We start from the raw sequence: 115,343 nt of genomic DNA, 5'->3' as shown, positions 1-115,343 counted from the left end.
ACTGAGTAATGAAGCAGTATTTTCCACGAATATTCCCTGACTCATCCTCAGCAAGCTCGATCCTAAACGTGGAATATAGCTTGCGTTGGCCAGCAATCATTTCCGTAGAACTCCACCCCCCAGAAAATGGCAACTCTTTTGCAACAACCAAGAGAGGGATTGCCAGAATAAAAATTCCAGCAAATCCAAAAATATATCTCGTATTCATACCCTAGATACTCACCCGGAGACAGTCATTCACACGATTAAGCCAACCCTTTAGGTTTGCGAGCTGCGTCGAATCATTAATTGTTAAATTCGTATAATATTGACGACGAATTTCAGCAATGTCCTGCAAAAGGGCATCTTGATCTTGAACGTTGTTTAAAGCTGCTACAGTTTCACTGCCCATCCCGCCGTCCACGGAAATGTTCGAGCCATATTTATTATTTAGCAACTTTTGAATCTGCCTAGCTGCCCCACCAGACGTAATTGTCCAGTCATACACCATCAATGCGACTCGCATATCGTTAAATTTACAAAACCCCTTTGGCTCCCAGTATCTTTTAAGATATATTTTTTCAGCTTGATCGTCAGTTAGATTTTTAAGATTTTCAATGGTAGGTTCAACGCCAACATCTTCCATAGCGTAGGCTTGCCAAGTATTCCACGCAATGCCATGATTGGTTGCCCCTCCCTTGTCATTAGCTCTGTTTGAATATCCACCTTCATGTTGAAGGATAATTGCAGATATTTTTTTGAATTTTTCGGCGCAACTGCTTCCTTCTGAAAAATTTCCTGCAATTGCTATCGGATTGAGGTGGTAAACATTAACATCAGAAATTCCCGGCACCCCTGCCTTCACCTCATCCCACCACGCGAGCGTCTCAATCCTCTTCTGCTCTTCCTCGTGCTGCGGTTTGGGTCCCGTTTGCTTCTCCAATTCGACAATCAACTGCTTCCACTTCGACGGATTCGCCCATTCGCTCTCGTGCTTCACAATCAACCTCGATGCCGCCTGCATCAACCACGGATACCCGCCACGCTCGGTCTGCGATAGCGTACATAATTCATCAGCCGCGTTCTTGCCATCGCCCTTCTTGAACAAGGCGTCATACACCTTAAGCATCAACGGGCTGAGCCTCGAACGCGAAGCAAGATCGTCAACAATGGCGCCGCTCGCATAATCGACCCACCCCTGCGTTGCCGCAAAGATCGTATGCGCAGGATCATGGGCATCCTCCAGGCACTCGAAATCGACCCACTTCTGCGCGAATTCTCGTGTCACCCGGCCACTCGGGTGATTGAAGTCGCACACCCAACCGTCAATCGGTTGACCTTGCGCATTCACGCCGTCAACGTGCCACCAGTTCACCGGGTAACCGGGATCGGGATTCGGACGCGGGTCAGGGACTCGTCGCTTTGGGTCACGCGCCAATTCAGCGAGCGAGTACACCTGAATGGCGTCCGTCTTTCTCGACTGCGGGTCAGTGCCCAGGATGAACTTATTACCTTCGATACGCTGATACAGCACCGTGCCCGGCTCGATCCGCAGGATCGTCTGCTCAGATGGCAGACCCAGTGCCGTCCAATCCTCCTTGCGCGGACCGTGTTGCTGGACCCAAGCGCGACCTTGCTCGAGGAACGACTGGATACCGTCGTCACAGAACACCTCGATGTGCGCCATCCTGGTTCCGGCTGTACATTGATTCAGCGAGTCGTAGCGACCAAGGTGGCCGATCAGTTCGCCCGCCTTGATTGGGATGCCTCCGGTTCCCTGCGGATCGCCCGGCCGGCATACCTCGGCGGCAGTCACGATCACCCGGTCGAATGTCGAGTCCGGGATGACCTCCTTGACAAGCGCTCCGCCGTTCTCCCGCCCCATGCAAATCCAGCCGCCGATCGCCAGGGATGACTCAACGTAGCCGCCAGCCTCGGGCGGATACAGCGACGCTCCGTGCAGGGCTGTCACCCGCCCCCAGTCCTTTCCCTTGACTTTTTCCTTCTTGCCGATGCTAACGCTCGCGCCCTGCGGCAGGATGCCGATCGGGGGACCGTTTGGTGTCTTGCGCACCCGCAGCCCCTGCTGCGATGGATCGGCGACCTGCCCGTTGCGACCCGCCGATGGCTTGTCCAGTGCATGCTGCGTCACCTCCCATTGCCGCGACCAGTACGACGGCTTTTCACGCTTCGGGAAGTTCGCATAGTCCTCGCAGGACATCAGGTGCATGTACAGGCTGTAGAACGTCAGCTTCGTGCCCCGCGGGAACTCCATCGTGTGCCGCACCAGCGCGAAGCCCGTGCTATACGGTGCCTGAACCGGTGATCCGCTATCTGTCGATGCAATCTCGCTGACTGGATAGGTCTTATTGGCGCGAAATGCGACCAGCACGCCGTCGGCGATGCAACGTAGTCCCGCGTCGAGATCCAACGATTGCCCTGCGCCGGCTTCCGTGATGTGGATGCCCCCGTGCCACATCCCTTTGGGGCTGACGAGATACGCGCCTGACTGCTCGCGTTCGGCGAGCAGACGGTAAATCTCGTGCTCGTCGGTGAACTGGGTGGAGGCCTTCGACTGGCCCTGTCCCTTTCGAACAAACGGAAAGGCGAACGGCAACGGCTTCAGCTTGGCCGGGGCTGGCGTCGGCGCTTGCGGCTTCTTCGGTGCAGGTTGGTTCGGCATGGATGAGCTTTATTCAGAGAATCCGAAGTTCGTTGCGTTCTTCACGTCGTTGAGCGGCGCCCTGGACCATGTCGGGAACTTGAAGCTGCCGCCGTCCGGGTCATCGACTTTCAGGTTACCCTTGAGCTCGATTTCTCCGGCCGGACTGCCGAGAATGATCTTTCCGCCCGATAGCTTGATGTAAGCGCCGGCCCCATCGCCGAGCGTGACGCCTTTGCGGCCCGTGATGATCACTTCGCCATCCGACGAACTGGCTGTCATGTCCTGCATCGACATCAATTCCATCGTGTCGGACTGCGCCTGGATCTGGACTTTCCCCTTCGCGGCGAAGATCCGAATCCCGAGCCTCGCCGCAAAAAGCGAGATCGCTTCGCCGGCCGCGACTGCGATACGCTTCATGACGCCGATGTCGAGCCCGTCGCCGGCCGTGACAAACATTTGCTTGCGGGCGGCCAACTGCATCTGCTGACCACTAGCGAGACCGATGCCATCGGGGGCTGTCGCGACGATGACGGGTTTCTGAAGCTGCTTGAGCTTTTGCTGGATCAGCGCGCGTTGTTGATCGATGTCAGCCTGCAGGGCCTGCGCCGCGCTCGCCGAATCATTGAGCGAATGCAAGATTTGTTCGGCCTGCTCGAGGGTCATTTCGGCATCCCGCATCGCAAGTTGCTGGCCTGCAGCGCCTGGCTGTTCCTCGGCGGTTACCAACACGCCCTTTGCGCCCCGAACAGCCGCCGGCCCATCGGTGCGCAATTCCGCACCGCGCCCTCGCTCCTTCCGATCCCCATCGACCATATGCCCAAGATTGAGCTCACTGGTCTGATACGGCGTCGTCAAATGGATATGCTCGACACCTTCCTTGTCCTCCATCCGCATCTCGTTCTGCGCGGCTGTACGGATCAGGTTGCGGGTGTTGTTCAGGTTGTTGACGAGGTCCGGATGCAGACTGTCGTGCATGGCCCCGATGATCACGGGCCGATTCGGATCGCCACCGGTATGGACGATCGCCACCTCCGCCCCATCGATCAGCGGAAAATGATGGCCGTAGTTGTCGCCGCTATAGGGTTTCGCGAACCGCACCGGCCGGCTCGTGCCGCCCGGGCTCCACTCGTCCAGATCGAACGGCAGGACGATCACGTACCAGCCCTGCTCGGTCAGGTACGCGTATTTGTAATCCCCGGGCGACGTGATGCGCGCCGGCAGGATGCCGTCGATGATCGGTCGTGTGATCGATGCCGTCGGCATGCGCCAGACCCGATCAGACGGAACCCCCTCGAAGGTCACCCAATACGACTGATCACGTCCACCGTGCGACTCCACCGACGTGACGAAGATCCCGTGCTTTGCATCGGCCCGGCTCGGCTCGATCCGCATGACCTCGCCCGCCTCCAGCCAGAACGGATTGCCGGTCCCCTTGAACGTGATCTGGCTCGCCAGATACGCCTCATATCGCAGACGGGCAATCCGCTTGCCCTCCTCCGGCGTCTCGTAATGCTCGCCCCAACGGTAGTCGACAGCATCGGTCGTCTTGTCGCCGCGCGCGGCATTCTCCTCGACCAGCAGCGACACACCGGCTTGCCGATGGTTGTAGTCATGCAAACGCACGGCTTCAGGCACGCGCTGAGTCCGCTTCTCGAGTGTCTTGATCGCGTCCGTGCCGGAACTCTCGAGCCCGGAGTCGCGCCGGTACGACACGGTGCGTTGCTTGCGCGCATACGCGTCCAGGTCGTCGCCGAACACGAGCACCGCGTGATCCTTCTTCTGCTCCCAGCGGAACCAGATCCCTTCCTCCGCGCAAAGGCGCTGGATAAAGGCAAACGTCGTCTCGTGATACTGCGTGACGTATTCGCGCCGCTTGTACTGGCCGCGCAACTGGAACGCGAAATCGACCCCTGCCCGGTAGCCGTAATGACGCAGCGTGTCAGTGACGATCTCGTCGACCGACTGTTTCTGGAATAGTCGGCTCGTCACGCCCCGGTTCAGGTCGTCGAGCTTCGGCTCGAGCCGGACCCGATAGTGCGTCTGGTCGGCCGAGGTGCCAAACTCGTCGAACTGCGTGATGACGCCGTGGACCGTGTAAGCCGGCGGCATCTTGCTGAACTGCTCCGCGTTTTCGCCGAACATCCTGCGCAGATAGTCCATGTTCGGATCGACCGGAGCGACAACGAACTTCGCAGGGCGACCGACCACCTGGTCCATCGGGATGCCCGCCACCGGGCTCGTGAACTCGATGTCGTAGCGGTACAACTCGCTCACCGCGTCCCGACCGGTGAACCGGAGGACGGACGTCGGCGCCGGGTGCGGCGCCAGCTTCAATTCGTAAGCCTGCGACGGCAATATCATCGACATGGTTTTCTCTCAGGTCCATGCACACAACGGCACCACCGGGGCAGCCATCGGCGCCCCAGCGGGTCATGCTTGAAACGTCAGATCAGGCCTTGGCCTTCGGCATCTGCGACACCAGCGACAGCCCGATATCCATGCCCTCGACCTGGAAGTGCGGGATGACGAACAGCTTGATGCGGAAGAAGCCCGGGTTGTCCTCGATGTCCTCGACGGTCACCTTCGCTTCGCGCAACGGGTGCGACGCCTGCAGCTCGTCGCCCGGATCCTTCATCTCGGTCACGAGCCCCTTGATCCAGCTGTTCAGCTCGAGCTCGAGCAAGCGACGATCCTTGGTCGTGCCGATGTTCTCGCGCTGGATCAACTTCAGGTAGTGAGCAATCCGCGACAGCAGGAAGATGTACGGCAGGCGCGCGTTGATACGGCTGTTGGCCGTCGCTTCCTTCGTCTCGTACAGCGCCGGCTTCTGCGTCGAGCTGGCCGAGAAGAAGCACGCGAAGTCGTGATTCTTGTAGAACGACAGCGGAATGAAGCCCAGATTCGCGAATTCGAACTCGCGCGTCTCCGGAATCAGCACTTCGGTCGGGATCTTCGGCTGCACGCCGGTGCCGAGGTCGTACAGGTGCACCGGCAGGTCTTCAACCTTGCCGCCTGCCTGCGGGCCGCGGATCTGCACGCACCAGCCATTGCTGACGAAGCTGCGCACCATGTTGGCCGCGAACGCGAACGACGCGTTCACCCACAGATACTTGTCGTGGTCCGGGCCCTTCACCGCCTCTTCATAGTTGAACGCGCGCACCGGCGTCGTGTCTTTGCCGTACGGCAGACGGCCGAGCACACGCGGCATCGTCAGACCGACGTAACGCGCATCGTCCGTGTCGCGGAAGCTCTTCCACTTGATGTACTCGGCGCGATCGAAGTAGTTGCCGATGTCCTGAATGGCTGCGACTTCCTCCATCGACCTCTTGCCGAAGAACGCCGCGCCGACCGCGCCGATGAACGGCATGTGCGCGGCAGCGGCGACCTTCGAGATGTTGCGCAGCAGCGCCACGTCCTGCGGCGAATGCGTGAACTCGAAGTCGCTGACCATCGCGCTGATCGGCTGACCGCCCGGCGTGTCGTATTCCTCGATGTAGGTCAGGCGATACAGGCCGCTCTGGATCAGTTCCGGCGTGTCCTCGAAATCGCGCTGCAGCGCATCCTTCGATACGTCCAGCACTTCGATGCGGGCGTTCTTGCGGAAGTCCGTGCGGGCAACGAGCATCTTCAGGCCGCGCCAGCGCCCTTCGAGCGCCTGGAAGTCCGCGGTGTGCATGACGGCGTCGAGCTGGCGGCCGATCTGGCGGTCGAGCTGGCCGATGTAAAAATCGAGCAGCGACTTGTCCAGACGATCGACCGGCTTGCTTTCCTTCGCGATCAGGTTGAGCAGCGCGTCCATGCCGCGCGCCACGCGCTCGTCGGCCGACGCTTCCGACAACGCATCGTTGTCGCGGAACGCTTCCAGCGGCTGGGCCTCGGCGACCGGTTTCAGGTTGATCTTGTTGCACAGCGCAGCGTAGACGCTGTCATTCTCGAGCACGACGGTTTCCGTTGCGCCCTGATGCGATTCGTTCTGTTTCATGGTTCTCTCTGTCCCGTTTCGTATGGCTGCGTGGTTGCGGGAGGCGGTGACGGCCATCTTGGGCCGGCCGCGCTCAGGCATGGCCTTCCTGTTGCAGGGTCGCGGTGGCAATTTGGCCCAGTTCGCCACGCAGCTTGTCGGAGAGGCGCTTGTCCTTCAGGATCTTCTCGAACTCGCGGCGGAACGTACCGTTGTCGAGCAGATTCGACTTGAGGTCGCGCAACAGATTGCGCATTGCCAGCATCGCCTGCAGTTCTGGAATCTGGCGAGCGACCTGCTCCGGCTCGAAGTCTTTCATCGAGCGGAACGAAAGGTTCACCGGCAGTTCCGAGCCATCGCCTGCCAGGGTATTGTCCGCAGCGATCTTCAGATCCGGCGCATAGTCGGCCAGGACAGCATCGAAGTTGTTCTTGTCGATATTGACCTTCTTGCGCTCGGCCAGCGGCGCCTGCTCACGGCCCGCGCTGAAGTCGCCCGCGACGAGCAGCTTCAACGGCAGTTCGACCTTCTTCTGGGCCCCGCCCGTATGCAGATCAAGTGTGATCGAAACACGGCTTTTCGGAATCTCTCTCTGGAAGCTATCCATTGGCAATCCTTAGTTGTTAGTGGTCAAGCACTTGGCAGGCGCACGACGCATCCGGCACGACGCTAACCCGTTCGATGCTCGCGCACGATTCCAATGCGCATCATGCGCTGCATGCCCCGATCGATTCTTCATCGTGTGGTCTCCGTTCGTACGGCGATATCGCACGGCACTTATACACGGTAAACTTTGAGTTCGTCAAAGCGAGTCACGCAAAATTCGCTTCGCCAAATGTTATAAATTCTTATATCTCAAATTAAATAGCCAAACCCCCAAAATTCCTCTTTATATCAATAATATGGAATACGGATCATGCAAGACCGTTTCCATCCACGCCTCATCATCAGAAACCCGCCAACACCGGCTATCCAAGGCTTATCTCTCATTGATCCGCCGCTCCCATAGCGGCCCAAGCAACAATCTCAAAAAACGAAATATCTCAAAATAAATGACCTAGTTGTTTTATATTTTTCACAATGACATTCACCCATCATTAGTAAACGAAAACACTTGGCTTTATCTGAATTGTTTACGCGTTTCCCGAAAGATCGTGTATAGGTTACGCCATTGCACCGAATAACGAACAGACGCACCACACGAGAGACCATGCGAATCGAGAAGCCACTATGGCACGAGGGCCTCATCCTGACGCAGCAGCATTTCCAGCAACAGGACAGATGGGCTGAATTTGCGCTACGTCAGTACGCATCTGCGGCGATGTCGGAGCCGTGGGGCACGCTTGCCGTCGAGGTCGACGAAGAAGCGCTGGCGACGGGGCGCCTGAAACTCGCCCGCCTGACGCTGTGCTTCCCGGACGGCACCCCGATCGACACGACCATCGCCGATGCGCTGCCTTCTGCGCGTGATCTGACGCAAGGCGTGCCGACGGACATTCAGAGCGTCGTCGTACTCGCTGCACTTGCGCTGCCGGATGCGAACGGCAGCAACTACCGTTTCGACGAGACCTCGCTTGCCCGCCCGCGGCGCTCATACCGCGAATTCGTGAAGGTCACGGACCTGAACGGAACCGGCGAGACCGAAATCGCGGCCGAACGGCACGCGGTACGCCTCCTGTTCGAGTTCGAGTCGCATGCTGACGACACCGTCTGTGCAATCGCGCGACTGACGCGTGGATCGAGCGGCCAGTTCCTGGTCGATCACCGGTACGTGCCGCCATGCCTGACGCTCGGCAGTCATCCGCTGCACCTCGAGCGGATCAATCGCCTTGCAGACATCCTGCATGCCAAGAGCCTCGCGCTCGGAGCGCGCCGTAGCGAGCGCGTCGAGCAGGTCACCGAATACGGCGTGGCCGACGTGCAGCTCTTCTGGCTGCTTCACTGCATTCATGCGGCGTGGCCGCAGCTACGGCTGTTCGCGACGCACCCGCGCCGGTCGCCGGAGCATTTGTACGCCACTCTGGCACAACTGGCCAGCGCGTTGATGACCTTCTCGACGGGCGCCCAGCTGACCGACATTCCCGCGTACGACCATGGGCGAGCCGACGAGGTGTTCGCGAAACTCGAGTCGACGATCCGGGCGTTGCTCGATGCCATCATTCCGTCGCGGGTCGTGTCGATCGGCCTCACGCGCAAAGGGCCGACCACCTGGACCGGCCAGTTCCTCGATGAGCGAATCGTCGCAGACGCCGCCGACTGGTACCTGTCGGTCAACGCGCCGATGCCTGCGTTCGAGCTTGCCGAACGGTTTCCGCGGCTGTGCAAGATCGGGGCGCCCGACGACGTCGAGCACATCATCAATTCGGCACTGCTCGGCATTCCGCTCAAGGCCGTGCAGCGGGTGCCGGGCGCGATCCCGGTACGTCTGGACAACCAGTACTTCGCGCTGGATTCGTCCAGTAGCGTGCACGCAAAAATGCTTGCCGCGCGAGCCTGCCAGATCTACTTGCCCGCGTCGGTGCCGGACGCCTCGCTCGAACTTTACGCGGTACTGCGCTCATGAATGCCCTGACGTCCAACCGAAACGAGATCGCCCTGATGCAGAGTGCGGCGGGCGCCGGCAGCCCACCCGTCGACGGGATTCGCGATCTGCTGCGCGACACGGCGCTGCTCGTGACGAATCTCGCCTCAGGCGGGCAGACGCAGGACCCGGTCGCGTTGCGCGGACGGTGCAAGCAGCTCGTCGAACAGTTCGCGAGCGCTCTGGAGCGACGAGGCTTTCCGGACGACATACGCACGGAGGCGCTGGTCGCGCAGTGCGGGTTGCTCGACGAAGCAGCGCTGCGGCACCTGCCGATCGATTCCCGAGCCGGATGGGAGCACAAGCCGCTGCAGGTCGAGCAGTTCAACCTGCATGAAGCCGGCGAGCGCGTATTCGAGCGACTCGATGCGCGCATGCGCGAGCCGTCGCCTCCGGTCGCCCTGCTCGAGTGCTATTCGGCGATCCTCGGAATGGGATTCATCGGCCGGTACGCCCGCGAGGGCGAAGCGGAGCGCGCCGAGTTGATTGCGTCGCTAAACGCGAAATTGGACGCGCTGCGCTCGACCTCGGATCGGCCATTCATTGCGGATCGTGCCGGACGGCGGTTTTCCGACTGGTTCTATCGACTTTCCCCGTGGGCGATCGCCGGGCTCGCCTGCGTGGCCGCGGCGATCGTATGGGGCGTCTGGGCGACAGCGCTCGACATGCAGCTCGCGCATATCGTGGCAGCGAAGGTCGTTCGACCGTGAAATCCGACCTGCCTGTTCTCTCCACGGCATCGATGCGAATACCCGATCGCGGCCACGAAGGACTCGGCTATCCGTCCCGGGTCATGGTCGCATTCGCGGCCGCGCTTGCGCTCGCCGTGGTCTGGCTGGTGCTACCGCTTGGTCCCGGCGTCATCTGGACAGTCACGGTCATCATCGGCATCGTTGCGCTCGCGCTGATAGGGTGGCGCACACGCCGGCTTTCCCGCGCGCGTGAACAGAGCGCGCACGTGCTTACCACGCTGGGTGCCGCGACGGCAGACATTCCGGTGAACCTGCGCACGCGCATACCGCTCGTGCTCGTGATCGGTGATGGTCTGCCTGCGCTGTTCGACGGGATGAGCGAAACCCGGCACGCGCACGTTGGCGACGGCGGCATCTGGCTGCGCGTCGATCGCCCGCAGGATCTGCCGAGGCTGGCCGTGGCGGTCAGGCAATGGCGCGACGGCCGGGCCCCGGATGGCGTCGTGCTGTCAGTCGCGCCGGCGCTGCACACGGGAGCGGACGTGCTGACGCAAAAGCTGCGCGTCGTTCGGCAGGCCGTCGCCGATGCCGCCCGAATGCTGGGCACGCGACTGCCCGGGTATGTGGCGGTCTACCAGCGGCTTGCCACCGGCCCGATCGGTCTCGCGACGCCGGAGTGGTACGGCGTTTCCTCGGCCGCTCACCTGACGGACGTCAATCGCTTCGAACCCGTGATCCGTGCGGCGGAGGATGCGGTCCGGCGCGCGCCCGACGATCGCATGGCCGCGACGCGTGCCGCGGCCCTTGCATCGATCATGGGCTGGACGCAACGTGTCGTGCTTGCCGCGCTCGCGGACCGGCAGCAGCCGGCTACGCCGTGGGCATTGTTCGGCGCCGGCTGGATCGACTGCGGGCCCGCAAGCGATCCGGATCGTCCGTGGGAACGCGACGTCGAAATGCAGACGCGCGTGAGACGTGCGGCCGTCGCCGCGTCGCCGATGCCGTGGCCGCTCCCGCAGCCGCTGATCGAGGCAATGCCCCGACGATACTGGATGTCACCTCGCATGGCAGCCGTGGCGCACGCGCTCGCCCTGCTCGCCTGCACGGCCGCCGTCGCCTTTTGGGGCGCCGCCAGAAACAACGAGGCGCTGCTGAGCCGAATGGGTGCCGATCTCGGCCGCTATTCGACGATCCCGGCAGCGCACGACGCCGCGAAACGCGATGCGCTGCGGGCGCTCGTGGCCGATCGTGATCTGCTCGACCGGTACGCCCGCACGGGTGTTCCGCTGCGTTTGTCGTTCGGCATGTATCGGGGTACGCAACTGATGCCGGCGCTGAACAACACAATCGCATCGTACGCGCCGCCGCCCCCACCGCCCGCCGTCGTGACACTCGACAGCATGTCGCTGTTCGACAGCGGCCGCGCGCAGTTGAAGCCCGGCTCGAACCGAGCGATGGTCGGCGCGCTCGAAATGATCAAGTCCCATCCCGACAAGCGGATCCTCATCGCCGGCCACACCGACGACGTGGGCAAGCCGGACAGCAACCTGAAGCTCTCTACGGCACGCGCGGAAGCCGTGCGCGACTGGCTGGTCGACGCGTCCGGTATTCCGGCGACGCAGTTTGCGATCCAGGGCTACGGCATGACGCGGCCGATCGCGAGCAACGATACGCCGGACGGGCGCGCGAGGAACCGTCGCGTGGAAATCACGCTGGTTCCCGACACGGGTAAGTAAGCGAGTAGCGTAGCCCCCGAAGTTTTCTACTTTGTTTTTGAAGCCCGGGGGCTGGCTCCGGGCAAATTTCGCAGTACGTAAAAGGAGTGAAGCAATGGCAATTCCGGCCTATATGTGGATCAAGGACGATGGCGGCGCCGACATCAAGGGTTCGGTGACGGTTCAGGACCGTGAAGGCAGCGTCGAGCTCGTCGCGTTCGATCACGGCGTGCACATCCCGACCGACGGCAACACCGGCAAGCTGACCGGCACGCGCGTCCACAAGCCGATCACGCTGACGAAAGAGACGGACGCGTCGACGCCGTACCTGTACAAGGCCGTGACGAGCGGCCAGACGCTCAAGTCGGTCGAGATCAAGTGGTACAAGATCGACGACGCCGGCAAGGAGAAGGAGTACTTCAACACGAAGCTCGACAACGTAAAGATCGTCGCCGTGAATCCGGTGATGCACGACATCAAGAACCCGGACTACGAGAAGCACAACCACCTCGAAAACATCGAGCTGCGCTACGAGACGATCACGTGGTCGTACAAGGACGGCAACATTATCCACAAGGACAGCTGGAACGAACGTTCCTGATCCTGATCCGTATGGTCGGAACCGCCGGACCCTTCGCGCGGTTCACTTTGCCGGCCTGACCTGTTCAGGCTGGTTTTTTTCTACCCGGGAGCGGGCGGCGCCGATGACTGTCGCTCGCTCCTTTCCGTACCTGGGCATCGACATGACTCCGCGCGACACGACTCACCTGCTCCGCCTGCTGAATCCGCACTGCGTCAACGCGCTCGAAGCGGCCGTGAGCCTATGCCAGACGCGTCTCGCGGACGAAATCACGGTCGAGCACTGGCTGCTGAAGCTGCTCGAGGCCGAGGACGGCGACATTCCGGCGATTCTGCGGCACTACGGGATCGACATCGACACCGTCCGGGATGCGCTGATCGCCGCGATCGAGCACCTGCCGCGCAACCTGCGGGGCAAACCCGCGCTCTCGCCGCAACTGGCGCTCACGCTACAGAATGCGTGGCTGCATGCAGCGTCCGAGACGGATGACACCACCATCCGGTCCGGCAATCTGCTGCAGGCGATCGTCGATACGCCACATGTGCTGCGTGCGCAGAACGCGTGGCCACTGCTGTCGGTCGGCAGCACGCAGATCCAGCGGCTCCTGCCGCGCCTTGCCCATCGTTCTTGCGAGAGCCGGCTCGACGGAGACGTCAATACCGGAACGGACGACCATGCGACAGTCCCGGCCGGCGACAACACGCAGGAGACGGCAGCACGCGCTGTGACAGCAACGCCTGCGCCCCGGCGAACAACGGAAGGCGACGCCCTCGCCCGTTTCGCGATCGACCTGACCGACCAGGCCCGCCGCGGCGACATCGATCCCGTATTCGGCCGGGATCGCGAGATCCAGCAAATGGTCGACGTGCTCGCGCGCCGGCGCAAGAACAATCCGATCCTCGTCGGCGAGCCGGGCGTCGGCAAGACCGCGCTCGTCGAAGGCCTCGCGCTGCGCGTCGCCGAAGGAAGCGTGCCCAACGTCATTCGTGACGTGCGCATCCTGACGCTCGATCTCGGCCTGCTGCAGGCCGGCGCCGGTGTGAAGGGCGAATTCGAGCAGCGCCTGAAGAACGTCATCGACGAAGTGCAGGCGTCGCCCGTGCCGATTCTGCTCTTCATCGACGAAGCGCACACGCTGATCGGCGCAGGCAACGCTGCCGGTGGCGCCGACGCCGCCAACCTGCTCAAACCCGCGCTTGCACGCGGCGAACTGCGCACGATCGCTGCTACCACGTGGTCGGAGTACAAGGAATTCTTCGAGCGCGACGCGGCGCTCGAGCGGCGCTTCCAGATCATCAAGGTCGACGAGCCCGACGACGAAGCGGCCTGCCTGATGCTGCGGGGCCTGAAGAGCCGCTATGCGCAGTACCACAACGTGCACATCCGTGACGAAGCGCTCGCCGCCGCCGTCAGGCTGTCGCGCCGCTATATTCCCGCACGGCAACTGCCGGACAAGGCGGTCGACCTGATCGACACGGCCGCTGCACGCGTTCGCATGGGGTTGGAATCGCCACCGGCGGAACTGCAGCGTGCGCGCGCCGCAGTCTCCGCACTCGAACTGGAACAGGCGATGCTCGACGCGGACGCGCAGGCCGGCATCGACAATGTCGCGACCCGGCGCGCAGCGCTGGAAAACACGTTGACCGACGCGCGCAGCGTCCTGACAAACCTGCAGGCACGCTATGTCAGCGAACTCGAACTGGTCCAGCTCGTCCGCCGGCATCGCGCCGCAATCGACGAAGGCACGCCGACGCCCGACCGCGCCCCGCTCGACGAGGCCAGACGCGAGCTGGCCGACCGGCAAGGCAAGACGCCGTTGGTCTTCGTGGATGTCGACGCCTCGGCAATCGCGCGCGTGGTCGCGGAATGGACAGGGGTACCGGTCGGCAACCTGATGGAAGACGAACTGCAGCGCCTGCTGACCCTCGAACAGCAACTGGCAACGCGCGTCGTTGCACAAGACGACGCCCTGGCCGCACTCGCGGAGAATCTGCGCACCGCGAAAGCCGGCCTCAAGAACGAACATGCGCCTCTCGGCGTATTCCTGCTCGCGGGAACATCGGGCGTCGGCAAGACCGAAACGGCGCTGGCCCTGGCCGACCTGCTGTTCGGCGGAGAGGCGGCGCTCACGACGATCAATATGTCGGAATATCAGGAATCGCATACGGTCTCGCAATTGAAGGGCTCGCCCCCCGGCTACGTCGGCTACGGCCGCGGCGGCATCCTGACCGAAGCCGTTCGGCAGCGCCCGTACAGTGTCGTGCTGCTCGATGAAGTCGAGAAGGCCCATCGCGACGTGCTCGACACGTTCTATCAGGTATTCGACCGCGGCACGATGCGCGACGGCGAGGGGCGAGAAATCGATTTCCGGAATTGCGTAATCCTGATGACCGCCAATCTCGGCAGTGCCCGGATCGACGAGATCACCGCCGACACTCCGGCAATCTCGCAAGCCGAACTGCTCGACGCCATTCATCCGCAGCTTGTCGCGCACTTCCAGCCCGCCCTGCTCGCGCGCTTCCAGACGCTCATCTACCGGCCGCTCGACGCCGACGCGCTCGCATCGATCGTGAGGCTCAAACTGGCGAAGGTCGCCGACCGCCTGCGTCGGCAGCACGACGTCGTGCTGGCGTGCGACGATTCGCTGATTGACGCGATGGCCGAGCTTTGCCTCGCGCGCGAATCCGGTGCGCGCAACGTCGATGCGTTCCTCAACCAGCGTATCCTGCCCACCATGTCTCGCGAATTGCTCGCGCGCATGGCGGCCGGCACCGCGCCCGCGACGATCGTATTGTCGAGCTCGGCCGAGGGTAACCTGACGATTGATTTCATCGATCGGGATGACATTACGGCCGGCCGGACAGAACCCGCATCCGTTACAGCGTAACGGACAGAGAAAGAATATGCAGGCAGGCCCCTCTCTCTACGACATGCTGCTCGGCCAGATCGCGGGTGAACCGCTCGACGCCTACGATGATCGAACGCTCGAATGCATGAGCGTGCAGCAGAACGTGCAACGCATCCTGAACACGCGCGCCGGCTCGCTCAAGCACCTCCCCGACTACGGCCTGCCGGACCTGACGAACATCTACAAGGCACTGCCCGCGTCAGCCCACATGCTCGAGCAGCAGATGGAAGCAACCCTCTTGAAATACGAGCCGCGCATCCGCTCGATCGACGTCGCCATCCTCGAGAACGACGATCCGGGCGTGCTGGTGAGCTTTGAGATGACGTGCCATCTGAAGAAGGCCGGACTCGTGCGGTTCGGCACGTACTTCGAGCCACCCGGCCGCATGTGGGTAAAACGCAGGACGCGGGAACGCGGTTGATTCGCAAACACCTCGCGAGGGCCGCTCCCGAAGCGACGCGCGGGTGACGCTGGCTTGTGAAGCGTCAAGCGGTTGTTTCTCGACGCGGACGGCCCCAGCCCTCGGCGCCATGTTGCCGAGCTTCCCGACATGTCATGAAATCCGGGAACCATCCATCCACGCCCATCCACAAGACAACGCGAAGTGCGGCAAGGTACCCGCGCTTCTGTAAATTCACACTTAACACTGAAGTTGTCTTTAGACCGTATATCCGAATCAATTTCCTGCCTATGATGGCTTCACGTTACTGCACTGCCATCCACCACAGGAGTTACCGATCATGCAGAAAGTCAACTTCAAGAACCTGAACGGCCAGGGCGTCACGCTTGCCGCGGCAATCTACTTCCCGGCCGGTTTCGACGAGCGCACCCAGTACCCGACGGTAGTCGTCGCACACCCCGGCGGCGGCGTGAAGGAACAGACGGCCGGACTGTATGCGAAGAAGCTGGCCGAGCACGGTCTCGTCGCGATCGCGTTCGACGCGTCGTATCAGGGCGAAAGCACGGGCGAACCGCGCCAGCTCGAAAATCCGTATATCCGCACCGAAGACGTCAGCGCGGTGGTGGACTACCTGACCACGCTGCCGTATGTCGATGCCGACCGGATCGGCGCGATGGGGATCTGCGCGGGCAGCGGCTATGCGGCCAACGCGGCCATCAACGATCGCCGCATCAAGGCGCTCGGCACCGTGAGCGCGGTCAACATCGGTTCGATGTTCCGCAACGGCTGGGAAAACACCGTCAAGGATACCGATGCGATCCCGTACGTCGCGCACGGTTCGCAGGCGCGCACCAGCGATGCGTCCGGCGCGCAACCGGCCACGCTGCCGCTCGCGCCGATGCGCAAGGAAGACGCGCCGAACAAGGAACTGGAAGAAGCGTGGGAGTACTACCATACGCCGCGCTGCGAGCACCCGAACGCGCCCGGCTTCATGACCGCCCGCAGCCTCAACCAGATCATCACGTACGACGCATATAACAAGGCGGAGGCGTTCCTCACCCAGCCGCTGCAGATCGTGGCCGGCAGCGTCGCGGGCAGCAAGTGGATGAGCGACGATCTGTTCGCACGCGCCGCCAGCGCCGACAAGCGCTTCCACGTGGTCGAAGGCGCGAACCACATGTCGCTGTATGACGTCCCGCAGTACGTCGACGAAGCCGTCTCCGTGCTGGCGCCGTTCTTCCGCACCACGCTGTAAGACTGCACACGTCCGGCGGATACAGTGCCGCACCTGCCGACAAACGATGGACAACGAACGGATCGCCTCCCAGGGAGCGATTCGTTCGCGTCGTTGCAACAGCTTCCTCGATGCCAGCCTAACGCCTGTTAGTATGACGACATGATTCACTCTGCCCGATCACACCAGGACATGGCCAAGCGACAGAAATCGAACTCCGCGAATGCGTGCGAGACCCGCGACACGCTGATCCGGTTCGCCGCCCGCACGTTCGGGACTCAGGGCTATTCGGCCACGACCATGCGCAACATCGCCGATCTGGCCGGCATCGAGGCGGCCAGCATCTACTACCATTTCGCGTCGAAGGAAGAACTGGTCGAGGCGGTGATGGAGCAAGGCGCCGAACGCATCGTCCATCACCTGAACGAGCGCCTCGATGCGCTCGGCCCCGGCGCGACGGCTGAACAGCGTTTCCGGGCCGCCGTACTGGGACAGATGCTGGGCCTCGTGATGCATGGCGATTTCGCCGTTGCGCACAGCCGGCTGCTGGGCCAGTTGCCCGACACGATTCGCGAGCGGCAGGTCATCCGGCGCGAGCATCACCAGACGCTCTGGAACGGGCTGCTGGAAGACTTGCGGGCCGCGGGCAAGCTGCGCGAAGACGTGGACATCCACCTCGCGCGGGTCCACATCCTGGGCGGCATCAATTCCATCCAGTCCTGGTTCAATCCCCGGAAAGGCTCGCTGGAGCGGATCGCCGACCAGCTTTGCACCATGTTTTTCTCCGGCGTGAGCCCGCCGTCCCCATAACCACCACCCCATCCGCACGCACCGCACGCCTTACGCCGACTGCGAACCCGAAGCCGGCGCGCCCTCCCGCTTCCCGATTCCGTCTCCCTCGGTATAAACCCCAATGACGGTCCCGGCATTTGAGTATCAAACTAACTACCAGTTGTTAGGTAAAGCCTAACGATAAAACAGGTGCCCCCATCAACAGGCCGAGACAGTCATGACGACGCAGATGAAACCGATCCGTTCCTTCCTTTTCGTTCCGGGCAACAAGCCGACCTGGATCGAGAAGTCCGTCCAATCGAAAGCCGATGCGCTGATCCTCGATCTCGAAGACAGCGTGCCGCCGGCCCAGAAAGCCGAGGCCCGCGAGATCGTCAAGTCCAAGCTCGCGTGGCTCGCCGAGCAGAAGCAGCGAATCTGGGTGCGCATCAACCGCAGCGCGCACCTGTACGACTTCGACGACATCCTGGCCATCGTGAACCCGGTGGTCGAGGGCATCGTGATTTCCAAGCCTTGCGGCCCGGAAGACATCCACACCGTTTCGTCGATGCTGGCCGAAGCCGAGTACCGCGCCGGCGTCGAGGTCGGTCACACCAAGGTGATCCCGCTGCTGGAAACCGCCCGCTCGCTGCAACTCGCGTATGAAATCGCACAGCACGAGCGCGTGCCGGCGATCGTCGGCGCGACGGCCAAGAACGCGGACGTGGCGCGCGCACTCAAGACCGTCTGGTCGCTCGAAGGCCGCGAAACCCAATTCCTGAAGTCGCGCATCGTGATGGCCGCGCGCGCAGCCGGCAAGCTGCCGATCGGCGGCGTCTGGCAGCAGGTGCACGACCTCGACGGTCTCAAGGTCTCGTCCGCGAACGACCGCCAGCTCGGCATGAGCGGCGAACTGGTGCTGCATCCGTCGAACGTCGAGATCGTCAACCGGACCTACAGCCCCACCGAAGAGGAAGTGGCGTTCTACCAGGGCATGATCGACGCACTGGACAAGGCCCAGGCGGAAGGCCGCGCATCGTGCATCTATGACGGCGAGCACATCGACATCGCCCACGCGAAAACGGCCCGCGAAATCATCGCGCTCGCGCAGTCGTTCAACGACTGATCGCCCCCGAACACTCCAGGAGACAGAAAATGGCAGGCCTTTACTTCGAAGAACTCAAGCCCGGCATGGTGATCGAACATGCAATCCGCCGCACGGTGACCGAGACCGACAACATCCTGTTCTCGGCCATGACCTACAACTGCGCGCCGCTGCATATCGACGCGGAATACAGCAAGAACACGATGTACGGCCAGCGCCTCGTGAACAGCATGTTCCTGCTTGCGCTGGTGGCCGGCATCACCGTGTACGAGACCACGCTCGGCACGACGCTGGGCAACCTCGGCTTCGGCGAGATCGCTTTCCCGAAGCCCACCTTCCATGGCGACACGATCCGCGTCGAGACCGAGATCCTCGAATCGCGCCAGTCGAAAAGCCGCCCGGATTCAGGCATCGTCACCTTCAAGCACGTGGCGAAGAACCAGCGCGACGAGATCGTGTGCACCGCCGTACGCACCGGCCTGATGATGCTGCGCCCCGCCGACAAGGCTTGATGCCCCCTGCAGGAGATCACGAAATGGACTACCAACTCAGTGCCGACCAGCAGGCGATCGTCGATGCGGCGCAGAAAATCTGCGCGGATTTTCCGCTCGAATACTGGCGCAACAAGGACAAGAACCACGAATTCCCGCACGAGTTCTTCAACGCGGTCGCGAGCGGCGGATGGCTCGGCATCTGCATGCCGGAGGACGTGGGCGGTGCGAACCTGGGCGTGACGGAAGCAGCGCTGTTCATGCGCGCGGTGGCCGAATGCGGCGGCCAGGCGGCCGCGTCGACCATCCACATGAACATCTTCGGCTTGGCGCCGGTCGTGCATTTCGGCACGGAAGCGCAGAAGCAGGCATGGCTGCCGCCGTTCTCGCGCGGCGAGCACAAGGCGTGTTTCGCGGTCACCGAGCCGGATACCGGCCTCGACACCACGAAGCTCAAGGTCGTGGCGAAGAAGCAGCCCGACGGCAATTACCTGATCTCGGGCAAGAAGGTCTTCATCTCGACCGCGCAGGTTGCCGATCACATGCTGATCCTCGCGCGCACCACGCCGATCGAGCAGGTCAAGAAGCACAGCGAAGGGCTGAGCCTGTTCTACACGAAGCTCGACCGCAAGTATGTCGACATCCGCGAGATCGACAAGCTCGGCCGCGCGGCGGTCGACACCAACGAACTCTTCATCGACGATCTGCCGGTGTCGAAGGACGAGCTGATCGGCGAGGAAGGCAAGGGCCTGAGCTATATCTTCCACGGCATGAACGCCGAGCGCGTGCTGGTGGCCGTCGAGCAGGTCGGCATCGGCCGCGCGGTGCTCAACCTCGCGACGCAATACGCGAAGGAGCGCGTCGTGTTCGGCCGCCCGATCGGCCAGAACCAGGGCGTGCAGCATCCGCTGGCGCGCAACTGGGCGGAGCTGGAAGCCGCGAACCACATGATCTTCGCGGCGGCGGACCTGTACGACCGGGGGCTTCCGTGCGGGTCGGAGGCGAATGCGGCGAAGCTGCTGGCGTCCGAGGCGTGCATGAATGCGTGCCAGACCTCGATCCTCACGCACGGCGGCTTCGGCTACGCGAAGGAGTATCACGTCGAGCGGTTCATGCGCGAAGCGTGGATCGGCTACATTGCCCCTGTCACCCCGCAACTCATCCTGTCGAACATTGCAGAGCGCAAGCTCGGGTTGCCGAAATCGTACTGACCCCGGCAATCCGCCGACGTTTCCCGTGCGGGAAACGTCGGCCATCGAACAGGCATAAAGAACTGTCTGCGAGCCGTGCCCGGCGCATGCGGGCCGCGCACCGGCAGCACAGCAGTTTCAGGAGACAAGCATGTCAGCTGCAAGACCGTTGGAAGGTATCCGAGTGCTCGACCTGACCGTGGCCCTGGCCGGCCCCTACGGATCGCTGTTGCTGGGTGGCATGGGCGCCGAGGTCATTCGCGTCGAATCGCCCGGCGGAGGTGACATCGCGCGCAACAATCCCCCTTATGTCGGCAAGAACGGCGTCCACTTCGGCGTCAAGGGCGATGACGAGGTGTCGCTGACCGTCCTCAATCGCGCGCGCAACAAGAAAAGCATCACGCTCGACCTGAAGTCCGAACCGGGCAAGGCGCTGTTCATGGAGCTGGTCAAAGAGTCCGACGTCATCATCGAAAACGCCAGCGAGGGCGTCACGGCGCGCCTGGGCGTGGACTATGAGAGCGTGCGCGAGGTCAATCCGAAGATCGTCTATGCGTCGATCAAGGCGTTCGGCGAGCCGAGCCCGTACAAGAACCTGAAAGGCATGGACATCATCGTCCAGGCGCTGTCGGGAATCATGGACGTGACCGGTTTCGCCGACGGCCCGCCGACCCGCTCGGGCCTGCCGATCGCCGACCTGATCGCGCCGCTGTACGCCGTCAACGGCATCCTCGCCGCGCTGATTCATCGCGGCCGCACCGGCGTCGGCCAGTGCGTGCAGGTGTCGATGCTCGATTGCCTCGCGTCGCTGGTGGCAGAGGAGCATTTCGACGTGTTCCTCAAGCACGGCTACGCGAAGCGCTCGGGCAACTTCCAGGATCGCCTGGTGCCGTTCGGCGTCTACGGCACGCGCGACGGCTACGTGGCGATGGTGGCCTTTCAGCCCGACTGGTTCCAGAACCTGATGGAAGCCGTGGGCCGGCCCGAGATCGCCACGGATCCGCGCTACGCGACGCGCGGCCCGCGCATGAAGCATGCGGCCGAGATCAACGCGATCATCGAGGAATGGACCCGCCAGCACAGCACCGAGGAAGTCATCGCCGAACTGCAGGTCAAGCGCGGCGTGCCGGCCGCCGCCGTCCGCTCGCCGCTCGACGTGCTCAAGGATCCGGTGCTGCAGGCACGCGGTGCCGTGGTGAAACTGGAGCACCCGGGGCTGGCCGACGTCGACGCAATGGGCATGGGCCTGCCGATCAAGCTGTCGCAGACGCCTGTGCAGTTCGACCAGCCCGCGCAGGAGCTCGGCGCCGCCAACGACGAGATCTACCGGGGGCTGCTCAAGCTGCCCGAGGATCGCCTGCAACAACTGCGCGACCAGGGAGTGATCTGACCATGTCCGCTGCACCCTCCCGTCGCGGCCCGCTTGCGGGCATCCGGATCGTCGAGATCGCGGGCATCGGCCCCGGGCCGCTGGCCGCCATGTTCCTGGCCGATCTGGGCGCGACCGTCATCCGCGTGGACCGCAAGGAGCCTTCGGGGCTCGGTGCGCCGCGCCCCGTGGAATTCGATCTGGGCCTGCGCAATCGCAAGTCCGTCCGCGTCGACCTGAAAGATCCCGCCGCCGTCGAGATGGTGCTGGAACTGATGGCGCAGGCCGACGGGCTGATCGAGGGCTTTCGCCCCGGCGTGATGGAGCGCCTGGGCCTCGGCCCCGAACCGTGCCTGGCGCGCAACCCGCGCCTCGTCTATGGCCGCGTGACCGGATGGGGGCAGGACGGCCCGCTGTCGCAGGTGGCCGGACACGACCTGAACTACATTTCCGTCACCGGCGCGCTGCATGCGATGGGCCGCGCCGGGCAGGCTCCGACGCCGCCGCTCAACGTGCTCGGCGACTACGCGGGCGGCTCGCTGTACCTGGCCTTCGGGCTGCTCGCGGGCATCCTCGAAGCACGGGGTTCCGGCCAGGGCCAGGTGGTGGACGCCGCGATGGTGGACGGCGTGGCCTCCATCATGACGGTGACGATGGGCCTGCATGCGGCCGGCATGCTCGACAAGGCGCGCGGCACGAACCTGCTCGACACCGGCGCGCCGTTCTACGAGGTCTATGCGTGCGCCGACGGCAAGTACGTCAGCGTCGGCCCCATCGAGGGCAAGTTCTACCGGCTGCTGCTCGAACAGCTCGGGTTGCAGGACCATCCGCTGCTGCAGACGCAGATGGACCGCGCGCAATGGCCCGAAGCCAAGCAGATCCTGGCCGAAAAATTCCGGGAACGCACGCGCGACGAATGGGCGCAATTGCTCGGCCACCTCGATGTATGCGTGGCGCCCGTGCTCGACTTCGACGAAGCGCCGAGCCATCCGCACGTGAAGGCGCGCGGCACGTTCGTCGATCTGGACGGCGTGACGCATCCGGCGCCCGGCCCGCGCTTTTCGCGCACGCCCGCGGCACGGCCGGAGCCGCCCGCGGCACCGACGACCGACAACGCGATCGCCGCGCTGCAGGACTGGCTGCCCGACGCGCGCATCGACGCCTTGCGTGCGCAGGGCACGTTCATCTGACGCGGGCGCACATGACCGCCGATATCGTCGCGCGCCGCACGGCGGCCGCCAGCGCATTCGCCGGCGTGTGCCCCTCCACGGTTTTCTGCTCGCGACCCGCACGCCCCGAAGCGCACGGGCCGGGCAACAGGCAAGGACTCTACTGACATGACTTCGCACATTCCCGAACTCGCGGCGCTGGACCGGCTGACGAGTGGCCGCTCCACTTGCCGCGCCTACCAGCACAAGGCGCTGGACCTCGAATTGATCCGCGACATCGTCGGCATGGCGGGCCGCTCGGCTTCGTGGTGCAACGTACAGCCGTGGCAACTGGTCATCACCGAAACCCCGGAGAGCACGGAGCGCTTTCGCCAGGCGCTGATCCAGCGGGTCGACGAGCATCCGGAAAACGAATCGGACCTGCCCTTCCCGCCGAGCTACGACGGCATTTACCGCGAACGCCGGCGCGGCGCGGGCATTGCGCTGTACTCGGCACTGGGGATCGGCCCGAAGGATGCCGAGCGCAGCGCCGAGCAGGCATTCCGCAACTTCCGCATGTTCGACGCGCCGCACGTGGCGATCATCACGGTGCCCGCGGAACTGGGCCCGTATGCGCTCGTGGACGCGGGCGGTTTCGTCTCGTCGTTCCTGATCGCGGCCTATGCGCACGGCGTGGCCACCACCCCGCAGGGCGCGCTGGCCCGCCATGCCCGCTTCGTTCGCGAGTATTTCGGCATTCACGATACCCAGCACATGATCTGCGGCATCTCGTTCGGTTACGCGGAAGACGCGCACCCGGTCAACCGGTTCCGCACCACGCGTGCCGGCGTGGACGACCTGGTGCGCTTTGCCTGAGCACGATGCGAGCCGCACGGCCGCCGCCGTGCGCGCATCGCATCCCGGGACAAGGAGAATCGAGCATGGCCGCACGCATTCATGAGTTGCTGGATCGCTGGCTGTCCGAGGCGCCAGAACGCCCGTTCATCCATCTCCCCGACCGCAGCCTGAGCTACGCGGACATCGGCGCGCTGGCCGATGCGCTCGAACGCGAGTTGCATGCCGACGGTGTGCGCCCCGGCGACCGCGTGCTGGTAGTGGCCGAGAACTGCCCCGAACATGCGGCGCTGCTGATCGCATGCAGTCGCGTCGGCGCATGGTCGTGCGGCGTCAATGCGCGCATGGCGCCGGGCGAGGTCGATGCGTTCGCCGACAAGGCCGACGCGCGCGTGCTGTATTTCACGTCGGACGTGTCGGCTGCGGCCGGCGCGCATGCCGGGCGGCATGGCGCCCGACCGTCCTGCGTGAGCGGCCTGACGCGCAGCGCCGTGCGCGCGGCGGCACGGGTCGAACCCGAACCGCTGGCCAGCGACGTGGCGGCCATCATCTTCACGTCGGGCACCACGGGCGCTCCCAAGGGCGTGATGATGACCCATCGCGGCGTGCTGCATTTCGCGCGCGTGTCGGCCGAATCGCGCGCGCTGGGCCCCGACGACCGGGTCTACGCGTATGCGCCCATGACGCATATCTTCGGCCTGGGCACGGTGCTGCTGGCGTCGCTGCACGCCGGCGCGGCACTGGAAATGCGGCCCCAGTTCGAGCCGGCGGAACTGTTCGACGCGCTTGCGCACCGGCGCGTGAGCCAGGTACAGGGGCCGCCGATGCTGTTCTCCCGTTTGCTCCGGCATTGCGCGGAACACCACATCGTCCGCCCCGACGCGCCATGCCTGCGCTATCTCTACGCCGGCGCCGGGCCGCTCGACATGGCGCTCAAGCAGCGGGTCGAGGCGATGTTCGGCCAGACGCTGCATCACGGCTACGGTCTATCGGAATACGCGGGCTCGCTGCACGCGACCCGCCTCGGCGAAACACGCGGCGACAGCAGCGCGGGCTACGCGTTCCCGGGCGCCGAGTTGCGCATCGTCGATCCGGCCAGCGGCCGGACGCTGCCCGCCGGCGAGCGCGGTGAAATCTGGCTGCGCGGCACGGGCCTGATGCCCGGCTATTTTCGCGACCCGCAGGCCACGGCCGACGTGATGCGCGATGGCGACTGGTATGCATCGGGGGACCTGGGCGAACTGCACGACGACGGTGCGCTGTTTATCGTCGGGCGGCTCAAGGAGATGATCATCCGCTCCGGGTTCAACGTTTATCCGGGCGAAGTGGAACAGGCACTCAACCGCTTTCCGGGCATCCTGAATTCGGCCGTCGTCGGGCAAAAGGAAACGGACGGCAACGAGGCTGTCGTCGCGTTCGTCGAGCTCGATGCCGCTCGGCTGCTGGACGAAAGCGCATTGCGCCGGTATTTGCGCGAACAACTCGCCCCGTACAAGCACCCCGCGCGCATCATCCCCGTCGACAAGCTGCCGTTCAACAGCAACGGCAAGCTGATGCGGCGACAGTTGCTGGAGCGGCTCTAGCGCACGCGGTGCTGCGGCCGTTCACGCACGGCATCGGCAAGCGCGGCGAGCGCGACATCGACGGACCGTCGCGTCCGTTCACGCCAGTCACGGGTGCGGCGCGTTCCCCCTATTCGAAACAAGCCGCTTCTGGCAGCCAGCGCAAGCCCGTCATCAGCGTGAACAAGCCTTAGCCGAGCCAGCGCGCATCGGGCCAGTGGCCCTGTTCGAACGTGGTCTTCACGCAGTCAAGCAGCACGCCGACTACGCAGCGCACCGGCGCGGTGGCCTGCCGGCTGCTGGGCGCCGCCAGCACGATCGTGCGCCGGAGCCCCGGCGAGGCCAGCGGCGCCGCGCTCAGGGCGCCCTGCTCGACCTCCTGCGTCACGGCGACGGCAGGAAGGATCGTCCAGCCATGACCTTGCGCGACCAGTTCCTTCTGCACGCTCAGCGCATTGGTTTCCGCAAACACCCGCAATGTCACGTCCGCCTCGGCCGCGGCGTGCTCGATCGCCGCGCGCAGGCCCTGCGGGGCGGACGGCAGGATGAACGGCTCGTTCGCGACCCGCGACAGCGCGACCGGCCGCTTGCGCGACAGCCCGGCGGACGGCGCGGCCACGGCCCACAGGCTTTCCTCGATCAACGCCTTGACATGCAGCGCGGGGGTTTCCTTCTGCCCGTACAGCAGCGCGGCATCCACATCCCCGGCTTCGAGCCAGTCCTGCAGGTGCCCGGCATAGCCGATCGTGAGCCGCAGGCGGATGTGCGGGTAACGCCGGGCGACCTCGCCCGCCAGCCGCGTGGCCAGCAGATCCGACGTGCTGGCCAGCAGGCCGATGCTCACGATGCCGGCGACCGGCCCGTCGGTGGGCTGGATCTCGGCCTTGGCCCGCGCCACCTCGTTGAGGATGCGCCGCGCATATTCGAGCATGGTCTTGCCCGATGATGTGAGCTGCATCCCGTGACGGCTGCGGTCGAACAGCTCCGTCCCCATGTCCTCCTCGAGCAGGCGCAGCTGGCGCGACACCGCGGGCTGCACGAGATTCAACAGGCTGGAGGCGCGTGTGACGTTGCCGGTCTCGGCCACGGTGACGAAGGCGCGCAGTTGCTTGAGATCCATCGCAGAGTCCTCGATACCGAAAACTGATCCATCGATCAGAAAATTCTATTTTTTAACGGATCCATCAAAACTTATTATGGACCTAACCGATGCCAATGACGAGACAGGATCCATGAGCGCCTCCATTTTTTCCGCCCCTGACCAGTACCAGGAAATCCGCGATGCCGTGCGCGGCCTGTGCAGCCAGTTCCCGGCCGAATACCACCGCAAGATCGACGAGGAGCGCGGTTATCCCGAGGCCTTCGTCACCGCCCTCACCCAGGCCGGCTGGCTGGCCGCGCTGATTCCGCAGGAATACGACGGTCCCGGCCTGTCGATGGCCGAGGCGTCGGTCATCATGGAAGAGATCAACCGCTCCGGCGGTAATTCGGGCGCGTGCCACGGCCAGATGTACGTGATGAACACCATCGTGTTCAGCGGCACCGAAGCGCAGAAGCAGCGCTATCTGCCGCGCATCGCATCGGGCGAACTGCGCGTGCAGTCGATGGGCGTGACCGAGCCCACCACGGGCAGCGACACCACCAAGCTCAAGACCACCGCCGTGAAGAGGGACGGCCGCTGGGTCATCAACGGCCAGAAGGTGTGGATCTCGCGCGTCCAGCACAGCGACCTGCTGATCCTGCTCGCGCGCACCACGCCGCTGGACCAGGTGCAGAAGAAGAGCGACGGCCTGTCGTGCTTCATCGTCGAGCTGGACAAGGCGATCGGCAACGGCCTCACGGTGCGCCCCATCCTCAACATGGTCAACCACGAGACCAACGAGCTGTTCTTCGACAACCTGGAGCTGCCGGAAGACGCGCTGCTCGGCACCGAAGGCAAGGGGCTGAAGGTGATCTTCGACGGCCTGAACGCCGAGCGCACGCTGATCGCGGCCGAGTGCATCGGCGACGGCTACTGGTTCCTGGAAAAGGCGCGCGACTACGCGGTCGAGCGCAAGGTGTTCGGCCGCCCGATCGGGCAGAACCAGGGGATCCAGTTTCCGCTGGCCGAGTCGTTCATCGAGCTGGAAGCGGCGAACCTGATGCGCTGGCGCGCTTGCGAGAAGATCGACGCGCGTCAGAACGCGGGCGTCGAGGCCAACATGGCCAAGTACCTGGCCGCGAAGGCAAGCTGGGAAGCGGCGAACGCATGCCTGCAGACGCACGGCGGGTTCGGCTTTGCCTGCGAATACGACGTGGAGCGCAAGTTCCGCGAAACGCGCCTGTATCAGGTCGCGCCGATCTCCACCAACATGATTCTGGGGCACGTGGCCGAACACGTTCTGCAACTGCCCCGTTCCTACTGATTCCTGAAGGATTTTTTCATGAAGATTATCGTACCCGTCAAGCGCGTGGTCGATGCGAACGTGAAGGTCGGCGTGAAGTCCGATCGATCGGGCGTCGACATCGCGAACGTGAAGATGTCGATGAACCCGTTCGATGAAATTTCTGTTGAAGAAGCCGTGCGCCTGAAGGAAGCGGGCGTGGCGACCGAAGTGATCGCCGTGTCGGTTGGCGTCACGCAGGCGCAGGAAACGCTGCGCACGGCGCTGGCGATCGGCGCGGATCGCGCGATCCTCGTCGAGTCGAACGATAGCGTCGAGCCACTGGCCGTCGCGAAGATCCTGAAGGCGCTGGTCGACAAGGAACAGCCTTCGCTCGTGATCCTCGGCAAGCAGGCGATCGACGACGATTCGAACCAGACCGGCCAGATGCTGGCTGCGCTGGCCGGCCTGCCGCAAGCGACGTTCGCATCGAAGGTGACGGTCGCCGACGGCAAGGCCACGGTCGCGCGTGAAGTGGACGGCGGCGCGGAAACGCTGTCGCTGACGCTGCCGGCGGTGATTACGACCGACCTGCGCCTGAACGAGCCGCGCTACGTGACGCTGCCGAACATCATGAAGGCGAAGAAGAAGCCACTGGAAATCGTGAAGCCGGAAGACCTGGGCGTGGACGTCGCGCCGCGTCTGAAGACGCTGAAGGTGGTCGAGCCGCCGAAGCGCGCAGCCGGCGTGAAGGTGCCGGATGTGAAGACGCTGGTCGAGAAGCTGAAGACCGAAGCCAAGGTGCTGTAAGAGGGAGCGGAAAGAAATGACGATTCTGGTGATTGCAGAACACGACAACGCGTCGATCAAGGCCGCGACACTGAACACGGTGGCGGCGGCAGCGAAGATCGGCGGCGACATTCACGTGCTGGTCGCGGGTCACAACGCGCAAGCGGCGGCTGATGCGGCAGCGAAGATTGCAGGTGTTTCGAAGGTGCTGCTGGCCGATGCGCCGCAGCTCGAAGCAGGCCTCGCGGAAAACGTCGAGGCGACCGCGCTGAACATCGCGAAGGACTACTCGCACATCCTCGCGCCGGCGACGGCGTACGGCAAGAACATCGCGCCGCGCATCGCGGCGAAGCTGGATGTTGCGCAGATCTCGGACATCACGGCGGTGGACAGTGCCGACACGTTCGAGCGCCCGATCTACGCGGGCAACGCGATCGCGACGGTGCAGTCGAGCGACCCGATCAAGGTGATCACGGTGCGCGCGACGGGCTTCGATCCGGTGGCGGCCGTTGGCGGCAGCGCGGCGGTCGAGAAGATCGAAGCGGCAGCGGACGCAGGCAAGTCGCAGTTCGTGAGCCGTGAAGTGACGAAGCTGGACCGTCCGGAACTGACGTCGGCAAGCATCATCGTGTCGGGCGGCCGCGGTCTGGGCAGCGGCGAGAACTACACGAAGGTGCTGGAGCCGCTGGCCGACAAGCTGAACGCCGCACTCGGTGCGTCGCGCGCCGCAGTCGACGCGGGCTATGTGCCGAACGACTATCAGGTCGGCCAGACCGGGAAGATCGTCGCGCCGCAGCTGTATATCGCGGTCGGTATCTCGGGTGCGATCCAGCATCTGGCGGGCATGAAGGATTCGAAGGTGATCGTCGCGATCAACAAGGATCCGGAAGCGCCGATCTTCAGCGTGGCCGACTACGGCCTCGTCGGCGATCTGTTCGCGCTCGTACCGGAACTGGTCAACGAACTCTGACGGGCACGGCTGCAAGCGTGCTGCCACGCAAGCGCTTGCAGCCTGCCTGACGCTTCAATCATCGAGCGCGAGACGACATGATTCCCGAGAACCCCGAATCCTTCGATGCCTGGATCGGTCGCAGCGAAACACACGCGGACCGGATTACCCCCGCGCCCATTCGCCTCCTGCAGGCCACGCTGGACTACGCGGATACCGCCGCGCTGCCGGCAGCGCTGCCGCCGCTATGGCACTGGCTGTACTTCCTGCCCGGCGAGCGTCAGTCCAATATCGGCGTCGACGGTCACCCGCAACGCGGCGGCTTCCTGCCGCCGGTCACGCTGCCGCGCCGCATGTGGGCCGGCGGACGGCTGCAGTTCCTGCGGCCGCTCGCCGTGGATGCGCCCGTGCAACGCCGCTCCACGATCACGAATGTGCAGAGCAAGTCCGGCCGGAGCGGCCAACTGGTGTTCGTGACCGTGCTGCATGAAATCGGCGACGCCCAGGGCGTGGCCATCCGCGAAGAGCAGGACATCGTGTATCGCGACGCGACGCCGCCCGCCGTTGCCGGCGCACCGGCACCGGCCCGGCAGCCGGCACCGGCCGATGAACAGTATTCGCGCGTCGTCACGCCCGATCCGGTGCTGCTGATGCGCTTTTCCGCACTCACCTTCAACGGCCACCGAATCCACTACGACCGCCCCTACGCGATGCAGGAAGAAGGTTATCCGGGCCTGGTCGTGCATGGCCCGCTGATCGCGATGCTGCTGATGGAGGAACTGCGCCGCACGCACCCCGGCAAGACCATTCGCACCCTCGAGTTCAAGGCGGTCAGCCCGTTGTTCGACACCGCGCCGTTCACGGTGAACGGCAAGCTCGAAGGTCACACCGCCCACCTCTGGGCACGCGGCCCGCAAGGCCAACTGGCCATGCAGGCCAGCATCGAACTGGAATAGCGCCCCGACCATGCAAGCTCGAAAAGGCCCCCTGAGCGGGATGACCGTCATCACGCTCGAACACGCGATTGCCGCGCCCTTCTGCACACGCCAGCTCGCCGATCTCGGCGCGCGCGTCATCAAGATCGAACGCCCCGGCGTCGGCGATTTCGCGCGTGCTTACGATCACCGCACACGCGGCCTCGCGTCGCACTTCGTCTGGACCAACCGGTCGAAGGAAAGCCTCACGCTGGACCTGAAACAACCCGCCGCGCAGGACGTGCTCGGCGAACTCGTGGCCCAGGCCGACGTGCTGGTGCAGAACCTCGCACCCGGCGCGGCCGCGCGCATGGGCCTGTCGTTCGAGGCACTGCATGCCAAGTACCCGCGGCTGATCGTCTGCGACATCTCCGGCTACGGCGGCGACGGCCCCTACCGCGACAAGAAAGCCTACGATCTGCTGATCCAGAGCGAAGCGGCATTCCTGTCGATCACCGGCACGCCCGACGAACCCAGCAAGGCCGGCAATTCGATCGCCGACATCGCGGCCGGCATGTATGCGTACACGGGCATTCTCAGCGCGCTCCTGCAGCGCGGCCTCACCGGCGAAGGCTCGCACGTCGAAATATCGATGCTCGAAGCGCTCGGCGAGTGGATGGGCTTCCCGATGTATTACGCGTACGACGGCCAGCAACCGCCGAGCCGCAATGGCGCGGCGCACGCCACCATCTATCCGTACGGCCCGTTCACGGCGGGCGATGGCCGGGTGGTGATGCTGGGCCTGCAAAACGAACGCGAATGGAAGGTGTTCTGCGACGTCGTGCTGCTTGACCCGGCACTCGCCACCGACCCGCGCTTCGACGCCAACGTGCGCCGCTCCGAACATCGCGCCGAACTAAAGAGCGTGATCGAAGCCGCGTTTGCCGGCCTCACCGCGCAGGACGTGATTGCGCGCCTCGACGAAGCGCAAATCGCCAACGCCGCCGTCAACCAGGTGGGCGATCTCTGGACGCACCCTCAACTGCATGCGCGCGAACGGTTTCGCACGATCGATTCGCCCGCCGGCGAGCTGCAGGCGTTGCTGCCGCCCGCTACGGTCGACAGCTTCGAGGTCCGCATGGATCCGGTGCCCGCGCTCGGCGAGCACAGCACGGCCATCCTGAGCGAACTCGGGCGCACCGAAGCCGATATCGAACACTTGCGCGCCGCTGGCGCGATCTGAACCATGACCACGCCCCTCTCTCCCGTGCAACACGCGCGCAGCCTGCTGTTCGTGCCCGCCACCCGGCCCGAGCGCTTCGCCAAGGCGCTGGATTCGGGTGCCGACTGCATCATCGTCGACCTCGAGGACGCGGTCGGCGCGGACAGCAAGGACATCGCGCGCACGCAGCTCGCGCAGCACCTGCCGTACCTGACGTCCGGCCAGTTGTCGCGCACGGTCGTCCGCGTGAACGCCGTCGGCACACCGTGGCACGACGCGGACATCGCGCTGCTGCGCGACTGGACGAAGCAAGGCGTCGTCGTGATGCTGCCCAAGTCCGAAGACGCGAACGCGCTGCGCCGCGTCGCGGAACAGCTCGGCGACGCGGCCCGTGTCGTGGCACTGGTCGAATCGCTGGCCGGGCTCGATGCGGCCGACGCGCTGGCGCGCGACCCGCAGGTCGTGCGCGTCGCGTTCGGCCACCTCGACTTCCAGCTCGACCTCGGCATGCGCGCATCGCCCGAGGAACCCGAACTGGCCTTTGCGCGCAATGCGCTGGTGGCCGCCTCGCGCCGCGCGGGTCTCCCCGCGCCGATCGATGGCGTGACCACCCGCACCGACGACGCCGAGCGCCTCGCGGCCGATGCCCGTCGCGCACGCGCGTTCGGCTTCGGCGGCAAGCTGTGCATCCACCCGGCCCAGGTCGCAGGCGTGAACGCGGCCATGGGTTATTCGGATGACGAACAAGCGTGGGCGCAGCGCGTGATCGACGAAGCCGCGAAGCACGGCGGCACCGCCTTCAGCCTGGACGGCCGCATGGTCGATCTCCCGGTGATCCGCGCGGCCGAGGCGATTGTTGCCAGCATGCGGAAATAAGCGCGATCCGCGACCGGCTCGGGTTGGGCCCGTGACGGCGGCGAACGGCGGACGGCGAAGTATCGATGGCCCGGTATCCGAAGGCCGTTAAAAAAGATGGGCGGTGTCCGCTAACCGGACACCGCCCATTGTCTTGACAGGCAGCCGTCCGGAGCACGTACGGCCCCGGACAATTGCCGCACGCTCAGCGTTCGATGGCCCACATGCCGGTCAGCTCGGCGGCCTTCATCGCCGGGTTCAGCTCGCGCAGCGCGGCCAGCAGCGTCCGGGCCCGTTCAGCGCCCAGCACATCCGTGGTCAGCTCCATGAACTTCGCGTCCTGCTCGTGCTCCGGCATCGGATTCGTATCGGTGCCGATCGGGTCGCCGACGAACACATGCTCGCTGCGGCCGTCCTTGAACGTGACCGTCACGTCGGCCACGAACTTGCCGGGATACTGCTTTTCCAGCGCGGGTTCCTCTGTAATGCGGATGCTGCGCGCGATGTCGATGACGGGCGCCATGTCCACCTTGCCGGCCAGGTAGTCGCGATGAACCAGGTAGCCGTTGCCCTTGCCCAGCAGCGTGAAGGCGGCCTGGATCGGCAGGCTGAACTGCACGTGCTCGATATTCTTCGGCTCGTACGCATTGGTGTTGGCCGTGCCCACGACGACGTTGAAGTGCGGCGTGATCTTCAGGTGGATGTCGGCGATGTCGTCGCGGCGCGCCGCGAACGGCCGCAGCGCGTCGATGTATGCGTGCGTGCAGTAGCACGCGCAGTAGGCCTTCAGCCATACCGTGCCGATCTCGAACGGCCGGTCCACGACGAAGCACCGTTCGGCGGCCTCGCCGGCCGGGCGTTGCAGGAAGGTGCGGAAGAAGCCCTTGTTGCCGCTCAGGAACGCGCGCGGGCCGGTGATGCCGGCGTGGGCCATGTCGGCCGCCGCCATCCCGTTGCGCGTGCCGATGCCCGCATGGATGCGCTTGATGGAGCCACCGGTGGACGTGTACTCGGTCGTGCCCGAGACATGGCTCAGCGCGATCGCCAGCGCGTGCAGCGTCGTCTCGGCATCGAACCCGCGCAGCTTGGCCGCCACGGCCGCCGCACCGAAATTGGACAGCGTGCCGTGCGGGTGATAACCGCGCTGCAGCAGATCGGGCGCGGCCAGCATGCCGATGCGCGCGTAGACCTCATAGCCGGTCACCATCGCGACGATGATCTCTTCGAGCGACGAACCCAGTTCCTCGCCGATCGCGAGCGCCGCCGGAATCACGCAGCTGCCGGGGTGGCTGTAGCTGGGGCCGTGGGCGTCGTCATACTCGAAGCCGTGCCCGTACGAGCCGTTGACGAAGGCGGCATCCGCCGCGCTCATGGTCAGCGCCGATGCGCTCACGCGGCTTCGGCCCGGGCGTTGCTGGGCCGTCGCGTACGCGAGCAGTTGCTCGGACCACGGCAGTTTCGAGATGCCGACCTGCAACGCGATCTGGTCGCGCATCAACCGGTTGATGCCGGCATGCGCGTGGGCGTCGAGATCCTCGTATTTCAGTTCCTGGATGAAGCGCACCACCGCTTGCTCCAGCGGCGGGCAGTTGTCCGGCGCAACGGGCCGGGTCTCGCGGGTGACGGTCATGGCAGTCTCCTTGATGATCAAAAGATGAATGGCCCGGCACGCGCCCGGGCCACGTCGATTCATGCGTGGCGATAGGTGCGGCGCTGCCGCCCCACCGACAGCGCGATGCCTGCGGCAAGCAATGCGACGACCGCCATCAGCATCAGCGCCGCCGTGTAGCTGCCGGTCCGTTCCTTGGTCACGCCGAGCAGGTACGGCCCGGCGAAGCCGCCCAGGTTGCCGACCGCGCCGATCCACGCGATGCTGGCCGCGGCGGCCGCCCCTGACAGCAGATCGGTGTTGATCGCCCAGAACGCGGGCAGCGCGCCGAACACGCCGAAGGCCAGCAGGCAGAAGCAGGCAAGCTTGAGCACCGGCGCATCGATCAGGCCGGCCGCCACCAGCGAAGCGGCGGCGATCAGCGCCGGAATCGCGATGTTCCAGCGCCGCTCTCCCGTCCGGTCGGAGCGACGCGCCCAGAACACCAGGCTCGCCGAGCCGATCACGTAAGGGATCGCCGTGACGAAGCCGGTCTGCACGTTGGTCAGGCCGAAGGATTTGACGATCTGCGGCAGGAAAAAGCCGATGCCGTAGATCGTCAGGAAAAAACCGAACGCCATGGCCGCCAGCATCCACACGCGCCGGTCGCTGAACACCCGCGCCACCGTGATGTCGTGCTCGTCGCGGCGCCGGTTGTCTTCGCTCGTCATGCGCGCGGTCAGCCATTCGCATTCGTCCGCCTGCAGCCAGTGCGCGTCGCGGGGCGAACCCTTCAGGTATCGCAGCGTAACGAAGCCCAGCACGACGGCCGGCGCGGCCTCGATCAGGAACATCCACTGCCAGCCCTGCAGTCCGGCCAGGCCGTCGAGCCCGTGAAGCCCCAGCAGCATGCCCGAGATCGGCGAGCCGATCACGGACGACAGCGGCGCGGCCACCAGCAGATAGCCCATCACGCGCGCGCGGTAGGCCGACGGAAACCACAGCGTGACGCAGTACGCGACACCGGGGAAGAAGCCCGCCTCGGCGAGGCCCAGCAGCAAGCGCACGGCATAGAAGCTCCACGGGCCGACCACGAAAGCCGTCGCGCCCGAGATCAGCCCCCAGGTAATCAGGATGCGGGCGATCCAGATACGGGCGCCCACGCGCACCAGCAGCAGGTTGGACGGCACCTCGAACAGGAAATAGAGCAGAAAGAACAACCCCGAGCCCAGGCCGTACTGCGCGGGCGTGAGGCCGATGGCGTCGTTCATCTGCAGGCTGGCGAAACCGACATTGACCCGGTCCAGGAACGAGATGAAGTAGCACAACATGAAAAACGGGACCAGCCGCCGAAATACCTTGCCCATCGTGACCTGCTCGAGCGAATGCATGGGGTCTCCTGAAACGTTTTTATGCTGCCGGGCGATCACCGCGATCTTCCCGGCACAAGCTTCCAGCTTCCAGCTTCCGGCTTCATCCGGGTATCGATCAGGTCCCAGATGGAACGAGCGGATCGAGCAGCACCTTGGTGACGTCGTCCACTTCGTCGAGGTGCAGGATCTCGTGGATCATCGTGTCGATGGTCTGCCCGGGCAGATCGATCGCGGCATACGGCACGCAGAGCCTGAACTTGGCGATGAAGTCCTCTTCCGTGAACGGGTTGCGGGGATGGCCCTTCACGTAGATGCATTCCTTCGTCAGCTCGCGCCCGTCGCGCAGCTTCACGGCGAGCCGCGCGCCCCAGTCGGACACGTCGGGGTTTTCCTCGGCGGTGATGCGCGTCATCAGCTCGCGCACCTCGGGCCGGTTGCGCGCTTCCGCGCTGTACGACTCGAGGAACACCTTGTCGTCGAACGCGGCGATGGCCACCACGTACGGCAGGCTGAACTGGCACTCCGGCACCGTGACGGGATGCCACTTCTTCTCCTGCGGCTCGCATACCGCGCGCCAGCTCGGCGTGGACGTCGCGATGTGGATGCTCGCGATATCGGCCGCGCCGAACCCGTGTTCCTTCATCAGCGCGCGGATGGCGTCGATCGACGAATGCGAGAAATAGCAGGCGCTATAGCCCTTGGTGATGATGTTCTCCATCTCCCAGTGCTCGCCCAGTTCGTGCAGGATGAAGTCGGGATCGGTCTCCCAGCGCGCCGTGCTCAGGTAGCCCTTGGGCCCGAGCAGCACCTCGTCGCGCGGGCCGGTAATGCCGCGCTGCGCCAGCTGGCAGCAGGTGATCGCGGCCTGGCTCACCAGCCCGTGATGCATGCGCACCATCAACGTGGCCGGCGAATAAATGCCCATGGTGTTCGGTTGCGTCATGGTCCGCGCGATGCCCTGCGCGTTTTCCAGTTGTTCCTGGGTCAGCCCGAGCAGCTTGCCCACCGCGGCCACCGCACCGAAGATGTAGTGGCCGCCGCATTCGTGGTGCTTGATCGCGCGGTTGATGACCTTGTACGCCGTGCCGAGCCGCACCAGGATTTCCTGCCCCACCGCCAGCGCCGCCAGGAATTCCTTGCCCGACACCTTGCCGCACAAACCGGTGGCCGCCAGCAGCGTCGGCACCACGTATTCGGTCACGTGGCCCGCTTCTTCGTGCAGATCGCCGCAATCCATCGCGCGCGGCATCGGGCCCATGACCAGCGCCGCCTCGTGGGCGGGTACGCGGCCGCCATAGAACGGCAGCGGCGTCTGCGGATTGCCGCCGCGCTCCTTCACGAGCGACACGATCGCAGGGATGCCCTCCATCGCCGAGCCGCCGATGGTGACGCCCATCGCGTCGAGCAAGGTCTGTCGGGCATGGCGCACCACGTCGGCCGGCAGGTCGGCGTACTGCGTCTGCAGTGTCATGCGGCACAGGGTGGCCATCGGATCTTCGTTCCCCTGCCGGGCAAATCTCACCATGCTGTCTTCTCCTTTTTGCGGGCTGGCCGCGGTCAGAACAGAAACACGCCCTTGCCGCCCGCCTGCGCGTCGAACAGCCGGTAAGCCTCGTCGGCCTGCTCCAGCTTCCAGTGGTCGGTGAAGAGCTTGTCGACGTCCACGCCGTGCTTCGCGACGAAGTGGATGCAGTCCTTCATCCCGACTTCCGAAAACGTGTAGGACCCGATGATGGTGCGCTGCTTGCCGATCACGTCCTTCATGCCGTCGACGTTGAGGTTGCCGCCCACGGCCACCAGCGCGATGCGGCCCCACGGGCGCGTACAGCGCACGGCCTGCTGCCTGGGCACGTCGCCGCCCGCGCAATCCATCGCACAGGTCACGCCGAGGCCGCCGGTGAGCTTGAGGATCTCCTCGATCGGATCCTGCTGGCTGCCGTCGATGACGTGGGTCGCGCCGAATTCCTTCGCGCGCGCGACGCGGTCGGCCGCGATGTCGACGGCGATGACTTCCACACCCATCGCCGCGGCCAGTTGCACGGCCGATAGGCCGACCGGGCCCAGGCCGAACACGGCAAGCGTGTCGCGCGCGCTGATGTCGAGACGCACGAGCGCGCCCCAGGCCGTCCCCGTGCCGCAGGAAATGGCGGCGCCGGTGGCGAACGACACTTCGTCGGGCAGATGGACCAGCGACGTCACCGGCACCTTCATGTAGTGCGCGTGGCCGCCGTGCTTGATCACCCCGTGGATATCCGCGCCGTGGCTGCACATCTGCGTCCAGCCGGTACGGCAGTGGTCGCAGTGCATGCAGCCTTCGTAGTGGAACACCGCCACGCGGTCACCGACCTTGAACGCGCGCGGATCGACGCCCGCGCCGACCGCGACGATCTGTCCGCACGGCTCATGACCGCCGATGATCGGCGTGTCCTCCGACATGCCGCGCGACGCCAGGTCCTTGAAGCCCAGCGACCGGATCACGTCGGCCGGCTTGTTGCGATAGAAGTGCAGGTCGCTGCCGCACATGCCCGATGCCTTCATCTCGATGACGGCATCGCCGGGGCCGGGCGTCGGGTCCTCGAAATCCAGGATCTCCAGCGTTCGTTCGCCTCTGAAAACTACGCCTTTCATGTCTTGTCTCTCCTGCCTGCAGGCCGATGGGATCGAGCGTTATCGGCTCAGCCCAGATTGATATAGGTGGCCTTCGGGTACAGGAAGCTCTCGACGTGCTCTTTCCCGCTCTTCCATCCATAGCCGCTCATCTTCGTGCCGCCGAAGCCCACGGCCGGATCGATCACGCCGTAGCAGTTGACCCAGACGGTGCCCGAGCGAATGCCCTGCGAGACCTTGTGCGCGGTCGAAAGGCTGCTCGTCCACACGCCGCCGGCCAGGCCGTAGGGCGTGTCGTTCGCGAGCTGCAGCGCCTCCTCCATGGTGTCGAACGGGATCACCGACGCGACGGGGCCGAATATTTCCTCGCGGGCGATGGTCATGTCGTTGCGGACGTCGGCAAATACCGTGGGCTCGACGAAGAATCCGCCGGCCGGGGCGCCGCCCGGGCGCTGGCCGCCGTGCACGAGCCGGGCCTCGTTGCCGCCGACGTCCACGTAATGCATCACGCGATCGAGCTGGCGCCGCGAGATCAGCGGGCCGATCTGGGTATCGGGATCACGGCCGTCGCCGATCCGGAGGGTGCCGGCGAACGCGGCCATGCGCTGCACGAATTCGTCGTGGATCGCGCGCTGCACGAAGATGCGTGTGCCGGCCACGCAGACCTGGCCGGTGTTGGTAAACACGCCCATCGCCGCGCCGGGCACGGCCTTGTCGAGGTCGGCATCGGCGAACACGATGTCGGGCGACTTGCCGCCGAGTTCGAGCTGCAGCCGCTTCAGGTTGCCGGCCGACGCGCGCACGATGGCCTGCGCGGTGCCCACCGAGCCCGTGAAGGCCACGCGATCCACGTCCGGGTGCTCGGCCAGCGCCTGGCCCACGTCCTTGCCGTAGCCGGTCACGACGTTGATCACGCCCTCGGGCACGCCGGCTTCCATCATCAGTTCGGACACGCGCAGCGACGACAGCGACGCATCCTCGGCCGGCTTCAGCACGGCCGTGCAGCCCGTGGCCAGCGCGGGGCCGTAGATCCACCACATTCCCATCAGCGGGCCGTTCCACGGGATGATGCCGCCGACCACGCCCACCGGCATCAACTGCTTGAACGCCGTGAAGCCGGGGGCGATCGACATCGGCGGCGTTTCCACCGCGCCGGCGCCGGTTTGCGACGCGTAGAACTGCAGCAGCTGCGACAGCCATTCCTTGTAGCCGCGCGTGCGCGCGAGCGGCGCGCCCATGTCGAGCGTCTCGATCAGCGCGAGCTCGTCGAAATGGTCGAGGATCACGTCGTGCACGCGCAGCAGCAGCTTGCGCCGCTCATGCGGCGTAAAGCGGCTCCACGGCCCCTCGAACGCACGGCGCGCGGCCGCCACGGCGCGGCCCACGTCCTGCGCGTTGCCCTGCGCGATATGGCACAACACCTCGCCGGTGGCGGGATTGACGGCCTCGATGTGTTCGCCGCCCGCGGGCTCGACCCACTGCCCGCCAATCAGCAGTTTCTTGTTGCCACGCACGAAGTCCGGAATGCCCATGCTCACGGGTGTCTCCTTGGATTTTGTTCTGGATGTTCTGGATGACGAACGTTACATACGGAGCATGATCGACTTGGTCTGCGTGTAGGCCTCGATCGATTCCTGGCCGAATTCGCGCCCCCAGCCCGATTGCTTGTATCCGCCGAACGCCATGGCCGGGTCGGATTCGCCGAAGGTGTTGATCCACAGCCGCCCGGCCTTGAGTGCGCGCACCACCTTGTGCGCCCGCGCGACATCGCGCGTCCACACCGCGGCGGAAAGACCGTAGGAGGTGTCGTTGGCCTGCAGCACCGCATCGTCCTCGTCCTTGAACGGGATCATCGACAGCACCGGGCCGAAGATCTCTTCCTGCGCGATCCGCATGCCGTTGCGCACGTTGTCGAACACCGTCGGCTCCACGAAGTAGCCGGCGCCGCTCCACGGCTGGCCGCCCAGCCGCAACGTGGCGCCGCCCTCCTGACCCACGCCGATGTATGACCTGACGCGCTCGCGCTGCGTCGCTGAAATGAGCGGACCGATCTTCGTATCGGCCGCGAACGGGTCGCCCGCCTTCCAGGTCGCGGCGATCTGCGCGACGCGCTCCGCCACCTGCTCGTGGATGCTTTCCTGCACGAACAGCCGCGTGCCGGCCGAGCACACCTGGCCCGAGTTGCCGCAGAAGGTCTTCACGGCGGTCTGCACGGCCTTTTCGATGTCGGCGTCGGCGAACACCACGTTGGGCGCCTTGCCGCCGAGTTCCAGCGTCACCTTCTTGAGGTTCCCCGTAGCGTCGCGCGCGATCTGCTTGCCGACGGCCGTCGAGCCCGTGAACGCGATCTTGTCCACGCCCGGGTGCTGGGCCAGCGCCGCGCCCGCCGTCGCGCCGAACCCCGGCAGCACATTGATCACGCCCGGCGGCAGGTCCGTTTCCTGGATCAGCTCCGCGAGGCGAATCGAAGTCAGGCAGGCCAGCTCGGCAGGCTTGAGGATCACCGTATTGCCGCAGCACAGCGCGTTGGCGAACTTGATCGCGGCCATCAGGATCGGGACGTTCCACGGGATGATCTGGCCGCAGACGCCGAGCGGCTCCCGCAGCGTATAGATCAGCGTGCTGCCGTCCGACGGAATCGTGGTGCCCAGCACCTTGGAGCACCAGCCCGCGTAGTAACGGACGATGTCCACCGTGGCGGTCACCGCGCCCTGCGCGAACCACAGCGGCATGCCGTTGTCGAGCGATTCGATCGCGGCCAGCTCGTCGATATGGGCCTCGATCTTGTCCGCGATCTTCAGCAGCGCGCGCGTGCGGGCGTGCGGCGACAACGCGGACCACGACGGCGCGTCGAACGCCTTGCGCGCCGCGATCACGGCGGCGTCCACGTCGGCGCTGTCGGCCTCGGCGACCCGGCAAAGCAGCTGTTCGGTCGCGGGGTTGATCGTCTCGAACGTCTTGCCCGATGCCGCGTCGACCCATCGCCCGCCGATCAGCAGGCGCTTCGTGCCCTGCTCGATCCATGCAAGCGCTTTCGCACGCGCGGCTTGCGCGGTGTCGGTTACAGTCGTCATGCGACCTCCATGTGAGTGATGTTGTGCGTCAGGCCAGCGGAACGTCGACGCGTGTCGACAGCACCGCGCTCAGCGGATTGGCGCGTCGCACCTCCGGATTGAAATCGGCGGGCGTGACGCACATGAACAGCGTGCGTCCGTCCTCGCCGCCCAGCGCGCATGCATAGCAGTTGCGGTCGCCGGTCTGGATCTCCTCGAGAATCCTGCCGCCGGCCGCCACGCGCAACGCACGCGTCTTCGTGAAATCGGCGACCCAGATCGCGCCCTCGGCGTCGACCTGCGAGATGCCGTCCGGCGCCACCACGATCTCGGCCATCGACCGGATCACGTCCTCGTCCTGCGGCACCGGGCCGAACTTCGCCCAGTCGCGGCGCGCGGAGAGCGAGCCGTCCGGCTGGATGTCGAACGCCGACATGCGGTTGCCCCAGGATTCGGACACCACCAGCGTGCTCCCGTCGATGATCGTCGCGCCGTTCGCGAAGTGCAGCGGCTCGCTCACCATCGTGACCGTGCCGTCCGGGTCGACGCGGGCCAACCGTCCCGGACGACGCGGCGCGAGCTTCATCACGTCGAAGCCGAGGTTGCCGACCCAGACGCGGCCTTGCGCATCCACCACCATGTCGTTGGGTTCGAATTCCAGGTGCGGTGACAAGTCGGCGTGACGCACCACCGAGCCGTCGTGCTCGCGCCTCAACAGCGCGCGGTCGTGCATCGACACGGCGATCAGGCGCCCGTCGGGCAGCCAGCCGATGCCGGACGGGCATTGGGGAACGTGCATCTCCTCGCAAAGGTTGCTGCCGTCCTCGCGGATCGAGTACACGCATTCGGTATACAGATCGCTGAACCAGAAGCGTCCGTCGTGCCAGCGCGCCGCTTCGGTATGCGTCATGCCGTCGAGAAGCAGGGTGAGCCGTCTCATTTTACCTCTCGTTAGTTAGGTTGAAATAACCGGCCCGATCGAGGTGCGTGCGCTCGACCGGTCACGACTGCGGCAGCCGGGCCGACGGAAAATCGGCCTGGCGCTTGCCGCGCAATGCAGCGACCCCTTCCTTGACGTCCGCGCCCAGGAAACACAGCATCTCCAGCGCGAGCGAGTTGTCGAACACCGGCCCCGCCACGCGCATCCAGTTGTTGAGTGATTTCTTGGTCGCGCGGATCGCGGTCTGGCTGCCGCGCGCCAGATTGGCGGCAATCGCCAGCGACCGGGCGAGCACTTCGGCGCGCGGCGCGCAGAAGCTGACCAGGCCGATTCGTTCGGCCTCCTTGCCATCGACGAAATCCGCCGTCATCAGGTAATACTTGGCCTTGGCCATCCCGCACAGCAGCGGCCAGACGATGGCGGCGTGATCGCCCGCCGATACGCCGAGGCGCGCATGCCCGTCGGTCAGCTTCGCGTCCTCGGCCATCACGCTCACGTCCGCCAGCAGTGCGACGACGAGGCCCGCGCCCACGGCCGTGCCGTTGATGGCGGAGATGATCGGCTTGTCGCACGCGAGCATGTTGTAGACGATGTCGGACGCCTCCTTCATCACGCGCAGCGTGGCCTCCTGGCTGCCCGCCATTTCCTCGACAACGGCGAGATCGCCGCCGGCCGAGAACGCGCGATCGCCGGCGCCGGTCACGACGACCACCTTGACGCCCGGGTCGTCGCCGATCACGCCCCAGACCTTGGTCAACTCCCAGTGCATCCGGTTGTTCGTGGCGTTCATGACCTCCGGACGATTGAGCGTGACAAGCAGGACGCCGTCCGGCTGGCGATCGAACAGGAGGAACTCGAAGTCTTCGTATTTCATGCGTGGCCCAGGGATTTTTGGCGCGGCGGGTGGCGTGTGTCGCGCCCGTCGATGAAGTGAACCTGCGTCGGTTCATGGCACCGGGAAAAGCGCAAGCGACCGGCGAGGCTTCATTCAATCTAACTAACAGTTGTTATTCTATTTTGCTTGCAGGGATTTCCCATCAGGGAATCCCCGCATGCGGCGAGTCGCAACCGTGCGTTCCGGCGCGGGCTTTTCGAAGGGCGGAACGCTTCGCACGCAAACATTGCGCGCGACGGCATCAGGGCCAAACCTGACAGCATTCGTATAACGACATTCGAACGAGGAGCGAGACACGTGAGCCACCCCACCCTCATCCAGCAACTGGCCGATTTCTCGGCTGGCGTCGACATCGATCGCTTGCCCGACATCGTCGTGCAGGAATGCAAGCGCGACATACTCGATTCCCTCGGCGTTGCGCTGGCGGGTATCGATCATCCCAGGGGCCGTATCGGCGTCGAAATGGGCCGCCGCATTGGCGGCAGCGCCGGCGATGCGACCATCATCGGCACGGGCGAGCGTTCGACCGCGTACGGCGCCGCGTTCGCCAACAGCGAACTGCTCAACGCGCTGGACGCCGACTCGGTGCTGCTGCCGGGCCACGTGAGCCCGTACGTGCTGCCCGGCGCCTTTGCCACGGCCGAGACGCACCGGCGCTCGGGCAAGGACCTGATCGCCGCCGTGGCCGTCTCGCACGAGATGTCCTACCGCTTCGGCGCCGCGATGAGCGGCTACCGCGACACCAAGGACGGCAAGTCCGCCAACCCCGCATCGGTGGTGGGCTACAGCAGCACCGTGTTCGGCGCCACCGCATCCGCGGGCAAGCTCAAGCGCCTGTCGGCGGCCCAGCTGGCCAACGCGCTGGGCCTGGCCGCCGCGTCGGCGCCCGTGAATGCCCAGCGCGCGTGGTTCGCGCACGCCCCCACCGCCACCATCAAGTACCAGCTGGCCGGCGGCCTGACCAACATCGCGCTCACGGCCGCCGACCTGGGCGAACTCGGCCATCGCGGCGATTTGCGCATCCTCGATGACGAGGTCAACGGCTACGCGAGCTTCATCGGCACCGACCGCTGGATGCCCGAGGCCATCACCGGCGGCCTGGGCGACGAGTGGCGCTTCCCCGGCTTCCAGATGTTCAAGCCCTATCCGCACTGTCGCGTCATGCACGCACCGCTCGACCTGCTGATCGACATCGTGACCCGGAACGACCTGAAGCCCGACGAGATCGACAGCATCACCTCGTTCGGCGAAGGCTGGGCCTATGTGTTGCCCTGCTTCACCAACCGGGAAATCCTGGAGGTGCACGACGCGCAGTTCTGTTTCTCGCACGGGCTGGCGGTCGCGGCCCATCGCATTGCGCCCGGCCCCCGGTGGCAGGACCCTGCCGTCGTGTTCGATCCGTCCGTGATGGCGCTGATGAACCGGGTCTCGCTGGAAACCCACCCGACCTATTTTCAATCGGTCTCGGCAGACATCTCCAGTCGCCCATCGCGCGTGGAAGTGCGCGCGCGCGGCCAGGTCTTCGCCGGGGAAAAGCTGTTCCCCAAAGGCACGCCGTCGGCGGACCCCGCGACCTACATGACCACGGACGAGCTGGTGAGCAAGTTCCGCGCGTTCGTCGACGGCATACTGCCGGCAGCCACCATCGATCGCGTGGTCGACAGCGTGCTGAACCTCGAACAGGTGGAGGACTTCGGCACTGTGATCCGCCAGTTCGCGCGGTCGTCCGGCCAATAAGCGCAAACAGCGAGCAGCACGACGCCGAGCGCGCGTTGCGCTCCGATTTCTCTATCGGCTTCGGCGGCTTCAAACAATCGGGGGTGGGCCGCGAAGGCGGCGTGGGCGGCCTCGAAGCCTTTCTCGAATCCAGGACCGTGGTACTGGACCAGCCGGCCGACTGAGCGCCGGCGCACGAATAACTGATCACATTCCATCTGGAGGAGCAACCGATGAACACCGAATCCAACCACGCAGCGCCGCACGACTGGATGATCCATTCGCGCATCAAGGGGCTGGTCGCGCTGGTAGTCGGCGCAGGCAGCGGCATGGGCGAGGCCAGCGCGAAAACCTTCGCGGCAAACGGCGGCGCCGTTGCCGTTGCCGACCTGAACGCCGGCAACGCCGAACGCGTCGCCAGCGAAATCACGCGACACGGCGGCCATGCGATCTCGCTCGGCCTCGATGTGTCGAAACAATCGGACATCGACGCAGCCATCGCCAGCACGGTCGAGCGCTTCGGCCGGCTCGACGTCGTGATCAACACGGCCGCGCTGGTCCGTTCCGGAATGCTCGAAAACGTGCCGATCGACGAATGGCGCAGCGGCTTCCAGGTCAACGTGGACGGTGCGTTGATGCTCGCGCGCAGCGCGCTGCCGCACCTGAAGCAGAGCCCGCATGCGGCGATCGTGAACACGGCCTCGCTGGCGGGCGTGCACGGCTATTCGCAGGGCGGCGCCTATGGGCCGAGCAAGGCGGCGCTCATCACACTCAGCCGGCAGATGGCGCACGAGTGGGCGGCATACGGCGTGCGCGTGAATGTCGTGTTGCCGGGCGTCATCGACACGCCGATGGCGCGCGGCTCGGTGCCGCAGGACATCCTCGACCAGCTCGCGACCATGCTGCCAATGAGCCGCGTGGGCCAGCCAGGCGAAGTCGCCGACCTGATCGTGTACCTCGCGTCGCCCGCCGCCGGCTACATCACGGCCCAGTCGATCGCATGCGACGGCGGCATGTCGCACATGATGTTCGCGAAACCGATGGGCAAGTAAACGCCCTTCACGAACCGTGCGCCGCTTGCGACGAGGGTCCGCCCGGATCCTCGTCGCAAGCGCTCGCCCGTACCGCTCGCCCGTACCGCTCGCCCGTACCGCTCGCCCATACCGCTCGCCCGTACCGCTCGACGCGAACGATCGGGCAGCGGGCATCGTTCGTTCGATATCCGGCAAGCAGGCCGCGCATCGCGGCAGATCGTTTCGCACCTTCCGCTTGCCATCCCCCACGACATGCTCCCCGACAGCGCGGATCCGCACGCGCGTCCAGTCTTCCATGCGACCGCGAACGGCATGAATTCGACCGCGATGCCTGCGATGAAATATTCGGCAACAGGCAGGCGACCGGATTCCCGGCTCGCGATCTGCCCGCGGCCGATCCGCCTGAAAAATTCGTTCCACCGGGCAAAACGCCATTCAGCACGCACATCCCGTCGATATCGCGTAAATGCGCCCGCCATTGCCTGCATTGACGCGCATCGACGCAATTTATTACGCATAACAGACAATATCTCAAGCATCGCGATCAATTGAATGGATTGAAGTACGGAACGCTGAAATTCAGTCAATCGATCAGCGCTGACAAGCACGAATTCGCCTCGGGTTATACCCAATGGAGATTCAATTCCGCGCGCTTCAATCTACCGAACGTTAGATTGTTTTCGAGCAGAAATCCGATCGGCGCCGGATCGGAAAGCGTCACGCATCTCGCCGCAGAACCAAAGCAGTCCAGCATGACCCGTTCCTTAACTTCTCCATAAATTCGGATACCGAAATGAATGTAAGCCGATCACCAGGGTTGGGCACGAAGAAGACGATACTCGCGCTTGGCATCGCGCTGCTGCCCGTATGGTCATGGGCACAAAGCAGCGTCACGCTTTACGGCACGCTGGACGTCGGCGTCCTGTTCACCAACAAGACACTCAATTCCACGACCGGCGCAAACGGCGGCAAGCAATTCAGCCTCATCAACGGCGGACTGGAGCCGTCAAATTTCGGCCTGCTCGGGCAGGAAGACCTGGGCGGCGGGCTGAAGGCGAGCTTCAAGCTGGAAAGCGGCGTCAGCGTCGTCAACGGCGGGTTCGACAACAGCAACGGCAATTTCTTCGGCCGGCAGGCATGGCTGGCCCTCGACGGCAACTTCGGTCAACTGAAGGCCGGCGTGCAGTACTCGCCGTTCGTGCTGGCGATCTACGAGGCCGATCCGCGCAACGCCGGCCAGTTCGGCACGGCGTTCTCCGTGTATGCCGACCACACGTTCGTGGGCACCTTCAATCCGAATGCGATCACTTATACGAGCCCGAAGTTCGCCGGGTTTTCCACGAGCATGATGTATGCGTTCGGCGGGATCGCGGGCGACTATCGGGCGGGGCAGCAGTATTCGGTCAGCGCCCGCTACGAGTTTCGCGGGCTGGTCGTGAATGCCGCGATGTACGACTCGACTTCGGGAAAAGGCACGGCCGCACTGACGACCTTCCAGCAGCCGTTCTCGGGGCGCATGATCGGGTTCGGCTACAACTTCGGCCCGGTCACGGTCAAAGGCTCGTTCACCAGCTTCAAGGTTCCGACGACGGTCGCCGGCGGCGTCCTGAACGGCGGCGGCAACAATGTGTGGAATATCGGGTTCGATTACTACCCGCTTCCGCAGTTCGATATCAACGCGGGCGCGTGGTACATCCGCGATCCGCACGACTCGGACAATCACACGCTCCTCGGTGCGCTGACGACGCGCTATTTCCTGTCGAAGGCGACCTCCCTGTATGTGCAGGTCGGCGCGGTGAACAACCACGGCCGGGAAAAATTCGGGCTGTCGATCGACAATGCGCTGTTCGGCGTGCCGGGCACGACGGTCGGCGCGATCGTCGGCATCAACAAGCGGTTCTAGTTGTCTCCGGCGGGGGCGCAATGCGGCGCGCTCCCGCTCTTTTCCATCGACCGTCGCATGGCCGGCGCGGCCGTGTCCCATTCGGTCGGAGTACGGAACATCCGGCCCGCCGCCATTGACTCGATTGCAAACCGCCGCGAACGTATGCGGGTACGTGTCGATTTCTGTTCGGCATGCATGGCATGTCGGCAGCGCAGCGCCGAAAGCCGATCGGACGACGATCACGGATGGCGGGTGCCCTGGCTGCGGCTCGGCGACGAGCGGCCCCGCAACGCGAATGCCAGCGGATATGAAGAATGTGACGACCACGGGAACGCGTGCGACCGGCACGGAACACACATGGAAGAGCGCCGACGGGATCCGGCTCGCGGGCCGTTCGTGGGGCGACCCCGACAGCGCGCCGGTCGTCCTGCTGCACGGCAGCGGGCAGACGCGCCATGCGTGGAGCGGCATGGGCCGCTCGCTCGGCGCGGCGGGCTTTTATGCCGTCGCCTTCGACGCGCGCGGCCATGGGGATTCGGACTGGTCGCCGACCGGCAACTATAGCCAGGGAGCGATGATCCGCGACCTCGAGCGCGTCGCCACCATGTTCGATGGCCGGCGGCCGATACTCGTCGGTGCAGGCCTGGGCGGCGGGACGAGCCTGCTCGCCGTCGGCGAAGGCTATCTCGACGCCGCAGCGCTCGTGCTCGTCAACATCGCGCCGTACGTCGAACCGGCGGGTGTCTCGCGCCTGCAGTCGTTCATGCGGCAGCCGCCGGACGGTTTCGGATCGCCGGACGAGGCGGCCGACGCGATCCGCAGCTATCGCTCGCATCCGGCGCATGTGCTCACGCAGGAAAGCCTGACCCGCAGCCTGCGCTACGACGACGGGAAATATCACTGGCATTGGGATCCGCATTTTCTCGCATGGCCGCGAGACCTGACGCGCCGTCATGCGCGCTTTGCGGCCAGCGCACGCCGCTTGAAGGTGCCGACGCTGCTGGTACGCGGGGAAGATTCGGAGATCGTCAGCAAGGCAGGCGCGCGCGAGTTCCTGAGCCTGTGCCCGCACGCGGAATATGCGGACGTACGGGATGCCGGCCACATGGTCGCGGGGGAACACAACGACCTGTTCGGCCATACCGTGCTTCGCTTTCTCGAGCAGCGAATCCCGCGCGACGCGGCCCTGCGGCATCGCGCGGTTGCCTGATCCGGTTGGTCGCGCCGTGCCGCGCGCGCGGCCGGCCGGCCGACCGACCGGCGGCCTGGTGTCAGGACGATGCGACCAGTTCCGCCTTGCGACTGCCACGCCGGGTTTTCGCCGTGGGCTTCGCGCCTGCCGCGGGTTTCACGCCTTCGAAGAACATCGTGCTGAGCTGGTCCGCGACCTTGTCCAGCGCGCCCTTCTTCGGGTCGAACCAGGTCTGGACGGAATTGATGCAACCGAGGACGAACACGCGGCAGAGCGCGATGTCGACGTCCTCGCGCAGCAACCCTTCGGTGCGCAAGTCGTCGAACACCGCGGTCCACAGCTGCTGATGCCGCGCGCGCCGCTTGATCTGGCGCTCCCGCACCTTGTCCGGCAGCTGGGTCAGCAGCCGGCCGTGCGCCAGCGCGTAGTCGCCGAACTTGATCAGCGCGCTCATCTGCCCGACCAGCGCCGCCTTGAAGCGCGCCTCGGCCGTCGCATCGGGCGGCAGCGCGTCGAAATGCTCCTTGATGTGCTGCACGATGCTGTCCGCGCCGTGCTCCATCACGACGTCGACCAGTTCTTCCTTCGACGAGAAGTGATAGTAGATGCTGGCCGCCTCGATCCCGGCCTGGTCCGCGATGGAGCGCATCGTCGTCGCGGCATAGCCCTGCGTCGCAAAAGAGCGCGCGGCAAGCCGCAGCAGGGTTTCCCGGGTATCCGCGCTGGGATTTACATTTCGCTTTCGCACGTTCGTGTATCAGCTGTCCGCTGTTATCAAGATGAAGTGAAGAAATCCGAATGCCGCATGAGCGGCGCTCGCGCCACGCGGCGTGGCGCAGGACGCCGCGCGAGTGATCGTCCCGTTGCCGTCCGGTTCGCCGATGGCGGCCGGCGGCATGCTCCGTCTCCCCGGGTACTGCCTGATCCTCTCGAATGCCGCCATGCGGCACAAAACTAATGTTTGACAGGGTAGCGTATTTTCATGGCGCGATCCAGCCAGCCAAAACACGGCCGGCCAGCTCGCCGCCCGTGGCTCGCCGGCCGCGGGATTGCCTGAATCTCTCGTCCACGGATCGACATCGCGAAGCCACCCGCAGGATGCCCTTGAAGCACGCATCGTCCGCATGATCACTGTACGGAACGCCGGGGCCGCCCGCGTTGACACGCGTGCGCCCAGCGGCGAAGTTTGAAGTTGCGGCGGACCACACGATCGATCCGCCCTCCTCCGTCAGCCAATCATCGCCCAGCCATGCCTCCATCCACCCATTCCGTCGAACGCGCCCCGACAAAACCGGGCAGCCGGCTTCCCGGCACACCCGAACCCATGCACCTGTGGCGCACCACAGACGGCGTGCGGCTCGCCGGCGACACGTGGGGGCACCGGGACGCCCCGCTCGTGGTGCTGCTCCATGGCGGCGGCCAGACACGTCATGCGTGGGGCGGCACGGGTGCAATGCTGGGCAGCGCCGGATACTTCGCCGTCGCCTACGACGCACGCGGGCACGGGGACTCGGACTGGAGCCCCGACGGCGACTACAGCCAGGATGCGTTCGTCAGGGATTTGCGCCACGTCGTCGACGCGCTGGGCGGGCATCGCCCGGTGCTCATCGGCGCATCGCTGGGCGGCGGCACCGGCCTCGTCGCGATCGGCGAACGCCGGATCGATGCACGCGCGCTGATCCTGGTCGACATCGTGCCGTACACCGAGCCGGCCGGCGTCGCGCGCATCAGGACGTTCATGCAGCAGAACCCCGACGGATTCGGCTCGCTCGACGAGGTCGCCGACGCGATCGGCCGCTATCGCTCGAGCCGGGCGCGTCCGGGCAATCACGCCGGCCTGTCGAAGAATGTCCGGCTCGGCGACGACGGCCGCTACCACTGGCATTGGGACCCGCGGTTCCTCTCGGGGACGATCGACCCGCTCACCCGTCATGCGCGCTTCTCGGCCTGCGCGCGCAACCTCGCACTCCCGACGCTGCTGGTGCGCGGCGGCAGTTCCGACGTGGTCAGCGAGGCGGGCGTTCGCGAATTTCTCGAACTCTGTCCGCACGCGGAATATGTGAATGTCGCCGCGGCGGGGCACATGGTCGCCGGTGATCGCAACGACGTGTTCGGCAAGGCTGCCGAGCAGTTTCTCGCGCGCCACGTCGATCCGGCGTAACCGCGGCACTCGGGCGCTCGAACGCCCGCGCATGCGGATCGGTCAGCCGGCTCAGATCGGCGGCGTCTCCGGCGAAGTCGAGAAATGATGCTGGCGGATCTTCCATTCGCCCTGTTGCAACGCGATCACGAGCGTCGTGCGCAAGCGCGAGCGGGATGTGTTGCCGTCACCGAGCAGGAAAGCGAATTCACCGTAGCCCTGGGCGAGAAAGCAGTCGTCGCCGAACCGGATGAAGTGCTGCTCCACCAGCTCCAGCGTGGCCGACCGGATCACGCCGTCGTACGACGCGAAGTACGCGCGAATCGCGTCGTGCCCGGCCGAGTGGCCCGGCCGGCCGCCAAAGAACAGCGCATTCGCCGTGTATACGCCGGTCAGCGCGTCGGGATTCCAGTCGCGCGCCGCCGCGTTCCATGCGGCTTGCACGATCGCCAGCGCGGGGCCGAGCGCGTCGCTCGTTCCAACCATGGTGTCTTCTCCTTTGTGGGGCGCCGGAAAGCGCCGTTGCCGGTTGCGTTGCGCGTGATGCCTCCCATCCGTCACCGCCGCGCATCCACACGACGAACGTTAAGGATAACTGCACGAATCAAACCACCTGCATCACGTCCGCCGTCGCCACGCGCGTGGAACGGAACCGGTTCGCCGGATGCGCGCTGTCGGCGTAACCAAACCCGATGCCGCAGACGAAGTTCCGCTCGTCGCCAATGCCGAAATAACGCCGAATGAAACGGGCATGATGGGCAAGCGCCGCCTGTGGCGTCGTCGACACGCCGTGCGCACGCGCCGCCAGCAGGAACGACGCGACGAACGCGCCGCAGTCGAGCGCCGCGTACGGCCCCAGCTCGGCCGGTATCGTCAGCAACGCGACATGCGGTGCACCGAACAACCGGAAATTCTCGGCAACCTGCCGCTCGCGCGCGACCCGGTCGCTGCGCTCGATGCCCAGCGCCGCATAGAGTGCATATCCGACCTCCCTGCGCCGCTCGCCGTACACACCGCGATATTCGTCCGGGAACGGCAGGTCGGAGTCGATCCCGGGATGCTGCGCGGCATGGGCGACGAGCGCGTCGCGGAAGCACTCGGTCGTGTCGCGAGACGTCACGATCGCGTGCCACGGCTGCACGTTGCACCACGACGCGGCGCGTTTCGCGATGTCGACGATGCGCTCGATCACGTCCGTCGGGACGGCATCCGGCAGATACGCACGGCAGGTGAAACGCTCGGATGAAAGACGCGCGATCGTTTCCACGTCGGCCATCGACCGGACGTCGGAGCCCACGCTCTTCCCCTCGGCTTGCGCTTGCATGAAATGCCTCCATTCGCCGGCACCTGACGGCGCCGGCTGCATCACACCATAACTACCATTAGTTAGCCTGCCGTGCGCCGCTGCGGCATCACGCTGCCCGTCAGGAGGGCTACCCGAACATCAAGGCTCGCAATCGACGTCGCTCAGGATAAAAGACAGCGTCTCCGCCGCCACCTTCAATTCGGGCATCACACGCTGGCGGATCGCCGCCATGTCCGGCTCCAGTTCCACCGCCCCGCAATTCAGCGCCATCAGCGTGCGGGTCCGGCCGACCACGATCGGCAAGGCAATGCCATAGGCGTTGCGCTGATATTCGCCGACCGACATGCACACGCCCGACTGCTTCAGATCCTCGAACGCCGCATCGAGGTTCTCGCGAACCGTGCCCGCGTCGTCTCCCGCCGCCTCGAGCAACTCGGCCATCAACGGCGCGCGCATCAAATCCGGCAGCCCGTACAGATACGCACGCCCGACCGCGGTCGTCGCCATCGGCAGCAGCGAACCGACGCCCAGGCGCAGCGTCGCGATCCTGGCGCTCGCCCGCCACGCGATGTACACCATGTCGAGCCGATGCGGGACCGCCAGTGCGACCGACAGGTTCAACTTGTCGGCCAGCTTCTGCATCACGGGCGTGACGAGGCGCGTGACGGGATTCGCTTCCAGATACGCATGACCGATGCTCAATGCGCCGGCGCTGAGTTCGAACTGGCGCCCGCCGCCTACCCTGCGCAGGTAGCCGATCGAGATCAGGGTCGTCGTCAGGCGCGATACCGTGGCCTTCGGCAGCCCGGTGCGCCGCACCAGTTCCGCGTTGGACAACGGCGCGCGGGCCGCACGAAACGCGTGGAGCACCTCGAGCCCGCGTTCGACGGTCAGCGTCACGCCCTGTTGCTTGTCGGTCCTGTTCATGTGTGCGTCAGTCGATGACAACCGCCTGCTCCTGCAGATGCCGGGCCGCCGCGACCAGCCGGGGCCCGAGTTCCCGTTCGACCCGCGCCCGCCCGAGCCGCGCGCTGCGCCCGATACAGGCCAGCACGAGCGGCGTGTGATCCTGGACCACCAGCGGCACGGCGAGAATCGTCAGGTCCGGCTCCCATTCGCCGAGCGACATGCAATAGCCGACGTTATGCACCTGCGAAATGCCTTCGCTGATCCGGCGGCGCAGGCCGGGCCAGTCGCGGCCGGTCTTGCGCTCGATGTTGCCGAGCAGGTAGAAGCGTTCGAGTTCCGGCAATGCGGCCAGCAACGCCCAGCCCATCGGCGACGATGCGATGCGCAGGCGCGTGCCCGCGTACAGCTTCAGATCGACCGACGCGGGCTTGCTCGCGCACGTCTCGAGCACGATCACGTCGAGACGGTCGCGTGTGCCAAGCATCACGTAGGTTTCGTTCGCGTTCGCAAACGCCTGCATTTCGAGCCGCGCGAGCAGTTGAACGTTGGAGTGCGCGATCGCGGCGTAGCCGAGCGACAGCACGGGGGCCGCCAGCCGGTACTTGCGGCGCTGCGGCGAATAATGCAGGTAGCCGAGCGCGACGAGCGAGCGCACCATCCGCGACACCGTCGGCGCGGGGATGCCCGTTTCGATCACGAGCTCCTGATTGCCGAGCCACGGCTCATGCGGCGAAAACGCGGCCAGGATCGCCAGGCTCCTCGCCAGCGGAACGACCATCGCCCGCGATGCGTGCGCGCCGTCCGGACGCTCACTGTCTCCGATCGACGCATCGTGCCAACTCGCGTCTTCCTGCCCTGACGGGGGCGGCGCTGCCCGGTTTGCCTGCGGCGACATCGATTGCTCCGTTTGTCTCGATTGGGCTCTGAAGGCGGCCATGAACTGCCTGTCCCGATCGGTCGCGCGGAACGCCACCTGCCGTGGCGGCGTTCGCGACACGCGACCATCCGATGCCTTCATTACACGAGCCAACCCGGAAACGAGTCAATTGTAGCGCCGATATGTTCCGTACTTTGGAATAACAACCAAGGCGAAAATCGGTCGCCGACAGTCCGGCATGGTGCTTTCCCGACAATTTCGAGACGGAACATGTGCGCGACGATCATTCAAAGTACGGAACTCGAAACCGATTCCGTCAGCGCGCGACGGCGCGGCGGCCCGCGCGCCGCCCGCCGTCGCACCGGAACCCGATCGACTCGGGCCAGGCCACGCGGCAGGCCCGCGCGCGTTACGCCGTGCCCTTCAGCTCGATCAGCAGATCCTTGGCCGCGACCCGCTCGCCGGGCTTCACGTGCACGGCCGCGATTTCGCAATCGCGCTCCGCCGCGATGTGGGTTTCCATCTTCATCGCCTCGAGCGCGATCAGCGTCGTGCCGGCCGTCACGCGCTGCCCCGGCTGCACCGCCACCGTCACGACCGAGCCCGGCATCGGCGCGGCCACATGCAGCGGATTGGCCGGATCGGCGCGCTGCAGGCCGTGGCGCTCCTTGCCCGCGTGCACGACCGTCTTCTGCTCGACGAGCGCCGTGCGCGACTGGCCGTTCAACTCGAACTGCACCTTCACCAGGCCGTCCTGCGCATCGGCATGCTGCCCCTGCAACGACACGAGCAGCGTCTTGCCCGGCGAGATGTCGATCGCCACCTCCTCCTGCTGCTGGAGCCCGTACAGGAACGCGGGCGTCGGCACCACCGACGTGTCGCTGTACGTGCGCACGTGCGCGTAATAGTCGACCGTCTGCTTCGGATACATCAGGTACGACGCCAGTTGCCGGTCGTCGAGCGGCTGCTCGCACGCGGCCTCGGCCTTCGTGCGCACCGCGTCGAGATCGACCGGCGGAATCTGGTCGCCCGGGCGATACGGCGCCGGCGGCTCGCTCTTGAGCACCTTGCGCGACAAGTCCGCCGGGAAGCCGTCCGGCGGGAAACCCAGCTCGCCCTTGAACAGCGATACGACCGACTCGGGGAACGCGATGTCCTTGTCCGGGTTGCGCACGTCGTCCACGCGCAGATCGTTCGCGACCATCATCAGCGCCATGTCGCCGACCACCTTCGACGTCGGCGTGACCTTGACGATGTCGCCGAACAGCCGGTTCACGTCCGCATACGCGCGCGACACCTCGGTCCAGCGATGATCGATGCCGAGCGAGCGGGCCTGCTCGCGCAGGTTCGTGTACTGGCCGCCGGGCATCTCGTGACGATAGACGTCGGCCGTGCCCGCGCGAATCTCCGATTCGAACGGCGCGTAGTAGCGGCGCACGCCTTCCCAGTACATCGACGCTTCGTGCAGGCGATCGGGATCGAGCCCCGGATCGCGCGCGCCGCCGGCCAGCGCCGCCGCGATGCTCGACAGGTTCGGCTGCGACGTGAGGCCGCTCATCGCATCGAGTGCGCCGTCCACCGCGTCGCAACCCGCGTCGATCGCCGCGAGCACCGACGCGGCGGCAATGCCGCTCGTGTCGTGCGTATGGAAATGCACCGGCAGCCCGGTTTCCTCCTTGAGCGCCTTCACCAGCGTCGCGACCGCCTGCGGGCGGCAGATGCCGGCCATGTCCTTGATGCCGAGCACGTGCACGCCGGCCTGCTGCAGCTCGCGTGCGATGCCGACGTAATACTTGAGGTCGTACTTCGCACGCGACGTGTCGAACAGGTCGCCGGTGTAGCAGATCGCGCCTTCGCACAGCATCCCGCTCTCGCCCACCGCGTCGATCGCCACCCGCATGTTGCGCACCCAGTTCAGCGAATCGAACACGCGGAACACGTCGACGCCCGCGCTCGCGGCCTGCTTCACGAAGAAGCGGACGACGTTGTCCGCGTAGTTCGTGTAGCCGACCGCGTTCGAGCCGCGCAGCAGCATCTGGAACAGGATGTTCGGCACGCGTTCGCGCAGCAACGCGAGCCGCTCCCACGGATCTTCCTTCAGGAAGCGCAGCGCGACGTCGAAGGTCGCGCCGCCCCAGCATTCGAGCGAGAACAGTTGCGACAGCTCGCGCGCGTAGAACGGTGCGATCGGCAGCATGTCGGCCGTGCGCATGCGCGTCGCGAAAAGCGACTGGTGCGCATCGCGCATCGTCGTATCGGTCAGCAGCACCTGCTTCTGGTCGAGCATCCAGCGCGCGAACTTCTCCGGCCCGAGTTCGCGCAGCCGGTCGCGCGTGCCGGCCGGAATCGCCGTCGCCGTGTCGATCTTCGGCAGAACCGGCTTCGGCAGCGGCAACGCCGGCAGCGTGCGGCCATTCATCTCGCCGTTGCCGTTCACGTTCAGTTCGCCGAGATAGCGCAGCAGCTTCGTAGCGCGATCGCCGCGCTTCGCGAATTCGAGCAGTTCCGGCGTCTTGTCGATAAAACGCGTCGTGACATCGCCCGCGATGAAGGCCGGGTGGTTGATCACGTTTTCCAGGAACTGCAGGTTCGACGTGACGCCGCGAATCCGGAACTCGCGCAGCGCGCGATCCATCCGATGAATCGATTCGGCCGCCGTCGGCGCCCATGTCGTCACCTTGACGAGCAGCGAGTCGTAGTACGGCGTGATCACCGCGCCGCCATATGCGGTGCCCGCGTCGAGCCGCACGCCGAAGCCCGCCGCGCTGCGGTACGCGGTAAGCCGCCCGTAATCGGGCAGGAAATCGTTCTCCGGGTCCTCGGTCGTGATCCGGCATTGCAGCGCATGGCCGTTCAACGGAATCGCCTGCTGCGCGGGCACGCCGGCCGCGCGCTCGGCGATCGCACCGTCGCCCGCCGCGACATCCTCCGCGAGGCCGATCCGGCCGCCTTCCGTGATGCGGATCTGCGCCTTCACGATGTCGATCCCGGTGATCAGTTCGGTCACCGTATGTTCGACCTGAATGCGCGGGTTCACCTCGATGAAATAGAACTGCCCGGTGTCGGCATCCATCAGGAACTCGACGGTGCCCGCATGCGTATAGCCGACCGCGCGCATCAGGCGCAGCGCCGATTCGCACAGCGCCTGCCGGCCCGCCGGATCGAGATACGGCGCCGGCGCGCGCTCGACCACCTTCTGGTTGCGCCGCTGCACCGTGCAATCGCGTTCGTACAGGTGCACGACCGTGCCGTGCAGGTCGCCGAGCACCTGCACCTCGACGTGCCGCGCATTGCGCACGAGTTTCTCGACGTACACCTCGTCGTTGCCGAATGCGGCCAGTGCCTCGCGGCGCGCGACAGGCAGCAGGGTCTCGAGATCCTGAGCGCTTTCCAGTACGCGCATCCCGCGCCCGCCGCCGCCCCAGCTCGCCTTGAGCATCAGCGGATAGCCGACTTCCGCGGCCAGGCGCTTGCATTCGTCGAGATCGTCCGGCAGCGGCGCGGTGGCCGGCATCACCGGCACGCCGGCAGCGATCGCCGCGTTGCGCGCGGCCACCTTGTTGCCGAGCGTGCGCATCACGTCGGGCGACGGGCCGATCCAGTGAATGCCCGCGTCGATCACGGCTTGCGCGAAATCGGGGTTCTCGGACAGGAAGCCGTAGCCGGGGTGAATCGCGTCGACCTTCGCTTGCCGCGCGACGCGCAGGATGTCGTCGATGTCGAGATACGCGGCGAGCGGTTTCTTGCCCTCGCCGATCAGGTAGCTCTCGTCCGCCTTGAAGCGATGCAGCGCGAGCCGGTCTTCCTTCGAATAGATCGCCACCGTGCGGATGTTCAGCTCGGCGGCGGCGCGCATCACGCGAATCGAGATTTCCGAGCGGTTCGCGATCAGGATGGACTGGATGGGAGTAGGCATCACGGCGGCCATGAATCGTTAAGGGTTGAATGAAATCTGTCGACGCGATTCATCCGCCGCCCGATCGAACCGCCGGGGGCGCATGAACGCCGCATCGGTCGTTCGCCATTGCATCGGGACCGGATCCGGCCATCTGCATTCTCGTCACATCGCCTGAAGGCCGCAATCGGCTTCACGACGGCAAATGGTATTCAGACGACCGGCCGAAGGGTTGAGGGTACGACCGGCTCGCCGGTCATCCACCGGCGCACAACCGGGCGGACGACCGCGAGCCGCGGGCCGCGTCAGTCGCGGTGCGTGAAGAGCGGCGCGAGATCCATCCAGTCGTAATGGGCACTGCTTCCCGCCCAGGCCCAGTTCGCGTGGTCGCGCCGGATGCCGTTCGAGCCGGGGCTCACCGGCGAAGGTTCGACGTCGATCGTCTGGTCGCACGACACGCGATGCCCGCCATGTGGCTGCGCTTCGGCACTTTTACTGAAACCGGTCATTGCATCGCCTCCCCGGCGGGTTATTGCGCGTCGCGGATCATGTTGCGGGCGATCACGATCTGCTGGATCTGGGTCGTGCCCTCATAGATGCGGAACAGGCGCACATCGCGGTAGAAGCGTTCGATCCCGTACTCGGACATATAGCCCGCGCCGCCGAAAATCTGTACCGCGCGGTCGGCCACGCGGCCGCACATCTCGGATGCGAACAGCTTCGCGCACGACGCTTCGGTGCTGACCGGCAGTTTGTCGTCGCGCCGGCGCGCGGCATCCACCACCATGCAGCGGGCCGCATAGATTTCGGCCTTGCTGTCGGCCAGCATCGCCTGTACGAGCTGGAAGTCGGCAATCGGCTTGCCGAACTGCTTGCGCTCCATCGCATACGCCAGCGCCATCGACAGCATGCGTTCGGCCACGGCCACGCAAACCGCCGCGATGTGGATGCGGCCCTTGTCCAGCACCTTCATCGCGGTCTTGAACCCTTGCCCTTCCTTCCCGCCGATCAGGTTCGCAGCCGGCACGCGCGCGTTCTCGAAGATCACGTCGCAGGTATGCGCGCCTTTCTGGCCCATTTTCCTGTCGCGCTTGCCGAAGCTGATGCCGGGCGTCCTGGCGTCGACGATAAAGGCCGAGATGCCGCCCGAACCCTTGTCCTCGGGATTGGTGCGGGCCATCAGCGTGAAGATGCCCGCCTGCGGCGCGTTCGTGATGAAGCGTTTGGTGCCGTTGACCACGTAGTCGTCGCCGTCCCTGACGGCCGTGGTGCGCAGCGAGGCAGCGTCGGAGCCGGCTTCCGGCTCGGTCAGCGCGAACGAGGCGATCAATTCGCCGGTCGCGAGGCGCGGCAGGTACTTCTCCTGTTGCTCGGGTGTGCCGTCGAACAGGATGCCCTGCGAACCGATGCCCACCGTGGTGCCCAACAGCGAGCGGAATACCGGCGAAGCGCGGCACAGCTCGAACACCGCCAGCACCTCTTCCTCCATCGTCAGCTCCAGGCCGCCGAAGCGCTCCGGAATGGTGAGGCCGAACAGGCCCATCGCCTTCATGTCGGCGACGATGTCCTCGGGAATCTCGTCGGTTTCGGCAACCCGTTCCTCGTTGGGCACGAGCCGCTCGCGCACGAATCGGGCGATGGAATCGAGCAGGCCGTTGAGCGTTTCTTGATCGCGAATCATGTCGGTACGCCTGAAAAATGTGGAGAAAACGACGAAATGCTGCGCCGGCGGCCAGCGCGAAACAATCGCTTTGCCGAAAACGTTCCGGAGGATGAAATCGCGCCGACAAGGCGGGCATTGGGGCCAGCGACCTCGGTGGCCCGGGCATCCATCAAGGTACGGAACAATGTCCGTCCATCCGTTGACCGGCAAACGGAGCGGTTCCATCTTGTGAACTCGAATCCACTGCAGTCACGTTCGCCATGCCGCTCCAGCCCGATTACCTGCTGTCCCGCCCGTTCCCGCTCATCGAGCATGCGTACTCGTTGCGCGATACCCAGCTCTACGCGCTCGGCCTGGGCCTCGGATCCGATCCGCTCGACGCGGGGCAATTGCGTTACGTCTACGAAGGCAAGGACGGCCAGTCGCTACGCGCACTGCCGACCATGGCGAACGTGCTCGCGTACCCGGGTTTCTGGGCGCGCGAAGCGGACACCGGCATCACCTGGCAAAAAATCCTGCACGCTGAGCAGGAAATCCGGATTCACGCGCCGTTGCCAGCCAGCGGCCGCGTCCACGGCACGACGCGCATCACCGGCCTGTGGGACAAAGGAGAAAACAAGGGCGCGTTCCTCCAGCAGACGCGCGACATCACCGATGCCGACACGGGCCGCCTGCTCGCCACCGTGGTGCAACTGAGCCTATTGCGCGGCGACGGCGGCTTTGGCGAAGGCGGCAGCACCGGCGCGCTGCCGACGCCCCATGCGATGCCGGACGGCGCGCCCGATCACGTATGCGAGCTGAGCACGCCCGCACAACTGGCGCTGATCTACCGCCTGAGCGGCGACCTGAATCCGTTGCACGCCGATCCCGCGGTGGCCGCCTCGGCGGGTTTTCCGCGCCCCATCCTGCACGGCATGGCGCTGATGGGCGTGGCCGCGCACGCGGTGCTGCGCACGGTGCTGGCCTACGACGACACGCGCTTCGCGGGCATGCGCGTGCGCTTCACCGCGCCGGCCTGGCCCGGCGACACGCTGCACACCGAGATGTGGGTGCGCGGCGACACGGTTTCACTGCGCGTCACGGCCGTGGAGCGCAACGTGGTGGTTTTGACTAACGCGCGGGTCGACCTGCGCTGAAACGCAATTCTTCAGGAGACACACATGGATCTGGGTTTGACCGGCAAGGTCGCCATCGTTACCGGCTCGGCGCGCGGCCTGGGCGCCGCCACGGCGCGCCGTCTCGCGCAGGAAGGCGCGAGCGTCGTCGTCACCGACATCAATGCCGAACTGGCGCAGGCCACGGCGAAGGCACTGCAGGACGAAGGCCTGGCCGCGCACTGCGTCGTGGGCGACATCACGAAGGCCGCCGACGTGCAGCGCCTCGTCGATGAAACGGTCGCGCATTTCGGCGGCGTGCACATCCTCGTGAACAACGCCGGCGCGCCGCGCGACAAGTACCTGGTGAAGATGAGCGAGGACGACTGGGATTTCGTGATGACCGTGATGCTCAAGGGCGCGTTCCTCGCCGCCCGCGCGGTGATGCCGCACTTCATCGAACAGGGCTGGGGCCGGCTGATCAACATCAGCTCGCGCGCGCACCTGGGTAACCCGACGCAGGCCAACTACTCGGCCGCCAAGGCCGGCCTGATCGGCATGGCCAAGGCGTTGTCGATGGAGGAAGGCCGCTACGGGATCACCGCGAACTGCGTCGCGCCGGGCTTCATGGAAACGGAAATGGTACAGGCGCTGCCGACCTACGAAACGATCAAGGAGCGCGCGGTAGCCGCGCAGCCGATCAAGCGCGTCGGGCGGCCGGACGACATCGCCGACGCGGTAGCGTTCCTCGCCAGCGAGCGCGCCGGCTTCATCAGCGGCGAAGTGCTGCACGTCACGGGTGGACGCTACGGCTGATCGCGCGACGACAGAGACAGGACGATAGCGGCCAGCGCGTGACAGACGAGCGATGGCGGCGGAACATTCATGACATTCAAGAGGCATTCGAAATGAAACGAGCAGCCATCGTCTCCCCGCTGCGCACCCCGGTGGGCGCATTCGGCGGAACGTTGAAGGGCGTTCCCGTCGAGGAACTCGGCGCCACCGTCGCACGCGCCGTCGTGGCGCGCACCGGGCTCGATCCCGCGCGCATCGACGACGTCGTGTTCGCGCAAAGCTATGCGAGCGGCGAGACGCCGTGCACCGGGCGCTGGGTGGCGCTGCAGGCAGGCTTCCCGATCGAAGTGGCCGGCATGCAGCTGGACCGGCGCTGCGGCGGCGGCGTCCAGGCGCTGGCCACGGCGGCGATGATGGTGCAGACCGGCGCGGCCGACGTAGTGATGGCCGGCGGCGTCGAAAGCATGAGCAACGTCGAGTTCTACACGACCGACATGCGCTGGGGCAAGCGCGCGGGCTCGGTCACGATGCACGACCGGCTCGACCGCGGCCGCGAGCGCTCGCAGCCGGAGAGCCGGTTCGGCCGCATCAGCGGCATGATCGAAACCGCCGAGACGCTGGCGCGCGAGTACGGCATCACGCGCGACGCGTCCGACCGCTTTGCCGCGCGCAGCCACCAGCGCGCCGCCGCCGCGCAGCAGGCCGGGCATTTCGATGCCGAGATCGTTCCCGTCGCCGTGCCGCAGCGCAAGGGCGACGCGCTGATCGTCGCGCAGGACGAAGGCGTGCGCGGCGAAACAACGCTTGAGAGCCTGGCCAAACTGCGAACGATCATGAAGGATGGCGTGGTCACGGCCGGCAATGCGTGCCAGCAGAACGACGCGGCCGCCGCGTGCCTGATCGTGGCCGAGGACAAGCTCGACGAGCTGGGCCTCACGCCGATGGGCTGGCTGGTCGGCTGGGCCGCCGCCGGCTGCGACCCGGCGCGCATGGGCATCGGTCCGGTGCCCGCCGTGCAGAAGCTGCTGGCGCGCACCGGTTTGACGTTCGACCAGCTGGACCTGATCGAACTCAACGAAGCCTTCGCGTGCCAGGCGCTGGCCTGCGTGAAGGGCTGGGGCAGTTCCATGGACGCGATGGAAGACAGGCTCAACGTGAACGGCTCGGGCATCTCGCTGGGCCACCCCGTGGGCGCGACAGGCGTGCGCATCATGAGCACGCTGCTGCACGAAATGCAGCGCCGCAAGGCCCGCTATGGCCTCGAGACAATGTGCATCGGCGGCGGCCAGGGCATCGCGATGATCTTAGAACGCGCATAAGGCAGGAGACCGAACAATGAGCAACCCCGAATCCGGCAACGCGTGGCAACCCGGCCCGCGCGAGCTGCAGAACGCAGGCATCGTGAAGCTGATGCGCGCGCTCGACGTGCCGTCGTATGACGAACTGATGCGCGTGTCGATCGCGGAGCCCGAGCGCTACTGGAACGTCGTGATGCGCGAATGCGCGATCGCATGGGACGAGCCGCCCACTGGCCATGTCGACCTGTCGCGCGGCCCGCAGTTTCCGAGCTGGTTCCCCGGCGGCCGGCTCAACTGGGTCAACACCATCTATGCATGGGCGCGCCACCCCGCCACGTCGCAGCAAAAGGCCGTGGTGGCCGAACGCGAGGACGGCGGCGTGAGCTCGCTGACCTATGCGGAGCTGGCGCAGCGCGTCGGCGATTTCGCCGCGGGGCTCGCACAGCGCGGCGTCAGACAGGGCGACCGCATCGGTCTGCTGATGGAAAACGGCGTCGAGGCGACCATCTCGCTGCTGGCCATCGTGCATCTCGGCGCGCTGGTCGTGCCGCTGTTCAGTGGCTTCGGCGTCGACGCCATCGTGGCCCGCCTGTCGGCCGCCGAGGCGCGCATGGTGATCGCGTCCACCGGCTTCTCGCGCCGCACCAAGCGCGTGGACGTGCAAGGCGCGCTGCGCGACGCGTGGCGCCAGTTGCCGCAACTCGAACACGTGATCTGGAAGCGCGGCGACAGCGACACCACGCAGGATGCGCGCGACCTCGACTGGCGGGAAACGGCGAGCGCCGCACCGGGCCGCGGAACCGCACCCGTGTCCGTCACGCCCGATACGCCGTTCATGGTGATCTACACGTCGGGCACCACCGGCAAACCCAAGGGCGTGGTGCACACGCACGGCAGCTTCCCGATCAAGATCGCGCACGACTCGCTGATCCACTTCGACGTGCATCCCGGCGACGTCTATTGCTGGCCCGCCGACATGGGCTGGATCGCCGGCACGCTGGTGCTGGGCTGCGCGCTGCTGCGCGGCGCGACGCTGGTGTGCTACGACGGCGCACCCGATTACCCTGACTGGTCGCGCATGTCGCGCGTGGTGGAACGCCACCACGTCACGCACTTCGGCTCCGCGCCCACGCTGATCCGCGGGATGGCCAGCCACGAAGCACTCGCCCTCGCGGGCGACCGCTCCACCGTCCGGCTGCTGATCACCGCAGGCGAAGGCATCGCGCCCGAGCATTTCAACTGGTTCCTGCAGCGCTTCGGCGACGGCACGGCGCCCGTCATCAACTACACGGGCGGCACCGAGGCGTCGGGTGCGCTGCTCGCGAGCGTGCCGATCCGCCCGATTCCGCCGAGCGGCTTCAACACCGTGTCGCCGGGCGTGGCCGCGGACGTGGTGAACGCCGACGGCCAGAGCGTGACCGGCGAAATCGGCGAGCTGGCGATCCGCGCGCCGTTCGTCGGCATGACGCAATCGTTCTGGCGCGACGACGAACGCTATCTGGAAACCTACTGGCAGACCATTCCGGGCATCTGGGTGCACGGCGACCTCGCGCTGCGCACGTCCGACGGCAACTACTTCATGATGGGCCGCTCCGACGACACGCTGAAGGTTGCCGGCAAGCGCCTGGGGCCGGCCGAGGTCGAGGAAGTCGTGCTGGAGCTGCCCGACGTGTCCGAGGCAGCCGCGATCGGCGTGGCCGATCCCGACAAGGGGCAGAAGCTCGTCGTGTTCGTCGTGCCGAAGCCCGACGCGAGCGTCGCGGCCGCCGATCTGGAGGCCATCGTATCGGGTCACGTCGACAAGCGCCTCGGGCGCCCGTTCCGGCCCGGCCACGTGCATGTGGTCGCGCAACTGCCGAAGACGCGCAGCTCCAAGATCATGCGGCGCGTGATCCGCAGCGTGTACTGCGGACAACCGCCGGGCGACCTGTCGTCGCTGGACAATCCCGCCGCGCTCGATGAAGTGCGCGCGGCCGCGACCTCCGCCTGACCCAACCGTAAACGAAACATGAAAGTACTCGAAGGCATCAAGGTCCTCGATTTCGGCCGCTTCATCGCCGGGCCGTTCTGCTCGGCACTGCTGGCCGACTATGGCGCCGACGTCATCCGCATCGACCGCGTCGGCGGCGGCGAGGACCGCTTCATCGTGCCCGTGACCGAACACGGCGAAGGCGCACTGTACCTGCAGGTGAACCGCAACAAGCGCTCGATGACGCTCGATCTCGACAGCCCCGACGGGCGCGATATCGTGCGCAAGCTGGTTGTCGATGCCGACATCGTGATCGCCAACATGCCGCCCCGCACGCTCAAGAGCCTCGGCCTGGACTACGACAGCCTGTGCGAGATCAAGCCCGACATCATCCTCGTCGCGTCCAATGCGTTCGGCAACAGCGAGGCCGTGCGCGACCGCGTGGGCTTCGATGGCGTCGGCCAGGCCCTGAGCGGCGCAGTGCACATCGCGGGCACGCCCGACCGGCCGCAGAAGGCCATGGTGCCGGTGGTGGACTTCGCCACGGCGTTTTCCTGCGCGCTCGGCGTGATGCTGGCGCTCTATGAGCGCCAGCGCAGCGGCATGGGCCAGGAAGTCAGCGCGTCGCTGCTGTGCACCGGCCTCAACATGGCCAGCGGCGCGCTGATCGAAGAGGCGCTGCTCGGCCTGGATCGCCAGGCCACGCTGAACCGCGCGTCCGGCTACGCGCCGTCCGACATCTTCAAGGCGACGGACGGCTGGTTCATCACCCAGGTGATCGGCCAGCCGATGTTCAAGCGCTGGACGCAGCTCGTGGGCCGGCCGGAACTGCTCGACGATCCGCGTTTCGCCGACGATACGCTGCGCGGCGAGCACGGCGCGTTCCTGAGCGATCTCATGAGCGAATGGTGCGCGGATAAAACGCTGGCCGACGCGCTGGCCGAACTGGAACAGGCGCGCATCCCGGCCAGCCCTGTCAACTCGCCGCGCCAGGCGCTGGAGGACGAGACCATCAAGGCGGCCGACGTGATCCACTGGATGGACTATCCGGGCGCGCCGAAGAAGGTGCCGATCTTCGCGACGCCGGTTTCGCTGTCGCGCACGCCGCCGGAAATCCATACGCGGCCGCCGCTGACCGGCGAGCATACGGATGAAATCCTCGCGGGCATAGGACTGGATGCGCGCGCGGTCGCCGACTTGCGATCGCGAAAAATCGTCTGATCTGACCCACCCCGCATCGCCGCTCGCACCGCCGTCGCATCGACGGTCGGTGCGCTTCCCCGCTTCGCCCGCGTCGCACGTGAATCGGCCCGCGCCCATCCGCGCGCCTGCCCCCGCCCCCTGGCGAGAACGCGCGGCGCCCGCCCTCGCCGCTTTCCGCTTTCCGCTTTCCGCTTTCCGCTCCTCGCTCCTCGCTCCTCGCATCGACGCGCCGCATGTCGTCGCACGGCGGACACCGGCCTATCGCCGATGTCCGGCAAGACAAATTTCAACTATATTCGTCAGTCACACTTGACAATCGAATCATGGACCCGTCCCAACTCCCTTCCCTCGCGTGGTTCGTGCACATCGCCCACCATCTCAGCTTCACCAAGGCCGCCGCCGAAATGGGCGTGTCGCGCGCCGCGCTGTCGCAGAACCTGAAGGCGCTCGAACGGCAGTTGAACGTGAAGCTCCTGTACCGGACCACGCGCGACATGTCGCTGACCGAGGACGGCCAACGCCTGTACGACACGCTGCGGCCGGCATTCGGCTCGATCGAGCTGGCGATCCGCGACCTGCACGAAGTCCGGCACGAGCCGTCCGGGCTGCTGCGCATCAACACGTCCCGGGTGGCCGCGCGCAAGCTGGTCGAGCCGCACCTGGGCGAATTCATGGCGCGCTACCCGTTGTTGCGGGTGGAACTCGTGATGGACGACGGGCTGTCGAACATCATCGCCGACGGCTATGACGCGGGCATCCGGCTGGGCGAGAGTCTCGCCGAGCACATGGTGGCCGTGCCGATCACGCCGATGCTCGAAATGGCCGTGGTCGGCTCGCCGGACTATTTCGCGCGCCACGGCAAGCCCGCCACGCCCGCCGATCTGATCGGGCACAACTGCCTGTGCTATCGCCACACGACGAGCGGCGCGATCTATCGCTGGGAGTTCACGTCATCCGAGATCGAGGGGCACGCGTTCGAAGTCGAACCGCAGGGCAGCGTGGTCACGAACGACGACGACGGCATGATTCGCGCGGCGCTGCAGGGGATCGGCCTGATCCAGCACCAGGACATCGCGCTGCGCGAACATCTGGACGCCGGCGCGCTGGTGCGCGTGCTCGAGCCGTGGTGCAAGCCGTTTCCCGGTTACTACCTGTACACGCCGTCGCGCGAGCAAATGGCCGCGAAGGTGCGCGCGCTGATGGATTTCCTCATCGAGAAACGCGAACATCTGGCCGTCGACATGGCCAGGCGCGCGCCCGATCCCGCCGCATCGAAACCCCGCAAGCCACGCACCACGCGAGCGCGAGCGTGAACCCAAGCGGCCGTCTGTCGCGATGCGCCGCGGCTCAGCCTTTGCCGCGAGCCGCGAAATCGTGCACGGATGCCACCAGCGACGGCGATTCGATGCGGTAGCGGTACTGCATCCACCGCTCCATCGACAGCCCGTCGCTCAGCGGCATCTCCAGCGCGCGGCGGGCCATGTGCTTCATGGCCGCCAGTGCATCGGCGTCGATCCGCGCGATCTCGCCGGCGAGCTGCATCGTCGCGGCGTCGAGTTCGTCGCCGCTCACCGCCAGCGACGCGAGCCCCATCCGCTCCGCGTCGCGTCCCGTCATGCGCCGCCCCGTGACAAGGTAGTACATCGCGCGCGCGAGCCCGATCTTGCGCGGCAGCCGCTGCGAGCCGCCGCCGCTCGGCAGCAGGTTGCGCTGCAGATGCGCGTCGCCGAGTTCCGCGTCCGCGTCGACCACCACGATGTCGGAGGCCAGCACCAGTTCGAACCCGCCCGCCACCGCATAGCCGTTGACCGACGCAATCACGATCTGTCGCGACGTCTCCATCAGCGAAAACGTGTCCTGCATCAGGTCCTGGTGCCGCATGTGCGCCGCGGGATCCGCGAGTACGCCGCTCGCGAGCCATTTCAGGTCATTGCCCGCGCAGAAGGCACGGCCGCTGCCGCGAATCACGATCACGCGGATATCGCGGCCCGGATCGGCGGCCGTTCGCACCGCTTCGTTCAGTGCCGCGAGCGTCGCGCCGTCGAGCGCATTCATCCGCTCGGCGCGATTCAGCGTGACGACGCGGATGCCGGGCGTCGAGTCGTCTGTCACGAGCGAGTTCGTCATGGTGTCTCCTTGTCCGGATGATTCGATCTGCGCCGGCTGACGCAATGCAAGCACGCCGCCGGCACGCAACCGTCCTTCCGGAAAGTGTTGTCGGTCAGGACCGGAATCCCGACGCACGTTTTCCCGTGCCTGCATTAAAGGCCCGTCCGGCCGATATCCGCAATGCGGCGCGCGCGTTGTTCCGATGGTTGGAAACGCACGCGATGTCCGTCACGCGTGTCTTCGAACGAAATCGCGGCCACCTCTTCCGAAGTACGAAACAGAGCGCGGTAAAAACCGTGGGAACGATGTGCTGTGTGGTGGAATCGACGATCGGTGCGCGGGCAGTCGCCACGCCCTTCAGCAAGCCCCCCAGCGCCCCCTCCAAGGAAGAACGCCATGCCATTGCTGCACACCATTCGCTCCCGGATCGGCCATGCAGACGTCATGCAGATCGTCGAGATGGACATCAGCGCGATTCTGGGAACGCTACTGCCCGAGGCCACGCCCGACGTGATGAAGTCGATCCCGTGGATGAAGCCGCCGCACGTGGACGACGTTCACGGCATGTGCGCCGTCAGCCAGTGTTTCATCGTCATGACCGGCAAACGCGTGCTGGTGGTCGACACCTGCGTCGGCAACGACAAGAACACCGCCGGCTTCGACGCGTTCGCCGATCTTCAACTGGAATTTCTCGCCACGCTGGAGCAGGCCGGAATCGATCGCCATGCTGTCACCGACGTGCTGTGCACGCACCTGCATTTCGATCATGTGGGCTGGAACACCTACAAGAAGGACGGCCGGTGGTTGCCTACCTTTCCCAACGCGAAATACCACTTCGGCAAGGCGGAATACGAGTTCGCGCAACAGGGCGACCCGAACGACGCCATGTACGAGGCGCAGGACATGTCGTTCCACGAGTCTATCCAGCCCGTCGTCGATGCAGGGCTCGCGAACTTCATCGACCGGGACACCGACCTGGGTGACGGCATCTCGGTGTTCTCCGCGCCCGGGCATACGATCGGCCATATCGCCATCGAGGTCGATGCGGGCACCGAGCGATTCATCATCGGCGGCGACGCGATGCATCACCCAGTACAGATCGCGAAGCCCGACATCGCGCAAATACTGGACTACGACAACGCGCAGTCGTCAGCCACGCGGCACACGCTGCTCTCGCGTCTCGACGGCAGCGCGACGCTGTTCACCTGCACGCATTTCTGTTCGCCGTCGTTCGGGTTGATCAGCAAGGATCCGGAAGGCGACTACGTGTTCACCGGGGTGCAGAAATAACCCCCTTACCTCTTTGAATCCATGCTCAGTCTTGTCTCCCAGCGCGACGCGCTGAATGTCCGCCCGGGCCGCCTCTTCATCGACGGCCAGTGGCTGGACTGGCCCGATGCGCGTTTCGACCAGCTCAATCCCTGCACGAACGAGGTCATGACCAGCTTCGCCGAGGCCGGCGCGCGCGGCGTGGCGCTGGCCGTGGCCGCGGCACGCAAGGCGTTCGACGAAGGCCCGTGGCCGCGCATGCGCGCGCAGGACCGCAAGCGCCTGTTGCAGCCGATTGTCGAGCGGCTGTACGCGGCCGAAGAGGAAATCGCCCGGCTGCAGACGCTGGACAACGGCATTCCCTACACCTTCAGCCGCAACTCGCGCGTGTCGGCGAAGGCGGCCGCCGACATCTTCGACCATTTCCTCGGCTGGATCGACAAGATCAACGGCGACACGCTGCCGATCTTTTCCGGCGCGTCGAACATGCAGTACATGACCTTCCGCGACCCCGTGGGCGTCGTCGCGGCGATCCTGCCGTACAACGGCCCGGTGATGACGTTCGCGATGAAAGTGGCGCCGGCGCTGGCCTGCGGCTGCACCGTGGTCGTCAAGCCGTCGGAACTCACCAACCTGGCCGTGAGCCGGCTCGCGCAGATCCTCGCCGACAGCGATTTGCCGCCCGGCGTGTTCAACCTCGTGACCGGCGCGACCGAAACGGGCACGGCCCTCACGTCGCACCCCGGCGTCGACAAGGTGACCTTCACCGGCAGCCCGCTCGTCGGCGAAAAGATCACGGTGGCCAGCGCGCCGACCATGAAGCGCCTGTCGCTGGAACTGGGCGGCAAGAGCGCGGCCCTGGTCTTTCCCGACACGCGCAGCGTGCCGGCCACCGCGCAGGCGCTCATGGGGCTCTGTTCCACTTTCCTGTCGGGACAGGTCTGCACCACGCCTTCACGTGCAGTGGTGCACCGTTCGATCATGGAAGAGTTCCTGCACCACGCTCAGGAACAACTCGGAAAAATCCGGTTCGGCGATCCGTTCGACGCCGCCACCACGTCCGCGCCGATGATTTCCAGGCGGCACCAGGCGCGCGTGCTCGAATACGTGGAAAGCGGCCGGCAGCAAGGTGCCACGCTGCTGGCCGGCGGCCGCCTTCCGGGCGACGCGTTCGGCAACGGCAACTGGGTCGAGCCCGCGCTCTTCGCGAACGTGCGCAACGACATGAAGATTGCCCAGGAGGAAATCTTCGGCCCCGTGCTGTCGGTGATTCCGTTCGACACCGAGGAGGAAGCCGTCCGGATCGCCAACGACAGCGAGTATGGCCTCGCGGGCGCCGTCTACACCACGGACGTAAGCCGTGCGTTCCGCGTGGCGCGCGCAGTGAAGAGCGGCTCGATCGGCGTCAACGGCTTCGCCAGCATCCCGAACGCACCGTTCGGCGGCATCAAGCGCTCGGGCGTGGGTCGCGAAGGCGGCTGGTCGACGATCGAGGCGTTCACCGAACTGAAGACCGTCAATTTCAATCTGGATGCCTGAACAATGAGCGAAACCTTCGACTATGTGGTCGTCGGCGCGGGCAGCGGCGGCAGCGTGGTGGCCGCGCGACTCGCCGAAGCCGGCCATACCGTGTGCGTGCTGGAAGCCGGCCCGCCCGACACCAACCCGTTCATCCACATTCCCGCGGGCTACATCAAGAACCTGTTCAACGACAGGCTGGTGTGGCGCTTTCGCAGTGGCCCGATTGCCGGCACGGACGGGCGCACCATCGAGCTGACCCAGGGCAAGGTCGTGGGCGGCTCGGGGTCGATCAACGGCATGGTCTACAACCGCGGGCAGCATGCCGATTTCGACGGCTGGGCCGCGCTCGGCAATCCGGGCTGGGGCTACGACGACGTGCTGCCTTTCTTCAAGAAGGCCGAAACGCGCATCGGGCCCGGCGACGATCGCTACCGGGGCCGCAACGGGCCGCTGATCGTGACCGATCCGGTCATGCCCGCGCCGTTGTGCGACCTGTTCGTCGAAGCCGTCAAGAGCCTCGGCTATCCCTATGTGGCCGACTCCAACGCCGAAGCGCAGGACGGTGTCGGCCCGTGGCATTTCATGATCGACACGCGCAGCCGCGCGCCGCAGCGCAGGAGCGCCGCGAAGGCCTACCTGCATCCGGCGATCAAGAAGGGGCGCGTGGTGCTGCGCACCGACAGCCCCGCCACCCGCGTGCTGCTGGACGGTCACCGCGCCGTGGGCGTGCGTTATCGGTCCGGCGGCGCCGGCGCGCCCGAGCGCGAGGTGCGGGCCAACCGCGAGGTCATCGTCGCGGCGGGGGCGCTGAACACCCCGCGCCTGCTGCAGATCTCCGGCATCGGCGACCGCGACCATCTGAGCGCCATCGGCGTGGCAACGCGGGTCGACCTGCCCGGCGTGGGCGCCAACCTGGTCGATCACTTCAACCTGCGCGTGGCCGTCAAGGTGAAGGACGTCGCCACCATCAACGAGCGCGGGCGCGGCCTGCCGCTGGTCAGGGAGATCGCCCGGTACTTCTTCGGCCGGCCCAGCATCCTGAGCATGGGGCCGGTGCCGATGCGCTTCTTCTTCCGCTCCGAACCGTCGCTGTCGCGCCCCGACCTGCAGGTTTCGTTCACGCCCGGCAGCTATCAGGAAGGCCTGCCCGGCCTGCTCGACCACTATCCGGGCATGACGCTGGGCGGCCACAAGCAGCGCCCCGACAGTCGCGGCTGGGTCAAGGCGCGTTCTGCCAACATCGACGAGCTGCCGGATGTGCAGCCCAACTACCTGACCGACGAATCGGACCAGCGCGCGATGGTGGCGGTAGTCAGGATGGCGCGGGCCGTGCTGGAGGCCCGGCCGTTCGCGCCGTACTACGTCGACGCGATGTTTCCCGGCAAGGACGTGCGCACCGATGACGAGATCCTCGCGTTCGCGCGCCAGCGCGGCGGCACCGTCTATCACCACAACGGCACGGCACGCATGGGGCCGGACAGCGACCCGATGGCCGTGGTCGACGCGCGCCTGCGCGTGCGCGGCGTGCAGGGCCTGCGCATCGCCGATGCCTCCGTGATGCCGATGCCGATCTCGGGCGCGACCAATGCGGCCACCATCATGATCGGCGAGAAGGCTGCCGACATGCTGGTGCAGGACGCGAAAGCGACGCCCTGAGCACGCGTTTGAACACAGCTTCATTCCGGCCCGCGGCCGGCAAGCTCGCGCAGTTGCGCGACCTGCTGTTTCCATGGGCCATCGCGATGGCAACCGGCCTCGACTATTTCGACAGTTCGTCGTTTTCGTTCTTCGTGACCCGTATCGCCGGCGGCATCAACGCGTCGCCGGACGAACTCGTGTGGGCCTCGAGCGCGTACGCGACCGCGTCGGTCGTCGGTATCCTGCAGCAGCAATGGTGGGTCGAGCGGATCGGCTATCGGCGCTACATCACGGGCTCGCTGCTGCTGTTCGCCGGCGGCTCGATCATCGCGCTCGTCAGCGAATCGTCGCTCGAACTGGCGTTGGCGCGCGGCTTCCAGGGCTACTTCATCGGCCCGATGATGAGCGCATGCCGAATCCTGCTGCAGGTCGGCTTTCCCGCGGAGCGGCGTGCCGGCGGCACCCGGCTGTTCCTGACGATGATCCTGCTCGGCAGCGCGCTGGCGCCGCTCGTCGGCGGCTATCTGGTCAGCGATTTCGGCTGGCGCGCATTGTTCGCCAGCACCGCGTTCGCCGGCGTCGCGCTTGCGGCGCTCGCGCTGTTCGCGCTGCCGCCCGCCGGCAAGGTCGTCCCGGAACAGCGCGGCGACGCGCATCTGTGGCCCTACCTCGCATTCGCGTTCGCGCAAGGCGCGCTGCAGATCGCGATGCAGCAGGTGCGGTTCGAGCGCTATACCGCGAGCCCGGCCTTGATGCTGCTCACGGCATCCGCGCTGCTCTGCCTCGGCTGGTTCGGCTGGCACCAGTGGCATCATCCGAAACCGCTGATGCGGCTGCATGCGTTGCGCGAGCGCACCTACCGGACCGGCATCGCGCTCTATGTCGTCTACTACTACGTGAGCAACGCGCTCGGCTATCTGGTGTCGCGACTCCTCGAAGGCGGGCTCGCGTACCCGGTCGAGAATGCCGGCAGGCTGGTCGGATACACGTCGCTCGTGTCGCTGGTCGCCGCCTTCGCCTATTTCCGCTATTCGGCCCGCATCGTGCACAAGAAATGGCTGATCGTTCCGGGGCTCATGCTCGCCGTCGCGATCAGCGCGTGGATGGCCAGCATGCCGCCGGATGTCAGCATGGCGTGGCTCGCCGTTCCGCTCGTCCTGCGGGGCCTGCTCCTGCTGCTCATCGCGCTGCCGAACGCGGGCATCACGTTCCGGATCTTCGCGATCGACGAATATCACAACGGCTATCGCCTGAAGAACATCGTCAAGCAGCTGACCTTCTCGTTCTCGACCGCGACGATGATCATCCTCGACCAGCACCGGCGCGCACTGCACGAGACGCGGTTGACCGAGTTCACCAGCCCGTACGACCCGCGGTTCCAGGACACGTTCGCCGCGCTCACCCGCGCGTTCGAGACGCTCGGCCAGACCGCCGACAATGCGCGGGCGCTCGCGCTGGCTGAAATCAGCCGCATGATCACGCAACAGGCGGCGTTCCTCAGCACCCTCGACGGGTTCTGGTTCATCGCGGGCGTCGCGACGCTCGGCTGCCTTTTCGCGGCGTGGCAGAAGCAGATCGACTGAAGCGGCCGCGATCGACGCCACCGTTCGGCGGCGGCCGATCGCGGGTACCGACGCTAGGCGATCGCGTCCTTCACGGTGGACGCCGACGACCACCTGACCACCTGCTCGAGCCCGTGGCGGCACAGGATCTCGCTTTCGTTGAAATAGACGAACGGCTTCGCGCCCGTCTCCATCCCGGCCTGCATCGACTCGATGTTGCCGAGATCCTCGAGCATTCCGTCGGAGATGTGCGACGTGAAGTGCTCGAGCTGCAGGCGCTCCCGCACGCTCTTCGGCTTCTTGTTGTAGAAACGCGCCTCCCAGATCGTCGAGTTGGCCGATGTCGGCCAGAACTCGTGCGTCCAGAACTGGTTTGCCGAGATCTGCAGGTGCCAGTTCGGGAAGAACCAGTTCACGTCCTGCGACCAGTCCGAATGCCGCTCCGGATTCACGCCCCGGTGTTCGGTGAGCGGATTGGCCTGCGCGACGTTGCGCGTGCCCGTCACCGTCTCGCCGGCCGAGAACAGCCAGCGCATGACCTTCGCCTCTTCAGGCACCTGGACGCTCTGGTTCAACCACAGCGAGAACGAACGATGGGCGCCGCGCAGGTTCGCGCCCAGCGGCCGCCCGAACGGATTTTCCTTGCCCGTGTAGATCGGCCCGAACGTCCTCGGGTGAATCGACGCGATGTGATACACCTCGCTGAAGTTCTCGGCCACGGCCTTCCAGTTCGCCTTGAACTCGCCGCGCAGCACGATCGCGTTGTCGGCGTTCGGATAGTCGATCCCGGACAGCGCATCGGCCATCGGCCCGAGGAATTCCGCGAGGCTGACCTCCGGCTCCGGCGCCAGGTTGATGAAGATCCAGCCATCCCACACGTCGAGCGCCACCGGCGTCAGCCCGCATTTCTTCCGGTCGAGATGGAAGAAGCCGGCCTCGTCGGGCACGTTGGCCAGTTCACCCGCGTTGTTGTAGCCCCAGCTGTGATAGCGGCAGACAAAGCGCTTCGCATTACCGCTCGGCCGGTGCTCGACGATGTTCGCGCGATGCGCGCAGACGTTGTGAAACGCGCGGACCTTGCCGTCCTCCGAACGCGCGACGATTACGGACGCCTTCGCGACCGCGAGGTCCTTCACGAAGAAATCGCCCGGCTTCGGGATCCGCTCGACGCGGCCCACCATCAGCCATGCGCGACGGAAGATCCGCTCGCGCTCTGTTTCGTACTGCTCCGGATCCGTGTACAGCGTGGTCGGCATCGGGTTCGTCGACAGGCCGACGGATTCCGTCAGGCTCGGTTTGAGTTCGCCAGGGTGGTTCATGCCAGCTCCTGAAAGGGATGGGGGACGGCAAGGTTCGGAATCGAATCGACGCGGCGCGATCAGCCGTGCGGCTGGAAGCCGGTCGTGATCTTCAAAGCGTGGGCGGGCGGCGCATGCCGGATGCCCGATGCCTGGTGCATCTCGACGGCGATTGCGGCATGGCACATCGCGAGCAGCAGACGAAACAGGTTCTGCGCGGGCACCGGCATGTCGTCGTGCGGAAACTGCTCGAGGTAGACGGTCGCCTCCTCCGCGCGCCCGGACATCGCTTCGTAGAACGTCACGATCTCCGGGTACGGCGTGGCCGCGCGATTGATCCAGCGTTCATGTGACGTCGCCGCATTCCAGCGCTCGAGAAACGGTTCGAGCGCTTCGAAACCATCCGGCAAGCGGCGCGAATCGCGTAGTACATCGTCAGTCATCGTGCTCCTCCAGTTCAGGATCGCAGCGCCTTCGTCCGGGATGGACGGCGGCGCATGCGTCATGTCACAGCGTGAAACATGACCTCGCGACATCGACGCCGGGCCGTTCGTGCGGCCTCTATTCCGGCGTCGATCGGGAAGGCCGTGGAATGTGTGTTCCACCGGTCACGTCCCGTATTCCGTGCTTCGAAATTCAGCCAGGCCGGCAAGCGGATACGGCATCTTCCGCATGCTCCGTTTATCTAACTAACGATAGATTTATAAGAAAAATACGATCGCTCCATCCGGTCAAACCCGGACGTTGATAGCGATTCCGGAATGGATCGCGTCGCGCTCGTGCATCCGCGCGCGAACGCGCCGGCGGGGCCCGTTCGAAGCCTTTATCGCGTGTCAAACGCATGACCGGGTGTCATGTCCCGGCTCCCGATTCACGGAAGCAACGCTTAATGGATAACACCCATGGCATGGCGTTCTTCGTCGCCTCAAACTACCTAACGATAGTTTGGTTATCGAGTGTGTGCCGGGTCGGCGGCACGCCGGCAGATGACCAATGCGTACCGGTTGCGATACTGCCCGGATGACGATGCGCGCGCGCCGCTTCGCAGGTTGCGTCTTTCACGTTCACCCCACACGTCACATCAATCAAACGATCGTATCGGAGTAAAAGATGAGGAATGCCATGAATGAAGTCCCGCCCGTCGGCGGCCTGGACGATGCGCTAGCAGGACGATCCTCGTCGAGGGTCGTCCATGACAGCCTCCGGTCCTGGTACATCCTGATGATCATCACGCTGGCGTATTCGCTCGCGTATATCGACCGCCAACTGCTCAACCTGCTCGTTGACCCGATCCGGCATTCGCTCGGCATTTCCGACACGCAGCTCAGCCTCGTCCAGGGCATCGCGTTCATTTCCGCCTACCTCATCGCATCGCCGCTGTTCGGCCGGCTCGTCGACGTGGCCAATCGGCGCAACATCCTGCTGGTCGGCATCTGCCTGTGGTGCGTCTTCACGGCCCTGTGCGGCAAGGCCACCACGTTCCAGGGGCTGTTCCTCGCGCGCTTCGGCGTCGGGGCCAGCGAAGCGTGCGTGTTTCCGATCGCGTTGTCGATGATCGCCGACTGCTTTTCGGCGAAGCAGATGCCGCGCGCGATGAGCGTGTTCATTCTCGGCCCGATGCTCGGCGGCGGGCTCTCGCTCGTCGCCGGCGGCCTCGTCATCTCGTTCGCCCGCAACGTCCGCCTGCAGTTCCCGATGCTCGCAGGGTTCGAGACCTGGCAACTGGCATTCGTGCTGATCGGGCTGCCGGGCATCCTGTTCGCGTTGCTGGTATGGCTGACCGTGCGCGAGCCGATGCGCAGCAAGGTCATCAGCGGCAGTGCGGACGACCGCCAGTTCTCGACCCGCGAATCCTTCGAGTTCCTGTGGGCGCGACGCGGGTTCTACGCCCGCATCCTGTTCGGCGTCGGCATGCTCGCGATCGTCGTGCTCGGCATGCCCGCATGGATGCCGACGTACCTGATCCGTTCGCACGGCATGCCTGCGGCGCTCGTCGGGTTCCGCTTCGGCGCGCTGGTGGTCAGCTTCGGGATTCTCGGCGCGCTGGCGGGGCCCTGGGTCGTGCGTCGGTTCGAACGACGCGGCTACGAGGATGCGCCGTTGCGCACCGCCGCATTCGCGATGATCCCGATGCTGCTCTGCTGCGCGAGCATCCCGTTCGCGCCCGGCGCGACGGGTACCCTGGCCGCGGCCGCCGGCACCGTCTTTTTCTTCACGCTGCCGACCGGGTGCATGGCCGCGGCGCTACAACTCGTGGCGCCCAGCCGCATGCGCGGCACCGTCGGCGCGCTCTACTCGTTCTTCGCGCAGCTGCTCGGTTTCGGGCTCGGTCCGACGCTGATCGCGCTCGTCACCGATCGGGGCTTCGGCAATCCGAAGATGGTCGGCCACTCGATCGGCATCATCTGCACGATCGCGGCCGCGCTCGCCGCGTGGTTACTGTTCACCGCGTTGCCCCACTATCGCCGGTTGCTTGCGGAGGAGCGCGGCGTGCAAGCGGGTTGACGTTGGGTGATTCGATATCGGGAGACCGAACTCAAGCGGTCGGGCAGGCAGGCGGCGATACGCGTGCCCGACACGGCGGTGGATGCGGATGGCCATGCAACGCAGCGCCGGCCTCGTCGATGGTCGACTGATTCGCGTCGTACGTCACAGCACCGGCAACACCGCGCGAATATGCTCGGCGAACGCCGCCGTCAGATGCGACGGCCGCTTGCGATCGAATTTCAACGTAATGCCCACAGCCGGCAACGGCGGCAATCGCGGATCGCCGTTGACGATCGCCAGGTCGGCCGGCACCGCCGTCTGCGTCATCACCGCGAACGCCTGCCCCGAGCGCACTAGCGCAATCAGCCCCGCGAGACTGCTGCTCGCATACGCGACGCGATAATCGCGGCCGGCGCGTTTCAACGCGTCGCAGGCCGCGATGTGATCGAGCGTATCGCGATCGGAAAGCGCGAGCGGCAACGGATCGAAATGCGCCGGCTCCAACCCCGGATAGCCGATCCAGACCAGTTGCTCGCGGCGAATGATGTCGTCGCTCGACCCGTCGTCCGGCAATGAAATCATCGCGAGATCGACCGCGCGCTTCTCGAGCTGTTCAAGCAGACGCGGCGTCGGCCCGCATACGATTTCGACGATCGCCTGCGGATGCTGGCTCGAAAACTGCCGCAGCAGCGCCGGCAGAAACACCTCCGCGTAATCGTCCGGGCACCCGAACCGGATGGTCCCCGACAGCCCCGTGCCGCACAGGTCGGCCATCGCTTCATCGTGCAGCCGCAGGATGCGCTGCGCATGCACGAGCAGCCGCTCGCCCGGGTGGGTCAGCACCACGCCGCGGCCGGTACGCTGGAACAGCGGCTGGTCGACGATCTCTTCGAGCCGCTTCATCTGCTGGCTGAGCGCAGACTGGGTCCGGCCGACACGCGCGGCCGCGCGGCTGAGGGCGCGCACCTCGGCGATCACGACAAACGAACGCAGCAGGTCGATTTCGAGCGAAAGTCCCAAGGTATTAGCTCCTTTTCTACCTTGCATAAGAACTATTCGTTTCCATCAAACCAGACGCGCGCCTAGACTGCAAGCGATCCCTGCCCTTTGCCCGGAGAAGCCCGATGTCCCTGAACGACGACCCGACCTTCTGGCACAACGCCAGGCAGCACCTGGTCCGCTACGGCGGCACGTTCGAGCCGCTGATCATCGAGCACGCGAAAGGCAGCTTCGTCTACGACGCGGACGGCCACGCGATCCTCGATTTCACGTCCGGGCAGATGAGCGCGGTGCTCGGGCACAGCCATCCGGAGATCGTCTCCGTCATCAACGAATACGCGGGCAAGCTCGACCACCTGTTCAGCGGGATGCTGTCGCGGCCGGTCGTCGACCTAGCAACGCGCCTCGCCGACATCACGCCCGACGGGCTCGACCGCGCGTTGCTGCTCAGCACCGGCGCGGAATCGAACGAAGCGGCGATCCGGATGGCGAAGCTCGTTACCGGCAAGTACGAGATCGTCGGCTTCGCGCAGTCGTGGCACGGGATGACCGGCGCGGCGGCATCGGCCACGTACAGCGCCGGCCGCAAGGGCGTCGGCCCGGCCGCCGTCGGCTCGTTCGCGATTCCCGCGCCGTTCACGTACCGGCCGCGCTTCGAGCGCAACGGCGCATACGACTATCTCGCCGAACTCGACTACGCGTTCGACCTGATCGATCGCCAGTCGAGCGGCAACCTCGCCGCGTTCATCGCGGAGCCGATCCTCAGTTCGGGCGGGATCATCGAACTGCCGGAAGGCTATATGGCGGCGCTCAAGCGCAAGTGCGAGGAACGCGGGATGCTGCTGATCCTCGACGAGGCGCAGACCGGCGTCGGGCGCACCGGCACGATGTTCGCGTGCCAGCATGACGGCGTGACACCCGACATCCTCACCTTGTCGAAAACGCTCGGCGCCGGGCTGCCGCTCGCGGCCATGGTGACGTCCGCGCAGATCGAGGAACGCGCGCACGAACTCGGCTACCTGTTCTATACGACGCACGTGTCCGACCCGCTGCCGGCGGCGGTCGGCTTGCGCGTGCTGGACGTGGTGCAGCGCGACGGGCTCGTCGCACGGGCCAACGCGATGGGCGACCGGCTCAGGCGCGGGCTGCTCGATTTGATGGAGCGGTTCGACTGCATCGGCGACGTGCGCGGACGCGGGCTGCTGCTCGGCGTCGAAATCGTCAAGGATCGCCGCACGAAGGAGCCGGCGGACGGGCTCGGCGCGAAGATCACGCGCGAGTGCATGAACCTCGGGCTCAGCATGAACATCGTGCAGTTGCCCGGCATGGGCGGCGTGTTCCGGATCGCGCCGCCACTGACCGTCAGTGACGAAGAAATCGACCTCGGCCTGTCGCTGCTCGAACAAGCGATCGCACGCGCGCTGTAACGGCACGCTGCAACGCCCTTCCCCGCGTCACGCACTCCGTCGCGCCGGTTCGACCAACCGGCGTGACGAATCCGCGGTATGGCTTCCCGATCGATCAGCGCGCTTCGGCCGCCCACGCTTCGGCATCGGCGCCGGCCAGGATGCGCAGCGGGCTCGACGGATCGGTCGCCGCGCGCCACACGGCGTCGGCGACGTCCTGCACATGGGTAATCGGCGCGGACGCATCGAGCATGCGCGCGAAGGCCTTCTCGACAAATTCCGCATACGCGTCGTGCTCGAAGCCGTGCATGTTCGCGCGCGCGTTGTCGGCGAAACGCGTGTCGGGCGCGCGGCCCGGCAACACAAGATGCGCGCGCACGCCGAACGGTTCGAGTTCGGCCGCCATCGATTCGGTGTACGCATTGACCGCCGCCTTGCTGGCCCGGTACGCGCTGAGCAGCGGCAGCGCCTTCAGCGTGACGCTCGACGTGACGTTCACGACCACGCCGGCCCCGCGCTGCCGAAACTGCGGCAACACCGCCTGCGTGAGCGCAATCGTGCCGATCGTGTTGGTCTCGAACAGCGCGCGCACCGTGTCGAGCGGCGCAAGCTCGGCCGGCGCGGCGGCGCCGACGCCCGCGTTGTTGACGAGCACGTCGATCGGGCCGGCCGCGTCGATCGCGGCGCGGATGCTGTCCTGATTCGTCACGTCGAGCGCCAGCACGCGCAGGCGCTCCGACGGCGGCAGCACGTCCTCGCGCGGCGTGCGCATCGTCGCGACGACCTGCCAGTCGCGCGCCAGGAAATGGCGGGCGATCTCGAGGCCGAAGCCGGAGGAACAGCCGGTGATCAATACGGTCTTCATGCGAACTCCTGTGATGTGTTGGGCATGTGTTCGTACGATAGATGGCTGGATCCGTATTCGCTACAATTGAAAATCCGCTTTTCTTTTGCGAGAGTCCGGCGATGATCGACCCGTTGACCGAAGTCGTGACCCTGCTGCAACCGGGTGCACGGCATTCCAAGTCCGTCCGCGGCGCGAGCCCCTGGAGCATCAACCGCATGGTCGCCGGCGAGCCGTTCTATTGCGCGATCCTCGATGGCGGGTGCCGGATCGCGATCGACGGACACGTGCCGATCGAACTGCTGCCCGGCGATTTCATGCTGATTCCGGCGGCGTACGGCGTCGCGATGTCCAGCCTCGAACCGCCGCCGCCCGGTGTCGAATCCGCGCCGCCAGTCGTGCTCGACAACGGCGAATACCGGATCGGCGATCCCGGCAATCCGGTCGACATGCGGATGATGGCCGGCAACTGCAGCTTCGGTTCGCCCGACGCGGCGTTGCTGGTGTCGCTGCTGCCGCAATTCGTGCACGTGCGCGGCGAACCGCGGCTGACCACGCTCGTGCAACTGGTGCGCGACGAATCGCGCGCGCAGCGGCCCGCGCGCGAGATCGTGCTGTCGCGCCTGCTGGAAGTGCTGCTGATCGAGGCGTTGCGGTTCACGGCCGGCACGAACGCATCGCCCGGCCTCGTGCGCGGGCTCGCCGACAGCCGCCTCGCAGCCGCGATCCGCCGGATGCACGAACGCCCCGCGCACCCGTGGACGATCGTCGAGCTGGCGAAGGAAGCGGCGCTGTCGCGCTCGACCTTCTTCGAACGCTTCAGCCGCGCGGTCGGCGTCGCGCCGATGGAATACCTGCTCACATGGCGCATGGCGCTCGCGAAGGACCTGCTCCGCCGCAACGAAGGCCGCATCGCCGAGATCGCGGGGCGCGTCGGCTACAGCTCCGCGAGCACTTTCAGCGTCGCGTTCACGCGGCATGTCGGGCGGCCGCCCGCGCAATATGCGCGCGACGAACAGGCGGTGGTGAACGAAGCATGAAGTGCGCACGCAACCGGCGCCACGCGACCTGCATACACTATCGGTCACGCAACGACGACGCGCGAGGCATGCGATGACGACAGCGACAAAGGACATCGGCGCGGCCGACCACTGGCTCGTTGCGCGGCGCGATGCGGAAACCGGCATCGAAAGCCTGCATGCGCATTTCAACGGCCATGCATACGATGCGCACGATCACGACGACATGCTGGTCGGCTTCACCGAACAGGGCGTGCAACGTTTCCAGTGCCACCGGTCGCTGCATACGAGCGTGCCGGGCCGCGCGATCCTGATCGAACCGGGCGCGATGCACGACGGTCATGCGCCCGAAGCGGGCGGCTTCACCTACGGGATGCTGTACCTGCCGCAGGCGTGGGTCGAGCGCGCCGCGCGCCGCCTGGACCTGCCGGGCCTGGGCGGCGTCGAGGCCGCGTTCGGTCATACGCTCGTCGACGACCGCGGCCTCGTCGACGCGGTCCGGCACGCGTTTCTGGCAATCCACGGCAACGAAGGCAGGCTGGCGCGCGACCAGACGCTCGACCGCCTGCTGACGCGGCTCGGCGGCGAACTGCGCGGCCCGCTCGCGCTGGAAAGCGGTGTCGTGCCGCCCGCGATCGCGCGCGTGCGCGATCTGCTGCATGCACAGATGGACGGCAATATCGGGCTCGACGAGTTGGCCAGCGTCGCCGGGATCGACCGGTTCCGGCTGACGCGGCTGTTCCAGCGCGCGTTCGGCACGTCGCCGCACGCGTACCTGGTGCGCTTGCGGCTGCGCGCCGCGCGCCGGCTGCTAGCGGCCGGCCGCACGCCCGCGCAGGCAGCCGCGGACGTCGGTTTCGCCGACCAGAGCCATCTGGGCCGCTGGTTCCGCCGCGCGTACCGGATCACGCCGGCCGCGTACCGGCAACTGTGCACAAACGTTCCAGACTGATCGCGCGCGGCATCCGATCATGCGTGCTTCAACGAGGAGCAAGCATGTTCGATACCAAAGTGGCGCTGATCGTGCGCGACGATCTCGCAGCGTGGCAGAAACTCAATGTCGTCGCGTTTCTCGCGACAGGTGTCGCGGCCGGCGCGCCCGACGCGCTCGGCGAGCCTTACGAGGATGCGACCGGGCGTCGCTACGGCCGCATGTTCGGCCAGCCGATGCTGGTGTTCGCGGCCGATTTGAACGGCCTGCAGGCCGCGCACCGGCAGGCGCTGTCGCGCGAACTCACGATCGTGCCTTACGTGCGCGCGATGTTTTCGACCGGGCATGATGCAGCCAACCGCGAAGTGTTTCGCGCCGAAGATGCGGCGAATCTGGATCTGGTCGGCCTGGCGCTGCACGGGCCGAAGAAGGCCGTGGACAAGGCGGTGAAGGGGCTGGCGTTGCATACGTGAACATTTGAGCCTCGCAAGGGAGATGCAGTGACCATCCGATCCTACTTCGCGTCGTGAAAGATAACGCCGAGCGTACGCCGCTCGCCACGGCGCAATCGGCTCACGCCGTGTCGGAGCGAGGCTCGATAGAAGCCACGCGACGACTTTACTGGCCGATGGTTCACTGCAAGCACGACTGCGTCGCCTTGCCGAAGCGGCACAACTTCGGCCCGGCCCGGCTTCTTCGGATCGCTTTCGGTCAACAAGAGCTCACCGCCGTCGAAATCTCGCCCCGGCTCGTCGAGCAGGAAGATCGCCTGCAACGGAAACACGAACTCGCCATATAAATCCTGGTGCAGACAGCAATAATCGTTTTCTCGATACCGCAGAAGCAGGGGTGTCGGCCGGGTCTGCCCTGCGTTACGACACACCGCATGGAATGCAGAGAGCGTCGCAGGAAACCGGACGTCGATCCGCATCAAGCCGTGCCAGCGGTTCGCAATGGGCGCCAGATATGAATAAAGTGATTCACGGAGTCGATCGACGATATCGGGCAGCGGTCGTGCGAAATACTTGTATTCGCCTCGACCGAATGCGTACCGCTCCATCACGATGCGGCTCCGAAAGCGCTCTTCCTGCGGGAAGTAGCCCGCTACCTCGTTGCAGAGGGGCTGCGGGAGCAAATTGGGAAGTACCGCATACCCGTCGCGCGTCAGGTCTCGCTCGAATGCCACCCAATCGATCGCTGCGATCTGCGCGTTGACCGAGGTATCTACTGATCCTTCGACGCCGTCCCCGCGATCGGCGTCGAGCAACAGCGTTGCCTGTCTGGTCATCATCGCGGTTCCTTGATATGCGATTTATTCGAATGCGACGTCGCGGCAGCCTTCCATGCGCCATACTTTTCCGGCAGGCAGACTGCGCACGGACGATAGCCGGCCGCGACAGCGGTCTCTTCATCTTGAAAGAACACACGGTATTTGACATATCCACCGCGCGCGATCGCCTGCAGCGCAGACCGACAGTCGAAGCGACCGTAGATACGATTGCGTCGGTGCCCGCCAAGAGCGCCTGGTACAACGCTGTCGTACGGCTTGCCGTCTCGCCCGACAAGTTTGAAATGCCTGGATTGCGTCATGGCCCCTGCCTTCCGCCCCGCTACGGGGCGTTGTGAAATGACAGTTCAACGCCAAGCCGCTCACCGTCGCGAACGCGACTGATTGCATGCTTGAGATTGACGCGGTAGTAGCCCTTGCTTCCCTTGAATGGGCGCTGTGCGGTACTGATGATCGCGGCATCTCCTAGCCTGAGCGGTAAAACCATCGGGCGCGATTGCATGCGCGGCCGTTGCTCGGTGAGAACAAACTCTCCACCCGTGAAGTCCTCACCTGATTCACTCAGCAGCACGACGACCTGCATCGGAAAGACATGCTCGCCCTCGCTGCTCTGATGCAAGGCCAAATAGTCGCCGGCACCGAGACGACTCAGATTCGACAGAGGCTTGCTTTGCCCATCGTCGATGTTGCGTTGCAGGAAAGCGTTCAGATCCGCCGGATATCGATACGGAACCCCCAGTGTCTCGTTCCAGCGATTGGCTATAGGTGCAAGATCCCGATACAGCGCCGCACGCCAGGACGCCAGCGGCTCCGGCAGCTGCACACCGAAGCGATAAATTTCACCGCGTCCGAGTTCGAGTGAATCGAGCGACACTCGCCGACCTACACCGTCCTCCCTGATCCGGCGTGCAAGTTCACGGGCCTCATCGAGGTCGAACGCGCCGGGTAGCAGTGCGTATCCCTCGACATCGAGCTGAGCGCCAATGCTGGTCCAGTCTGGTGCGTCGCAGCTGATGGAGATGTCGGTCATGTTGGAAGTCACGTTTGATTTTGAGTAAGGAACGCTCAGGACTTGGCTTCGCGTCGCAGAAGTTCGCGCTTGCGATCGACACCCCATCGGTAACCCGAGATATCGCCGTCCTGTCGTACGACGCGATGGCAAGGTATAGCGACCGCGATAGGGTTCGCGCCGCATGCCTGTGCGACGGCACGCGTCGCCTTCGGCGCGCCGATACGCTGAGCGATCTCGGCATAGCTCACGGTAGTTCCTGGGGGAACGTCGCGCAGCGCCTGCCACACACGCTCCTGAAAGGCCGTGCCGCGAACGTCTAGTGGCAAGTTCAGGCCGATGGACGGGGCCTCGACGAATCCGACGACTTGCGCGATCAGCGTCTCGAAATCAGCATCTCCACCGACGAACTGTGCTTTCGGAAACTGGTCCTGAAGGTTCCGTACGAGCGCGTCGGGATCGTCGCCAAGCAAGATCGAACAGATCCCTCGCTCGCTTTGGGCGACGAGGATCGCACCCAGCGTGCATTGCCCGACCGCGAACCGAATAACCGTACCGATACCGCCCGCCCGATAGTCACGCGCACGCATGCCCAGGAGCTGATCGGAGTGTTCATAGAAGCGGCTGTTCGAGTTGAAGCCCGCGTCGTAGATCGCGTTCGTCACCGACGCCTCGGGTCCGTTCAGTTTCGCGCGCAGCTTGCGAGCCCGTGAGGCCGACGCATAGGCCTTGGGCGTCAGTCCAGTCTCCGCCTTGAACAGACGATGAATATGGAACGGGCTCATGCCCACGTGCGCAGCCAGTTCCTCGAGCTTCGGCGGCGTTTCAGCTTCATCGATCAGCCTGCAAACCTTCGCCACGGCGTCGATACGTGCAACCTCCGCGCTGGACCGATCGCTGCTGGCCCGGAGACTCGGCCGATATCCTGCCGTTTCGGCCTCCGATGCCGTCGCAAAAAACACCACGTTGCTGCGCTTGGGTAGGCGAGCCGACGAGCTCGGCCGACAATAGACACCGGTTGTTTTCACCGCATACACAAAACATTCGTCAGCACGACGATCTCGTGTACGCACTGCTTCCCAGCGTTCGTCATCCGTCGTGTAAGCGTCCGTCGTTGAAATAGTCGATTCCATTGCAGTAGCCGGGAAAATTTGATCACGATCCAAGGATAGGCACGAAATCAATCGCAAGAACTCCGATTCTTGCGAACCAATTTTATCGGGCGGGCAACCGCCACAAATACCAGGCGGCGACCGTTCTCCATGGACGCAGCGCCTCCCCGACCACGTTCATTTCGCGTGGCGTCGGCGTCTTTTGCAGACCCTTCAGGCGCCGGTAGCCTTCGCGCACGCCAAAATCATTCACGGGCAGGATGTCCAGACGGGCCATGGTGTAGATCAGGAACATCTCGACAGTCCACTTCCCGACACCTCGCAACGTGATCAAGCGGTCGACGATTTCGTCATCGGAAAGGTCCAGCGCCTCACTTCGGGTTGGCACCACGCCGTCGATCGTTGCTTGAGCGATGCCGCGAATGGTTTCCAGTTTTGTGGCGGAGAATCCGCAGGCGCGTTGCTTCGCCGGATCGGTGTCGAGCAGTTGTTCGGGCATCGGAAAGGCACCATCGGGGTAAAGCGCCAGCAGTCGGGCCAGAATCGCATCTCCTGCCTTCGCATGGAGTTGCTGATATGCGATCGCACGCACCAGCGCCTCGTAGGGCTCGCGAGCAGGTTTCGGTTCATGCCGGCATGGGCCGACCTCGGCGATATGACGAGCCCAGTCGGCATCGATTTCCGACAGGCATTGCGCGGCTTCTTGATAGACCTTCGATGAAGGCGAGGAGATTGTCATTTCGGCGTTCGTTACTTACCAGGTTCGGTTGCGGTGGGGCCTGCCTGCAGGTGCGGAGATGCCCTCATTACGTCCGGGCGACCGGCGCTTCAGGCGAAGCTTCCGGTGCGCCGCGGAAAATATGCGTCGGCGACGATCGACAATTCGGCAATCGGAGCTTCGATCCGATTCAGAAAGAAATGCACGATCGCATGGGGCACCCGTAGCGCGAGAGACGCAAGTGCCACAGTCCTGCCCCCTTGTTGTTGGGAGTTCGACTCAATCATCTGCAGCGCGTCACGCCATCTTCGCCAAAGAGATAGGCTTCGCCGGTGGCCATCTGCAACTCTGTGTCGCCATCGTCGTTGATTCGCCAGCATGCCATTCCAGCGTCGACGAGCGACTGACAATGCGATTCGACTTCAAGTCGCAAGGTCTGCTCGTCAACACCAGACGTTCTCGCAAAATCGAATCGCGAGTCCCTTTTACTCATTGGCATGACAACCTCCGTGTGCCCCTTCTACAAACGCGTCAGCGGCCCGCAAATCGAGGGAGGCACGATCGGGGCGCTTATCTACAGCGTTCCGCATCTGCATTGCAGGTTGGTTCCGTGCGACCCTGGCGTCAGCCCGCTTTCCGAAAGGTGAAATTGATTCGCTGGCTTCCGAGTGCAACGTGAGGTCGATCCTTCAGCGGCATGACGCCATGGAAGCGCATGCGATCCACGCCTCCCCAAACGACCACGTCGCCGTGATGAAGAGGAACCTTGGTGGTCGCGTCTGATCGCGTATCGCCGCCGAACAAGAAGTTTGCAGACATTCCGAGAGAGACGGATACGATCGGTTCGCCAAAATCGCGTTCGTTTCGATCCTGATGCAACGAAAGCCTTGATCCAGGCAGGTATCGGTTGATCAAGCAAGCGTCCGGCTCGAAATCCTCGAAACCGGCAAACGCTGCGGCGTCGGTCGCCAGCTTGGCGAACACCACCGGCATAGCCGGCCAGGGCCGCCCCGTCTTCGGGTCCGTCGCGGTGTAGCGATAACCCTTTCTATCGGTTGTCCAGCCCAGAACGCCGCAGTTGGTCAACGCGACGGACATCGTGAAGCCCCCTGGCGTGATCATGTGTCGAAATGGGGCAGTGGCTTCGATATTGGCAATCGCTTTGACAAGCGCATCCGCATCGGAGGCTGCGAATCCGCGGAGCACAAACGCGCGGGCGCCAATGGCCTCGCGTCCGGCCGGTGCGACGTACTCCAGATTTTCAAACAGTGACATTGAACGACTTTCCATCGGCGTGCCCTTGTTCCCCGGCCCGACGCTCATCGAGCACACTCTTCGGCCAGCAGGTCGCGCTTCCGCTCGACACCCCACCGATAGCCGGAGATACTTCCATCCTGCCGAACGACACGATGACAGGGAATCGCAATCGCGAGCACATTCGCGGCGCAGGCGCCAGCCACGGCGCGTACCGCGTCGGGTACGCCGAGCTGCTTCGCGACATCGGAGTAGCTGCGTGTCTCTCCGGCCGGAATCTCGCACAACGCCTGCCACACTCGCTGTTGGAACAATGTGCCGCCAATATCCAGAGGAACCACCCCATCCGCCGCATCGTTCTCGATGAAGGCAATGACTTGCGTCAGCTCCCGGACCATCGCATGCTGAGCGGAGTTCAACTCGATCGTGGGGAAAGCCGTCTCGAGCTGACTCAGAAGATGCTGCTCGTTCTCGCCGAGAAAAATTGCACAGATCCCGTGGTGACTTTTGCCGACCAGAACGGTATCGCGGTCGGTTCGACCGAATGCATACTGAATCGGACCCTCGACCTGAAGCCCCGGGGCGCGGAAGTTGTATTTGAACCTGGAGATCGAATGGGTTTTCATGGCGCTAATCCAGACTTGGAAACGAATGCTTTGAATTTACATGTGACAGCGGCGAGTTGAACTCCATTTCTTGCGATAGAACTCGCGTACCGCGATGCGATTCACCAACCCGGAAATCGTGCAATCAACCTGATCCAAATCGCCAGACAGCCAGCGTCGCGCATGTAGCGCAACGCCTCGTTCGCCCGCCACGTGCACGGTACTCGTCGCAACCAAATAGAATCTGCTCCGGATCGGTACATCCACACGATCGTCGCCGCCATCATTTGCTGTTCCGGTGCCATCGCACGAAAAGTGGCTCGCCACTCGGCCATTTCTCCCGGGTGATGTTGCCCGGCGCGCTCGTCGTAGGCGGCCGGGCAGATACCCCGATGGAACGCCCCCTGGCTGCTGGAACAGAACAGCCGCGACAGTCTCAGCTCGCTGATCGCCTGCTTCAAGACGGTGAGAAAGTGCGCCGGTGTTCTCATCGCTTGCACGTATGTTCCGCCGGCCAACGCCTCCAATGACAGCGCTTCATGGTCGTCGAGGTCCAGCGATACGGCAACGAGCCGATCCAGTCGAACTTCATTCATCGGCGTCGAGATCCGCGCCTGTTCGTGCAGCACTTGCAGAACCGGATCCGTGCCGCTGACAGCCCCTTTGCAGTCGGCCATGAATTGAGAATCGATATTCACCATGTCTTGTTACGCTCTTGTCATACGAGTAGCCACTGCAACCAACTAGCGAATCTGATAGGGATGCGCGGCTCAACATTCATGCCACGCGTTATTGAAGCGCGCGGCGGATTCGGAACGACTGCGGGTCTATATCGAAACCGTGATCGCCTGCCAGCCGATTGATGTTTTCAATCGTGTCGCGCAAGCCGGTGCTTGTCGTGGTGGAGAGCCGGGGCAAATAGAACACGTCAACCCCAAATTTCTCAAATCGAAACTTCAAGGTTTGCGTCGCCAGTGGACTTGACGAGTCATGGCCGATAAACAGGCGTCTAAAGTGCAGATCGCGCCAAACGTCAAAACTGTCGGCTCCCGTGTCCGCGGCGACTCGATCAACAAAGCGAACACTGCGCACGATCTCGATTCGTTCAGCAAACGGAATCACCGGCTTGATGCCTCTGGTTTGACGAGCGGATTTATCTGTCGCCACACCGACGATCAGGCAGTCACAACGGTCGCGTGCGTAGCTGAGCACGTTGAGATGGCCAACGTGAAACAGATCGAATACGTCTGCGAGATACCCGACTATTTTCATTTCATCCTCACCGGACTCGAGACGATCATTCGAGCGCATCTGCCCGTGCCCTTCAGCCCCGTACGTACGACTGTCGCCACTCGCACGGCTCCCTGCTTCATACAAGACGATAGCTATCGGAGGACGGTTTTTCGATCCGTTTCTTGCCTTCTAATTTTCGCGAACCGGCATTGATGCAGTGGTGACGATTCGTTGAATTGCACCACAAGAAACGAGTAGAAATGCCTAGGCTGGATCGCTATTGTTCGTTCCGAGCGGAGCAACTCCGTCTCTCTTTCAACCAGGATCATCAAGGAGTCGAACATGTCGAAGGAAGACGACAACAAGGCAATCGTCGGTCGCTGGTTCACGAATTTCTGGGGCGAGAAATGCGACCTCAGCATCGTCGACGAGATCGCTGCGCCGGACATGCTGCTGAAGTATTCACTGCATGAACCGCGTCGCGGCCGCGAGGACATCAAGGCATTCATGACCGACTTCCGTGCGGCCTTCCAGGATCTCAACTTCTGGGGCGTCACGGATCTGATCGCCGAGGGCGACTATGTGGTCGGGCAGTGGGAAGGTGGCGGCACGCATACCGGCCCGGCTTTCAGCGACTTCCTGATCGGTTCCCTGCCCGCAGCGACCGGCCGCCGGATGCACTTCACCGGAACGACGGTTCTTCGCCTGAAGGATGGTTTGATCGTCGAAGAACTCGGCCTCGACGACGGCGTGACGGCGCTAACGCAACTCGAGCTGATCAAGAAAGCGTAAGCGAGCGCACGGTCCGAACCAGAACGGATCGCCAATCGGAACAAGGAAGCGAACACGGATCGGTCCAGGCCGGTCCGTTTTTTTCTTCTGACGCGCCACACGTCGCCCATTTTGCCGCCGACACTCTAAGCAACGGACCGGTTCATTCGGGAGAGTTGCAGTGGGTACTCTGTTGGATCAGCGATGGGCCAGCACGTTGACGAGCTTGCCGAACGGATCGCGCACGTAAAACCGCCGCACGCCCCACGGCTCGTCGGCCGGGCCGTATTCGATCGAAATGCCGGCTGCATGAACGCGTGCGAGCGCTTCGTCGAGATCGTCGATTTCGATCGACAGGTCGGGCGTCGGCGTGCCCGACCCGCCCTGCGATGCAAAGCTGATCTGCACATCCATCTGCTCGGCATTGCCGTAGGTCGCGATCCAGCCGTGATCCATCAGCAGGTCGAGACCGAAGATCTGCTGATAGAAACGCTTCGCGTCGTCGACCGACTGCGTGTCGATATTGGCGACGATCCGTTTGACCTTCATCGGTTTCCTCCGCAGCGCGAAGATGTAGCCGATTTGACTACGATCGAAGCCAAATCGGCTACAGATTTCCTGCAAAACGGGCATTGCACCTGTCGTACCGAAGCATCCCGGAAGGATGCCGCAAGCCGCCGGCCCATTGCAGGCCGGCGGCTTCCCCCCATCAACCGCCCAGATAAGCCTGCTTGATCCGGTCGTTCGCGAGCAGGTTCGCCCCCGTATCGGCGAGCACCACGCGCCCCGTTTCGAGCACATAGCCGCGATCGGCCACACCCAGCGCCTTGTTCGCGTTCTGCTCGACCAGGAACACCGTGACGCCTTCTTCACGAATCGTCCGGATGATGTCGAAGATCTGCGCGATCACGAGCGGCGCGAGGCCGAGCGTCGGCTCGTCGAGCAGCAACAAACGCGGCTTGCTCATCAGCGCGCGGCCGATCGCCAGCATCTGCTGCTCGCCGCCCGACATCGTGCCGGCACGCTGCGTCGCACGTTCCTTCAAGCGCGGAAACAGCTTGAACACATGCTCGATGCCATCATCGATCTCATGACGGCTCGCAAAAAACCCGCCCATCTTCAGGTTCTCGAGCACCGTCAAACTCGGGAACACGCGCCGCCCTTCCGGCGAGATCGCCATCCCCTGCCGCATGATCTGGTGCGTCGACATCGCTGTGATGTCCTTGCCCTCGAACATCACGCGGCCCGACGATGCGCGCGGCGTGCCGCACACGGTCATCATCAGCGTCGTCTTGCCGGCGCCGTTGCTGCCGATCAGCGTGACGATCTCGCCCTTCTTCACCTCGATCGACACGCCCGCGAGCGCCTCGACCGCGCCGTAGTGCGTATGGACCTGTTCCAGCTTCAGCATCACTCTTCCCCCAGATACGCCTTGATCACGCGCGGGTCGTTGCGGACCGCTTCCGGCGTGCCGATCACGATCGGCCGGCCGTGCTCCATCACGAGGATGCGGTCGGACACGCCCATCACGAGGCTCATGTCGTGTTCGATCAGCAGCACCGATACGCCGAACTCGCGGCGCAGCTTGTCGATCAGGTGCTGCAGCTCGATCTTCTCCTGCGGGTTGAGGCCGGCCGCCGGCTCGTCGAGCATCAGCAGGCGCGGCTCGGTGATCATGCAGCGCGCGATCTCCAGACGCCGCTGGTGCCCGTACGACAGCGTGCCGGCCTGCCGGTTGGCGACCGACTTCAGCCCCATCCGTTCGAGCCACACGGCCGCGCGCTCGAGCGCTTCCTTCTCGGCGCGGCGATACGCGGGCGTCGAAAACAGGCCGGGCAGCAGCCCCGCCTTCACCTTGCGGTGCTGCGCGACGAGCAGGTTCTCGACGACGGTCAGCGACTTGAACAGGCGGATGTTCTGGAACGTCCGCACGAGGCCCTTCACCGCGATCTTGTGGCTTGGCAACCCCGCGATCGGGTGGCCGTCGAGCACGACGTTGCCGCCGGTCGGCTTGTAGAAGCCGCCGACGCAGTTGAACACCGTGGTCTTGCCCGCGCCATTCGGCCCGATGATCGCGAACACCTCGTCGCGGCGCACGTCGAAATCGATGCCGTCCACCGCGAGCAACCCGCCGAAGCGCATCTGCAGCCCGGCGACCTTCAACAGTTCTGCATTCGCGCTCATTGGGGCAGCTCCACGTGGGGACGGCTCGCGGGCAGCAGGCCCTGCGGACGCCACATCATCATCAACACCATCACGAGACCGAAGATCAGCATCCGGTACTCGGCGAAGCCGCGCGCGACTTCCGGCAGCACGGTCAGCAGGATCGCCGCGAGGATCACGCCGAGCTGCGAGCCCATCCCGCCGAGCACGACAATCGCGAGGATCAGCGCCGATTCGATGAAGGTGAACGATTCAGGATTCACGAGGCCCTGGCGCGCCGCGAAGAACGCGCCGCCGATGCCCGCGAACGATGCGCCGAGCGTGAACGCCGACAGCTTGATGCGCGTCGGGTTCAGGCCGAGCGAACGGCACGCGATCTCGTCGTCGCGCAGCGCTTCCCACGCGCGGCCCATCGGCATGCGGATCAGGCGGCTCGTCACGAACAGCGTGAAGCCGACCAGCAGCAGCGCGATCAGGTACAGGAAGATCACCATGTGCTCGCCGCTGTATTCCAGCCCGATCAGTTCATGGAAGGTCTTCGCGCCTTCGACGCTTGCCGAGCGCGCCATCTCGAAGCCGAACACCGTCGGCTTCGAAATGCCCGAGATGCCGTCCGGGCCGCCGGTGAGGCTGGTCAGGTTGTTCGCGAGCAGGCGGATGATTTCGCCGAAGCCGAGCGTGACGATCGCGAGATAGTCGCCGCGCAGCCGCAGCACCGGGAAGCCGAGCAGGAAGCCGAACGTCGCCGCCGCGATCGCCGCGAGCGGCAGGCACTCCCAGAACGACAGCCCGAAGTACTGGTGGAGCATCGCGTACGTATAGCCGCCGACCGCGTAAAACCCGACATAGCCGAGATCGAGCAGCCCCGCGAACCCGACCACGATGTTCAGCCCGAGGCCGAGGATCACGTAGATCAGCGCGAGCGTCGCGACGTCCACCGCGCCGCGCGAGCCGAAAAACGGCCACACCAGCCCGACCGCGAGCAGCACCCACACCACCACGCGCTGCTGCTGCGCGCCCATCGCGGGCAGCGCCGGCAGCTTCACCGCCGATTTCGCGCGCACGAGCCACGGCTTGAACAACTGGAACAGGAACACGGCCGCGACCGCGATCCACACGGGCCGCCAGTGCGGCGTGAGCACGACCTGGTAGCCATCGAGCTTCAGCTGCAGCCCGAGCACCGGAATCGTGAGGATCGCCGTCAGGATCGCGGCGGCCATGGCATTTTTCAACGCCTGGCCGATCGATGCGTCGGCGGCCGGGCGGCGAACGGAAATGACTTGACTCATCTGCGTCTCCCTCAAACCTTTTCGATGTCCGACTTGCCGAGCAGGCCGGTCGGGCGGAAGAGCAGGATCAGCACGAGCAGGCCGAACGCGACGACGTCCTTGTACTCGGCCGGCATGTAGCCTGCGGCGAAGGTTTCTGCGAGGCCGAGCAGCACGCCGCCGAGCATCGCGCCCGGGATGCTGCCGATCCCGCCGAGCACCGCGGCGGTAAACGCCTTGATGCCCGCGACGAAGCCGATATACGGATTCAGCTTGCCGATCGTCAGCCCGATCAGCACGCCGCCGACGGCGGCCAGCATCGCGCCGAGCACGAACGTGAACGAGATCACGCGGTTCGTGTCGATGCCGAGCAGGTTCGCCATCTTCATGTCCTCGGCGCACGCGCGGCACGCACGGCCCATCCGCGAATGCGAGATGAACAGCGTGAGCGCGATCATTAGCACGACCGTCACGCAGACGATCATCAGGCGCGAATACGGGATGGTCACGTCGAAGTCGCCGCCGAGATGGATGTCGAACGCACCGGAGATCAGCACCGGCACGGACACGTCGCGCGCGCCCTGGCCGATCTGCACGTAGTTCTGCAGGAAGATCGACATGCCGATCGCGGAGATCAGCGGCACCAGGCGCGGTCCGCCGCGCAGCGGCCGATACGCGACGCGCTCGACCGCGAAGCCGTACAGGCCCGTGACGATCACCGACACGATCAGTGCGGCGCCGAGCACGAGCGGCAGCGGATAGCCGGCGGAGATGCCGATGGCAGTGAGGGTAACGAGGCCCACGTACGCGCCGATCATGTAGATCTCGCCGTGGGCGAAGTTGATCATGCCGATGATGCCGTAGACCATCGAATAGCCGATGGCGATCAGCGCATAGATCGCACCCAGCGTCAGGCCGTTGACCAGCTGCTGGGCGAATTGCGGAAAGAAGTCAGTCATGTGCGGGAAGCTCCCGGTGGCGCCACGCCGCGCGCCATCGCCGGATCACGGCGCGGCCGCGCGCAACGCACGGTGTCGTCTCGGTCCGCCCCTTGGCTTTGGAACGGCCAAATGCGCACGCGCCCCGTCCGGGTTTCGGACAGGGCGGGCACGCGGGCGGGTACTTCGTGTTACTTGGCGGCGGTCTTCGTCGCGTCCTTGTGCCACGTGTACACGACGAACTTGAACGCCTTCAGGTCGCCCTGCGCGTCATACGACACCTTGCCGATCGGCGTGTCGAACGTCGTCTTGTGCATGTACGCGGCGACCTTCGTCGGGTCGGTCGTCTTGGCTCCCGCGATCGAGTCGGCGATGATCTTCACCGCTGCGTACGCCGGCATCTGGAACGCGCCGTTCGGGTCGCGCTTCTTGTCCGCGAACGCCTTCACCAGCGCCGCGTTGGCCGGATCGGCCGAGAAGTCGGCCGGCAGCGTGACGAGCATGCCTTCCGATGCCGGGCCGGCGATTGCCGTCACGTCCTTGTTGCCCACGCCTTCAGGCCCCATGAACGTCGCCTTCACGCCCTGCTCGCGCGCCTGGCGCAGCAGCAGGCCCATTTCCGGGTGATAGCCGCCGAAGTAGACGAAATCGACGCCTTGCGACTTCAGCTTCGTGATGATCGCCGAGTAATCCGAATCGCCGGCATTGATGCCTTCGAACAGCACGACCGGGATCTTTGCCGCTTCGAGATCCTTCTTCACCGACGACGCGATGCCCTGGCCATACGACTGCTTGTCGTGCAGGATCGCGACCTTCTTCGGCTTCACGTTGTTGATGATGTAATGCGCGGCGGCCGGGCCTTGCTGGTCGTCACGGCCGATCGTGCGGAAGACGAAGTGGCGCTTCTTGCCTTCGGTCAGCTGCGGCGCGGTGGCCGACGGCGTGACCATCACGATGCCTTCGTTCTCGTAGATGTCGGACGCGGGGATCGTCGAGCCCGAGCACACGTGGCCGATCACGTACTTGATCTTCTGGCTGACGATCTTGTTCGCGACGGCGACGGCCTGCTTCGGTTCGCATGCGTCGTCCATCATCACGGCTTCGAACTTGTTGCCGCCCGCACCGCCTGCTGCGTTGATCTGCTCGATCGCGGTCAGCGCGCCGGCCTTCACCATGTCGCCATATTGGGCGACCGAACCGCTCATCGGACCAGCGATGGCGATCTTCACGGTTTCCGCTTGCGCGGCGGCGGCGCCGGCGGCGAACAGCACGGCGGCGACGGAAATGGACGTAAGACGGGACAGCGTCATCAGGAGCTCCTCGATGTTGTTAGTCATACGGGCAAAGGCGGCATGACTTGCGCAATCGAACAGCACCCGGGGCGAGGACATGGGACACGCCCGAGACACATAGAAGACGGAACTCCGGCGGAATGTTGCGTAGCGGGGCCCGGCTCTTGCAGTCCCCGAAGGGGACGTCTGGTTCGGAAAGACATCGTGATGCGTCTTGCATTGCGCAAGCGTTTCGCCTGCCCCGCTTGCCAAACTGCTCGATCGGAAGGATGGTCCGACAGCCGTTGGCAAGGCAGCCGAAATTATATGGGCGTTTTTAAATCGTCTGTCAAAAATGCCGAGGGACTGAGGGAAAACACGTAGATTTTTCGGGTGGGGTGGTGGCGACTGGGGCGCAACCTTGGGTATGTGACAACGTTTGCTCGCAGTGCAATCCGGTTGCTATCAGGGTGGTCGCTTTGGCTTCGTTCCTTGTCGGAGTTGGCGTTCAGCGATTGGTGATCGCGCTCGGCGTGCGTCGAGCCCATAAAGGGTCGCATCGTATGATTTAAATCGACTGATGATTGATTCGGCAAGCACCAATGCTGTGCGTCGGATGGCGCGGCCAAAACCTTCGATTTGCCGACGATTTTCGCTACTCCGAAAGGTCACAGTTATACGTATGAAATAATACGGGCTCGTATCTGCAATCCAGCCAGCCTCCGTCGCGATTCGCGTCTGCCGCGTTTCGGGCCACTTCGGCCCCGCCCCGCGCCCAGCCGCCAGCCAGTGATCTGCCGTTTTTGTAACCCTGTCAGTCACCTGCTACGGACCGTCAATGAGTCGTTCTTCCCGCTTCCCTTCCGCCGCCGCACTCGCCTGCGCGCTTTCCGTTTCAGCTTCCGACGCGTGGTGCCGCGATGCCCTCGCCGATCGTTCGGCCGGAACCAACGTGTTTCGCGCGGAACGTCGCGCCGTTGCGCGCGACGATGGGCACGCGGCACGTGCAAGCCACCGCGTGCTGTACGCGGCGCCGGTCGAACGCAGTCCGTTCGATATGCCTGATACGCGGCCGTTGCGTGTGTCGGGCGATGCGCTCGAAGCGCAACCTTCGTCCGGACATGAACCCGATTTCGCATTGCCCGCGAACCGTGTAGCGCTCGGCGCGGGCGGTAGCGACAGCCTCGGTCGCGCGTTGCCCGGATATGAACAGCGCGAGCAGAACTGGAATGAATACCTGCGGGCCAATGGGTCAAGGCCGGCCGGGAGCGGCGGTTCGTATGCGCCGACGCGGCCATACGATGCTGCGCGCGGCGCGCATGGTGCGCCGAATCCGTTCGATCCTTCAGTGCCGCAGCCGGAGACACGCACGTTTTACGATAACGGCGCGGGTACGCATTGCACGGCTACCGGCGGTGCGAAGACATCGCGGTCGTCTTGCAATATCGCCTGGTGATGTGCGGCGGCGTCGGGCAGCTGCGGCTGCGCTACCCGGCGCGCTGCGCGAAGTCGCGCAGCGCGGCCGCATCCTGCGGCGTTGCCTGTTACAACTGCTTGATGATCAGCCTGCCCGGCTCGATCGTGATCTGCACCCTTCGGCCCGGAACAAAACCCGCATCGTTGATCAACCACATTCCGCCGATCTTCATATACGGATAAAACGTCTTCGGCCTGTCATACATCCGTTTCGGTACTCCCCAGGATTCCTGGATCGTTACGAAACGTTCCGTGATCGGGGGACGTGCTTTATCATTCGCCTTAGCCATGGGCAACTCCTTGAAAGTTGGCTGTGGTTAGCGGGTCGTGAGTGTTCCTAGCACTTGCGGCCCGCGCTCGTTTACTGCGGTGTTTTTATGGTTTGGATTCCTCCTGTGTTGGTGGTTCGGTGAAACTGAGGCTTCGGCGTGGGGATCAGAACGTGCGGTGTATCCATTCACGCGCGCGATCATAATCGCGCTGGACGTTACCCATTAGACAGTGTTTGTTGCTTTGGCACACGTTAGCCGTTGGTTATAGTCATACGACTAGATCAATGCGCTCGGCCATTGTGTGCTGATGGCGAACGTCACTCGGTCACTGTAAGCGAATGAACAGAACTTGACGATTCGAAACAATTCGGTTGAATCGGGTAAATCGCGTGGGTTCGTCTCGATACGAATACGACCGACGCCAAGTCTCTGTTGTTGTGTGGTGCACCTGAAATTGCTTGCGGGTCCGGTTTCAGCATCTCAATCAGACCTCTATCGACCCAGAGCCGACTGTCACGCCGTTCCAATCGAACGTCTGAAGTCAAAGCCTATTTTGAGGTATATCAATTCATCAGCCAACCTGACGATTCCAATCTCGCAAAATACTCTCTACCCGATCAACCTCGATCTGCGGCAGTGTCCCCGTATGCATAATTATATTCCTAGACATTTCCAGATCATTAAATCTCGACATGACCCACGCTTGATCGGGAAACAAGTCAGAAAAATCATCCCAGTTCGCGATAATAATCTGGCCTAGATTTCCAAAAAGCGTATATCCAATTAACGCAGTCGATCTGGCTGCATGATATTTATTCGCAGCCTCCCTTTCCTTAAGTTTTTCAACGGCCGCTCGGATCTTTGCTGGCACCGCACAATTCCACCAATCCAAACCCTTGCGCGATAGAAGGCGTTCGGCTATTAGATCTCTAGCTGAATTTTCAATGCAAAAAAAAGCGGTAAAGACCGACGACATTTTTTTTGCATCGTAAACGATGCGCGGACTGAAACCGAATTCTTCGACCGCAATAACCGGAGGTGTAGCGGTGCCGCGAATCGCAATACCTTCACTCGCCAATTGAGCGAGTGAATTCTCTGCGAGCAGCGCATTGAAAACGAATTGCCGCATAGACTATACCCCCAAATTATCGCGAAGACTTTTAAAAATTGCGTTATAAACCGTGATGTCGGTCGTCACCGGTAGATGAATCTGTATATTGTAATGGTATTCGGTTTTGCGATGCGATGCTGGCGCCGCAGGAGGCGCAGCCTCGATTGTTTTTTCTGGCAATGCTGTTGAAGAAGATGAGTTGTTCACATCTTTTACGGTCGGTGCCGGGTCGGGTCTTTCGCTAAAATCAGCCAGCTTAGCAAGAGTCTTGAAGGTCGAATAGTATCGCTTAACAGCCTCTTCGTCCTTTCCAGTAATGCGGCTAATAGCCCCTCTTACCTCCGCCTCGTTTGCTGATTGAATATTCGAATCAATTGCAAACAGGTCGGCGTAAGTTTCACGAATACGCTCCCCCAAAACTCGCTTCCAGTCTGATGGGTCCCGGAGACGGTCGTAATAAGCAGTCGGCACACCATTTTCAGTTAAAAAACCTAGCGACTTTAATACCCTTGGCATTGCTCTATCATTTGATGCAGTAAATCCCCACGTTGCGAGAAGTTCCTGCGACAATTTTTCCGGTTTTGCGGCTGTGCGAATTCGACTGAGAATTGGCTCGATTTTGTTATTGGATACGATGAAAGGATATTGGTCTGGCATTGAGTTCTCCGTCAATGCATAAATGGTTAGGTTTTAATCAAAAAATTTTGCTTCTCCGCAGCATGGCGTCATAGCCACATTTCTGCCAGCCAAAGCGGAAAATTGTGTTGGTCCACATCTAGAATACTCTGTTCTGTGCCACGAGTGGCATCTCGCACGATCAAGGGACCGCTTTTGCCACGCGAAACATCGGTCGCGGAATGGTCGCCGGAGGCCGCTTTTGGCCGAACGCGGCCGGCCGCCACCCTGTCACGCTCGACCGGCGCAGATCGACCCAAAGCAGACTTTTTGCTCGCTCGATAGCGGCCATTGACGTGGCTCGCGCGAGCGCGATTGTTGACGATTCTAACGCTTGCAAAATTCATCAATCGTCATCGGTGGCACGTCTTTCGGCGGCGTCTTGTTTGCCGGCGGTTTAACAGCGGGCGGAAAAACATCGCGACTGGTAGCGACACTCATGGTGGCCCCGTCCGGCTTCAATAGCCGCTACCGACTGCGACGCGAGCCGCGCTATCGTCATCGAGGCAGTCCGCGTACTCGCGTTTATTCGCGACTCTCTTGGACCGGGACATACCACTCTTTTTCGCTTTCCGGCAAAAGCAAGGGAATCGCAAACTGAATGCGACTGACCGCCATCTCTTTCGACGTCTTATCGCCTTTTGCTCCTGCACTAAGCCCCAAAACCTTAATTCCACCTCCAGCCCCGGCGCTGCTGGAGTCTTCCGCGGTAAGGGCTATGTCGAAGTCCACGATTGTCGATTTGAGCCGTGCGCTTTCTGAAAATCGCTCATGTGAAGCGTATTTGTGCCCCCCATCCGAACGTGGAACAACATAGGCTCCATACTCCGAATTCTGAGCCTCGCGAATTCCTGCGATGACTTCAACGAGTGATTCTCTTATAAAATCACGCAGCTTCATGTTGCACTCCAATCACAGTTTTTTCACGCAATCGGCGATCAAAAAATTTAAGGTCGAAGCCTTCGCGAAATAGTCCAGCAAATAATTTCGTTCCCCAGATTTTAGTGATCGCATCCCGATTGCAGCCGCCCACGACAGCCAATCTGACTGCCCATTTTTTAGAAGGTCCGCGCGAATTTCCTTAAACCCGAACCCTTGCTCTGGAATTTCAAGGATTTTCGATCTTGCAATTTTAAATTCCGATGATAGCTCGTAGAGTCTTAGAAGAATATCACCATAAAGTTTGCAGCCCGATAAAAAGTCCTCAGCGATGCAACCAAGCCAAAATAACTGATACTCAAGGAAAAAAGTCTCGATTTTTAGATAATTGAGCATGACCACCGCCAAATCATTTTTTTCCTTAATGGTTCCGCATATCGCGTGAATATGCTTCATCAAATTCGGAAATCTCGCAAGCAATGCGGGAATATGCTCAAGTACACTATCGCTGTAAGAGCGTAAAAATAACAGTATGCGTTCTGCGTCCGATTCATCGAGAGCGTCATCTTTCAGAAGTGCGAGGAGCGCATCGATCTGCTCTTGTGACAGGTTATTCTCGACTTCGTTGTCCACTTCGATAGCCTCCACACCTGAAGCCGTGGGAACGAGTTGAATCTCGTGAACAATTTCGTAAAGTGCATTTTGCAAGTTGGAGAGCGTTTCTTGTACGTCTCCAAGGGGCTTGTCGTAATGCGTCTTCGAAGGGTTAATATTCAATCCACATTGTCCAAGCATATGTTGAATCCGGATAAAATCCTGCTGAATTACTGACGGATCGTTATCAAATATCGTGAAGTCATCCATAAATCTCACGATTAAGGATGATTTAAGAAATTTGCTAAGATCGATGTATTTCAGAAATTCATTCCCAATCATTTTGCAAGGGTAAATTCCATGCGGAAGAAAATCAACGCTACGCCCAGCATTAATTTCTCGCATATATTTACCGAAAGCATTGGCATCCAGGGCGGAGACCTTGCCCATTGCGGAAAACCAATGCGACAAATCATGGTGATAAATACTATTGAAGTAAGATGCAATATCGAATTGGATCTTGTGTTTGTATTGCGCCTCACCTTCTTCCAGCGCCTTTTTATATTCCATATAGGCAATGTGAACAGGAATGTGAGAACCATCCTTGAATCGATAACCAAAACTCCGTCGAATAACGCTAACCTCAGGGCGAAATACTTCACGATTCCTGTATACGAGGTCGTATATAAAATATTCCGCGATAGGGTCTAGCTTCACGGTTCGCCGCAAATGCCCGCGGGGCTTTGTCGCGTACACCCTTTGTTGCGCAAGAAAATTGTCAGCAACCACGTCTTCTTTTAATATTTTTTCATTTATGTATATAGAAATTTCTTTGCCGTGATTTTCCGCCATAAAAATATTTACTTTCAGCGGAAATAATGTGGCAGGAAAATCCGCTTTTAAAAAATCAATTGTTGACATGGCCTTTCGATGCGCTATGAATTTTGGTACATTCGACAATGGCAGCACGCGACCGTCATTTGCGCAAAATTATGCGTAACGGGAGCAGTAAGTGCGCGCCGACCGTCCCATGACTTTACTAGAATCTTCGTGCCCTCGAAACACAACTAGCGCTTTATTTTCTGGGCTGCTTTAGCTTTCTGCTCTGAAAGTATGGCCCCTCCCATTCGCGGGCACTGGCGGCTGTAATCACCGCCTCGGGGCCGATGCACAACTCGGCGGCCGTGCGGCCTTGCTACTTCATCTCGTAGTAATGCGACCGGCTCAGAGCGTAACTATTTCGCGACTGGCGGCTCTTGGCCGAACCCGGTCCCACATCAAGCTTCGGTTAGGGGGCTGAACGCCGCCGCCCCGATCGGCGCCACCCGACCCAAAGGCGGCGGTGGGTTCAGCGCGAAGCGGCCGTTCGAGGCACTCCGCGCACTGTTATAGCGTCTTCGCCATGCATGTGGCCGACGCGGGACAGAGAGACGCAAATTGCGAAGTGGATTGAATCCGGCTCGGCGCTACCGCCCTCTCGAACTTGTGATATCCAATGCTCGCGAAATAGTTGGCTGCGGTCGTCGTCAGCAAGAACAGACGACGCACGCCGTGAGCGATTGCAGCCTGCTCCGCCGCTGCCACAAGTGTGCGACCCAGCCCGTTCCGTCGAGCACCGTCTGCGACGGCTAGTGATCGCAGCAGCGCATCTGTCCCGTATTGCTCAATCGCGACACATCCCATGAGGCTCCCATCCACAAGAGATGCAACATAGAAATGAGGGATTCCCTCGATTGTTACATCCTCGTTTGGCAAATCTTCGCTTTCAAGCAGTGTGCGTATGATGGAATAGTCGGCGGAGTGTGCTCGACGAATAAGATGTGTATTCACAGAAGCCCCTGAATATCAGCGACAGCCAAGAATATAGAGCATCTTCGGCATCAAGGCGGAGGGTTCCTGATATTCCTCGGAATCTTGATTCTGACCGCAATTGTCGACGACCTTCGACGCCAGGTCGAATGCCTCAATCTGGCCGTACCGAGTCATTCCCCCTCACCTATGTGATTCCCGGACATCGTCTCAACTAATATAATACGATAGAGCGCGAATCACACGCTTCACCTCGGAGAAACCACAATCGCCACCCGCCGATTCTGCGCTCGTCCTGCCGGCGTCCGGTTACTCTCCGGATCGAGCTTCCCTTTCCCGACGATCACAATGCGCTTCGCATCCAGCCCTATGTCGGCCAGCTCGATCGCCACAACCTCGGCCCGCCGCCGCGACAACTCGACATCATAGTCACCAGTCGTGTGTGTGTGGCAAGCTCGATTCCGTTTCCACTTTCATGGGTTACCAATATTCAACAACCATTCACGATACTTAAATTTCCAACCATCCGCAACCACTCCCCTCGAAAGGCCAGCGATAAAATCCATTTGCATGCGAATTTCCGATTCCACTGGATTATTAACACCATCCGGAAGCAACCCGAACCCCTCAAGATAATCAATTCTATTTACAACCTGTTCCGCACATCTTGCAAGATCAACAGCAGAATGAGTTCGCGTCCACTCGTAAAGAAAGATAGCGCCGCCAATAGATCAGATGCACCTTGCGCATCTGCATGCGTCACTCATACTGATGTCGTCTATATCCCATTCCTGAATCTTGAAATCCGAAAAATCAGATCCTGATTCATGCCCATCCCAAACACGATTAAATCCTTTGATGATGCGCGCATGAATTTGCAGCGCCGACAAGTCAGAGTAACGAGACAGAAATTCAAATATTGATCTTGTTCCGGTGAGCGCGAAACAACACCATGCAGCAAATCTCAATTGATTCGTCGAATCGAGCTTGACGAGCTCTCTGGCCAAGTTCTCTTTATGTTCGATGACCGTGGTCATTCGATACTCCTATCCGAGCTTCACGACTCGATCTGCTGCATCGCGTCCGCGCCAGTAGCAACCCGCACGGATTGCATTTATAGGGAGTTCACACCTCTCACTCGCATGAAATCACAATCGTTTCAGCTTATACGAGAGAATTTTATCAACAATTTCGTCCAGTGACATGTTTTCGTATTTTTTCTGAAAAATGTAATCCATTGCATATGGATCCATCACTTTCTCATTCAAAATCTCAATATCAGACTCAGCCTCCTCGTCTGAGGTGTAGTTTGATTCTCTCATCCTACCAACCAAAACAATCAATTCATCTCTATTCATCGCTCAACCTCTCAGACAGGATGGACACGAATCATTTCTCAGTAACCCACCCAAGGAGATATCTCAGCGAGTTTCTTCAGCACCTTCATCTCGAAATTTCTCCCACCGAAGGAGCGGGTGAAAAATTGCCGCGCGAAAACCTCTGTGTTGCCAACCAAGCTCATCCTGCCATCCATCGCATTAAGGCTTCGGGTAAACGGGAACCTTTCCTCGATCACGAATTTCAAAAATCCTCACATCGCTTCCACTTCCCTCCACCGACAGCACTCGGTCGGGGAAGCGCCCCTCCGGCCACTTGATTATTATCTCAACAACATTCCCGGAGACATCATATGAATAGATCGACTCCGTATACTCAAGATTTCTTTTTTCGACCTGAAATACCTCTGAAACCCTGCCATTTTCATAACTCACCCGTACAACGCGAGTTACTTGGGAGTCGGGATTTTCTCTAAATGTATTCCCAAAAACATATCGAGTTGTAGAATGTTCTGAGTATTCGTAAAAATCATCGGAACGCATCCAATCCTGATCCCCTGGAGAACCACCCAGCCTCCCGTATGCAATTGCATGTATCACTCGCCCGTGATCGTCGTACGAATAGCAATACCGCCGAGGGCTCGGCTCCGATTTACTTTTCAACATGCGCCCTGGCTTCACCCCTAACATCTCAGTGCGATAGGGCTCAAGAGAAAAAGGCGCACCAACACCGGCCCCCCACCTTTCTAATTTAACCCGCTCTTTCGCCCGCCTTAAGAATTTCGAATAAGTACCATCACTTTCCACTAGCAGACTAACAAGTTCGTTTCTCTTATTTTTTGAAGTCATGGAGTCAACCTCTTGCAGCCTCGTCCTCAAGTTTAGCTGCCACCCTTCGGGGACTCCCAATATTTCGCCCCCTGAGCACTCGTCAATCTTTCCAAAAAATCTCTCAACGAATCCGCTACTCGCGGCCAATCACATCTATCGTCCAAAGGCAAACTTACGAAAATGGATCCCGCAGAATCCATCAACAATAAATCCGAATCCCCATAAAATCGAGCAAAAACAATATCATTGCCCGAAAATTCTCGCCCCCTTATTTTTCTTTGCTTTGCAGTCTCGTCAATTGCCTTCTGAGGCGACAATACCTCAACTCCCCACTGCCCGCACTCATCATCCTTGAACAAATCCGCCCGCTCGGATATTTTCCAAAACTGTATAAGTTCGTGTGCAGAGTCAGGGATGCCTTTGATCATCACATCACTTGCAACTCCACCAGAAAAACAAGACCTCAATAGAAATGGACATTCCTGTCCAAAATGAATTGCCTTTCGTGCGGCAGACCAATCCACCTTCATTTTCTCAATTATCGCATCCAAATTTTTCACTCCGTAGGTCGCGTTGATCGCAACGGAAACGATAGATCTCGTGGTTCTCATGGATCCGCAGACACGCCTCTCTGCTCATTTGGAATTACCCTCCACAGGAGGTCTCATCACCTCAACAGAAAAATATCTTCATACTTAAATATCAAAAAACCACTCAATGAATTCATTGAAATTACTCCACCGGGGCTTAAGATCACCATCTATGAATTTCTCTAGACTACCCCCTAGACCAACATCAAAGACCTCGCCGGCCTCAGCGTTGTAGAAATATCCCCGCTCCCCAGAGAATGAATCCAGCGGGATATATGGATCTGGCACTTTGAGAACCTCGCGAGCAACCTTCAATCCACCGTCATAATCAGAGTTATTTAAAAACCAGCAGACCTGATATATTTCCCCGTTCTTTGACGTAAATGTCGGACCATCCTCGACATGCAAATAGAATTGAGAGAAGTCCGATGAGATATCAAGCCCCATCCCTAAAATAGCATCTCGATAACTCGCCTCAACATCATTAAACCACCACCCTCTATCCTTGCATAAGGATATAATTTTATCTGACAGCATATCCAGCCCCGCGCTGCACAACAAAATCAATCGCCTTTATTGATTGAACGAACTCGACTTAACTCCTCACAAAAATTCAAATACCCTTCCTATTATTTATAAAATCCTCACATTCTCCATGTCGTTCCCACGCACCACCCATTTACGTCCCACGCTTGATAAAAATGCAACCCCACCATCTATTTTCTCGACGAGCACAAATGGTTCAGAATCCAGCGACATCAATGCCCAGTTGAGCACGTCCCCAGTTCTTTTATAAAAGAAACCGCATGACCCATGAGCGGCCACCTCGCCACCAACGTAGGTTGCGCCGGCAATATCGACGGAGAAATTCTGGAATATATTTGTTAGACAATCGCTCTTAATGTGAAGAGCCCCATCTATTTTAGGCTGCCCACTTATTATCTTGTAGCCAAACACGCTCGATTGACCAACAACAATACAATCAACGCAATAAAACTTCTCCGCACACAAGACATCTCGAAGAATATCAATAACCCCCCCCGACTCTCCATCATCCAGGTTTCGCTAGCATTCATCCTATTGCAGCCCCCGAAACCTCGAGTCAAACTTGACCTTGAAGTACCAACAACCTCTTCGTTCTGAATGCCGTCGCGTTTGAATCCACTAGGAGACGCAATGCCAGGCCGCCCAACCACATCGAAAAATACCCGACGAAATAATCTCGAAAGCTCGCCGCAACGCACGCCCCCTACTGCTTTCCTGCAATGCCTGGGCATGTGATACCTCCCACCAAATCACACATTGCGTCGACGCGGCACGATGTTATTAACAAAATCAGAAAACGCCGGTGCTATATCAATGATGTCATCAACATTTTCTTCCGATTCCCATAAAACATATTTTATTTCACCCGTTTCCATATCGATCCAGAAGTCATTATCCCCCGCATCTCCGGCGAACGGAAAATGCTTCCGACAAAAAATATCTCGCTTCTCGGAAAACTTACCCCTCAGCTTGCGAACTTTTTCCGCTGAACGAAGATTAACCTCATCCTCATCGAAGTACCTTTCGCCAATATAGTAAAAACTCTCAATTTCCATAGAATCATAATCGCCACGGGTCAGAGTAAAAAATTTGTCCCGATAGAAATATGCACCGCCGTTAAAATATCCACCATTGCTTTTTACATAAAATTCTACAAAATCATCCATACCATTAAAATCGGCACCGGATAGCACCTCATTCACTATCTCTGCTGATATGGCGGGCCCTTGATCACAAAAATCAAACCCCTCACCCTGAAATAAATTTTCAGCTAACATTGATCGCCCTCAATAGTCAACACCCTCGATTCCCTTCTTTGGTTAGCGCATTGTTTCTCTTAGTCGCCTCATCGATCGCGCCTTGTGTTCCGTATTTCTGGCCGGTCACTTGTTTAAAATCATCCGCGCCTCCGATATGTGGGTGAGAGTGGTAGTTAGGATCAACCAACTGCCCCCTCATCGTATTTGTTTCCGCATCGTAATCTATATGATGATTCATCCATTTGGCCGAGGGTCGCTCATTAAGTCCAGCCGCGTCATATAACGCCTGCTTGTCCAACATGTAACTCCCCGTCGCTTTATACGAATATATCCCCGTCGGGTTATCAGCCTTTACTGTCCCCGGATGTAAAACATCCGACGGGAACTCAATCGGCTCCAGCTCTAAGCCCCAAGGATCGATCCAGCTAATCGGATTAGGCGCATATTGATAGAGATTCGTCCCCCCCAATAATCTGATCGGATCCGGATTGATGAACCGCCCAATATCCGGATCGTAGAACCGAAACGTGTTGTAGTGCAGCCCCGTCTCACGATCCAGATACTGCCCCTGGAAACGCAGGTTCTGTGGTCTTGGTACATGGACAGACGTCGGCGTCGCTTCCTGCACCTGGCCCCATGCCGGCATCGACCGCTGCGGCGCCCGCGCGATCCACTCCTCCTGCACCGCGTTACCCCAGACCTTATAGCGGGCCTGCCAGATCAATTCCCCGTCGGCGTCGGTCAGTTCTTCCGGCATCCCCGACACGTCGTTGTGGAAGTAGTAGACCGCGTCCCTTGCATTGGCGTCATTCGCCGCCACCGCGCCTTGGTCGATCCGCGCAAGCGGCACATAGCTGTTGGACTCGTACAAGTACGTCAGTGCTTCCTCGCCCTGACGGTCGTGATACGTCTCCTGCACCAGCCGCATGCCATCCCACAAGAAATCCGTGCTCGCATATCCGCCATTGAGCTTCCGAATCCGCCGGCCAAACGCGTCGTATTCGAAATTAGTAGTCGACACCCCAAGACGATCCTTCGTCACGACAGACTTCAACTGATGCCAGTCATCGTATTCGAGGTTCAGCTCTTTGGCAGGCCCATGTCCGCTCAGCTTGCGAACAAGCCGCCCATACGCGTCGTACTCGAAGCGCTTGTCCTCGAACATCTTGAGCCGGTTGTGCTCGACATAGCCGCCCGGATGATCGCTAGACACAAGGTTCGCCGCCGCGTCCCAACGGAATACCTCGGACGGCAACCCCGGTCCCGTCGCCTGCTCGATGCGCCCGGTCGAATCGTAGCGATAGCTGGTCGTGCCGTAGCGCTGGTCGCGCTTCTGGATCACATCGCCGGCCGCATCGTACTGCCACTGCTTGGCGAGCAGCGCCTCCGCTGCCGAGCCGCGATGCGCGGCAACTCGCGCACGGCGTCCAACCGCGTCGTATCCGAACTGGCTGGTCAGGCTGCCCTGTGTGCGCAGCACTTCTCGATGCAGGTCGTCTCGTTCGATGTCGGCGATCGCCGCGCCATCGACACGGATCTGGTGCACATGCCCGGAGCCGTAATGCAGCCAGTCGATCGTGCGCTCACCCGAGATCGTGGTGCTGACCCGGTTGCCGAGTTCGTCGTACGTGTGCGCGAGCCAGCCCGTTGGCGTGTACTCCTCGAGCACTTCGCCGCGCGCGTCGTATTTCAGGTTGACGCGATTTTTCAGCGACGGGCCGCGCGCCGTGAGCGTATGCAACTCACCGGACGTGATCCGGCTTGCCTTGTCGTACAGGTATTCGCAACGCTCGCGCCCGGATGCCTTGGCCGTCAACCGCCCGAGCGCGTCGCGCTCGTAGGTGGTTTGGCGTTTCCCCTCTCTAAGCGCGACGCCCAGTCCACGAGCATCGTACTCATACGAGCGGACGTTACCCTCCAGCCCAACCTCCTCGCTCAACAGGTCACGTCGGTCATAGCGAAAGCGATAGGTCTCCCGATTCTCGTTGGTCAGACTCGCCAGCCGGAACGCATCGTCGTACCCGAACCGCACAACACGATCAGCCGCGTCAGTACGCGACAGCAACAATCCACGAGGATTCAACTCATAGCGCGTGCTGCGCTGATTCGCATCGACCACCTCAACAAGCCGCCCGGCCGCATCGTAACGAAACGTCTGCCGGGCACCGTCGGCCGTCCCGATCCCCGTGACCCGCCCCATCGCATCCGCTTCATACACGGTAGCCTGCCCGGCCGCATCGGTCACACGCGCGAGCGCGCCACGTGCGTCATACGCAAACCGCGTGACCTTGCCGGAGCAATCGGTGTACGAAATCAACTGCGCACGGTCATTCCATTCGAGGAACTTGTACCCGCCACGCGCATCGCGGATCGTATGCACCAGCCCGCGCTCATCCCGGTGATACTCGGTCGCGAAGCCTGCCGGATCGCGCGCCATCGTCAGGTTGCCGCGATCGTCGTAGCGGTAGATCCAGCGCGCATTGGCCGGATCGGTTTCGGCGACAGGCAGATCGTAGTGCCCGTTCCACTCGGTGCGTTCAACCTGGCCCAGCGCATCGATACGCTGGGTCTGCCGCCCCCGCTCGTCGTATTCGAAGCGGGTCGTATGCCCGGCCGGATCGGTCGTACTGACCAACTGCCGCATCGCGTTCCACTGCAACTGCCACACGTGGCCTTCGGCATCCGTATGGCTCGTCGGCTGCTGATCCTCGTTCCACGTCCAGTGCGTAACGCGGCCGGTCTGGTCGGTAATCGTCACCGTACGCTGCGCGAGATCCGCGTTGAACGTGTACGCTTCGCCGTCGTCGGTCCAGTGGCGCACGACACGCGCGTCGCGGCCGACACCCTGCCACGCGTAAAAGCATTGCAGGCCGCCGCGCAACGTATGCTGGACCATCAGTCCACGCTCGTATGCGAAGCGTCGCCCGGTGTGGCCGCTGCGATCGGTCACGGCCACCAGTTCGCCCGCATCGCTGTACGCATAACGCACCAGCATGTCGGGTTGCTCACCGTCCACACCACGGGTCAGCTCGATCGTGGCAATGCGTCGAGGGTGCGATCCATCGTAGGCCAGCGTCAGCAGGCGGCCCGCGCTGTCATGCAGCCTGGCGGGCCGCATCACGTCACCGGAGGCTTCCTGCTCCACCTCGATCCAGTTGCCGTTGCGATCCTCGAGGCGCCACAGCTTGAGCCCCTCGCTGTCCGCATCGCTGCGGGCACGGCCGAAATCGCGATACAGCCCGTCGACCGTTTCGACCACGTAGTGGCCGCCGGCGGTGCAGATCAGGTAAATGCCTTCGGGAACGCTGAAATGGCTCTCGCCCGGCGGCACGGCCGGGAATACGATATCGCGGCCCTGTTCGTCCCAATACGTGATCGACGTGACTTCGCCATGTTCGCGCGCGAGCCGCAATTCGACACTGATCGGCACGCTCCAGCCCGGCCCGAACAGGCTGTCGGCACGGTCGTCGTGGCTGCTGTAGAAACGCCGCCACACGATCGGCAGCGGCCCGGGCAATGCGAAGTCGGTGTCGTCCGTGCCATCGAGAATCTTGCCGCCGGTAATGACGTTGACCGGGTGGCCGGCTGACGGCCTCGCCAGACTGCCCAGCCAGGTACCGAAGGCACTGGCCGCGAAATTCATCGCGATACACGGCACCTTGCTCTTCAGAAACTGCCCCCAGCTCATCTTGCCGCGGCCACAGACCGCCAGCGCAATGCCGAGCGCCGCGCCCAACCACCCGAGACGCGTGGCCGACTTGACGTCCCGCACCCGCTGCGTGCCGCCGCCGATGAACACGTTGTCCGAGCCTTCGGCAATCGTGCCGTCGCAAGTCGTCTTGTCGCCGACGCGCGCTGCGGGATGATCGTTGATGTAAACGCTCCCCGAACCGTCGGCGATCATCTGCGGGCCGGAGTGATCCGTGCAGGCGACGGTGTCGAGGTCGCCCGGCCGCGCCGCGCGCGCAGCCGCCTTGTCGTTGACGTAAACGTTCCCCGAGCCGCTCGCGATCTTGCCTTTGATCTCGGGCGGCGCGATCGAGTCGGCCAGCGCCTTGGCGCCGTCGTCGATGGCGTCGTTCATGCCGCTCGCTTCCATCAGCGCGCCCGAGCCGACCGCCACGCCGACGCCGATCGCGATCACGAGCGGCGTCGCCAGGCCGGCGGTGCCGATTTCGAGCGCGGCCAGGCCGACGAACACCAGCCCCTCCATCGCCTCCGCCACCAATCCGCCGATGATGGCGCCGCCGATCACCGAACCGGCCGTGGCGGCGAGCTCACCCCAGAACGACGTGTGCTGGATCGGGTCTTCGAAGCGCGCGGCCGCGAAGTGTTCCGCGCTCACGACGCGTCACCGGGCCCGAGCAGGGTCGGTCGAACCGCGCGCGGCTGAAAACTGGCGAGCATGCGGTCGGCGATCGCCTGCTGTTCGCCGGTCAGCGGTGCCGCACTGGTCAGCGTCATCACGAGCACGCGGCCGGTGTCGTCCGCCGGAAACATCGTTTGCATCTGATGCCAGAGCCGGCCGTCCCGTTCGTGCGTGGAATCGATCTGGATGCCCGCGCGCTCGGCCACCGTGACCGGCCGGCGCGCCTTCTCGGTGAGCATCTTGGCATCGCGCGACGCCACTTCCCATTCTCGCGCGACAAACGCGTCGAGATTCTCCCCGTCGCGCAGCCGCCCACGGGCGATCACGAGGTTGAGGCCGCCGGGGCCGGCGTTCATCACGAGGATGTTGACGGTGCGGTCGAGCGCCGCGTCCGGCAGCTCGAAGGTGCCTTCGTGGATTGCGTAGTGCATGGCTGGTTGGGTGCGTGTTATTTGTTGAGATCGATGCGCTGGCCGTTGACCATCACGCCGTCGTCGGTCATCAGGATCACGGAGCCCTTGTGCTCGAGGCGAATGCCTTCGGGCGCGAGCGAGATCGAGCTGTCCTGCACCTTCAGCAGGATGCCGCGCTCGGCCACGTGGGCCTGCGTGCCGCCGCCCCCATCCTTGGCCGGCGTCGTCACCTCGACCGTGGTCGCGGTCGTACTGCGCTTCTCGGCGATCGTCTCGGTCAGGTTGCCCTGCGGAATCTGCTTTTCTTCGCTACCCGTCGCCACCAGGACGGTACGCATCGGCCCCAGCACCTTGTGCGTCTCGCTGTTCTCGACCACGGTGTTCATGTCCTTCTGGGCGTGCATGAAGAATTCCTGCATGCCGTTCGTGTCGGTCATGCGGATCTCGTTCGAGCCCTGCCCCTTGTGCGTCTGGCTCTTGATCCCCATCGTCTGGCCGGCAGCACCGTGGTACGGGTTGCCTTGCTCGCCGTTGAACACGCGGCCCACGATCACGGGGTTGTCCGGATCGCCCTGATTGAACGCGACGAGCACCTCCTGCTTGATTCGCGGAATCGCGGCCGCCCCCCAGCCGTCGCCCGCCCACGGTTGCGACACGCGCACCCACATCGAGTCGGATCCGTCGTTCTTGCCGCGCCGGTCCCACGGGAAGTGCACCTTCACGGCGCTCCCGTTGGTGTAGATTTCCTCGCCCTTGGGGCCCACCACGATCGCCGATTGCGTGCCATGAATCACCGGCTTCGGCGTGCCGCGCGGCGCGCGGTACGGAATCTTCTTCGGCAGCAACGCGAAGCTGTTGCGGTACGGCAGCTTTGCGCTGTGCTGCGTGTAGTCGTTCACCGCCTCGTGACGCACGTGCAGGATCACGTATTCCTGATTGTTCGCGAGGACCGGGTGATTCGCCACGGCGACGGCGCCAGCGGTGGTCATGCGCCACGCGTAGCCGCCGCCGGTATAGCGATGGGCCTGCACCTCCTCGGCCTCCATCGCAAAACGGGCGTAGCGGTTGCCGTCGTCGCCGTCGTCGTACAGCGACTGGTGCTCGAACCGCTCGGTCGCGTCGAGCCGCGCGTGCTTGAGGTTCTGCGGCCCAGCCTCCACCAGCATCAGCGGCGACGATGGATTCTGGTGATTGAAGTCGCGAAACGTGACCTTGCCGACACCGAAGCGCCGGCCTTCGTGCAACTGGTCGATGCCGCTGTCCTCGCTCGCCTCGGTGGCGGCGAACGGCACGGTTGCCAGCCCGTCGATCGGACGGAACAGCAAATTCGTGTCGCCGATCACAAGCATGTGCTTGTCCTTCTCGTAGCGGTGCGTCCAGACCAGCCCCTCCTGCTCCATCAATCGTGCGCAGAAGTTGTAGTAGCTCTCCTGGTACATCACGACGTACTCGAGCGGCTTCTGACTCGTCCGGATATCGAACACGAAATCGGAAAAGCCGTGCTCCTGGAAAATCTCGGTGAGGATGTCCTGCGCGGTCTTGTTCTGGAAAATCCGGCAGTCCGTCGAGCGCGTCAGGAACCAGAACCACGGCACCGCCGTCAGGTGGTACTGCGTGACATTCCCGGGATTGCCGGCGCGGTCGAACGACGCGACGTAACCGTCGAAGTAACGGTCGTTGTCGCCGGTGCCCGATGCCACGACGCGTTCGAGCGTCGACAAGCGCGCCTGCTGATCGAACCGGATCTTGACCTGCTGGCCGATCAGATCGTCGGGGCGGAGATCGTGGCGATGCGACAGCAGGTCGAGGTGGATTTCCGGCAGCCGGTTCACGTACTCGTCGACGACAGCGGCACTCACCAGCAGCACGTCCGGGCCGAGCGGCGTGTCGAGCGTCACGTAGCGATTGAGCTGGGTCAGGCGCGCGGGGTTGGCGGCGCCGTTGATCGCTTCGGCAACCGCGCCGGGCGTCTTGTCCATCAGCGAGAAGCCGGTCTGCGCGAGCTGCATCGCGCGCTGGACGGTATCGACGTGCCCGGCCAGGCCCGCGAGCGGCCCGAGGCTTCCGGCAACACTCGATGCGACCGGGCCTGCCAGGCCGCCGAGCGCGCTCAAGGAGCCGAGCGCACCGCCGCCCAAACCATTGGGAATACCCCCGTTCGGAGCGAAACTCATTCTTGTTCCTTGCTTAGGATCTCAGGTTCCGTGGGCCGGTTGACCGGCCTGAAGCCCCGATAATGTAGGATAAATTTCGACCGCGCGAAAGATACTCGCAAACGTTTCCGTTCAGGCCCTGAAAATCGCAAAACTAGACCAGCGGCTGGGCGCCCGGACGCGGTTGCCCGCGGTAAAGCGACGCGCCGGTATGCGCTGAAAACAGCACAATCTGCACGAAGCTCGTGACAGGAACATACGGTGCGAAGAACCGATCCATCACGTGCGCGAGTCCGCCCAGACTGAACGCGGCGAACCGCTGTTCATCCACCACCAGTCGCACTTCGAGCCCCTGCACGAACGCCGACGCCGGCTTACCGGGCATCCAGCGCCGAACCCGTGCGCTCGACAACGAGACGAGCGCATCGAAACGCCGCCCGGCGTCGACCGAGCATTCCGCCCAGCGTGTGCAAAGCTGCCTCAGCTGGATCGCACCGCCGTTGTCCAGCCGAATCGTCTGCGGCACGAGCAGCGACAGCAGATTCCACAGCTCGCCGTGGCGGAAGGCCGGCGGCCGGCTCCGGGT

At 63.5% G+C, this 115,343-nt stretch carries 106 protein-coding genes and 1 pseudogene (2 of these 107 only partly in view); 44 read left to right on the top strand and 63 right to left on the bottom strand.

From position 1 onward, the window contains the following. From CUJ89_RS37790 to tssB, 5 genes are all read right to left on the bottom strand, one after another. Positions 1-208, bottom strand: the 5' portion of a protein-coding gene (locus CUJ89_RS37790) for a hypothetical protein (protein WP_152036647.1). Its footprint begins 455 nt before the window's first position; the window shows 208 of its 663 coding nt (coding positions 1-208); its start codon is at positions 206-208; the stop codon falls past the left edge of the window. Between the two features lie 3 nt (positions 209-211). Next, positions 212-2,662 (bottom strand): glycoside hydrolase family 108 protein, encoded by a 2,451-nt coding sequence (locus CUJ89_RS20280; protein ID WP_114179273.1) that lies wholly within the window; start codon positions 2,660-2,662, stop codon positions 212-214. 9 nt (positions 2,663-2,671) lie between these two features. Further along, on the bottom strand, positions 2,672-5,011 hold the full coding sequence (locus tag CUJ89_RS20275) for a type VI secretion system Vgr family protein (protein WP_114179272.1): 2,340 nt from the start codon (positions 5,009-5,011) through the stop codon (positions 2,672-2,674). A gap of 82 nt (positions 5,012-5,093) precedes the next feature. Further along, a complete protein-coding gene (gene tssC / locus CUJ89_RS20270) occupies positions 5,094-6,626 on the bottom strand; it encodes a type VI secretion system contractile sheath large subunit (protein WP_114179271.1) in 1,533 nt (510 codons plus the stop codon). Between the two features lie 73 nt (positions 6,627-6,699). Next, a complete protein-coding gene (tssB, locus tag CUJ89_RS20265; protein ID WP_114179270.1) occupies positions 6,700-7,212 on the bottom strand; it encodes a type VI secretion system contractile sheath small subunit in 513 nt (170 codons plus the stop codon). A gap of 603 nt (positions 7,213-7,815) precedes the next feature. Between tssB and tssK the strand changes: the two genes are divergently transcribed. From tssK to CUJ89_RS20190, 15 genes are all read left to right on the top strand, one after another. Next, positions 7,816-9,168, top strand: coding sequence for a type VI secretion system baseplate subunit TssK (tssK, locus tag CUJ89_RS20260; protein ID WP_114179269.1), 1,353 nt, complete (start codon positions 7,816-7,818; stop codon positions 9,166-9,168). Further along, the gene (locus CUJ89_RS20255) at positions 9,165-9,896 is read left to right on the top strand and encodes a DotU family type IV/VI secretion system protein (RefSeq protein ID WP_114179268.1); all 732 of its coding nucleotides are present in this window, start codon (positions 9,165-9,167) and stop codon (positions 9,894-9,896) included. Before tssK ends, CUJ89_RS20255 begins: the two co-directional genes overlap by 4 nt. Continuing rightward, positions 9,893-11,614, top strand: a complete 1,722-nt coding sequence (locus tag CUJ89_RS20250; protein ID WP_114179267.1) for an OmpA family protein — start codon at positions 9,893-9,895, stop codon at positions 11,612-11,614. Before CUJ89_RS20255 ends, CUJ89_RS20250 begins: the two co-directional genes overlap by 4 nt. A 94-nt stretch (positions 11,615-11,708) precedes the next feature. Next, the gene (locus CUJ89_RS20245; RefSeq protein WP_114179266.1) at positions 11,709-12,194 is read left to right on the top strand and encodes an Hcp family type VI secretion system effector; all 486 of its coding nucleotides are present in this window, start codon (positions 11,709-11,711) and stop codon (positions 12,192-12,194) included. Between the two features lie 142 nt (positions 12,195-12,336). Beyond that, positions 12,337-15,060, top strand: coding sequence for a type VI secretion system ATPase TssH (tssH, locus tag CUJ89_RS20240; RefSeq protein WP_114179265.1), 2,724 nt, complete (start codon positions 12,337-12,339; stop codon positions 15,058-15,060). A gap of 16 nt (positions 15,061-15,076) precedes the next feature. After that, a complete protein-coding gene (tssE, locus tag CUJ89_RS20235; RefSeq protein WP_114179264.1) occupies positions 15,077-15,502 on the top strand; it encodes a type VI secretion system baseplate subunit TssE in 426 nt (141 codons plus the stop codon). A 319-nt stretch (positions 15,503-15,821) separates the two neighbouring features. After that, positions 15,822-16,736, top strand: coding sequence for an alpha/beta hydrolase (locus tag CUJ89_RS20230; RefSeq protein ID WP_114179263.1), 915 nt, complete (start codon positions 15,822-15,824; stop codon positions 16,734-16,736). A 171-nt stretch (positions 16,737-16,907) separates the two neighbouring features. Next, positions 16,908-17,525: a TetR/AcrR family transcriptional regulator gene (locus CUJ89_RS20225; protein WP_114179262.1), complete on the top strand. Its 618-nt coding sequence runs from the start codon at positions 16,908-16,910 to the stop codon at positions 17,523-17,525. Between the two features lie 199 nt (positions 17,526-17,724). Next, positions 17,725-18,612: an HpcH/HpaI aldolase/citrate lyase family protein gene (locus CUJ89_RS20220; RefSeq protein ID WP_114179261.1), complete on the top strand. Its 888-nt coding sequence runs from the start codon at positions 17,725-17,727 to the stop codon at positions 18,610-18,612. A gap of 29 nt (positions 18,613-18,641) precedes the next feature. Then, the gene (locus CUJ89_RS20215; RefSeq protein WP_114179260.1) at positions 18,642-19,103 is read left to right on the top strand and encodes a MaoC family dehydratase; all 462 of its coding nucleotides are present in this window, start codon (positions 18,642-18,644) and stop codon (positions 19,101-19,103) included. 23 nt (positions 19,104-19,126) lie between these two features. Beyond that, positions 19,127-20,293: an acyl-CoA dehydrogenase family protein gene (locus CUJ89_RS20210; protein WP_114179259.1), complete on the top strand. Its 1,167-nt coding sequence runs from the start codon at positions 19,127-19,129 to the stop codon at positions 20,291-20,293. 130 nt (positions 20,294-20,423) lie between these two features. After that, on the top strand, positions 20,424-21,662 hold the full coding sequence (locus tag CUJ89_RS20205) for a CaiB/BaiF CoA transferase family protein (RefSeq protein ID WP_114179258.1): 1,239 nt from the start codon (positions 20,424-20,426) through the stop codon (positions 21,660-21,662). Between the two features lie 2 nt (positions 21,663-21,664). Beyond that, positions 21,665-22,831: a CaiB/BaiF CoA transferase family protein gene (locus CUJ89_RS20200; protein ID WP_114179257.1), complete on the top strand. Its 1,167-nt coding sequence runs from the start codon at positions 21,665-21,667 to the stop codon at positions 22,829-22,831. Positions 22,832-23,074: 243 nt separating this feature from the next. Next, positions 23,075-23,665, top strand: coding sequence for a nitroreductase family protein (locus tag CUJ89_RS20195; RefSeq protein ID WP_236655041.1), 591 nt, complete (start codon positions 23,075-23,077; stop codon positions 23,663-23,665). Between the two features lie 65 nt (positions 23,666-23,730). After that, on the top strand, positions 23,731-25,227 hold the full coding sequence (locus CUJ89_RS20190) for a class I adenylate-forming enzyme family protein (protein ID WP_114179255.1): 1,497 nt from the start codon (positions 23,731-23,733) through the stop codon (positions 25,225-25,227). A gap of 169 nt (positions 25,228-25,396) precedes the next feature. Here CUJ89_RS20190 and CUJ89_RS20185 read toward each other — a convergent pair whose 3' ends face one another. After that, on the bottom strand, positions 25,397-26,326 hold the full coding sequence (locus CUJ89_RS20185; protein WP_114179254.1) for a LysR family transcriptional regulator: 930 nt from the start codon (positions 26,324-26,326) through the stop codon (positions 25,397-25,399). A 112-nt stretch (positions 26,327-26,438) separates the two neighbouring features. On the opposite strand from CUJ89_RS20185, the gene CUJ89_RS20180 reads away from it, so the two are divergent. The 6 genes from CUJ89_RS20180 (at position 26,439) to CUJ89_RS20155 (ending at position 32,319) form a co-directional block, all read left to right on the top strand. Beyond that, positions 26,439-27,611 carry an acyl-CoA dehydrogenase family protein gene (locus CUJ89_RS20180; protein WP_114179253.1) on the top strand — a complete coding sequence of 391 codons (1,173 nt, stop codon included), beginning with the start codon at positions 26,439-26,441 and terminating at the stop codon, positions 27,609-27,611. A gap of 18 nt (positions 27,612-27,629) precedes the next feature. Beyond that, the gene (locus CUJ89_RS20175) at positions 27,630-28,379 is read left to right on the top strand and encodes an electron transfer flavoprotein subunit beta/FixA family protein (RefSeq protein ID WP_114179252.1); all 750 of its coding nucleotides are present in this window, start codon (positions 27,630-27,632) and stop codon (positions 28,377-28,379) included. A gap of 16 nt (positions 28,380-28,395) precedes the next feature. Beyond that, positions 28,396-29,328 carry an electron transfer flavoprotein subunit alpha/FixB family protein gene (locus CUJ89_RS20170; protein WP_114179251.1) on the top strand — a complete coding sequence of 311 codons (933 nt, stop codon included), beginning with the start codon at positions 28,396-28,398 and terminating at the stop codon, positions 29,326-29,328. A gap of 77 nt (positions 29,329-29,405) precedes the next feature. Next, positions 29,406-30,263: an FAS1-like dehydratase domain-containing protein gene (locus CUJ89_RS20165; protein WP_114179250.1), complete on the top strand. Its 858-nt coding sequence runs from the start codon at positions 29,406-29,408 to the stop codon at positions 30,261-30,263. A gap of 10 nt (positions 30,264-30,273) precedes the next feature. Next, a complete protein-coding gene (locus CUJ89_RS20160; RefSeq protein WP_114179249.1) occupies positions 30,274-31,464 on the top strand; it encodes a CaiB/BaiF CoA transferase family protein in 1,191 nt (396 codons plus the stop codon). A 3-nt stretch (positions 31,465-31,467) separates the two neighbouring features. Continuing rightward, positions 31,468-32,319: an HpcH/HpaI aldolase/citrate lyase family protein gene (locus CUJ89_RS20155; protein ID WP_114179248.1), complete on the top strand. Its 852-nt coding sequence runs from the start codon at positions 31,468-31,470 to the stop codon at positions 32,317-32,319. A gap of 184 nt (positions 32,320-32,503) precedes the next feature. Here the strand turns inward: CUJ89_RS20155 and CUJ89_RS20150 are convergent, their stop codons facing one another. The 8 genes from CUJ89_RS20150 to CUJ89_RS20115 form a co-directional block, all read right to left on the bottom strand. Further along, positions 32,504-33,928 carry an MmgE/PrpD family protein gene (locus tag CUJ89_RS20150; protein WP_114179247.1) on the bottom strand — a complete coding sequence of 475 codons (1,425 nt, stop codon included), beginning with the start codon at positions 33,926-33,928 and terminating at the stop codon, positions 32,504-32,506. Positions 33,929-33,987: 59 nt separating this feature from the next. Beyond that, positions 33,988-35,316: an MFS transporter gene (locus CUJ89_RS20145; RefSeq protein WP_201752377.1), complete on the bottom strand. Its 1,329-nt coding sequence runs from the start codon at positions 35,314-35,316 to the stop codon at positions 33,988-33,990. A gap of 58 nt (positions 35,317-35,374) precedes the next feature. Then, positions 35,375-36,784: an MmgE/PrpD family protein gene (locus CUJ89_RS20140; protein WP_114179245.1), complete on the bottom strand. Its 1,410-nt coding sequence runs from the start codon at positions 36,782-36,784 to the stop codon at positions 35,375-35,377. A gap of 32 nt (positions 36,785-36,816) precedes the next feature. Then, positions 36,817-37,887, bottom strand: a complete 1,071-nt coding sequence (locus tag CUJ89_RS20135) for a zinc-dependent alcohol dehydrogenase family protein (protein WP_114179244.1) — start codon at positions 37,885-37,887, stop codon at positions 36,817-36,819. A gap of 47 nt (positions 37,888-37,934) precedes the next feature. Further along, positions 37,935-39,398 (bottom strand): aldehyde dehydrogenase family protein, encoded by a 1,464-nt coding sequence (locus tag CUJ89_RS20130; protein ID WP_114179243.1) that lies wholly within the window; start codon positions 39,396-39,398, stop codon positions 37,935-37,937. A gap of 51 nt (positions 39,399-39,449) precedes the next feature. Beyond that, positions 39,450-40,940, bottom strand: a complete 1,491-nt coding sequence (locus CUJ89_RS20125; RefSeq protein WP_114179242.1) for an aldehyde dehydrogenase family protein — start codon at positions 40,938-40,940, stop codon at positions 39,450-39,452. A 28-nt stretch (positions 40,941-40,968) separates the two neighbouring features. Beyond that, positions 40,969-41,859 carry an SMP-30/gluconolactonase/LRE family protein gene (locus CUJ89_RS20120; RefSeq protein ID WP_114179241.1) on the bottom strand — a complete coding sequence of 297 codons (891 nt, stop codon included), beginning with the start codon at positions 41,857-41,859 and terminating at the stop codon, positions 40,969-40,971. 61 nt (positions 41,860-41,920) lie between these two features. Then, positions 41,921-42,733 (bottom strand): enoyl-CoA hydratase/isomerase family protein, encoded by an 813-nt coding sequence (locus CUJ89_RS20115; RefSeq protein WP_114179240.1) that lies wholly within the window; start codon positions 42,731-42,733, stop codon positions 41,921-41,923. A 318-nt stretch (positions 42,734-43,051) separates the two neighbouring features. Between CUJ89_RS20115 and CUJ89_RS20110 the strand changes: the two genes are divergently transcribed. Genes CUJ89_RS20110 through CUJ89_RS20100 form a run of 3 tightly spaced genes read left to right on the top strand, consistent with a single transcriptional unit; the run spans position 43,052 to position 45,522 of the window. Next, complete coding sequence (locus tag CUJ89_RS20110) at positions 43,052-44,491, top strand: MmgE/PrpD family protein (RefSeq protein ID WP_114179239.1); 1,440 nt, start codon at positions 43,052-43,054, stop codon at positions 44,489-44,491. Positions 44,492-44,526: 35 nt separating this feature from the next. Next, the gene (locus CUJ89_RS20105) at positions 44,527-44,655 is read left to right on the top strand and encodes an aldehyde dehydrogenase family protein (RefSeq protein WP_415859054.1); all 129 of its coding nucleotides are present in this window, start codon (positions 44,527-44,529) and stop codon (positions 44,653-44,655) included. Positions 44,656-44,703: 48 nt separating this feature from the next. Beyond that, positions 44,704-45,522: an SDR family NAD(P)-dependent oxidoreductase gene (locus CUJ89_RS20100; RefSeq protein WP_114179238.1), complete on the top strand. Its 819-nt coding sequence runs from the start codon at positions 44,704-44,706 to the stop codon at positions 45,520-45,522. On the opposite strand, the gene CUJ89_RS37785 is transcribed toward CUJ89_RS20100, so the two are convergent. Further along, a complete protein-coding gene (locus tag CUJ89_RS37785) occupies positions 45,447-46,112 on the bottom strand; it encodes a hypothetical protein (RefSeq protein ID WP_152036646.1) in 666 nt (221 codons plus the stop codon). The genes CUJ89_RS20100 and CUJ89_RS37785 overlap by 76 nt on opposite strands. A gap of 185 nt (positions 46,113-46,297) precedes the next feature. Here CUJ89_RS37785 and CUJ89_RS20095 point away from each other — a divergent pair, with 185 nt between their 5' ends. Then, positions 46,298-47,407: a porin gene (locus tag CUJ89_RS20095; RefSeq protein WP_114179237.1), complete on the top strand. Its 1,110-nt coding sequence runs from the start codon at positions 46,298-46,300 to the stop codon at positions 47,405-47,407. Between the two features lie 289 nt (positions 47,408-47,696). After that, the gene (locus CUJ89_RS20090; protein ID WP_114179236.1) at positions 47,697-48,599 is read left to right on the top strand and encodes an alpha/beta fold hydrolase; all 903 of its coding nucleotides are present in this window, start codon (positions 47,697-47,699) and stop codon (positions 48,597-48,599) included. A 61-nt stretch (positions 48,600-48,660) separates the two neighbouring features. On the opposite strand, the gene CUJ89_RS20085 is transcribed toward CUJ89_RS20090, so the two are convergent. Together CUJ89_RS20085 and CUJ89_RS38315 are read right to left on the bottom strand one after the other, a co-directional pair. Further along, positions 48,661-49,284 (bottom strand): TetR/AcrR family transcriptional regulator, encoded by a 624-nt coding sequence (locus tag CUJ89_RS20085; protein ID WP_114181464.1) that lies wholly within the window; start codon positions 49,282-49,284, stop codon positions 48,661-48,663. Positions 49,285-49,561: 277 nt separating this feature from the next. Beyond that, complete coding sequence (locus tag CUJ89_RS38315; RefSeq protein WP_201752429.1) at positions 49,562-49,840, bottom strand: hypothetical protein; 279 nt, start codon at positions 49,838-49,840, stop codon at positions 49,562-49,564. Between CUJ89_RS38315 and CUJ89_RS20075 the strand changes: the two genes are divergently transcribed. After that, positions 49,831-50,742, top strand: coding sequence for an alpha/beta fold hydrolase (locus tag CUJ89_RS20075; RefSeq protein WP_114179234.1), 912 nt, complete (start codon positions 49,831-49,833; stop codon positions 50,740-50,742). The two genes, CUJ89_RS38315 and CUJ89_RS20075, sit on opposite strands and share 10 nt — an antisense overlap. A gap of 51 nt (positions 50,743-50,793) precedes the next feature. Here CUJ89_RS20075 and CUJ89_RS20070 read toward each other — a convergent pair whose 3' ends face one another. The 7 genes from CUJ89_RS20070 to CUJ89_RS20040 form a co-directional block, all read right to left on the bottom strand. Continuing rightward, entirely contained in the window at positions 50,794-51,207 is a 414-nt protein-coding gene (locus CUJ89_RS20070; protein ID WP_114179233.1) for a YybH family protein, read from the bottom strand. A gap of 118 nt (positions 51,208-51,325) precedes the next feature. Continuing rightward, positions 51,326-52,045, bottom strand: coding sequence for a nitroreductase (locus CUJ89_RS20065; protein WP_236655039.1), 720 nt, complete (start codon positions 52,043-52,045; stop codon positions 51,326-51,328). A gap of 120 nt (positions 52,046-52,165) precedes the next feature. After that, on the bottom strand, positions 52,166-52,954 hold the full coding sequence (locus CUJ89_RS20060) for an IclR family transcriptional regulator (protein ID WP_114179232.1): 789 nt from the start codon (positions 52,952-52,954) through the stop codon (positions 52,166-52,168). Between the two features lie 7 nt (positions 52,955-52,961). After that, entirely contained in the window at positions 52,962-53,831 is an 870-nt protein-coding gene (locus CUJ89_RS20055) for an IclR family transcriptional regulator (protein WP_114179231.1), read from the bottom strand. Positions 53,832-54,222: 391 nt separating this feature from the next. Next, complete coding sequence (locus tag CUJ89_RS20050; RefSeq protein ID WP_114179230.1) at positions 54,223-57,741, bottom strand: pyruvate carboxylase; 3,519 nt, start codon at positions 57,739-57,741, stop codon at positions 54,223-54,225. A 272-nt stretch (positions 57,742-58,013) separates the two neighbouring features. Continuing rightward, a complete protein-coding gene (locus tag CUJ89_RS20045; RefSeq protein ID WP_114179229.1) occupies positions 58,014-58,217 on the bottom strand; it encodes a hypothetical protein in 204 nt (67 codons plus the stop codon). Between the two features lie 20 nt (positions 58,218-58,237). Then, a complete protein-coding gene (locus CUJ89_RS20040; RefSeq protein ID WP_114179228.1) occupies positions 58,238-59,389 on the bottom strand; it encodes an acyl-CoA dehydrogenase family protein in 1,152 nt (383 codons plus the stop codon). 242 nt (positions 59,390-59,631) lie between these two features. Between CUJ89_RS20040 and CUJ89_RS20035 the strand changes: the two genes are divergently transcribed. The 6 genes from CUJ89_RS20035 to CUJ89_RS20010 all read left to right on the top strand — a co-directional run bounded on the left by CUJ89_RS20035 (position 59,632) and on the right by CUJ89_RS20010 (position 67,043). Then, on the top strand, positions 59,632-60,507 hold the full coding sequence (locus tag CUJ89_RS20035; RefSeq protein ID WP_114179227.1) for a MaoC/PaaZ C-terminal domain-containing protein: 876 nt from the start codon (positions 59,632-59,634) through the stop codon (positions 60,505-60,507). 24 nt (positions 60,508-60,531) lie between these two features. After that, positions 60,532-61,281, top strand: a complete 750-nt coding sequence (locus CUJ89_RS20030; RefSeq protein ID WP_114179226.1) for an SDR family NAD(P)-dependent oxidoreductase — start codon at positions 60,532-60,534, stop codon at positions 61,279-61,281. 92 nt (positions 61,282-61,373) lie between these two features. Beyond that, positions 61,374-62,579, top strand: coding sequence for an acetyl-CoA C-acetyltransferase (locus CUJ89_RS20025; protein WP_114179225.1), 1,206 nt, complete (start codon positions 61,374-61,376; stop codon positions 62,577-62,579). 16 nt (positions 62,580-62,595) lie between these two features. Continuing rightward, positions 62,596-64,548: an AMP-binding protein gene (locus CUJ89_RS20020; protein ID WP_114179224.1), complete on the top strand. Its 1,953-nt coding sequence runs from the start codon at positions 62,596-62,598 to the stop codon at positions 64,546-64,548. An 18-nt stretch (positions 64,549-64,566) separates the two neighbouring features. Next, positions 64,567-65,748, top strand: coding sequence for a CaiB/BaiF CoA transferase family protein (locus CUJ89_RS20015; RefSeq protein ID WP_114179223.1), 1,182 nt, complete (start codon positions 64,567-64,569; stop codon positions 65,746-65,748). 305 nt (positions 65,749-66,053) lie between these two features. Continuing rightward, positions 66,054-67,043: a LysR family transcriptional regulator gene (locus CUJ89_RS20010; RefSeq protein ID WP_114179222.1), complete on the top strand. Its 990-nt coding sequence runs from the start codon at positions 66,054-66,056 to the stop codon at positions 67,041-67,043. A 34-nt stretch (positions 67,044-67,077) separates the two neighbouring features. On the opposite strand, the gene CUJ89_RS20005 is transcribed toward CUJ89_RS20010, so the two are convergent. Continuing rightward, positions 67,078-67,857, bottom strand: a complete 780-nt coding sequence (locus CUJ89_RS20005) for an enoyl-CoA hydratase/isomerase family protein (RefSeq protein WP_114179221.1) — start codon at positions 67,855-67,857, stop codon at positions 67,078-67,080. A gap of 294 nt (positions 67,858-68,151) precedes the next feature. Between CUJ89_RS20005 and CUJ89_RS20000 the strand changes: the two genes are divergently transcribed. The 4 genes from CUJ89_RS20000 to CUJ89_RS19985 are packed head-to-tail and all read left to right on the top strand — an operon-like array spanning position 68,152 to position 73,850. Beyond that, positions 68,152-69,129 (top strand): MBL fold metallo-hydrolase, encoded by a 978-nt coding sequence (locus CUJ89_RS20000; RefSeq protein ID WP_152036645.1) that lies wholly within the window; start codon positions 68,152-68,154, stop codon positions 69,127-69,129. 21 nt (positions 69,130-69,150) lie between these two features. Next, positions 69,151-70,647 carry an aldehyde dehydrogenase family protein gene (locus CUJ89_RS19995; protein WP_114179219.1) on the top strand — a complete coding sequence of 499 codons (1,497 nt, stop codon included), beginning with the start codon at positions 69,151-69,153 and terminating at the stop codon, positions 70,645-70,647. 3 nt (positions 70,648-70,650) lie between these two features. Next, positions 70,651-72,285, top strand: a complete 1,635-nt coding sequence (locus CUJ89_RS19990; RefSeq protein ID WP_114179218.1) for a GMC family oxidoreductase — start codon at positions 70,651-70,653, stop codon at positions 72,283-72,285. Between the two features lie 8 nt (positions 72,286-72,293). Then, positions 72,294-73,850, top strand: coding sequence for an MFS transporter (locus CUJ89_RS19985; protein ID WP_236655038.1), 1,557 nt, complete (start codon positions 72,294-72,296; stop codon positions 73,848-73,850). 53 nt (positions 73,851-73,903) lie between these two features. Here CUJ89_RS19985 and CUJ89_RS19980 read toward each other — a convergent pair whose 3' ends face one another. Together CUJ89_RS19980 and CUJ89_RS19975 are read right to left on the bottom strand one after the other, a co-directional pair. Then, positions 73,904-75,148 (bottom strand): aromatic ring-hydroxylating oxygenase subunit alpha, encoded by a 1,245-nt coding sequence (locus CUJ89_RS19980; protein WP_114179217.1) that lies wholly within the window; start codon positions 75,146-75,148, stop codon positions 73,904-73,906. Positions 75,149-75,207: 59 nt separating this feature from the next. After that, complete coding sequence (locus CUJ89_RS19975; RefSeq protein ID WP_152036644.1) at positions 75,208-75,570, bottom strand: hypothetical protein; 363 nt, start codon at positions 75,568-75,570, stop codon at positions 75,208-75,210. Between the two features lie 778 nt (positions 75,571-76,348). Here CUJ89_RS19975 and CUJ89_RS19970 point away from each other — a divergent pair. Continuing rightward, complete coding sequence (locus CUJ89_RS19970; RefSeq protein WP_236655037.1) at positions 76,349-77,632, top strand: MFS transporter; 1,284 nt, start codon at positions 76,349-76,351, stop codon at positions 77,630-77,632. 144 nt (positions 77,633-77,776) lie between these two features. Here the strand turns inward: CUJ89_RS19970 and CUJ89_RS19965 are convergent, their stop codons facing one another. Continuing rightward, on the bottom strand, positions 77,777-78,661 hold the full coding sequence (locus CUJ89_RS19965; protein ID WP_201752376.1) for a LysR family transcriptional regulator: 885 nt from the start codon (positions 78,659-78,661) through the stop codon (positions 77,777-77,779). Positions 78,662-78,738: 77 nt separating this feature from the next. On the opposite strand from CUJ89_RS19965, the gene CUJ89_RS19960 reads away from it, so the two are divergent. Continuing rightward, a complete protein-coding gene (locus CUJ89_RS19960; protein ID WP_114179213.1) occupies positions 78,739-80,040 on the top strand; it encodes an aspartate aminotransferase family protein in 1,302 nt (433 codons plus the stop codon). A 94-nt stretch (positions 80,041-80,134) separates the two neighbouring features. On the opposite strand, the gene CUJ89_RS19955 is transcribed toward CUJ89_RS19960, so the two are convergent. Then, positions 80,135-80,884 carry an SDR family oxidoreductase gene (locus tag CUJ89_RS19955; RefSeq protein WP_114179212.1) on the bottom strand — a complete coding sequence of 250 codons (750 nt, stop codon included), beginning with the start codon at positions 80,882-80,884 and terminating at the stop codon, positions 80,135-80,137. Between the two features lie 41 nt (positions 80,885-80,925). Here CUJ89_RS19955 and CUJ89_RS19950 point away from each other — a divergent pair, with 41 nt between their 5' ends. From CUJ89_RS19950 to CUJ89_RS19940, 3 genes are all read left to right on the top strand, one after another. Continuing rightward, positions 80,926-81,903, top strand: a complete 978-nt coding sequence (locus CUJ89_RS19950; protein ID WP_114179211.1) for an AraC family transcriptional regulator — start codon at positions 80,926-80,928, stop codon at positions 81,901-81,903. 73 nt (positions 81,904-81,976) lie between these two features. After that, a complete protein-coding gene (locus CUJ89_RS19945) occupies positions 81,977-82,834 on the top strand; it encodes an AraC family transcriptional regulator (RefSeq protein ID WP_114179210.1) in 858 nt (285 codons plus the stop codon). Between the two features lie 44 nt (positions 82,835-82,878). Further along, entirely contained in the window at positions 82,879-83,286 is a 408-nt protein-coding gene (locus CUJ89_RS19940; RefSeq protein ID WP_114179209.1) for a DUF2000 domain-containing protein, read from the top strand. A gap of 41 nt (positions 83,287-83,327) precedes the next feature. On the opposite strand, the gene CUJ89_RS19935 is transcribed toward CUJ89_RS19940, so the two are convergent. From CUJ89_RS19935 to CUJ89_RS19890, 10 genes are all read right to left on the bottom strand, one after another. Then, complete coding sequence (locus CUJ89_RS19935) at positions 83,328-84,104, bottom strand: 2OG-Fe(II) oxygenase (protein WP_236655036.1); 777 nt, start codon at positions 84,102-84,104, stop codon at positions 83,328-83,330. Further along, entirely contained in the window at positions 84,101-84,403 is a 303-nt protein-coding gene (locus CUJ89_RS19930; protein WP_114179208.1) for an Ada metal-binding domain-containing protein, read from the bottom strand. The genes CUJ89_RS19935 and CUJ89_RS19930 overlap by 4 nt, the downstream gene beginning before the upstream one ends. Positions 84,404-84,423: 20 nt before the next feature. Then, positions 84,424-85,131: a 2OG-Fe(II) oxygenase gene (locus CUJ89_RS19925; RefSeq protein WP_114179207.1), complete on the bottom strand. Its 708-nt coding sequence runs from the start codon at positions 85,129-85,131 to the stop codon at positions 84,424-84,426. 35 nt (positions 85,132-85,166) lie between these two features. Next, positions 85,167-86,243 (bottom strand): bifunctional DNA-binding transcriptional regulator/O6-methylguanine-DNA methyltransferase Ada, encoded by a 1,077-nt coding sequence (gene ada, locus CUJ89_RS19920; protein ID WP_114179206.1) that lies wholly within the window; start codon positions 86,241-86,243, stop codon positions 85,167-85,169. 82 nt (positions 86,244-86,325) lie between these two features. Next, on the bottom strand, positions 86,326-86,961 hold the full coding sequence (locus CUJ89_RS19915; protein WP_114179205.1) for a DNA-3-methyladenine glycosylase family protein: 636 nt from the start codon (positions 86,959-86,961) through the stop codon (positions 86,326-86,328). A gap of 262 nt (positions 86,962-87,223) precedes the next feature. Then, a complete protein-coding gene (locus CUJ89_RS38310; protein ID WP_201752375.1) occupies positions 87,224-87,373 on the bottom strand; it encodes a hypothetical protein in 150 nt (49 codons plus the stop codon). Positions 87,374-87,564: 191 nt separating this feature from the next. After that, a complete protein-coding gene (gene alkB / locus CUJ89_RS19905; RefSeq protein WP_114179203.1) occupies positions 87,565-88,215 on the bottom strand; it encodes a DNA oxidative demethylase AlkB in 651 nt (216 codons plus the stop codon). 44 nt (positions 88,216-88,259) lie between these two features. Then, positions 88,260-88,820, bottom strand: a complete 561-nt coding sequence (locus tag CUJ89_RS19900; RefSeq protein WP_114179202.1) for a methylated-DNA--[protein]-cysteine S-methyltransferase — start codon at positions 88,818-88,820, stop codon at positions 88,260-88,262. Positions 88,821-88,921: 101 nt separating this feature from the next. After that, the gene (locus CUJ89_RS19895) at positions 88,922-89,500 is read right to left on the bottom strand and encodes a hypothetical protein (protein WP_152036643.1); all 579 of its coding nucleotides are present in this window, start codon (positions 89,498-89,500) and stop codon (positions 88,922-88,924) included. Between the two features lie 88 nt (positions 89,501-89,588). Next, positions 89,589-90,110: an adenylyltransferase/cytidyltransferase family protein gene (locus CUJ89_RS19890; protein WP_114179200.1), complete on the bottom strand. Its 522-nt coding sequence runs from the start codon at positions 90,108-90,110 to the stop codon at positions 89,589-89,591. Positions 90,111-90,374: 264 nt separating this feature from the next. Here CUJ89_RS19890 and CUJ89_RS19885 point away from each other — a divergent pair, with 264 nt between their 5' ends. Continuing rightward, positions 90,375-90,824 carry an ester cyclase gene (locus CUJ89_RS19885; RefSeq protein WP_114179199.1) on the top strand — a complete coding sequence of 150 codons (450 nt, stop codon included), beginning with the start codon at positions 90,375-90,377 and terminating at the stop codon, positions 90,822-90,824. 177 nt (positions 90,825-91,001) lie between these two features. On the opposite strand, the gene CUJ89_RS19880 is transcribed toward CUJ89_RS19885, so the two are convergent. The 6 genes from CUJ89_RS19880 to CUJ89_RS19855 form a co-directional block, all read right to left on the bottom strand. Continuing rightward, positions 91,002-91,352 (bottom strand): VOC family protein, encoded by a 351-nt coding sequence (locus CUJ89_RS19880; protein ID WP_114179198.1) that lies wholly within the window; start codon positions 91,350-91,352, stop codon positions 91,002-91,004. Between the two features lie 160 nt (positions 91,353-91,512). Then, positions 91,513-92,214: an ABC transporter ATP-binding protein gene (locus tag CUJ89_RS19875; protein WP_114179197.1), complete on the bottom strand. Its 702-nt coding sequence runs from the start codon at positions 92,212-92,214 to the stop codon at positions 91,513-91,515. Continuing rightward, positions 92,214-92,987 carry a high-affinity branched-chain amino acid ABC transporter ATP-binding protein LivG gene (gene livG, locus CUJ89_RS19870; protein ID WP_114179196.1) on the bottom strand — a complete coding sequence of 258 codons (774 nt, stop codon included), beginning with the start codon at positions 92,985-92,987 and terminating at the stop codon, positions 92,214-92,216. The genes CUJ89_RS19875 and livG overlap by 1 nt, the downstream gene beginning before the upstream one ends. Beyond that, positions 92,984-94,255 (bottom strand): high-affinity branched-chain amino acid ABC transporter permease LivM, encoded by a 1,272-nt coding sequence (locus CUJ89_RS19865; protein WP_114179195.1) that lies wholly within the window; start codon positions 94,253-94,255, stop codon positions 92,984-92,986. The genes livG and CUJ89_RS19865 overlap by 4 nt, the downstream gene beginning before the upstream one ends. Positions 94,256-94,266: 11 nt before the next feature. After that, on the bottom strand, positions 94,267-95,193 hold the full coding sequence (livH, locus tag CUJ89_RS19860; RefSeq protein ID WP_085038717.1) for a high-affinity branched-chain amino acid ABC transporter permease LivH: 927 nt from the start codon (positions 95,191-95,193) through the stop codon (positions 94,267-94,269). A gap of 170 nt (positions 95,194-95,363) precedes the next feature. Beyond that, positions 95,364-96,482 (bottom strand): branched-chain amino acid ABC transporter substrate-binding protein, encoded by a 1,119-nt coding sequence (locus tag CUJ89_RS19855; protein WP_114181460.1) that lies wholly within the window; start codon positions 96,480-96,482, stop codon positions 95,364-95,366. Between the two features lie 979 nt (positions 96,483-97,461). On the opposite strand from CUJ89_RS19855, the gene CUJ89_RS19850 reads away from it, so the two are divergent. Further along, positions 97,462-97,899: a hypothetical protein gene (locus CUJ89_RS19850; protein WP_236655035.1), complete on the top strand. Its 438-nt coding sequence runs from the start codon at positions 97,462-97,464 to the stop codon at positions 97,897-97,899. 88 nt (positions 97,900-97,987) lie between these two features. On the opposite strand, the gene CUJ89_RS19845 is transcribed toward CUJ89_RS19850, so the two are convergent. The 18 genes and pseudogenes from CUJ89_RS19845 to tssF all read right to left on the bottom strand — a co-directional run. Next, on the bottom strand, positions 97,988-98,209 hold the full coding sequence (locus CUJ89_RS19845; protein WP_114179193.1) for a SymE family type I addiction module toxin: 222 nt from the start codon (positions 98,207-98,209) through the stop codon (positions 97,988-97,990). Between the two features lie 553 nt (positions 98,210-98,762). Continuing rightward, positions 98,763-99,320 (bottom strand): Swt1 family HEPN domain-containing protein, encoded by a 558-nt coding sequence (locus CUJ89_RS37780; RefSeq protein WP_152036642.1) that lies wholly within the window; start codon positions 99,318-99,320, stop codon positions 98,763-98,765. Positions 99,321-99,323: 3 nt separating this feature from the next. Beyond that, the gene (locus CUJ89_RS37775) at positions 99,324-99,959 is read right to left on the bottom strand and encodes a DUF5343 domain-containing protein (protein WP_152036641.1); all 636 of its coding nucleotides are present in this window, start codon (positions 99,957-99,959) and stop codon (positions 99,324-99,326) included. 543 nt (positions 99,960-100,502) lie between these two features. Then, positions 100,503-100,877 (bottom strand): hypothetical protein, encoded by a 375-nt coding sequence (locus CUJ89_RS37770; protein ID WP_152036640.1) that lies wholly within the window; start codon positions 100,875-100,877, stop codon positions 100,503-100,505. 12 nt (positions 100,878-100,889) lie between these two features. Then, positions 100,890-102,371 carry an antiviral reverse transcriptase Drt5 gene (gene drt5 / locus CUJ89_RS19840; RefSeq protein WP_114179192.1) on the bottom strand — a complete coding sequence of 494 codons (1,482 nt, stop codon included), beginning with the start codon at positions 102,369-102,371 and terminating at the stop codon, positions 100,890-100,892. 465 nt (positions 102,372-102,836) lie between these two features. After that, on the bottom strand, positions 102,837-103,280 hold the full coding sequence (gene arsN2 / locus CUJ89_RS19835; protein WP_114179191.1) for an arsenic resistance N-acetyltransferase ArsN2: 444 nt from the start codon (positions 103,278-103,280) through the stop codon (positions 102,837-102,839). A gap of 227 nt (positions 103,281-103,507) precedes the next feature. Next, positions 103,508-103,696 (bottom strand): annotated as a pseudogene (locus CUJ89_RS38560) (OmpA family protein); the annotation flags it as partial. Positions 103,697-103,990: 294 nt separating this feature from the next. Beyond that, positions 103,991-104,296 (bottom strand): hypothetical protein, encoded by a 306-nt coding sequence (locus CUJ89_RS37765; protein WP_152036639.1) that lies wholly within the window; start codon positions 104,294-104,296, stop codon positions 103,991-103,993. 111 nt (positions 104,297-104,407) lie between these two features. Continuing rightward, complete coding sequence (locus CUJ89_RS19825) at positions 104,408-104,617, bottom strand: hypothetical protein (RefSeq protein ID WP_114179190.1); 210 nt, start codon at positions 104,615-104,617, stop codon at positions 104,408-104,410. 180 nt (positions 104,618-104,797) lie between these two features. Continuing rightward, positions 104,798-105,445, bottom strand: coding sequence for a hypothetical protein (locus tag CUJ89_RS37760; RefSeq protein ID WP_152036638.1), 648 nt, complete (start codon positions 105,443-105,445; stop codon positions 104,798-104,800). Positions 105,446-105,477: 32 nt separating this feature from the next. Beyond that, positions 105,478-105,987: a hypothetical protein gene (locus tag CUJ89_RS37755; protein WP_152036637.1), complete on the bottom strand. Its 510-nt coding sequence runs from the start codon at positions 105,985-105,987 to the stop codon at positions 105,478-105,480. Positions 105,988-106,122: 135 nt separating this feature from the next. Next, positions 106,123-106,554 (bottom strand): hypothetical protein, encoded by a 432-nt coding sequence (locus CUJ89_RS19820; RefSeq protein ID WP_114181459.1) that lies wholly within the window; start codon positions 106,552-106,554, stop codon positions 106,123-106,125. Between the two features lie 96 nt (positions 106,555-106,650). Next, the gene (locus tag CUJ89_RS37750; protein ID WP_152036636.1) at positions 106,651-107,028 is read right to left on the bottom strand and encodes a hypothetical protein; all 378 of its coding nucleotides are present in this window, start codon (positions 107,026-107,028) and stop codon (positions 106,651-106,653) included. Between the two features lie 284 nt (positions 107,029-107,312). Next, complete coding sequence (locus CUJ89_RS19815; RefSeq protein ID WP_114179189.1) at positions 107,313-107,840, bottom strand: SMI1/KNR4 family protein; 528 nt, start codon at positions 107,838-107,840, stop codon at positions 107,313-107,315. Positions 107,841-107,856: 16 nt separating this feature from the next. Then, entirely contained in the window at positions 107,857-112,167 is a 4,311-nt protein-coding gene (locus tag CUJ89_RS19810; RefSeq protein WP_236655034.1) for an RHS repeat-associated core domain-containing protein, read from the bottom strand. After that, positions 112,164-112,622, bottom strand: a complete 459-nt coding sequence (locus CUJ89_RS19805) for a DcrB-related protein (RefSeq protein ID WP_114179188.1) — start codon at positions 112,620-112,622, stop codon at positions 112,164-112,166. Before CUJ89_RS19805 ends, CUJ89_RS19810 begins: the two co-directional genes overlap by 4 nt. 17 nt (positions 112,623-112,639) lie before the next feature. After that, positions 112,640-114,778: a type VI secretion system Vgr family protein gene (locus CUJ89_RS19800; RefSeq protein WP_114179187.1), complete on the bottom strand. Its 2,139-nt coding sequence runs from the start codon at positions 114,776-114,778 to the stop codon at positions 112,640-112,642. Positions 114,779-114,911: 133 nt separating this feature from the next. Beyond that, on the bottom strand, positions 114,912-115,343 hold the 3' end of the coding sequence (tssF, locus tag CUJ89_RS19795; protein ID WP_114179186.1) for a type VI secretion system baseplate subunit TssF. 1,434 nt of this gene lie beyond the right edge of the window; only the last 432 of its 1,866 coding nucleotides appear in the window; its start codon lies off the right edge, out of view; it ends in the stop codon at positions 114,912-114,914.

The sequence above is a fragment of the Burkholderia pyrrocinia genome, from assembly GCF_003330765.1.
Taxonomy (GTDB): domain Bacteria; phylum Pseudomonadota; class Gammaproteobacteria; order Burkholderiales; family Burkholderiaceae; genus Burkholderia; species Burkholderia pyrrocinia_B.
The sequence above is the reverse complement of the archived record's forward strand: the minus strand, read 5'-3'. Positions and strand labels throughout refer to the sequence as shown.

Excerpts from the sequence above, each read along its gene's own strand:
- tssH (WP_114179265.1), top strand. The coding sequence starts at position 12,337 with ATGACTCCGCGCGACACGACTCACCTGCTCCGCCTGCTGAATCCGCAC.
- CUJ89_RS20030 (WP_114179226.1), top strand. The coding sequence starts at position 60,532 with ATGGATCTGGGTTTGACCGGCAAGGTCGCCATCGTTACCGGCTCGGCG.
- CUJ89_RS20130 (WP_114179243.1), bottom strand. The coding sequence starts at position 39,398 with ATGGGCATTCCGGACTTCGTGCGTGGCAACAAGAAACTGCTGATTGGC.
- CUJ89_RS19915 (WP_114179205.1), bottom strand. The coding sequence starts at position 86,961 with ATGACAATCTCCTCGCCTTCATCGAAGGTCTATCAAGAAGCCGCGCAA.
- CUJ89_RS19965 (WP_201752376.1), bottom strand. The coding sequence starts at position 78,661 with ATGCAAGGTAGAAAAGGAGCTAATACCTTGGGACTTTCGCTCGAAATC.
- CUJ89_RS19900 (WP_114179202.1), bottom strand. The coding sequence starts at position 88,820 with ATGAAAACCCATTCGATCTCCAGGTTCAAATACAACTTCCGCGCCCCG.
- CUJ89_RS20160 (WP_114179249.1), top strand. The coding sequence starts at position 30,274 with ATGCAAGCTCGAAAAGGCCCCCTGAGCGGGATGACCGTCATCACGCTC.
- CUJ89_RS20055 (WP_114179231.1), bottom strand. The coding sequence starts at position 53,831 with ATGTCGCCGCAGGCAAACCGGGCAGCGCCGCCCCCGTCAGGGCAGGAA.
- CUJ89_RS19865 (WP_114179195.1), bottom strand. The coding sequence starts at position 94,255 with ATGAGTCAAGTCATTTCCGTTCGCCGCCCGGCCGCCGACGCATCGATC.
- CUJ89_RS20065 (WP_236655039.1), bottom strand. The coding sequence starts at position 52,045 with ATGCAAGCGCAAGCCGAGGGGAAGAGCGTGGGCTCCGACGTCCGGTCG.
- CUJ89_RS19815 (WP_114179189.1), bottom strand. The coding sequence starts at position 107,840 with ATGTTAGCTGAAAATTTATTTCAGGGTGAGGGGTTTGATTTTTGTGAT.
- ada (WP_114179206.1), bottom strand. The coding sequence starts at position 86,243 with ATGGAATCGACTATTTCAACGACGGACGCTTACACGACGGATGACGAA.
- livG (WP_114179196.1), bottom strand. The coding sequence starts at position 92,987 with ATGAGCGCGAATGCAGAACTGTTGAAGGTCGCCGGGCTGCAGATGCGC.
- CUJ89_RS20165 (WP_114179250.1), top strand. The coding sequence starts at position 29,406 with ATGATTCCCGAGAACCCCGAATCCTTCGATGCCTGGATCGGTCGCAGC.
- CUJ89_RS20275 (WP_114179272.1), bottom strand. The coding sequence starts at position 5,011 with ATGTCGATGATATTGCCGTCGCAGGCTTACGAATTGAAGCTGGCGCCG.
- CUJ89_RS20040 (WP_114179228.1), bottom strand. The coding sequence starts at position 59,389 with ATGATTCGCGATCAAGAAACGCTCAACGGCCTGCTCGATTCCATCGCC.
- CUJ89_RS20205 (WP_114179258.1), top strand. The coding sequence starts at position 20,424 with ATGTCAGCTGCAAGACCGTTGGAAGGTATCCGAGTGCTCGACCTGACC.
- CUJ89_RS20135 (WP_114179244.1), bottom strand. The coding sequence starts at position 37,887 with ATGAAAGGCGTAGTTTTCAGAGGCGAACGAACGCTGGAGATCCTGGAT.
- CUJ89_RS37760 (WP_152036638.1), bottom strand. The coding sequence starts at position 105,445 with ATGACTTCAAAAAATAAGAGAAACGAACTTGTTAGTCTGCTAGTGGAA.
- CUJ89_RS20005 (WP_114179221.1), bottom strand. The coding sequence starts at position 67,857 with ATGACGAACTCGCTCGTGACAGACGACTCGACGCCCGGCATCCGCGTC.
- CUJ89_RS19825 (WP_114179190.1), bottom strand. The coding sequence starts at position 104,617 with ATGAATAGAGATGAATTGATTGTTTTGGTTGGTAGGATGAGAGAATCA.
- CUJ89_RS20015 (WP_114179223.1), top strand. The coding sequence starts at position 64,567 with ATGAAAGTACTCGAAGGCATCAAGGTCCTCGATTTCGGCCGCTTCATC.
- CUJ89_RS20150 (WP_114179247.1), bottom strand. The coding sequence starts at position 33,928 with ATGACCGTCACCCGCGAGACCCGGCCCGTTGCGCCGGACAACTGCCCG.
- tssK (WP_114179269.1), top strand. The coding sequence starts at position 7,816 with ATGCGAATCGAGAAGCCACTATGGCACGAGGGCCTCATCCTGACGCAG.
- CUJ89_RS19975 (WP_152036644.1), bottom strand. The coding sequence starts at position 75,570 with ATGACTGACGATGTACTACGCGATTCGCGCCGCTTGCCGGATGGTTTC.
- CUJ89_RS19930 (WP_114179208.1), bottom strand. The coding sequence starts at position 84,403 with ATGACGCAATCCAGGCATTTCAAACTTGTCGGGCGAGACGGCAAGCCG.
- CUJ89_RS19820 (WP_114181459.1), bottom strand. The coding sequence starts at position 106,554 with ATGCTGTCAGATAAAATTATATCCTTATGCAAGGATAGAGGGTGGTGG.
- CUJ89_RS19945 (WP_114179210.1), top strand. The coding sequence starts at position 81,977 with ATGACGACAGCGACAAAGGACATCGGCGCGGCCGACCACTGGCTCGTT.
- CUJ89_RS37765 (WP_152036639.1), bottom strand. The coding sequence starts at position 104,296 with ATGACCACGGTCATCGAACATAAAGAGAACTTGGCCAGAGAGCTCGTC.
- CUJ89_RS20075 (WP_114179234.1), top strand. The coding sequence starts at position 49,831 with ATGCCTCCATCCACCCATTCCGTCGAACGCGCCCCGACAAAACCGGGC.
- CUJ89_RS20090 (WP_114179236.1), top strand. The coding sequence starts at position 47,697 with ATGAAGAATGTGACGACCACGGGAACGCGTGCGACCGGCACGGAACAC.
- CUJ89_RS19845 (WP_114179193.1), bottom strand. The coding sequence starts at position 98,209 with ATGGCTAAGGCGAATGATAAAGCACGTCCCCCGATCACGGAACGTTTC.
- tssC (WP_114179271.1), bottom strand. The coding sequence starts at position 6,626 with ATGAAACAGAACGAATCGCATCAGGGCGCAACGGAAACCGTCGTGCTC.
- CUJ89_RS20210 (WP_114179259.1), top strand. The coding sequence starts at position 19,127 with ATGGACTACCAACTCAGTGCCGACCAGCAGGCGATCGTCGATGCGGCG.
- CUJ89_RS20180 (WP_114179253.1), top strand. The coding sequence starts at position 26,439 with ATGAGCGCCTCCATTTTTTCCGCCCCTGACCAGTACCAGGAAATCCGC.
- CUJ89_RS20230 (WP_114179263.1), top strand. The coding sequence starts at position 15,822 with ATGCAGAAAGTCAACTTCAAGAACCTGAACGGCCAGGGCGTCACGCTT.
- CUJ89_RS20200 (WP_114179257.1), top strand. The coding sequence starts at position 21,665 with ATGTCCGCTGCACCCTCCCGTCGCGGCCCGCTTGCGGGCATCCGGATC.
- CUJ89_RS20060 (WP_114179232.1), bottom strand. The coding sequence starts at position 52,954 with ATGAACAGGACCGACAAGCAACAGGGCGTGACGCTGACCGTCGAACGC.
- CUJ89_RS19995 (WP_114179219.1), top strand. The coding sequence starts at position 69,151 with ATGCTCAGTCTTGTCTCCCAGCGCGACGCGCTGAATGTCCGCCCGGGC.
- CUJ89_RS19925 (WP_114179207.1), bottom strand. The coding sequence starts at position 85,131 with ATGACCGACATCTCCATCAGCTGCGACGCACCAGACTGGACCAGCATT.
- CUJ89_RS20025 (WP_114179225.1), top strand. The coding sequence starts at position 61,374 with ATGAAACGAGCAGCCATCGTCTCCCCGCTGCGCACCCCGGTGGGCGCA.
- CUJ89_RS20220 (WP_114179261.1), top strand. The coding sequence starts at position 17,725 with ATGACGACGCAGATGAAACCGATCCGTTCCTTCCTTTTCGTTCCGGGC.
- CUJ89_RS20125 (WP_114179242.1), bottom strand. The coding sequence starts at position 40,940 with ATGACGACTGTAACCGACACCGCGCAAGCCGCGCGTGCGAAAGCGCTT.
- CUJ89_RS20215 (WP_114179260.1), top strand. The coding sequence starts at position 18,642 with ATGGCAGGCCTTTACTTCGAAGAACTCAAGCCCGGCATGGTGATCGAA.
- CUJ89_RS20035 (WP_114179227.1), top strand. The coding sequence starts at position 59,632 with ATGCCGCTCCAGCCCGATTACCTGCTGTCCCGCCCGTTCCCGCTCATC.
- CUJ89_RS37780 (WP_152036642.1), bottom strand. The coding sequence starts at position 99,320 with ATGCGGCAATTCGTTTTCAATGCGCTGCTCGCAGAGAATTCACTCGCT.
- CUJ89_RS20020 (WP_114179224.1), top strand. The coding sequence starts at position 62,596 with ATGAGCAACCCCGAATCCGGCAACGCGTGGCAACCCGGCCCGCGCGAG.
- CUJ89_RS20155 (WP_114179248.1), top strand. The coding sequence starts at position 31,468 with ATGACCACGCCCCTCTCTCCCGTGCAACACGCGCGCAGCCTGCTGTTC.
- CUJ89_RS20255 (WP_114179268.1), top strand. The coding sequence starts at position 9,165 with ATGAATGCCCTGACGTCCAACCGAAACGAGATCGCCCTGATGCAGAGT.
- drt5 (WP_114179192.1), bottom strand. The coding sequence starts at position 102,371 with ATGTCAACAATTGATTTTTTAAAAGCGGATTTTCCTGCCACATTATTT.
- CUJ89_RS19935 (WP_236655036.1), bottom strand. The coding sequence starts at position 84,104 with ATGATGACCAGACAGGCAACGCTGTTGCTCGACGCCGATCGCGGGGAC.
- CUJ89_RS20045 (WP_114179229.1), bottom strand. The coding sequence starts at position 58,217 with ATGACCGGTTTCAGTAAAAGTGCCGAAGCGCAGCCACATGGCGGGCAT.
- CUJ89_RS20175 (WP_114179252.1), top strand. The coding sequence starts at position 27,630 with ATGAAGATTATCGTACCCGTCAAGCGCGTGGTCGATGCGAACGTGAAG.
- CUJ89_RS20050 (WP_114179230.1), bottom strand. The coding sequence starts at position 57,741 with ATGGCCGCCGTGATGCCTACTCCCATCCAGTCCATCCTGATCGCGAAC.
- CUJ89_RS37770 (WP_152036640.1), bottom strand. The coding sequence starts at position 100,877 with ATGAAGCTGCGTGATTTTATAAGAGAATCACTCGTTGAAGTCATCGCA.
- CUJ89_RS20070 (WP_114179233.1), bottom strand. The coding sequence starts at position 51,207 with ATGGTTGGAACGAGCGACGCGCTCGGCCCCGCGCTGGCGATCGTGCAA.
- CUJ89_RS19970 (WP_236655037.1), top strand. The coding sequence starts at position 76,349 with ATGATCATCACGCTGGCGTATTCGCTCGCGTATATCGACCGCCAACTG.
- CUJ89_RS19890 (WP_114179200.1), bottom strand. The coding sequence starts at position 90,110 with ATGCGCTCGAATGATCGTCTCGAGTCCGGTGAGGATGAAATGAAAATA.
- CUJ89_RS19980 (WP_114179217.1), bottom strand. The coding sequence starts at position 75,148 with ATGAACCACCCTGGCGAACTCAAACCGAGCCTGACGGAATCCGTCGGC.
- CUJ89_RS20120 (WP_114179241.1), bottom strand. The coding sequence starts at position 41,859 with ATGAGACGGCTCACCCTGCTTCTCGACGGCATGACGCATACCGAAGCG.
- CUJ89_RS19880 (WP_114179198.1), bottom strand. The coding sequence starts at position 91,352 with ATGAAGGTCAAACGGATCGTCGCCAATATCGACACGCAGTCGGTCGAC.
- CUJ89_RS19955 (WP_114179212.1), bottom strand. The coding sequence starts at position 80,884 with ATGAAGACCGTATTGATCACCGGCTGTTCCTCCGGCTTCGGCCTCGAG.
- CUJ89_RS20245 (WP_114179266.1), top strand. The coding sequence starts at position 11,709 with ATGGCAATTCCGGCCTATATGTGGATCAAGGACGATGGCGGCGCCGAC.
- CUJ89_RS19855 (WP_114181460.1), bottom strand. The coding sequence starts at position 96,482 with ATGACGCTGTCCCGTCTTACGTCCATTTCCGTCGCCGCCGTGCTGTTC.
- CUJ89_RS19950 (WP_114179211.1), top strand. The coding sequence starts at position 80,926 with ATGGCTGGATCCGTATTCGCTACAATTGAAAATCCGCTTTTCTTTTGC.
- CUJ89_RS19960 (WP_114179213.1), top strand. The coding sequence starts at position 78,739 with ATGTCCCTGAACGACGACCCGACCTTCTGGCACAACGCCAGGCAGCAC.
- CUJ89_RS20100 (WP_114179238.1), top strand. The coding sequence starts at position 44,704 with ATGAACACCGAATCCAACCACGCAGCGCCGCACGACTGGATGATCCAT.
- CUJ89_RS20185 (WP_114179254.1), bottom strand. The coding sequence starts at position 26,326 with ATGGATCTCAAGCAACTGCGCGCCTTCGTCACCGTGGCCGAGACCGGC.
- tssE (WP_114179264.1), top strand. The coding sequence starts at position 15,077 with ATGCAGGCAGGCCCCTCTCTCTACGACATGCTGCTCGGCCAGATCGCG.
- tssB (WP_114179270.1), bottom strand. The coding sequence starts at position 7,212 with ATGGATAGCTTCCAGAGAGAGATTCCGAAAAGCCGTGTTTCGATCACA.
- CUJ89_RS38315 (WP_201752429.1), bottom strand. The coding sequence starts at position 49,840 with ATGGAGGCATGGCTGGGCGATGATTGGCTGACGGAGGAGGGCGGATCG.
- CUJ89_RS19885 (WP_114179199.1), top strand. The coding sequence starts at position 90,375 with ATGTCGAAGGAAGACGACAACAAGGCAATCGTCGGTCGCTGGTTCACG.
- CUJ89_RS20170 (WP_114179251.1), top strand. The coding sequence starts at position 28,396 with ATGACGATTCTGGTGATTGCAGAACACGACAACGCGTCGATCAAGGCC.
- CUJ89_RS20010 (WP_114179222.1), top strand. The coding sequence starts at position 66,054 with ATGGACCCGTCCCAACTCCCTTCCCTCGCGTGGTTCGTGCACATCGCC.
- CUJ89_RS20095 (WP_114179237.1), top strand. The coding sequence starts at position 46,298 with ATGAATGTAAGCCGATCACCAGGGTTGGGCACGAAGAAGACGATACTC.
- livH (WP_085038717.1), bottom strand. The coding sequence starts at position 95,193 with ATGACTGACTTCTTTCCGCAATTCGCCCAGCAGCTGGTCAACGGCCTG.
- alkB (WP_114179203.1), bottom strand. The coding sequence starts at position 88,215 with ATGTCACTGTTTGAAAATCTGGAGTACGTCGCACCGGCCGGACGCGAG.
- CUJ89_RS20115 (WP_114179240.1), bottom strand. The coding sequence starts at position 42,733 with ATGAAATACGAAGACTTCGAGTTCCTCCTGTTCGATCGCCAGCCGGAC.
- CUJ89_RS20190 (WP_114179255.1), top strand. The coding sequence starts at position 23,731 with ATGGCCGCACGCATTCATGAGTTGCTGGATCGCTGGCTGTCCGAGGCG.
- CUJ89_RS19875 (WP_114179197.1), bottom strand. The coding sequence starts at position 92,214 with ATGCTGAAGCTGGAACAGGTCCATACGCACTACGGCGCGGTCGAGGCG.
- CUJ89_RS19940 (WP_114179209.1), top strand. The coding sequence starts at position 82,879 with ATGTTCGATACCAAAGTGGCGCTGATCGTGCGCGACGATCTCGCAGCG.
- CUJ89_RS37775 (WP_152036641.1), bottom strand. The coding sequence starts at position 99,959 with ATGCCAGACCAATATCCTTTCATCGTATCCAATAACAAAATCGAGCCA.
- CUJ89_RS19800 (WP_114179187.1), bottom strand. The coding sequence starts at position 114,778 with ATGAGTTTCGCTCCGAACGGGGGTATTCCCAATGGTTTGGGCGGCGGT.
- CUJ89_RS20225 (WP_114179262.1), top strand. The coding sequence starts at position 16,908 with ATGGCCAAGCGACAGAAATCGAACTCCGCGAATGCGTGCGAGACCCGC.
- CUJ89_RS20280 (WP_114179273.1), bottom strand. The coding sequence starts at position 2,662 with ATGCCGAACCAACCTGCACCGAAGAAGCCGCAAGCGCCGACGCCAGCC.
- CUJ89_RS19895 (WP_152036643.1), bottom strand. The coding sequence starts at position 89,500 with ATGGTGAATATCGATTCTCAATTCATGGCCGACTGCAAAGGGGCTGTC.
- CUJ89_RS19990 (WP_114179218.1), top strand. The coding sequence starts at position 70,651 with ATGAGCGAAACCTTCGACTATGTGGTCGTCGGCGCGGGCAGCGGCGGC.
- CUJ89_RS19805 (WP_114179188.1), bottom strand. The coding sequence starts at position 112,622 with ATGCACTACGCAATCCACGAAGGCACCTTCGAGCTGCCGGACGCGGCG.
- CUJ89_RS20140 (WP_114179245.1), bottom strand. The coding sequence starts at position 36,784 with ATGGTGAGATTTGCCCGGCAGGGGAACGAAGATCCGATGGCCACCCTG.